At 69.8% G+C, this 115,343-nt stretch carries 95 protein-coding genes, 2 pseudogenes and 1 riboswitch (2 of these 98 only partly in view); of the genes and pseudogenes, 33 read left to right on the top strand and 64 right to left on the bottom strand.

Annotated features, from left to right (window positions below):
- The 4 genes from SLUN_RS28150 to SLUN_RS28135 all read left to right on the top strand — a co-directional run.
- A protein-coding gene (locus tag SLUN_RS28150) for a sensor histidine kinase (protein WP_371413858.1) crosses the window boundary here: on the top strand, nt 1-1,775 show its 3' portion. It extends 1,426 nt beyond the left edge of the window; 1,775 of the gene's 3,201 nt are visible here — the last part of the coding sequence; its start codon lies off the left edge, out of view; its stop codon occupies nt 1,773-1,775.
- Between the two features lie 11 nt (nt 1,776-1,786).
- Nucleotides 1,787-2,200 carry a roadblock/LC7 domain-containing protein gene (locus SLUN_RS28145; protein ID WP_108154975.1) on the top strand — a complete coding sequence of 138 codons (414 nt, stop codon included), beginning with the start codon at nt 1,787-1,789 and terminating at the stop codon, nt 2,198-2,200.
- 97 nt (nt 2,201-2,297) lie between these two features.
- Nucleotides 2,298-2,858, top strand: a complete 561-nt coding sequence (locus SLUN_RS28140) for a DUF742 domain-containing protein (RefSeq protein WP_108152793.1) — start codon at nt 2,298-2,300, stop codon at nt 2,856-2,858.
- Complete coding sequence (locus tag SLUN_RS28135) at nt 2,839-3,420, top strand: GTP-binding protein (RefSeq protein WP_108152792.1); 582 nt, start codon at nt 2,839-2,841, stop codon at nt 3,418-3,420. The genes SLUN_RS28140 and SLUN_RS28135 overlap by 20 nt, the downstream gene beginning before the upstream one ends.
- A 151-nt stretch (nt 3,421-3,571) precedes the next feature.
- On the opposite strand, the gene SLUN_RS28130 is transcribed toward SLUN_RS28135, so the two are convergent.
- The 4 genes from SLUN_RS28130 to SLUN_RS28115 form a co-directional block, all read right to left on the bottom strand.
- Complete coding sequence (locus tag SLUN_RS28130) at nt 3,572-3,778, bottom strand: acyl-CoA carboxylase subunit epsilon (protein WP_108152791.1); 207 nt, start codon at nt 3,776-3,778, stop codon at nt 3,572-3,574.
- A gap of 47 nt (nt 3,779-3,825) precedes the next feature.
- Nucleotides 3,826-5,412: an acyl-CoA carboxylase subunit beta gene (locus SLUN_RS28125; protein WP_108152790.1), complete on the bottom strand. Its 1,587-nt coding sequence runs from the start codon at nt 5,410-5,412 to the stop codon at nt 3,826-3,828.
- Between the two features lie 154 nt (nt 5,413-5,566).
- The gene (locus SLUN_RS28120) at nt 5,567-7,891 is read right to left on the bottom strand and encodes a polysaccharide lyase 8 family protein (RefSeq protein ID WP_108154974.1); all 2,325 of its coding nucleotides are present in this window, start codon (nt 7,889-7,891) and stop codon (nt 5,567-5,569) included.
- Between the two features lie 276 nt (nt 7,892-8,167).
- Nucleotides 8,168-12,022, bottom strand: coding sequence for an endo-alpha-N-acetylgalactosaminidase family protein (locus SLUN_RS28115; RefSeq protein ID WP_108152789.1), 3,855 nt, complete (start codon nt 12,020-12,022; stop codon nt 8,168-8,170).
- Between the two features lie 233 nt (nt 12,023-12,255).
- On the opposite strand from SLUN_RS28115, the gene SLUN_RS28110 reads away from it, so the two are divergent.
- Nucleotides 12,256-13,467, top strand: a complete 1,212-nt coding sequence (locus tag SLUN_RS28110; protein ID WP_179955318.1) for a glycoside hydrolase family 64 protein — start codon at nt 12,256-12,258, stop codon at nt 13,465-13,467.
- A gap of 314 nt (nt 13,468-13,781) precedes the next feature.
- Nucleotides 13,782-14,399 (top strand): YceI family protein, encoded by a 618-nt coding sequence (locus SLUN_RS28105; RefSeq protein WP_108152787.1) that lies wholly within the window; start codon nt 13,782-13,784, stop codon nt 14,397-14,399.
- A gap of 111 nt (nt 14,400-14,510) precedes the next feature.
- Here the strand turns inward: SLUN_RS28105 and SLUN_RS28100 are convergent, their stop codons facing one another.
- Entirely contained in the window at nt 14,511-15,710 is a 1,200-nt protein-coding gene (locus SLUN_RS28100) for a S8 family peptidase (RefSeq protein WP_108152786.1), read from the bottom strand.
- Between the two features lie 36 nt (nt 15,711-15,746).
- Nucleotides 15,747-16,202 carry an ATP-binding protein gene (locus SLUN_RS28095; RefSeq protein ID WP_108152785.1) on the bottom strand — a complete coding sequence of 152 codons (456 nt, stop codon included), beginning with the start codon at nt 16,200-16,202 and terminating at the stop codon, nt 15,747-15,749.
- A 111-nt stretch (nt 16,203-16,313) separates the two neighbouring features.
- On the opposite strand from SLUN_RS28095, the gene SLUN_RS28090 reads away from it, so the two are divergent.
- Nucleotides 16,314-17,138 carry a helix-turn-helix domain-containing protein gene (locus SLUN_RS28090; RefSeq protein WP_108152784.1) on the top strand — a complete coding sequence of 275 codons (825 nt, stop codon included), beginning with the start codon at nt 16,314-16,316 and terminating at the stop codon, nt 17,136-17,138.
- Nucleotides 17,135-17,356 carry a DUF397 domain-containing protein gene (locus tag SLUN_RS28085; protein ID WP_108152783.1) on the top strand — a complete coding sequence of 74 codons (222 nt, stop codon included), beginning with the start codon at nt 17,135-17,137 and terminating at the stop codon, nt 17,354-17,356. Before SLUN_RS28090 ends, SLUN_RS28085 begins: the two co-directional genes overlap by 4 nt.
- On the opposite strand, the gene SLUN_RS28080 is transcribed toward SLUN_RS28085, so the two are convergent.
- From SLUN_RS28080 to SLUN_RS28070, 3 genes are all read right to left on the bottom strand, one after another.
- Entirely contained in the window at nt 17,353-18,687 is a 1,335-nt protein-coding gene (locus SLUN_RS28080; RefSeq protein ID WP_108152782.1) for a hypothetical protein, read from the bottom strand. The genes SLUN_RS28085 and SLUN_RS28080 overlap by 4 nt on opposite strands.
- 191 nt (nt 18,688-18,878) lie before the next feature.
- Complete coding sequence (locus SLUN_RS28075) at nt 18,879-21,968, bottom strand: glycoside hydrolase family 3 protein (protein WP_108152781.1); 3,090 nt, start codon at nt 21,966-21,968, stop codon at nt 18,879-18,881.
- An 89-nt stretch (nt 21,969-22,057) separates the two neighbouring features.
- A complete protein-coding gene (locus SLUN_RS28070; protein WP_108152780.1) occupies nt 22,058-23,038 on the bottom strand; it encodes a LacI family DNA-binding transcriptional regulator in 981 nt (326 codons plus the stop codon).
- A gap of 265 nt (nt 23,039-23,303) precedes the next feature.
- On the opposite strand from SLUN_RS28070, the gene SLUN_RS28065 reads away from it, so the two are divergent.
- Complete coding sequence (locus SLUN_RS28065) at nt 23,304-25,175, top strand: RICIN domain-containing protein (protein WP_108152779.1); 1,872 nt, start codon at nt 23,304-23,306, stop codon at nt 25,173-25,175.
- Nucleotides 25,176-25,224: 49 nt separating this feature from the next.
- On the opposite strand, the gene cimA is transcribed toward SLUN_RS28065, so the two are convergent.
- From cimA to ureA, 5 genes are all read right to left on the bottom strand, one after another.
- The gene (cimA, locus tag SLUN_RS28060) at nt 25,225-26,823 is read right to left on the bottom strand and encodes a citramalate synthase (protein ID WP_108152778.1); all 1,599 of its coding nucleotides are present in this window, start codon (nt 26,821-26,823) and stop codon (nt 25,225-25,227) included.
- Nucleotides 26,824-27,169: 346 nt separating this feature from the next.
- Nucleotides 27,170-27,793 (bottom strand): TetR/AcrR family transcriptional regulator, encoded by a 624-nt coding sequence (locus SLUN_RS28055; protein WP_108152777.1) that lies wholly within the window; start codon nt 27,791-27,793, stop codon nt 27,170-27,172.
- Nucleotides 27,794-27,868: 75 nt separating this feature from the next.
- Nucleotides 27,869-28,888 (bottom strand): agmatine deiminase family protein, encoded by a 1,020-nt coding sequence (locus tag SLUN_RS28050; protein ID WP_108152776.1) that lies wholly within the window; start codon nt 28,886-28,888, stop codon nt 27,869-27,871.
- A 25-nt stretch (nt 28,889-28,913) separates the two neighbouring features.
- Nucleotides 28,914-30,596 carry an urease subunit alpha gene (locus SLUN_RS28045; RefSeq protein WP_108152775.1) on the bottom strand — a complete coding sequence of 561 codons (1,683 nt, stop codon included), beginning with the start codon at nt 30,594-30,596 and terminating at the stop codon, nt 28,914-28,916.
- Nucleotides 30,596-31,282 (bottom strand): urease subunit gamma, encoded by a 687-nt coding sequence (ureA, locus tag SLUN_RS28040; protein WP_108152774.1) that lies wholly within the window; start codon nt 31,280-31,282, stop codon nt 30,596-30,598. The genes SLUN_RS28045 and ureA overlap by 1 nt, the downstream gene beginning before the upstream one ends.
- 151 nt (nt 31,283-31,433) lie before the next feature.
- Here ureA and SLUN_RS28035 point away from each other — a divergent pair, with 151 nt between their 5' ends.
- Nucleotides 31,434-32,849, top strand: a complete 1,416-nt coding sequence (locus SLUN_RS28035; protein ID WP_108152773.1) for a cytosine permease — start codon at nt 31,434-31,436, stop codon at nt 32,847-32,849.
- A gap of 72 nt (nt 32,850-32,921) precedes the next feature.
- Here the strand turns inward: SLUN_RS28035 and SLUN_RS28030 are convergent, their stop codons facing one another.
- Nucleotides 32,922-34,010: a branched-chain amino acid aminotransferase gene (locus SLUN_RS28030; RefSeq protein ID WP_108152772.1), complete on the bottom strand. Its 1,089-nt coding sequence runs from the start codon at nt 34,008-34,010 to the stop codon at nt 32,922-32,924.
- Between the two features lie 243 nt (nt 34,011-34,253).
- Nucleotides 34,254-35,297 carry a 3-isopropylmalate dehydrogenase gene (locus SLUN_RS28025; RefSeq protein WP_108152771.1) on the bottom strand — a complete coding sequence of 348 codons (1,044 nt, stop codon included), beginning with the start codon at nt 35,295-35,297 and terminating at the stop codon, nt 34,254-34,256.
- Nucleotides 35,298-35,497: 200 nt separating this feature from the next.
- Here SLUN_RS28025 and SLUN_RS28015 point away from each other — a divergent pair, with 200 nt between their 5' ends.
- The gene (locus tag SLUN_RS28015; protein ID WP_179955304.1) at nt 35,498-37,087 is read left to right on the top strand and encodes a purple acid phosphatase family protein; all 1,590 of its coding nucleotides are present in this window, start codon (nt 35,498-35,500) and stop codon (nt 37,085-37,087) included.
- Between the two features lie 43 nt (nt 37,088-37,130).
- Here SLUN_RS28015 and SLUN_RS41555 read toward each other — a convergent pair whose 3' ends face one another.
- Nucleotides 37,131-37,262 (bottom strand): hypothetical protein, encoded by a 132-nt coding sequence (locus SLUN_RS41555; RefSeq protein ID WP_108152768.1) that lies wholly within the window; start codon nt 37,260-37,262, stop codon nt 37,131-37,133.
- 267 nt (nt 37,263-37,529) lie between these two features.
- Nucleotides 37,530-38,078: a GNAT family N-acetyltransferase gene (locus tag SLUN_RS28005; RefSeq protein WP_108152767.1), complete on the bottom strand. Its 549-nt coding sequence runs from the start codon at nt 38,076-38,078 to the stop codon at nt 37,530-37,532.
- A gap of 147 nt (nt 38,079-38,225) precedes the next feature.
- Here SLUN_RS28005 and SLUN_RS28000 point away from each other — a divergent pair, with 147 nt between their 5' ends.
- Nucleotides 38,226-38,681, top strand: coding sequence for an SRPBCC family protein (locus tag SLUN_RS28000; RefSeq protein ID WP_175313001.1), 456 nt, complete (start codon nt 38,226-38,228; stop codon nt 38,679-38,681).
- Nucleotides 38,678-39,034, top strand: coding sequence for an ArsR/SmtB family transcription factor (locus SLUN_RS27995; RefSeq protein ID WP_175312999.1), 357 nt, complete (start codon nt 38,678-38,680; stop codon nt 39,032-39,034). Before SLUN_RS28000 ends, SLUN_RS27995 begins: the two co-directional genes overlap by 4 nt.
- A 67-nt stretch (nt 39,035-39,101) precedes the next feature.
- On the opposite strand, the gene SLUN_RS27990 is transcribed toward SLUN_RS27995, so the two are convergent.
- The 3 genes from SLUN_RS27990 to SLUN_RS27980 form a co-directional block, all read right to left on the bottom strand.
- Nucleotides 39,102-39,341, bottom strand: a complete 240-nt coding sequence (locus tag SLUN_RS27990) for a hypothetical protein (protein ID WP_108152765.1) — start codon at nt 39,339-39,341, stop codon at nt 39,102-39,104.
- Between the two features lie 109 nt (nt 39,342-39,450).
- Nucleotides 39,451-41,082, bottom strand: coding sequence for an L-glutamate gamma-semialdehyde dehydrogenase (gene pruA, locus SLUN_RS27985; RefSeq protein ID WP_108152764.1), 1,632 nt, complete (start codon nt 41,080-41,082; stop codon nt 39,451-39,453).
- Nucleotides 41,083-41,117: 35 nt separating this feature from the next.
- Nucleotides 41,118-42,044 carry a proline dehydrogenase family protein gene (locus SLUN_RS27980; protein WP_108152763.1) on the bottom strand — a complete coding sequence of 309 codons (927 nt, stop codon included), beginning with the start codon at nt 42,042-42,044 and terminating at the stop codon, nt 41,118-41,120.
- 184 nt (nt 42,045-42,228) lie between these two features.
- Here SLUN_RS27980 and SLUN_RS27975 point away from each other — a divergent pair, with 184 nt between their 5' ends.
- Both SLUN_RS27975 and SLUN_RS27970 read left to right on the top strand, forming a co-directional pair.
- Nucleotides 42,229-43,584 carry a PucR family transcriptional regulator gene (locus SLUN_RS27975; RefSeq protein ID WP_108152762.1) on the top strand — a complete coding sequence of 452 codons (1,356 nt, stop codon included), beginning with the start codon at nt 42,229-42,231 and terminating at the stop codon, nt 43,582-43,584.
- A gap of 150 nt (nt 43,585-43,734) precedes the next feature.
- Nucleotides 43,735-44,709 (top strand): NAD(P)-dependent alcohol dehydrogenase, encoded by a 975-nt coding sequence (locus SLUN_RS27970; protein WP_108152761.1) that lies wholly within the window; start codon nt 43,735-43,737, stop codon nt 44,707-44,709.
- Nucleotides 44,710-44,809: 100 nt separating this feature from the next.
- Here SLUN_RS27970 and serA read toward each other — a convergent pair whose 3' ends face one another.
- The 6 genes and pseudogenes from serA to SLUN_RS27940 all read right to left on the bottom strand — a co-directional run bounded on the left by serA (nt 44,810) and on the right by SLUN_RS27940 (nt 54,570).
- Nucleotides 44,810-46,402 carry a phosphoglycerate dehydrogenase gene (serA, locus tag SLUN_RS27965; RefSeq protein WP_108152760.1) on the bottom strand — a complete coding sequence of 531 codons (1,593 nt, stop codon included), beginning with the start codon at nt 46,400-46,402 and terminating at the stop codon, nt 44,810-44,812.
- A 258-nt stretch (nt 46,403-46,660) separates the two neighbouring features.
- Nucleotides 46,661-47,677, bottom strand: a pseudogene (gene ilvC / locus SLUN_RS27960) (ketol-acid reductoisomerase); the annotation flags it as partial.
- A gap of 76 nt (nt 47,678-47,753) precedes the next feature.
- Nucleotides 47,754-48,278, bottom strand: coding sequence for an acetolactate synthase small subunit (gene ilvN / locus SLUN_RS27955; protein WP_108152758.1), 525 nt, complete (start codon nt 48,276-48,278; stop codon nt 47,754-47,756).
- A gap of 39 nt (nt 48,279-48,317) precedes the next feature.
- Entirely contained in the window at nt 48,318-50,186 is a 1,869-nt protein-coding gene (locus SLUN_RS27950) for an acetolactate synthase large subunit (RefSeq protein WP_108152757.1), read from the bottom strand.
- 202 nt (nt 50,187-50,388) lie between these two features.
- Nucleotides 50,389-53,220 (bottom strand): putative bifunctional diguanylate cyclase/phosphodiesterase, encoded by a 2,832-nt coding sequence (locus SLUN_RS27945; protein WP_108152756.1) that lies wholly within the window; start codon nt 53,218-53,220, stop codon nt 50,389-50,391.
- Between the two features lie 396 nt (nt 53,221-53,616).
- Nucleotides 53,617-54,570: a 2-hydroxyacid dehydrogenase gene (locus SLUN_RS27940; RefSeq protein WP_175312992.1), complete on the bottom strand. Its 954-nt coding sequence runs from the start codon at nt 54,568-54,570 to the stop codon at nt 53,617-53,619.
- A 213-nt stretch (nt 54,571-54,783) separates the two neighbouring features.
- Between SLUN_RS27940 and SLUN_RS27935 the strand changes: the two genes are divergently transcribed.
- The gene (locus SLUN_RS27935; protein WP_108152754.1) at nt 54,784-55,932 is read left to right on the top strand and encodes a PQQ-dependent sugar dehydrogenase; all 1,149 of its coding nucleotides are present in this window, start codon (nt 54,784-54,786) and stop codon (nt 55,930-55,932) included.
- Nucleotides 55,933-56,137: 205 nt separating this feature from the next.
- On the opposite strand, the gene SLUN_RS27930 is transcribed toward SLUN_RS27935, so the two are convergent.
- From SLUN_RS27930 to SLUN_RS27905, 7 genes are all read right to left on the bottom strand, one after another.
- Nucleotides 56,138-59,176 (bottom strand): helix-turn-helix transcriptional regulator, encoded by a 3,039-nt coding sequence (locus SLUN_RS27930; protein WP_108152753.1) that lies wholly within the window; start codon nt 59,174-59,176, stop codon nt 56,138-56,140.
- 67 nt (nt 59,177-59,243) lie between these two features.
- Complete coding sequence (locus tag SLUN_RS40115; RefSeq protein ID WP_170146613.1) at nt 59,244-59,420, bottom strand: hypothetical protein; 177 nt, start codon at nt 59,418-59,420, stop codon at nt 59,244-59,246.
- A 246-nt stretch (nt 59,421-59,666) separates the two neighbouring features.
- A complete protein-coding gene (locus SLUN_RS27925; protein WP_108152752.1) occupies nt 59,667-60,440 on the bottom strand; it encodes a GNAT family N-acetyltransferase in 774 nt (257 codons plus the stop codon).
- An 89-nt stretch (nt 60,441-60,529) separates the two neighbouring features.
- Entirely contained in the window at nt 60,530-61,129 is a 600-nt protein-coding gene (locus SLUN_RS27920; RefSeq protein ID WP_217504968.1) for a hypothetical protein, read from the bottom strand.
- 69 nt (nt 61,130-61,198) lie between these two features.
- The gene (locus tag SLUN_RS27915; protein WP_108152750.1) at nt 61,199-61,750 is read right to left on the bottom strand and encodes a GNAT family N-acetyltransferase; all 552 of its coding nucleotides are present in this window, start codon (nt 61,748-61,750) and stop codon (nt 61,199-61,201) included.
- A 38-nt stretch (nt 61,751-61,788) separates the two neighbouring features.
- On the bottom strand, nt 61,789-63,993 hold the full coding sequence (locus tag SLUN_RS27910) for an MMPL family transporter (protein ID WP_108152749.1): 2,205 nt from the start codon (nt 63,991-63,993) through the stop codon (nt 61,789-61,791).
- Nucleotides 63,994-64,198: 205 nt separating this feature from the next.
- A complete protein-coding gene (locus SLUN_RS27905) occupies nt 64,199-66,292 on the bottom strand; it encodes a phosphocholine-specific phospholipase C (RefSeq protein WP_108152748.1) in 2,094 nt (697 codons plus the stop codon).
- A 291-nt stretch (nt 66,293-66,583) separates the two neighbouring features.
- Here SLUN_RS27905 and SLUN_RS27900 point away from each other — a divergent pair, with 291 nt between their 5' ends.
- The gene (locus SLUN_RS27900) at nt 66,584-67,495 is read left to right on the top strand and encodes a hypothetical protein (protein ID WP_108152747.1); all 912 of its coding nucleotides are present in this window, start codon (nt 66,584-66,586) and stop codon (nt 67,493-67,495) included.
- A gap of 150 nt (nt 67,496-67,645) precedes the next feature.
- Here the strand turns inward: SLUN_RS27900 and gatB are convergent, their stop codons facing one another.
- The 9 genes from gatB to SLUN_RS27855 form a co-directional block, all read right to left on the bottom strand.
- Nucleotides 67,646-69,154 carry an Asp-tRNA(Asn)/Glu-tRNA(Gln) amidotransferase subunit GatB gene (gatB, locus tag SLUN_RS27895; protein ID WP_108152746.1) on the bottom strand — a complete coding sequence of 503 codons (1,509 nt, stop codon included), beginning with the start codon at nt 69,152-69,154 and terminating at the stop codon, nt 67,646-67,648.
- Between the two features lie 16 nt (nt 69,155-69,170).
- Complete coding sequence (locus SLUN_RS27890) at nt 69,171-69,410, bottom strand: hypothetical protein (RefSeq protein ID WP_108152745.1); 240 nt, start codon at nt 69,408-69,410, stop codon at nt 69,171-69,173.
- A complete protein-coding gene (gene gatA / locus SLUN_RS27885; RefSeq protein WP_108152744.1) occupies nt 69,407-70,900 on the bottom strand; it encodes an Asp-tRNA(Asn)/Glu-tRNA(Gln) amidotransferase subunit GatA in 1,494 nt (497 codons plus the stop codon). The genes SLUN_RS27890 and gatA overlap by 4 nt, the downstream gene beginning before the upstream one ends.
- 5 nt (nt 70,901-70,905) lie before the next feature.
- Nucleotides 70,906-71,202 carry an Asp-tRNA(Asn)/Glu-tRNA(Gln) amidotransferase subunit GatC gene (gene gatC, locus SLUN_RS27880; protein WP_108152743.1) on the bottom strand — a complete coding sequence of 99 codons (297 nt, stop codon included), beginning with the start codon at nt 71,200-71,202 and terminating at the stop codon, nt 70,906-70,908.
- 172 nt (nt 71,203-71,374) lie between these two features.
- Complete coding sequence (locus tag SLUN_RS27875; RefSeq protein ID WP_108152742.1) at nt 71,375-73,489, bottom strand: putative bifunctional diguanylate cyclase/phosphodiesterase; 2,115 nt, start codon at nt 73,487-73,489, stop codon at nt 71,375-71,377.
- Between the two features lie 316 nt (nt 73,490-73,805).
- On the bottom strand, nt 73,806-75,986 hold the full coding sequence (gene ligA / locus SLUN_RS27870; protein ID WP_108152741.1) for an NAD-dependent DNA ligase LigA: 2,181 nt from the start codon (nt 75,984-75,986) through the stop codon (nt 73,806-73,808).
- Nucleotides 75,987-76,016: 30 nt separating this feature from the next.
- A complete protein-coding gene (locus SLUN_RS27865) occupies nt 76,017-77,012 on the bottom strand; it encodes a methionine synthase (protein WP_108152740.1) in 996 nt (331 codons plus the stop codon).
- Entirely contained in the window at nt 77,009-77,698 is a 690-nt protein-coding gene (locus SLUN_RS27860) for an SDR family oxidoreductase (protein WP_175256972.1), read from the bottom strand. Before SLUN_RS27860 ends, SLUN_RS27865 begins: the two co-directional genes overlap by 4 nt.
- A gap of 30 nt (nt 77,699-77,728) precedes the next feature.
- Nucleotides 77,729-78,268: an LOG family protein gene (locus tag SLUN_RS27855; protein WP_108152738.1), complete on the bottom strand. Its 540-nt coding sequence runs from the start codon at nt 78,266-78,268 to the stop codon at nt 77,729-77,731.
- A 106-nt stretch (nt 78,269-78,374) separates the two neighbouring features.
- Between SLUN_RS27855 and SLUN_RS27850 the strand changes: the two genes are divergently transcribed.
- The gene (locus SLUN_RS27850) at nt 78,375-78,713 is read left to right on the top strand and encodes a DUF427 domain-containing protein (RefSeq protein ID WP_108152737.1); all 339 of its coding nucleotides are present in this window, start codon (nt 78,375-78,377) and stop codon (nt 78,711-78,713) included.
- A 185-nt stretch (nt 78,714-78,898) separates the two neighbouring features.
- Here the strand turns inward: SLUN_RS27850 and mnmA are convergent, their stop codons facing one another.
- Complete coding sequence (mnmA, locus tag SLUN_RS27845) at nt 78,899-80,023, bottom strand: tRNA 2-thiouridine(34) synthase MnmA (RefSeq protein WP_108152736.1); 1,125 nt, start codon at nt 80,021-80,023, stop codon at nt 78,899-78,901.
- Nucleotides 80,024-80,084: 61 nt separating this feature from the next.
- Here mnmA and SLUN_RS27840 point away from each other — a divergent pair, with 61 nt between their 5' ends.
- A complete protein-coding gene (locus SLUN_RS27840; protein ID WP_108152735.1) occupies nt 80,085-80,843 on the top strand; it encodes an N-acetylmuramoyl-L-alanine amidase in 759 nt (252 codons plus the stop codon).
- A gap of 11 nt (nt 80,844-80,854) precedes the next feature.
- Here SLUN_RS27840 and SLUN_RS27835 read toward each other — a convergent pair whose 3' ends face one another.
- The 3 genes from SLUN_RS27835 to SLUN_RS39610 all read right to left on the bottom strand — a co-directional run bounded on the left by SLUN_RS27835 (nt 80,855) and on the right by SLUN_RS39610 (nt 82,613).
- On the bottom strand, nt 80,855-82,018 hold the full coding sequence (locus SLUN_RS27835) for a cysteine desulfurase family protein (protein WP_108152734.1): 1,164 nt from the start codon (nt 82,016-82,018) through the stop codon (nt 80,855-80,857).
- A gap of 121 nt (nt 82,019-82,139) precedes the next feature.
- Nucleotides 82,140-82,433, bottom strand: coding sequence for a DUF4190 domain-containing protein (locus tag SLUN_RS27830; RefSeq protein ID WP_108152733.1), 294 nt, complete (start codon nt 82,431-82,433; stop codon nt 82,140-82,142).
- Nucleotides 82,434-82,454: 21 nt separating this feature from the next.
- On the bottom strand, nt 82,455-82,613 hold the full coding sequence (locus SLUN_RS39610) for a hypothetical protein (RefSeq protein ID WP_159100335.1): 159 nt from the start codon (nt 82,611-82,613) through the stop codon (nt 82,455-82,457).
- Between the two features lie 98 nt (nt 82,614-82,711).
- On the opposite strand from SLUN_RS39610, the gene SLUN_RS27825 reads away from it, so the two are divergent.
- Entirely contained in the window at nt 82,712-83,326 is a 615-nt protein-coding gene (locus SLUN_RS27825) for a TetR family transcriptional regulator (RefSeq protein ID WP_108152732.1), read from the top strand.
- An 80-nt stretch (nt 83,327-83,406) separates the two neighbouring features.
- Here SLUN_RS27825 and SLUN_RS27820 read toward each other — a convergent pair whose 3' ends face one another.
- From SLUN_RS27820 to SLUN_RS27775, 10 genes are all read right to left on the bottom strand, one after another.
- The gene (locus SLUN_RS27820) at nt 83,407-84,255 is read right to left on the bottom strand and encodes a thioesterase family protein (RefSeq protein WP_108152731.1); all 849 of its coding nucleotides are present in this window, start codon (nt 84,253-84,255) and stop codon (nt 83,407-83,409) included.
- Nucleotides 84,256-84,340: 85 nt separating this feature from the next.
- Nucleotides 84,341-85,000, bottom strand: a complete 660-nt coding sequence (locus SLUN_RS27815) for a trimeric intracellular cation channel family protein (protein ID WP_108152730.1) — start codon at nt 84,998-85,000, stop codon at nt 84,341-84,343.
- 18 nt (nt 85,001-85,018) lie between these two features.
- On the bottom strand, nt 85,019-86,368 hold the full coding sequence (locus tag SLUN_RS27810) for an ABC transporter ATP-binding protein (RefSeq protein ID WP_108152729.1): 1,350 nt from the start codon (nt 86,366-86,368) through the stop codon (nt 85,019-85,021).
- A gap of 20 nt (nt 86,369-86,388) precedes the next feature.
- Nucleotides 86,389-87,519 (bottom strand): ABC transporter ATP-binding protein, encoded by a 1,131-nt coding sequence (locus tag SLUN_RS27805; protein ID WP_108152728.1) that lies wholly within the window; start codon nt 87,517-87,519, stop codon nt 86,389-86,391.
- Nucleotides 87,516-88,514 carry an ABC transporter permease gene (locus tag SLUN_RS27800; protein WP_175312984.1) on the bottom strand — a complete coding sequence of 333 codons (999 nt, stop codon included), beginning with the start codon at nt 88,512-88,514 and terminating at the stop codon, nt 87,516-87,518. Before SLUN_RS27800 ends, SLUN_RS27805 begins: the two co-directional genes overlap by 4 nt.
- 123 nt (nt 88,515-88,637) lie before the next feature.
- The gene (locus tag SLUN_RS27795) at nt 88,638-90,419 is read right to left on the bottom strand and encodes an ABC transporter substrate-binding protein (protein ID WP_108152727.1); all 1,782 of its coding nucleotides are present in this window, start codon (nt 90,417-90,419) and stop codon (nt 88,638-88,640) included.
- A 116-nt stretch (nt 90,420-90,535) separates the two neighbouring features.
- On the bottom strand, nt 90,536-91,534 hold the full coding sequence (locus tag SLUN_RS27790; RefSeq protein ID WP_108152726.1) for an ABC transporter permease: 999 nt from the start codon (nt 91,532-91,534) through the stop codon (nt 90,536-90,538).
- A gap of 436 nt (nt 91,535-91,970) precedes the next feature.
- Nucleotides 91,971-92,762, bottom strand: coding sequence for an enhanced serine sensitivity protein SseB C-terminal domain-containing protein (locus SLUN_RS27785; RefSeq protein ID WP_108152725.1), 792 nt, complete (start codon nt 92,760-92,762; stop codon nt 91,971-91,973).
- 81 nt (nt 92,763-92,843) lie between these two features.
- A complete protein-coding gene (locus SLUN_RS27780; RefSeq protein WP_108152724.1) occupies nt 92,844-93,608 on the bottom strand; it encodes an enhanced serine sensitivity protein SseB in 765 nt (254 codons plus the stop codon).
- A 132-nt stretch (nt 93,609-93,740) separates the two neighbouring features.
- Nucleotides 93,741-94,424, bottom strand: a complete 684-nt coding sequence (locus SLUN_RS27775) for an AAA family ATPase (RefSeq protein WP_108152723.1) — start codon at nt 94,422-94,424, stop codon at nt 93,741-93,743.
- Between the two features lie 150 nt (nt 94,425-94,574).
- Nucleotides 94,575-94,672, top strand: a riboswitch (glycine riboswitch).
- A 149-nt stretch (nt 94,673-94,821) separates the two neighbouring features.
- On the opposite strand from SLUN_RS27775, the gene gcvT reads away from it, so the two are divergent.
- The 5 genes from gcvT (at nt 94,822) to SLUN_RS27750 (ending at nt 99,803) form a co-directional block, all read left to right on the top strand.
- Nucleotides 94,822-95,943, top strand: a complete 1,122-nt coding sequence (gcvT, locus tag SLUN_RS27770) for a glycine cleavage system aminomethyltransferase GcvT (RefSeq protein ID WP_108152722.1) — start codon at nt 94,822-94,824, stop codon at nt 95,941-95,943.
- Nucleotides 95,944-96,001: 58 nt separating this feature from the next.
- Nucleotides 96,002-96,379, top strand: a complete 378-nt coding sequence (gene gcvH / locus SLUN_RS27765; protein WP_108152721.1) for a glycine cleavage system protein GcvH — start codon at nt 96,002-96,004, stop codon at nt 96,377-96,379.
- Between the two features lie 23 nt (nt 96,380-96,402).
- Nucleotides 96,403-97,665, top strand: a complete 1,263-nt coding sequence (gene glyA / locus SLUN_RS27760) for a serine hydroxymethyltransferase (protein WP_108152720.1) — start codon at nt 96,403-96,405, stop codon at nt 97,663-97,665.
- 158 nt (nt 97,666-97,823) lie between these two features.
- On the top strand, nt 97,824-99,191 hold the full coding sequence (locus SLUN_RS27755; RefSeq protein ID WP_108152719.1) for an L-serine ammonia-lyase: 1,368 nt from the start codon (nt 97,824-97,826) through the stop codon (nt 99,189-99,191).
- A 219-nt stretch (nt 99,192-99,410) separates the two neighbouring features.
- Nucleotides 99,411-99,803 (top strand): anti-sigma factor antagonist, encoded by a 393-nt coding sequence (locus SLUN_RS27750; protein WP_108152718.1) that lies wholly within the window; start codon nt 99,411-99,413, stop codon nt 99,801-99,803.
- An 89-nt stretch (nt 99,804-99,892) separates the two neighbouring features.
- Here SLUN_RS27750 and SLUN_RS27745 read toward each other — a convergent pair whose 3' ends face one another.
- From SLUN_RS27745 to SLUN_RS27715, 7 genes are all read right to left on the bottom strand, one after another.
- Nucleotides 99,893-100,108: an EF-hand domain-containing protein gene (locus SLUN_RS27745; protein ID WP_108152717.1), complete on the bottom strand. Its 216-nt coding sequence runs from the start codon at nt 100,106-100,108 to the stop codon at nt 99,893-99,895.
- A gap of 124 nt (nt 100,109-100,232) precedes the next feature.
- Nucleotides 100,233-101,423: a YncE family protein gene (locus SLUN_RS27740; RefSeq protein ID WP_108152716.1), complete on the bottom strand. Its 1,191-nt coding sequence runs from the start codon at nt 101,421-101,423 to the stop codon at nt 100,233-100,235.
- Entirely contained in the window at nt 101,423-101,611 is a 189-nt protein-coding gene (locus SLUN_RS42430) for a hypothetical protein (RefSeq protein WP_371413855.1), read from the bottom strand. Before SLUN_RS42430 ends, SLUN_RS27740 begins: the two co-directional genes overlap by 1 nt.
- A gap of 388 nt (nt 101,612-101,999) precedes the next feature.
- A complete protein-coding gene (locus tag SLUN_RS27730) occupies nt 102,000-102,515 on the bottom strand; it encodes an ATP-binding protein (RefSeq protein WP_108152715.1) in 516 nt (171 codons plus the stop codon).
- A 252-nt stretch (nt 102,516-102,767) separates the two neighbouring features.
- On the bottom strand, nt 102,768-103,535 hold the full coding sequence (locus SLUN_RS27725) for an enoyl-CoA hydratase/isomerase family protein (RefSeq protein WP_108152714.1): 768 nt from the start codon (nt 103,533-103,535) through the stop codon (nt 102,768-102,770).
- Between the two features lie 116 nt (nt 103,536-103,651).
- Nucleotides 103,652-104,902, bottom strand: a complete 1,251-nt coding sequence (locus SLUN_RS27720) for a L,D-transpeptidase (protein WP_108152713.1) — start codon at nt 104,900-104,902, stop codon at nt 103,652-103,654.
- A gap of 174 nt (nt 104,903-105,076) precedes the next feature.
- Complete coding sequence (locus SLUN_RS27715; protein ID WP_108152712.1) at nt 105,077-106,324, bottom strand: L,D-transpeptidase; 1,248 nt, start codon at nt 106,322-106,324, stop codon at nt 105,077-105,079.
- A gap of 199 nt (nt 106,325-106,523) precedes the next feature.
- Between SLUN_RS27715 and glgX the strand changes: the two genes are divergently transcribed.
- The 8 genes and pseudogenes from glgX to SLUN_RS27685 all read left to right on the top strand — a co-directional run.
- The gene (gene glgX, locus SLUN_RS27710) at nt 106,524-108,824 is read left to right on the top strand and encodes a glycogen debranching protein GlgX (protein WP_108152711.1); all 2,301 of its coding nucleotides are present in this window, start codon (nt 106,524-106,526) and stop codon (nt 108,822-108,824) included.
- Nucleotides 108,825-108,858: 34 nt separating this feature from the next.
- Entirely contained in the window at nt 108,859-110,673 is a 1,815-nt protein-coding gene (locus SLUN_RS27705) for an ABC transporter ATP-binding protein (RefSeq protein WP_175312980.1), read from the top strand.
- Nucleotides 110,670-112,592, top strand: a complete 1,923-nt coding sequence (locus SLUN_RS27700; RefSeq protein ID WP_108152710.1) for an ABC transporter ATP-binding protein — start codon at nt 110,670-110,672, stop codon at nt 112,590-112,592. Before SLUN_RS27705 ends, SLUN_RS27700 begins: the two co-directional genes overlap by 4 nt.
- 50 nt (nt 112,593-112,642) lie before the next feature.
- Nucleotides 112,643-112,840, top strand: a pseudogene (locus tag SLUN_RS41550) (FAD-dependent oxidoreductase); the annotation flags it as partial.
- Between the two features lie 112 nt (nt 112,841-112,952).
- Complete coding sequence (locus SLUN_RS41545) at nt 112,953-113,411, top strand: FAD-dependent monooxygenase (protein ID WP_257153806.1); 459 nt, start codon at nt 112,953-112,955, stop codon at nt 113,409-113,411.
- Nucleotides 113,297-113,767, top strand: coding sequence for an FAD-dependent monooxygenase (locus SLUN_RS41540; protein WP_257153805.1), 471 nt, complete (start codon nt 113,297-113,299; stop codon nt 113,765-113,767). Before SLUN_RS41545 ends, SLUN_RS41540 begins: the two co-directional genes overlap by 115 nt.
- A gap of 174 nt (nt 113,768-113,941) precedes the next feature.
- Entirely contained in the window at nt 113,942-114,574 is a 633-nt protein-coding gene (locus SLUN_RS27690) for a DedA family protein (RefSeq protein WP_108152709.1), read from the top strand.
- Nucleotides 114,575-114,989: 415 nt separating this feature from the next.
- Nucleotides 114,990-115,343: the 5' portion of an NAD(P)-dependent oxidoreductase gene (locus SLUN_RS27685; protein ID WP_108152708.1), read on the top strand. The gene runs 255 nt beyond the window's last position; 354 of the gene's 609 nt are visible here — the first part of the coding sequence; it begins with the start codon at nt 114,990-114,992; the stop codon falls past the right edge of the window.

The following is a 115,343-nucleotide window of genomic DNA, read 5'->3' as shown; positions in this document are numbered from 1 at the left end:
TGCTCCGGGGCAACGTCAACGCGATCTTCACCAACCTCTCGCGCCGCAACCAGTCGCTGATCGAGGGCCAGCTGACCCTGATCACCGACCTGGAGAACAACGAGGCCGACCCGGACCAGCTGGAGAACCTCTTCAAGCTGGACCACCTCGCGACCCGTATGCGCCGCAACGGCGAGAACCTCCTGGTCCTCGCCGGCGAGGAGCCGGGCCGCCGCTGGAACCAGCCGGTGCCGCTGGTCGACGTGCTGCGCGCCGCCTCCTCCGAGGTGGAGTCCTACGAGCGCATCGAGCTGACCGGCGTCCCGGAGACGGACATCCACGGCCAGGCCGTGACCGACCTCGTGCACCTGCTCGCCGAGCTCCTGGAGAACGCCACGACGTTCTCCTCGCCGCAGACCAAGGTCCGGGTGACGGCAACCCGTCTCCCCGACGGCCGGGTCATGATCGAGATCCACGACAAGGGCATCGGCCTGACCGCCGAGGACTTCGCCGACATCAACCACAAGCTGGCCAACCCGCCGACGGTGGACGCCGCCGTCTCGCAGCGCATGGGCCTGTTCGTGGTCGGCCGGCTGGCCGACCGGCACGGCGTCCGCGTCCAGCTCCGCCCCTCGGGCGAGCAGGCCGGCACCACCTCGCTGGTCATGCTCCCCGACGCCATCACCCACGGTGGCGGTGGCGAGTCGCTGCCCGAGGACGACTTCACCGTTTCCCAGATCATTCCGGAGCAGCAGGAGTCGTTCCAGAGCATTCCGCTGCCGAGTGCGCCGATGCGCACCGCCGCGGAGCTCGGTTTCGACGACTCCCGCTACGAGCAGCCCGGGGAGGCCTCTCCGCAGCTCGACCCGGTGGGCCGTTCCCTGATACGCGAGGAGCGCCGTGCCGCGCTCGAGGCGCAGGCGCACGGCGAACAGCCGCTCTACCGTGACGAGGTGGACTACGGGCAGCAGCAGTACGCCCCCGAGTACGGCCAGGACTACGCGCAGGAGTACGTCCAGGAGCAGCCTCAGGCGTACGCCGACGAGCAGCCGGGGGCCTACGACGGCTACCAGCAGCCCGGCGGTTACCCGGAGCCCCAGGAGCACCAGGAGTCGGCATATGCGGAAGCCAACTACCAGGCCCCGCAGACTCAGGAGCAGCAGTACGACGGCCAGTTCGACACCCAGTCCCACCAGGCAGAGTGGCCGGACCAAGGTACGTACCAGGGTGGGTACGAGCCGGAGTACCGGAGCGAATCGGAATCTACGCCCGGCGCTCCCGAGAACGCCCCCGAGCGCGTAGGCTTCGAACGTCCGGGGCCCTCCCCGAGCAGCAGCCACGCGGTGACCAACGCCGGTCTGCCGCGGCGCGGCAGCACACAGCAGCCGCAGCCCCAGCAGCAGTGGCAGCAGCCCGCCGAGCAGGCCCCACAAGGTCCGCAGGGCGGCCAGAGCGAGGCGAACGGCAGCAGCAACGGTGCCGGTCCCGCGGACTGGCGCTCGACCAACGACGAGCGCTGGCAGCGGGCGGAGAAGCTCCGCGAGCCGAAGGCGGGCGGGGTCACCCCCTCCGGGCTGCCGCGGCGAGTGCCCAAGGCCAATTTCATCGAGGGCACGGCTGAGCAGACGCCGCAGGGCGGACCCCAGGTCTCCCGCGCCCCTGAGGACGTGCGTGGCAGGTTGAGCAATCTCCGGCGCGGTGTCCAGCAGGGACGCAGCGCGGGGGCGGACACGAACGGATCGGCCACTCACGATCGACAGAGTGGCCCGGGTAATACCTACAACCAGGAGCGTTAGTTGTGAGCCCGATGAGCCAGGCGGCGCAGAATCTGAACTGGTTGATCACCAATTTCGTGGACAACACCCCTGGGGTGTCCCACACGGTGGTGGTCTCCGCCGACGGACTCCTTCTGGCTATGTCCGAGGGTTTCCCGCGTGACCGCGCCGACCAGCTGGCGGCCGTGGCCTCCGGGCTGACCTCGCTGACCGCGGGGGCGTCCAGGATCTTCGAAGGCGGCGCGGTCAACCAGACCGTGGTGGAGATGGATCGGGGCTTCCTTTTCCTCATGTCCGTGTCCGACGGCTCCTCGCTGGCCGTACTCGCACACCCCGAGGCCGACATCGGTCTTGTGGGTTACGAGATGGCACTGCTGGTGGACCGGGCGGGCAGTGTGCTCACCCCCGACCTGCGTGCGGAGCTCCAGGGAAGTCTTCTCAACTAACAGGCAGACAGTGCGTTTCACGCCACCGCACCATAGGGTGCGGTGGCGCGGCTCCACAGGGACACGGACCGGCGACCGGCAGTCGGAGGAGGAAAAAGTGGCAACACCCCCAAGCGGACGCCCTTATGACGGCGGTCACCAGAACCCGGGTGATCACTCTCAGAACCGCTTCAACTTTCCCTCCACGCCGAGCAGACAGGGCGCCCAGCAGCCCTACCAGCAGCCGCAGCAGCCGTACGACCCGTCGTACGACCAGCCGCAGCCGCGGATCCCGCCGGTGCAGCCGCGACGGGCGCCGGAGCCCTCTCCCGCGGCGCACAACCCGTTGGTCCGTCCCTATGCCATGACCGGCGGCCGTACCCGGCCGCGTTACCAGCTCGCCATTGAGGCACTGGTCAGCACGACGGCCGATCTCTCCAGGCTGCAAGGGCAGTTGCCCGAGCACCAGAGGATCTGCCGGTTGTGCATCGAGATCAAGTCGGTCGCCGAGATCTCGGCACTTCTTTCCATTCCCCTCGGCGTAGCCCGGATCCTTGTCGCCGACCTGGCGGAGGCCGGACTGGTCGCCATCCACCAGCCAGGCGGCGACGAGTCCGCCGGCGGCCAGCCGGCCGTGACACTGCTCGAAAGGGTGCTCAGTGGACTTCGCAAGCTCTAGCGGCGGTGCAGCCCGCTCAACCACCAGCGCGAAGATCGTGGTGGCGGGCGGCTTCGGCGTGGGCAAGACCACGTTCGTCGGCGCCGTCTCGGAGATCAACCCGCTGCGTACCGAGGCCGTGATGACGTCTGCGTCCGCGGGCATCGACGACCTCACCCACACCGGAGACAAGACGACGACGACCGTCGCCATGGACTTCGGCCGTATCACCCTGGACCAGGACCTGATCCTGTACCTGTTCGGTACGCCCGGACAGGACCGTTTCTGGTTCATGTGGGACGACCTGGTCCGCGGCGCGATCGGCGCCATCGTGCTGGTCGACACGCGCCGCCTGGCGGACTGCTTCCCGGCGGTCGACTACTTCGAGAACAGCGGCCTGCCGTTTGTGATCGCGCTCAACGGCTTCGAGGGGCACCAGCCGTACAACCCCGAAGAGGTGCGCGAGGCGCTCCAGATCGGCCCGGACACCCCGATCATCACCACCGACGCCCGCCACCGCGCGGACGCGAAGAGCGCGCTGATCACGCTGGTCGAGCACGCTCTGATGGCCCGCCTGCGGTAGCCGGTACCGGAGCTCAGCCCTGTCGGGGAAGCCCCTCGCACTCCTGACGGAGCGCGAGGGGCTTCCTCGTGCTTTTCAGCACGGGGTACGCGCGAGGGCCCCGCTCTCCGGAGGAGTGCGGGGCCCTCGCAAAGCGTCGGGCGGCGCGGGCTCAGCCCTGCCAGCTGTGGGCGGTGCGGAAGCCCGACTGGCGTTCCAGGCGGCGCCAGCCGGCCGTGGAGCGGCCGCGGTGGGTCGGGACCGCGTCGGGCTGCGCCGCCGCGCGGGCCAGCAGCACCGCGGTGATGGCGGCCAGCTCCTCGGGGTCGGCCTGGCCCTTCTCGACGCGCAGCAGCGAGGACTCGGCAGGAGTGCTCATGGGTGTCGGGGCTCCATTCGTTGTGGAGAGTTACAGCCTTCGCAGGATTACTGCGGCGGGTTGCCGTGCTTGCGCGACGGCAGGTCGGCGTGCTTCGTACGGAGCATCGCGAGAGAGGCGATCAGCACCTCGCGCGTCTCGGACGGGTCGATGACGTCGTCGACCAGGCCGCGCTCCGCGGCGTAGTAGGGGTGCATCAGCTCGGCCTTGTACTCCTTGACCATGCGGACGCGCATCGCCTCGGGGTCCTCGGCCTCCCCGATCTGCCTGCGGAAGATGACATTGGCGGCACCTTCGGCGCCCATCACCGCGATCTCGTTGGTCGGCCAGGCGTACGTGAGGTCCGCACCGATGGACTGGGAGTCCATGACAATGTAGGCACCGCCGTACGCCTTGCGCAGGATCAGCGAGATCCTCGGCACGGTCGCGTTGCAGTACGCGTAGAGCAGCTTCGCTCCGTGCCGGATGATTCCACCGTGCTCCTGGTCGACGCCCGGCAGAAAGCCGGGTACGTCCAGAAGGGTGATGATGGGGATGTTGAAGGCGTCGCACATCTGCACAAAGCGCGCGGCCTTCTCGGAGGCTTCGATGTCCAGGACACCGGCCAGGGACTGCGGCTGGTTGGCGACGATGCCGACCACCTGGCCGTCGAGCCGAGCCAGGGCACAGATGATGTTGCGCGCCCAGCGCTCGTGAATCTCGAGGTAGTCGCCGTCGTCGACGAGCTCCTCGATGACCTTGTGCATGTCGTACGGACGGTTGCCGTCCGCCGGTACCAGGTCCAACAGTACGTCCGAGCGCCGGTCGGCGGAGTCCTCGGCCTGGACGGTGGGCGGGTTCTCGCGGTTGTTGGAGGGGAGCATCGCCAGGAGGTAGCGGACCTCCGCGATGCAGGTCTCCTCGTCGTCGTACGCGAAGTGCGCGACGCCGGAGGTCTCGGCGTGGACGTCGGCGCCGCCGAGGCCGTTCTGGGTGATCTCCTCGCCCGTCACCGCCTTGACCACGTCCGGGCCCGTGATGAACATCTGCGAGGTCTCACGGACCATGAAAACGAAGTCGGTCAGCGCCGGTGAGTACGCCGCGCCGCCCGCGCACGGGCCGAGCATCACGCTGATCTGCGGGATGACACCGGACGCGCGGGTGTTGCGCTGGAAGATCCCGCCGTAGCCCGCGAGCGCCGAGACGCCCTCCTGGATACGCGCGCCCGCGCCGTCGTTCAGCGACACCAGCGGCGCACCCGCCGAGATGGCCATGTCCATGATCTTGTGGATCTTGGTGGCGTGGGCCTCGCCCAGCGCGCCGCCGAAGATCCGGAAGTCGTGCGCGTAGACGAAGACCGTCCGGCCCTCGACCGTGCCCCAGCCGGTGATGACACCGTCGGTGTACGGCTTCTTGGTCTCCAGGCCGAACCCGGTCGCCCGGTGCCGGCGCAGCTGCTCGACCTCCTTGAACGAACCCTCGTCCAGCAGCAGCGCGATCCGCTCGCGGGCGGTCAGCTTGCCCTTCGCGTGCTGCGCCTCGGTCGCACGGTCACTGGGGCCGCGCCGGGCCAGCTCACGCAGGGCGTGCAGCTCGGCCACGCGCCCACGCGCGTCACTCGGCTCGCTGGGGGCGGTCTCGTCCAAAACGGTCATGCATTGACCCTACGGATCCGACCAGGAAAACCACTCCGTCGACTCCGTACAGTCTCGGGACCCATCTCCTGTTCGCCTTGAACAGAACCGTCCCGCACCGCAGCCCTAGTACCAGCTCAGAGCGCCCAAGCTTTGTGGGAGTTCAACAAGGCGTTCACCTGAGAGCCACCTCACAGTGCTGAGTGGCTCCGGCGGCGGAGCCGGTGATCCGCAGCCGCAGCGACCGGCCGGTGGCGAGCACCTCGATCGATGCGTCCTTGCTGGTCACCTCGCGCACCGGGTGGTGCCAGGTGATCTCCAGGGGCGCTCCGGTGCGTGGCGGCTCGCTGATATGGAGCGAGGCCGTGCGGCGGTTGCTCCGAACGAGGGCACTCGCCGGGGCGGTTGCGGTGAGCGGACCCACCGTACCGGGCTGCCAGAAGTTCGCGGCGGTCAGTCCCAGCGAGCGGACCGCCACGGCCTGGCAGGCCTCGGTGTTGGCGAGGATCTCCAGCCGGCGCTCGTCCCGGGCACGGGCGGCGAGCGTGCGGCGGCTCGCGCCCGGCATCAGCAGATACGTGTACGAGGCGTCGGCCGGATCGGTGCCGTGGTCGAGCCAGAGGGTCTGGTAGCGGCGGGTGACCCGCTCGGTGGAGCTGGTGGTGTTGATGTCCGACCAGGCTCCGCCGCGCTCCTCGCGCAGGGTGCGCAGCCGCTCCGTACCGCCGGGGAAGACCCAGCCGCCGTGGCCTTCGAGGTGGGCCCAGCCGCGCCCGACGGTGAGCGCGTTGGTGCCGTCGGCGCCGAGGTTGCGGTTGTCGACGATGGTCTCGACGGGCGCTCCGTCGGTGCTGGTGATGCCCGCGCCGAGGCAGATGACCGCGTCGGCGGCGCAGAACCAGGACTTACGGGCCCGCAGGGTGGAGCCGAGGCCGAGCAGATGCTGGCCGACGGCCGCGAACTCGCCGTCGCTCGCGCCGCCGACCCACTTCACCGCGGGCTTGGGCGCGCCCCACTCGCCGCCCGCCCGGTCGGCAAGTCGTTTGGCCGACACGGTCGTTCCGGGCAGCCGGTAGTAGTCGACGGTCGGCCAGAACCAGTCGGTGTACTGGTCGCCGTGGTCCTCGCCGGGCCACCAGTAGAGCATTCCGGCACCGGTGTGCCAGCCGCGCGGATTCTCGCCGTTGCCGCACTCGTAGTACGAGATCCGCTCCGAGGCCATGGAGATGTTCGCGGCCCAGCCGGGCCGGCGGTGCACGGCCCGGTCCATCGAGGCGAAGAGCTGGTGGCCGACCGGCTCGGGCGCGGCAGGCACGGGCGCCGCGGCGACCGCGTGCAGCCGGGAGAGGTCGGCGACGCCGAACTGTCCGCCGGCGAGGATCGGCGTTGTGGTGTCCCGCTCGATCCAGCCCTTGATCCGGGCGTGCCAGCGGTCCCGCTCGGCGGCCGACGCCCCGCCCGCGAGCAGCGCGATCGCGGCGATCAGCCCCTGCCCGTGGAAGTGGTCGCTGCGCATGATCCTGCGGTCGTCGCTCTTGAGGTAACCCCGGCTGATGGCACGGCCGTTGACGCTGTCCATCATCAGGCCGTTGAAGATCAGGGGCGCGTACGCGCGCTCGACGCTGTCCAGGATGATCTGCCGGTTCGGGTCGGTGACGGCCCAGGTCGAGCCGGCGAGGAGGGCGAAGAGGCGGCCGAGGCCGTCCAGCATGACCTGTCCGTACGTGCCCGAGTAGGCGACCCAGGTGTGCTGGACGAACGAGCCGTCGGCGTAGAGACCGTCGCCCTTGGTCACGTACGGGAAGACGGGCGAGAGGGCGTCCCGGGCGAGCGCGATCTTGGCGGGGGCCTTGCCGAGGACGCCGCGCAGCGCGACGGAGCGGCAGAGGTCGACGCGGTTGGCGCCGGTGGAGGTGCCGCTGTAGCTGCCGAGCACGGAGTCGGGGACGAAGTGGTCGACGGCGGCGAAGGCGGCGTCGCGCTGCGCGGCGGTGAGCCGGCCGTGCAGGACGGCGACGATGTCCATGAGCAGGCGGGGGCTGCCTATCTGCCACTCCCACCAGTTGCCGTAGCGGGTGGTCGAGGGGTTGTAGATCGTCGCTGCGAGGTGGTCGAGGCCGCGGAGGATGCCGGCGAGCAGTCCGGCGTCACCGGTGAGGCCGGTGCCCTCCTGGGCGTACGCCTGGGTCATGGTCCACAGCCGGTTGTAGCTCTGGGTGATACCGGCGGGCGGGTTGAAGGTGTGGCCGGGCCACAGGGAGGTGTCGGTGGGCGCCATGGAGGCGCGGAATTCCGCGGCCAGCTTCCCGGTCTCGGCGAGGCGGGAGGCGTACGGCTCGGCGGTGGGGTCGTAGCCGGCTCCCAGGCTGATCTCGACCCAGCGCAGCCGCAGGGTCTCGAACTCGTCCGCCGCGGCCGCGTGTCCCGGAGAGGCGAGCGTGAGGGCGAGTGCGCTTGCACCCGTCGCGGCGAGGAACGTACGACGGGACCATGCGGGCACGTGCGGCACGGGAGCCTCCGGAACTGAAGTGGCGTAGACCGGTTGTCCGTTGGTGTAGCACGTCGATCGGGGCGGCTTCAATGGGCATGACAGCGGCTCGAGAAAGCGCTTGCCCCTCGGTTGGTTCGACACGAGGGGCAAGCGCGGCTCAGGTCACCCCCACGGGGCTCGCTCCGCCCCGGACCCCGCGCCTCAATCGCCGGCGGGGCTGAAATATCAGCCCGTCCGGCGATTGAGGACGGACCCGTCGGGTGGAGGCCGGTGCGTTTGTCGCAGTCACCCGCCACAGCGGAAACGCGCACTGCCCCAGTCGGCGTGATCGTTGCCGTTCCCGTCGCCGCCGTCAGCGGCGACCAGATCGACATACGTGGCGCCGGAGACGTCCGCGGTCAGCGACCACGCGGCGTCGGCGGCCTTCAGGACCGGGGACTTCACCTTCTCGCTCCCGTCCGCCAGCACGCTGAACCGCACGCTGCCGCGCGACACCTGGACATCGTCGACGCCCACCTCGGCGGTGAAGGAGGTGCACTTCCCGCCCAGGTAGTAGCGGACCCTGGCCGGGGCGTGGGAGCCGAGGCCCTTGGCGTACGCCACTCCCCCGATCTTCAGCGGGCTGCCGTCACCGCTCCCCTGCTCGCCGTTGGAGAGATCGCGCTCGACCGGCCCCCAGCCGTTCTCGGCGGCCGTCCAGTCGATGTCGCTCGCCCAGGCATCGGCGGTGGGCGGCGGCGGAAGGGTGCGTACGGACGTCTGCGCGCCGAGCTTCCGGGACGCCCCACCCACCGTGTACGTGGCCGCCGAACTCACCGTGTACGTCCGGTACTCGGCGTCCACCGGCGGCGTGACCTGCCAGCTGCCCGTGACCTTCGTACCGGGCTCGACCGAATCGAAGGAGACCGGACCCGCGGGCTCGGCCGTCCACCCCTCGGGCAGCGCCAGGCTCAGCTCCACACCGCTCGCCGGCTGGGCCTCGAAGTTGGTGAAGGTGGCCTTGACCTCGTTCTTCCGGCCCGGCTCCAGGGTCTCCCCCGCCGCCAGGCTCAGCGTGCCGCACGCCGCCCGCTCGCCCGCCGGGCCGAGGTCGGTGACGGTGAAGCCGTCCAGGACGAAGTCCGCGCCGTCCGGGGCGTCCCCGCGCTTGCGCAGCCCGGTCCAGGTGTCACCGCAGCCCGCCGTGACGGTCTCGGTGAAGTGGCCGGTCGTCCTCTGCTGCCCGATCGGCGTACGGCGGGTCTCGACGGAGGCCGGGATTCCGTCGGCGCCGATGCGGTCGTAGCCGGTGACCCACTCGTACGCGGCCGCGTGGCTCGACTGGTAGTCGTACCCGACCTTGTAGCTGTGCCCGTTCTTCATGGGCACGGTCCAGGGCGCGCTGCGATAGACCAGACCGGAGTTCTCCTCGTGGGACTTGAGGGACTCGGCCCCGCCCAGCACATCGTCGACGAGCTTCCCGTTCCAGCCTGCCTGGGTGTACGGGGCGTGCTTCTGCGCGATGTGGGTGCGGGGGTCGGTGACGCCGCCCGCATCGCCCTTGAGGAAGGGGCCCCAGCCCTGGTCGACGGCCTCGAAGTCCTCGTACACGACCGTGCCCGGCTTGCTCGCAGGGGCGTTCCTGACGACGCGTACGTCGTCGATCCGCACCGCCGCCGGGCTCCCTCCCGCCGCCTCGGCCTTGAGCGTGGTGCCGCCGCTCGGCGCCGTGAAGCTGACCTTGGCGCGCTGGAAGTAGGTGCCGTGCCTGTCGGACGCCGCGACCAGGTCCTTCGCGGTCGACCGCTCGACGGCCACGGACGCGCCGCCCGCGGACAGGGTCGTACGGCGCTCCTTGCCCGGCTGGACCTCGATCCAGGCGGACGCGGTGTACCGGGCGCCGGGCGTGAGCCCGGTCAGCCGCTGCGAGAGGGACGCGGCGGCGGTGCCGCTCAGTACGGCGCTGTTGCGGCCCTGACCGTCGGTGTCACGGGCGACCGTGCCCCGCTTGGACCAGTCGCCGAGACCGGCGTCGTTGAAGCCGGGGTCGGCGACCGCGCCGCCCTCGCCCCACTGGGGGTCCTGCCCTGCGGGCGCGCGGTCCGGGTAGAGGACGTACGGCTGCCCGGCGGCCGCGGTCAGCGTGATCTTTCCGTCCACGGGCCGTACGGTCCCGGTCCTCACGCGCCCGTTGTCGTCAAGCTTGTACACGGTGTAGGACGAGGCTCCGGTCACAGCCCAACTGCTCGTACCACCGGCCTTGTTGTAGTGGTACAGCTTCTTGCCGCCGTCCCACGGGAGCAGATAGCGCTCGCCGTCCAGGACCGTGCGGCCGTGATCGTAGAAGGTCCGGCGGCCGTCCGCGACGGTGCCGCGCACGCCGCCCGTGAAGCTGACGTCGTTCCCGTTCCAGCGGGTGATCTGCTCCTGCTGGAGGTACTTGGCGGGCAGATCGCGCTGCCAGACATTGTCGTAGAAGGCGTTCCAGTCGGTCTCCCCGGTCCAGCCCTCGAAGTCCTCCAGGGCGCTCTGGCCGAGGACCGGGTGGTCGTTCCAGACGTCCTTCTCGCCGTTGCGTATGAATCGGATGATCTGGGAGTTGAGGCCCTTGTTGGTGGCCCCGCCGTAGTTCAGGTCGTTGGCCCAGTGCGACCAGAGCGAGGCCCGCTCGAACTTGTCGGCCCACTCGGTGCCGACGTGCCAGCCCTGCTTCTGCACGGCCTGCATCGTCTTGTCGGCGATCCAGCCGTGTGTGTAGTAGACGTCGATGTAGAGGAAGGAGAGGTTGCGGTCGGTCTCGTCCCTCAACTGCTGGAATCTGCGTGCCAGATCACCGCTGTTGATGTCGCGGCGCTGGTCGATGTAGTAGCTCTGGTTCAGCCAGTTCCAGCCGGGCCTGGTCTTGTCGACGAGGCTCTCGCTGAAGTGCCGCGCCTCGGGGTACGACTCGGTGGCATTGACGTGCACGCCGAAGGTCGCGCCCCACTTCCTGCCGTCCTTCAGCAGGGTGTTGAGGTCGGTGAGCCCGCCGGCGCGCTTGTTGTAGTTGCCGCCGTAGTCGGGGTGCGCGGAGTCGTGGCCCTCGGAGCCGTACCCCTTGAGCACCGCCAGCTGCCCGAGCCCGTCCGTCGCGAGCGAGATCCGCTTGACGTCGTCGAGGGTGCGCAGGAAGGGGTGGGTGGCCTGGCTGGCGAAGTTGAACGGGATATGGGTGATCACCCGGTCGGGAGTCTGCTCGCTCCCCGGCGCCCTGACCCCGATCGAGCGGAAGGCGACCGCGCCGTCCTGCCAGTCGACCTTCTGGTCGCCGTTGGCGTCGGGCGTGACGACGACCTTCGCCCAGGGGAGGTCCTTGCCGCTCTCCGGGCCGGGGGCGCCGCTGCCCCGGTAGGTCCACTGGCCCGACCGGACGCCGACGCGGGTGCTGCCGTCCGCGGCCTTGCGGGCCTGGTGCCAGAAGCGGGCGTCGTCTCCGCCGGTCGCGCCGCTCGGCCGGTCGTAGCTGGAGTTGGACTCGACGGCGGCGGCCAGCTGTCCCGTGTTGACCAGGGCGTACGAGGCGCCGACCGGTGCGGCGTCCGCCGCCGTCCCGTCCGTCACCGCTGCGAAGACATCGGCGGTCCTGGTGGAGTCCGGGTCGAGCCGGGTGAACGCGGACGCCGCCGAGGGGTCCGTACTGCCGACCGAGACGAGGTCATGGCCGGGGATGTCGATGGTGCCGAGGCGGAAGGCCTCGGTGTCGCGGACGGCGGTGACCTTGAAGGTCGTCGTCCGGCCGGAGACGGTGAGCGCCGCGTCGATCTCGACGCCGGGCAGATCGGCGAAGCCGAGGGTGTACGCGGCGCTCGACGCCCCGATGGCCGGCGCGCCCTTCAACCGCACGGCGTACGCCTTGCCGTTGAGGGTCACCGCGGTCACCGGGGCCGTGCTCCCGAGGAGCTCGGCCCCGCTCGCGCGGTCGGTGTACGAGACCACCCTCGGGAAGTCCGTGGCGACGGCGACCGAGAGCTGGGCGGAGGTGATGACCGCGGGGGCTTCGTCCTCGGCCGCGGCGCTCGCCCGCGCGGGGACGGCGGCGGCCGGGAGTGCGGTCCCGGCCAGGGCGAACACGGCGGATGAGGCGGCAGCGAGCGCGCACGCCGTACGGAATCTACGTGGCATGGGGACTGAGTAGTCCTCCGCTCTCACCACCGTCAATGACGTCGGACCCCGAGACGACCAGCAGTCCAACAACCTCCTCCCGTAAGTCCAAGTCCCCTCCGGAAGCGTCAACTTATGAATCGGCCAAGAAACTGAGAGCGCTCTCAGTCACATCTATTGACGCCCGTCCCGGCCGTGGCGAGAGTGGTTGATCCCCTCACAAGTACAGGAGTTCATCCGTGATATCCCGCAGAATGTTCCTGTCCGGCACCGCCGCAGCAGCGACGGCGCTCAGCTACCCCGCATGGGGAAGCGCTCTCAGCCCCCACGCCAAGGCCGCGCCCCCCACCTGCGAACTGGCCCTGGAGAACAAGTCGTTGCCCGGCACGGTCAACGCCTACGTCACCGGCCACGAGCAGGGCACCGGCCGCTGGGTGCTGCTCCGCCCCGGCGGTGGCGTCTACTACCCAGAGTCCCCCTCGGCCCCGCAGACCCCGCTCCCCGTCGACTGCGCCATCCCCCTGCGCCCGGCGGGCGCGGGCCCGGTGGTGCTGACGCTGCCCCAGATGTTCGGCGCCCGCGTCTACTTCGTACGCGACAGCAAGCTGGACTTCTTCGTCAACCCCGGGCCCGCCCTGGTCGAGCCGGCCTTCGCGACCTCCACCGACGCCAACTACCGCCGCGTCTGGTCCTTCGCGGAGTTCACCTTCAATCCGACGCAGCTGTACGCCAACATCAGCTACGTCGACCTGGTGACCGCGCTCCCCATCGGCCTCACCCTCACCGGCGACGCCACCCACACGGTCGCGGCGCTCCCGAACGGCGCGCTGCAGAAGATCGCCGACGGCCTTCTCGCCCAGGCGGGCCGCGACGGTCAGCCCTGGGACAAGCTGGTCATCCGGGACTCCGGCGGCCAGGTCCTGCGGGTCATCTCGCCGCAGAACCTGATGGCGCCGTTCTTCGACCGCCCGAACGAGATGCCCTTCCGGAACGTATTCGACGGCTACATCAACCAGGTCTGGGACAAGTACCGGTCCACCGATCTGCGGATCGACCTGCAGGGCGGGCGCGGTGTACGCACCGGGCGCGTCAGCGGTGACGTCATGACCTTCACGGGCGGCCACGCCTTCCCCAAGCCGTCGTCGAAGGACATCTTCACCTGCAACCACGGGCCGTTCGCCAACAACCCCGGTGATCCCGACGACAAGAAGGGACTGCTGGCGAGGCTGGCGGCGGGCTTCAACCGGACGACGCTGCTGACGCATCCGGACCAGCCGAACGGGGCGACGGCGGCGGACTACTACCGGGATCAGGCGACGAATCACTGGTCGCGGGTCGTCCACGCGAACACGCCGATCGGGTATGCGTTCCCGTACGACGACGTGCGGCCGGACGGGCAGCCGGACGTATCGGGCGCGGCGCACGACGGCAACCCGGCGAGGTTCACGCTGACGGTGGGTTCCTGAGGGGCCCAGGCCCTTGCTGGGGCTCCGCCCCGGACCCCGCTCCTCACAAACGCCGGACGGGCTGACTTTTCAGCCCGTCCGGCGTTTGAGCACACAGCCCGAGACGAGCGCGAGCACGCCGAGAGCCGAGCGGATTCTCATGGCAGGTGGAGCAGACAGATGGTGCCCGAGCTCTACGTGCGTCGGTCAGAGGGCCTCTACGACGTTGGAGTGAACCTCCCGAGAAGATGTTGAACTTTGAAGGGAATGCATCTACAGTCGAGCTCGTTAAAGATTAAACAATCGCGATACTGCGTCCCCCTAAGGAGTGCGTCATGGGTCTCTTCAACCGCAAGGCCGACACCACCGGCACCACCACCGCCACCATCGAGGTGGACCCGGCGCTCGTGGCGCTGACCGGCGACTACACCATCGACCCCGCCCACAGCAGCATCGGCTTCACCGTCCGCCACGCCATGGTCACGAACGTCCGCGGCTCCTTCGGCGAGTTCGAGGGCAAGCTGCAGCTGAACGGCACGGACCCGCACCACTCCACCGCCGAGATCGACGTCAAGATCGCCAGCGTCGACACCGGCATCGCGGACCGCGACAACCACCTGCGCACCGGAGACTTCTTCGAGGCGGAGAAGTTCCCGACGATGACGTTCCGCTCCACTCACGCGGAGCAGCTCGGCGGCGACAAGTACCGCATCACCGGTGACCTGACGATCAAGGACGTCACGCGCCCGCTCTCCATCGACCTGGACTTCAACGGTTCCGCCACCGACCCGTACGGCAACGAGCGCGTCGGCTTCGAGGGCAGCGCCGATATCCTGCGCTCCGACTGGGGCCTGGGCTGGAACGCGGCGCTGGAGACCGGCGGCGTCCTGGTCGGCGACAAGGTCAAGCTGCTCTTCGACATCTCCGCGATCAAGGCCGCCCCGCAGGCCTGATCCCCCGGGCCAGACCCCGCTCAGGCCCCCGACACCCGCACACCCCACGAGCGCGCCCGCCCTGCCGTCCACCGCGGCCGGGGCGGGCGCTCGGTCATGAGCCCGTCGTGTTCAGAGAACGTCGGTGAAGAGGAGCTTGTTCGGCGAGCCGCCGGTGACCTTGGACAGGAGGTCCTTGGTGGACTGGTCGTCGAGGAAGCCGGCGACCTCCGCCGGAGGTGCCGTCGGGTGCGCCGCCGTGTAGAGCGCCGCCACACCGGCGACGTGGGGAGAGGCCATGGACGTGCCGTCCAGGGCTACGCTGCCGCCGCCGAGCTTGGCCGAGACGATGGCGGCGCCGGGCGCGTAGAGGGACAGACACGCGCCGTAGTTGGAGAAATCGGTCTCCTCGTCGTAGCTGTTGGTCGCGCCGACGGTCACCACGCTGTCCGCGGACGCGGGCGAGACATTGCAGGCATCCGCCGACTCATTGCCCGCGGCGACGACCGGCAGGACGCCGCTGTCCGAGAGGGCGTTGGCGGCGTTGTTCACGGCGACGGACTTCGCTCCGCCGAGCGAGGCGTTGAGCACGGCCGGCCGCTTGGCGTTGGCGGCCACCCAGTCGAACCCGGCGATGACCCCCGACAAGGTGCCCGAGCCCTGGCAGTCGAGGACCCGGACGCTGACCAGGGAGACGTTGCGCGCCACGCCGTACGTCGCGCCTCCGACGGTGCCCGCCACATGGGTGCCGTGGCCCTCGCAGTCCTTCCCGGCGCCGCCGTCCCCGACGGCGTCGTAGCCGAACGTGGCGCGACCGCCGAACTCGGTGTGGGCGTAGTCGATTCCGGTGTCGAGGATGTACGCGGTGGCGCCCTTGCCGTTGCCCTGTGTGGTGAAGGCACCGTCGAGCGGCAATGCGGACTGATCGATCCGGTCCAGCCCCCAGGACGAGGCCGGCGCCCGGGTGTCGCCGGGCGTGGACCCCAGCGCCCTGACCGTGGCGTCCTGCTCGACGGCCTCGACCCCGGGGGTCGCCCGGATGTTCTTCAGCTGAAGCGGGCTGAGCGCGGCGGCGAATCCGCGCATCGCCGACGTGTAGGTGAAGCTGGGCTTCACGCCGACCCGGCCCATCATCTCTTCCGAGTTCATGGTCTTGCTGAGGGTCACGATGTAACGGCCCGGCAGGGCGTTCGCCGAGCGGTACAGCGGGGCGAGGGTGGGTTCGGTGTCGGAGGCGGACTGGGCAGCGGACGCGGACAGCGGTCCGGTCGTCACCAGGGCAGCGGTGACGGCTGCGGCCGCGAAGGCTCTGAGCCTCGTTCTGTTTGACATGCGGCCGAGACAACATGACCAGACGATCATGAGCAATTACCTGGCGTAGCGATTCGCTACTTTCGGTAGTGAACTCGAACAGCACCCCGCAGCGAGAGCAAACTCGCACCACACCCTTTTGCCGGGGCAGCGCTCCCCGACCCCCCACTTGTCCGCCAGCGCCGCGACCAGGACGAGCCCGCGGCCGCCCTCACCCTCCGGATGCGGCGGCGACAGCCGAACGCACCCGTCGCCACTGTCGTGGATCTCGACGCGCAGGATGCCGTCGGCATGCAGGAACAGGTGCAGCCGGAAGCCGCGGCCGGGCGGGACGCCGTGCAGAAGAGCATTGGTGGCCAGCTCGCTCACACAGAGCAGTACGTCGTCCACCCTGTCGGCCACGCTCCAGTCCGCGAGGGCCCGGCGGGTGAAGTCCCTGGCTGCGGAAACGCATCGGCGGTCCCGCCGGTAGAACGCCTCACGGAAGTACGGAAGTTGGGGTTCGTCGACCATGCCGCCACTGTCACAGGGAGTCACTACGATGGATCAGTGCGTCAGGTCGTACAGCGGAGTTGTACGACTCGTGACGGGTCGTACGCGTCCCGTGACGGGAAAGGGGAGCGCATGCACCCAGCGAAAAGGACCAAGAGGGTCACCTCTTGGCATGTGATCGGCGCCCAGCTCGGCGCGTTCCGCAAGGCGGCCCGGATGACCCAGGCGGAGCTGGCGACCCAGTTCTGCGTGGGCGAGGACACGATCGCCTCGATCGAGCAGGGGCGGAGACCGCTGAAGCTGGATCTGGCGATCGCGCTCGATGAACTGCTGGATACGAAGCGGGCGTTGCAGACGGCGGTGGACAAGGTCCCGGAGCGGGAGCGGTTCCCTGCGTTCGCCCAGGATTTCGTCGAGCACGAGCAGGAGGCCTTGACCCTTCTCTCGTACCAGAACCAGGTTGTACCTGGGCTGCTTCAGACCGAGGAGTACGCCCGCGCGGTGTTCGGCTGCCTGTATCCGCCAATCACCGTGGGGGAGGCCGAGGAACGGCTCTCGGCGCGGCTCGACCGGCAGCGGCTCTTCGAGCGCGCGCCCTGGCCACCGATGATGAACTTCCTACTGGAGGAGGTGATACTCCACCGGCCCATCGGAGGCCGTCACGTCCTCCGTGAGCAGAACCGGCATCTGCGGCGCTGCGGCGAACTCCCCTTCCTGGGGCTCCAGATCATCCCGACGAGCCGTGAGAAGCACGCCGGGCTCAATGGCCCCATGGTGCTGCTGGAGACACCCGGACACGATCAACTGGCGTATATGGAAGGGCAACGGGTCAGCTTCCTCGTCGATGACCCCGACGAGGTCAGTGTCCTCCAGCAGAAATATGGGATGCTGCGGTCACAGGCCCTTACCCCCGAGGAGAGCATGGGCCTGCTGGACGATCTGCTAGGAGACTCATGAACTGGTTCAAGTCCAGCTACAGCAGCGACCAAGGCGGCGACTGCGTCGAAGTCGCCTACGACTGGCGTAAGTCCAGCTATAGCGGCGACGAAGGCGGCGACTGCGTCGAGGTCGCCGCGCACCCCCTCGCCGTGCACATCCGCGACTCCAAGAACCTCACCGGGCCGGTCCTCACCGTCACCCCCCAGGCCTGGGCCGCCTTCGTCGACGGCCGCTAGAAACCGCCGCCTCCGTCGAATCCGCCGCCGCCACCCCAGTCTCCGCCGCCGCCGAAGCCGCCTCCGCCGAAGTCGGACGAGCTGAAGTCGGCGCCGGAGTAGTCGCCGCCGCTGAAGTCACCGCCGCCGTAGTCGGCCGCGTACGCCGGGGTGGAGAGCATGGTGCCGAGCAGCGTGCCCGCCAGCAGGCCGGGCAGCAGGCCGCCGCCGAAGTAGCCGCCGGCCCAGGGGCCGTACGCCGGTCCGGCCTCCCAGTACGGGCGGCGGCCGGAATCCGTCTCGACCGTACGGGCCATCGGGTCCTGGCCGTCCTCCAGCCGGGCCGCGTCCGCCGCGCAGACCGGGACCTCGCGGCCGTGACCGCCCGCCGGGGTCCAGGTCATGTCGGTGGTCGACAGGCCGTGGCGGGGGTCGAAGAAGCAGGGTGGGCGGCGTTCCGGCACGGCCTCGCCCGTACGGCGGGCGTCCAGGACCGCGAGTGAGTACCGGCCGTCCTCCAGCGCCTGGGTGACCCCCCGGACGTCACTGGGGTGTTCGGCGGCGCCCATCTTGGACTTGGCGTTGTCGTACGAGTCGAGCGCGCGTTCGTAGTCGGCACGCATCGTGTCGTCCGCGCCCTTCTCCGAGGGGTGGAAGTCCAGGCGGTCCAGCTCCTCGCCGAAGGCGGTGATGTCCTCGTCGACGACGACACGGAGCTTGTCGAGGGCGGCGCGCTCCTCCTCGGCCTTCCTCATGCGCTTGCGGCGGACGATGGTGTAGGCGCCCGCGCCGCCCGCGACCACGACGGCGCCGAGTGCGATCAGGGAGCCGGTGTTCGCGCCCTCGTCGGGGCTCGCGCCCCAAGAGGACGGGGCGCTGCCGCCGACCTGGGGCAGGGCCTGGTCGACGAAGTTGTTCAGCTGGGTGGCGGCGTCGGCGCCGGGGGGCGTCTTCACTGCCGTGACCAGGTTCTGAACGGCCTGGTTGGTCATCACGCTGCGGTCCGCGCCGGCGTTGAAGCCGTCGCCGAGGCGGACGGCGTAGAGGCCGGTGACGCCGGTCTCGGTACGGAGGTTCCGCAGGACCGAGTCGGCGGGGAACTCGGCGCCGGTGGGCAGGACGGCCACGAAGACCGGCTTGTCCGCGTCCTTGATCTTGTCCGCGAGGGCGGTCGCGTCGGCCTTGGAGAGCTGGCCGGAGGCGCGGGGGTCGACGTACACCGGGCTCTCCTTGAGTGCCTCGGCGGCGGCCTCGGGGCCGGTGGCGGCCTGCGCTTCCGGCGCCGCGACGAGGGCGGTGGCCGAGAAGGCGAGCAGCAGACCGGACAGTGCGGTGAGCAGCCTGGTCTTCATACTGTCGACGCTACCGGAATGGGGGCGTTTCCGGACAAGCGGGGGCGGGTTTCTTGGGGGCGCTGCGGTACGGCTGGGTGCCGCCCTTGCCGGGGCTCCGCCCCGGACCCCGCTCCTCAATCGCCGGAGGGGCTGAAAGTCAGCCCGTCCGGCGATTGAGGACACGCCCGAAGGGCGTACGGGCCCTGGGATCAGCCCGCCCGGTACGCCGCCGTCAGCTTCGCCACCGCCCCCGTGACGTCCCCGCCCAACAACAGGTGGTCCGCGTCGGCGAACGGCTTCGCCACCGCCTCCGTCACGCGCTGTCCGATCTTCTGCTGGGCGATCAGCCGGGCCTGGGACACCACCGCCCTCGCCTCCGGCGAATCCGCGCGGCCCGCCGCCTCGAGAAGCTTCGCCGCGAGGGCGAGCGCCTTGAGGGTGAGTTCGCCGCCCGCCGGCGGCTTCGCCAGCGTGGTCAGGCCCCAGCCGTACGGGTACTGCGGGTCGTACGACGTGTCGCCGACGTTGATCGGCAGCTGTGCCGCCGACTTCGGCCAGGTCACCGGGAGCTGCCCGGTGAAGGCGCGCTTGCCGTAGAGGACGTCCGCGACACCGTCGCCCTCCGTGCCCGGCAGCCAGGAGGCGACGAGCGCGTCCATGTCGCCGAGGCGGTCGCCGATGAGCTGCGGGCGGCCGGAGACGATCAACACTGCGCACTTCATCGCCGAGCAGACCTTGTCGACCGCGGCCTTGTCCGCCGCGCTCAGCTCCAGGTCATGGCCGTTGCCGACGTCGCCGATGCCCTCGGCGTACGGGGTCTCGCCGACCACGACCACGCCGACGTCGTGGCCGTCGGTGGGCGCGGAGGCGTCCTTGGAGTAGGTGAGGGCCGCGTCGGGCGCGGCCTTCTTCATGCCCTCCAGGATCGTCGTACCCGTGGTGATCTTTCCGGAGGAGCCCTGCCAGCTGATGGTCCAGCCGCCGGCCTGGTTGCCGAGGTCGTCGGCGTTGGACCCGGCGACGTACACCTTCTGGGACGGCTTCAGCGGCAGCACCGCGCCGTCGTTCTTCAGTAGGACCTGGGACTTGGCCGCCGCCTCGCGGGCGACCGCGCGGTGTTCGGCCGAGCCGATCCTGTCGGCGTTGGCGGTGTCGGCGTAGGGCTTCTCGAAGAGGCCCAGGTCGAACTTCTGCGTCAGGATGCGGGCGACCGCGTCATTGATCCGGGCCTCGCCGATGCGGCCAGCCGTCACCTCGTCCCGCAGGGTCCTGTGGAAGTCCGGGTAGGCCGTCGGGACCATGATCATGTCGAGTCCGGCGTTGATCGACGTACGGACGTCGCTCGCGTAGTCGCCGGGGATCTGGTCGATCGCCTGCCAGTCGCTGATCACAAAGCCCTTGAAGCCCATGCGGTCCTTGAGGACGTCGTTGATCATCTCCGCACTGGCGTGCATCTTCACCGGGCCCTCGGTGTCGCCGAGGATGTCCAGCGAGGAGTACGACGGCATCACCGTGCCGGTGCCGCGCTTCACCGCCTCCGCGAACGGCGCGAGGTGTACCGCTTCCAGCTCCTGCCGGGTGACCTTGGTGATGCCCTGGTCGATCGTGTACGAGCCGGTGGAGGACGAGCCGTACTCCGTACCGCCGTCGCCGACGAAGTGCTTGGCGGTGGCCAGTACCTTGTCGTTGCGGTCCAGGTCCTTGCCCGAGGGCGAGCCCTGCATGCCCTTGATCACGGTCTCCATGGCGGTGACCAGGGCAGGGTCCTCGCCGAATGCCTCGTAGGAGCGGCCCCAGCGCTCGTCGCGCGTGACGCAGAGGCAGGGCGCGAAGTCCCACGGAATGCCGGTGGCGCGTACTTCCTTCGCCGTCACCGCGCCGGTCTTCTCGGCGACGGCCGGGTCACGGGTGGCTCCGATGCCGATGTTGTGCGGCATGATCGTCGACCCGATGACGTTGTTGTGGCCGTGCACCGCGTCCACGCCGTAGATCAGCGGGATCTGGAACCGGGTTGCCTGGGCGCGCAGTTGGTATGCGTCGACCATCTTCGCCCATGCCTCGGGGGCGTTCGGCGTGGGCACCGAGCCGCCGCCTGAGAGCAGTGAGCCGAGGTCGTACGTGGCGATGTCGCCCTGGGACTTGAGCGCGTTGCGCTCGGCCTGGGTCATCTGACCGGCCTTCTCCGCGAGCGTCATCCGGGAGAGGAGGTCGGCGACGCGCTTCCTCACCGGAAGGCGGGAGTTGAGATACGGCAGGCCGTGGGCGTCCACGACGACCTGCGGGTTCTCGGCCGGGGCCTTGGCGCCGGTGACCGTGAGCTTCAGCGGGATCGTCTCCGCGGACTCGGCCGCGCTGTCCTTCTTCGTCGTGACGGCGACGGTCTCGGACGTGCCGGAGGCCGTACCGGCCGGGAAGGTGACCGTGCCGGAGACCGGCGCGTAGTCCTTGCCGGACTCGGCGCTGCCGCCCTCGGTGGTGTACGCGACGGTGACGGGCTCGTCGATCGGTCCCGATCCGGTGGTGGCGACGGAGATCTTCACCTGGGCGGTGCCGCCCTCGTCGACCGGGTACACGGCAGCGCCGGTGATGACCTTCGCCGTCAGCGTCGGGTCGGCCTTCCCGTACAGCTCGACGCCGTCCATCGCGAACTTCCCGGGCGCGCCGGTCGGCAGGGTGAGCGCGTAACCCCACATCTCGTTGAGGCCGAGGATCTGGTCGATGCCGCCCACCGGCTGGTAGTCGGCGCGGTAGACGAAGTCCGCGAAGGGGATCTCGACGAGGTGCCAGCCCTCCCAGTCGTCGGTGAAGGACGTCGTCCACAGCTCGGAGGCCTCGCCGTTGGCGCCGCCGTCCTTGAGCTCGAAGTTGATGCGCTTGCCGGAGCCGGGAGGCAGGGGGGCGGTGTTCTGTCCGTACCACCAGAACCGGATGCCCTTGTGCGCGGTCCAGTCGTGGGCGGGCTTGTCGAACGCGAAGTCGTGGGTGAGTCCTCCCCAGCCGCTGATGTCGTAACTGCCTTCGAGGACCTTGGCGCCCTCGGGGGCGTCGGCGCGCTCCTTCAGCTCCAGCCTGGGCTGGTCGTCGGCGTCGCTGCCCCAGGTGAAGAGACCTTCGGCCGGGGGGGTGGCGAAGGGGACCTCTCCCTCGAAGCGGTCCACGAGGACGGGGGCGGGGTCGTCGGCGGCGGCACTGACGGGTGCGGCGCCGCCGAGGAGACCGGTGAGAACTGCGCTCACGGCGAGCGCGGCGGTACCGGCTCGGGTTCTGAAGCGGGTGCGCATGCGGGTGCGGGTGGGCATTTGCGGCTCCTTCGGTGCGGGGGCGGGCAATTTCAGCCCCGCCGGCGTTTGAGGCACGGGGTCCGGGGCGGAGCCCCGGCAAGGCCCCGTCATGGCATCGGCGCTGATCGGCGGACGATCAACTCCGTTGGGAGGACGACCGGTTCGTCCGGCGCGGCCTCACCGCCGAGGTGGGCCAGCAGCATCCCGGCCGCCCGCTCGCCCATCTCCCGCATGGGCTGACGGACGGTGGTCAGCGGGGGCTCGGTGTGCTCGGCCATGGGGATGTCGTCGAAGCCGACCACGGCGATGTCGTCGGGCACGGAACGGCCCGCCGAGCGCAGCGCCCGCAGCGCGCCCGCCGCGCTGAGGTCGTTGTGCGCGAAGACCGAGTCGAAGTGCCTGCCCGTGGCGAGTTGCCGCTCCACCGCGAGCCGTCCCGACAACTCGGTGAAGTCGCCCTCGGCGATCAGTTCGGTCGGCAGGACCTCGAGGAATCCCTTGAGCCGGTCGGCCACGCAGCCGAAGTGGCGGCGGCCGGTGATGATCAGGGGGCGGCTGCGGCCGGCGGCGAGCAGATGGCGGGCGGCCGAGGCGGCGCCTTCGCGGTTGGTGGTGGCCACGGACGGGAATTCCGGGTGGTGGCCGCGGTCGTCGATGAGGACGACCGGGAGTCCCTTGCGGTGCATCGCGGTGATGGTGCCGAGGGTGTTCTCGGGTTCGATCACGAGGAGCCCGTCGAAGGCGCGGGCGGAGACCTGGCTGGTGAAGTGCTCGACGGACTCGGCGCCGCGGTTGCAGGTGAAGAGCAGCAGTCCGTAGCCGGCGGCCTCGACCGTGTCGACGACTCCCTGGAGGACCGCGCCCATCCACGGCCAGGTGAGCGGGGGCGTCAGCATGCCGACCGTACGGCTGCTGCCACGGGCCAGACCGACGGCGCCCGAACTGGGCACATAGCCGAGGCTTGCGATCACTTCACGAACGCGGGTGGCCGTGCCGACGTCGACCTCGCCCTTGGTGTTGATGACGCGGGACACGGTGGTCTTGCTGACACCCGCCTCACGTGCGACGTCGGCGATCGTGACGGGCATCGGGGGCCTCCGCGTCGAGGGCTGGGACGGCTGCTGGAACCGGTTCCGGAACCGCTGCCGCAACCGGTTCCGGCGGTGCGCGTGAGTCAACCGGCGGCTCGCCCTGTCGTCAATACTTCTAACCGAGATCGGCCGAATCCCAAGTTCTGGCCGGGTGAACGGTGTTGTGTGTTCATGCTCTGAATGCACAAACCCTTGACGACGGTTCCCAACGGCAGTTCACTCACGCCTCGTCCCCCCACCTCTGCCAGAGAGGGCCCAGCCCATGGCACGCCGTACGAGAACGATCAGAATCCTGCTCGCATCGGCCCTGGCCGCCACCGGACTCACCGGCCTGTCGGCCGGCTCCGCGCAGGCCGCGGGCGAACAGGTGAACATCTGGCTGACCACGACGGACGACGCCGGCGGCCGCCATGTCACCCGCGGCCTCCAGCCGCAGACACCCCTCACCTTCCAGGCGGGCAGCGGCGGCAGCGGCACCAGCATCACCGTCGACGAGAACACCCGATTCCAGACCTTCACCGGCGGTGGCTCGTCCTTCACGGACACCGCGGCCTGGCTGATGAAGGGCAGCGGGGCCCTGTCGCAGGCGACCCGCGACGAGACGATGAAGAAGCTCTTCTCCCCCACCGAGGGAATCGGGCTCTCCTTCGTCCGTAATCCCATGGGCGGCTCGGACCTGGCCCGCTTCGGCTACACGTACGACGATGTACCGGCCGGGCAGACCGACCCGTCACTGGCGCGGTTCTCGATCGCGCACGATCTCGCCGATGTGCTGCCGCTGACCAAGCAGGCCAAGCAGCTCAACCCCGCCCTCACCACGATGGCCTCGCCGTGGACAGCGCCCGCCTGGATGAAGGACAGCGGGCAGTTCAACGGCGGCTGGCTGAAGTCGGAGTACTACGGCGCCTACGCGAACTACTTCGTGAAGTACCTTCAGGCCTACCGCGACCAGGGCATCCCGGTCGACTATGTCACCGCGCAGAACGAGCCGACCTGCTGCGACAGTTACCCGTCGATGAGCTGGAACGGCTCGGGACTCGCGTACTTCACCAAGAGCGAGCTGCTGCCGAAGCTCCAGGCCGCGGGTCTGCCGACCAAGGTGATGGCGCACGACTGGAACTGGGACACCTACGACGCGTACGCCGCCCCGACGGTCGATGACGCGGCGGTGCGCAGCCACCCGAACTTCGGCGGGGTCGCCTGGCACGGATACGGCGGGAACATCGCCAAGCAGACCGAGGTCCACAACCGGTATCCGCAGCTGGACGCCTTCCAGACCGAGCACTCGGGCGGCACCTGGATCGCCAACCAGCAGCGCGAGGACATGACCAACATCGTCGACTACACCCGTAACTGGGCCAAGTCGGTGACCAAGTGGTCCCTCGCGGTCGACCAGAACCGGGGTCCGCACAACGGCGGCTGCGGGGTGTGCGACGGCCTGATCACCGTGCACAACGGCGACGGCCGGCACGGCCAGGTCGACTACACGATCGAGTACTACACGATGGGCCACCTCACGAAGTTCGTGAAGCCGGGCGCCCACCGGATCGCGTCGACGGCGAGCACGGCCGTGCCGAACGTGGCCTGGCGCAACCCCGACGGCTCGAAGGCGCTGATCGCGTACAACGACGGGTCGGCGGCACAGACGATCACGGTCAACTGGGGCGGCCGGCACGCCACTTACTCGCTGCCCGGCAAGACCTCCGCGACCTTCACCTGGTCCGGCACGCAGGCCGACGGCGGGGACGCGTCCGGCAGCCTGAACGGCCTGGGCGGCAAGTGCCTCGATGTGGCGGGCGGCTCCAGCGCGGACGGCACCGCCGTCCAGCTCTGGGACTGCAACGGCTCCACCGCCCAGCGCTGGACGGTCAAGGCGGACGGCACCGTCCAGGCGCTCGGCAAGTGCCTGGACGTGACCGGCGCCTCGACCGCGAACGGCGCGAAGGTCCAGCTGTACGGGTGCAACGGTTCGGGCGCGCAGCAGTGGCGGTACGAGTCGGCCACCGGCGATCTGGTGAACGTCCCGGCGGACAAGTGCCTGGACGTCTCCGACCATTCGACGGCGAACGGGGCCCGGGTTCAGATCTGGGCCTGCACCGGAGCCGCCAACCAGAAGTGGCGGCTCCAGGCCTGACGTCCGTGTCCGGTTGCTCCGGTTACTCCGGTTGCTCCGGTTGCTCCGGCTACTCCGCCGGATCGACGCCGGCGCGCAGCAGACCGAAGGTGTAGGCGTCCTCCAAGGCCTGCCAGGAGGCGGCGATGACGTTTTCGGCGACGCCGACCGTCGCCCATTCGCCGCCTCCGTCGCCCGTTGCGATCAGTACGCGGGTGGTGGACGAGGTGCCGTGGCGGCCCTCGAGGATGCGGACCTTGTAGTCGATCAGCTCCATCTTGGCGAGCTGCGGGTAGATCTTCTCCAGGCCGACGCGCAGGGCCCGGTCGAGGGCGTTGACCGGTCCGTTGCCCTCGGCGGTGGCGACGATGCGCTCGCCCTTGGCCCACAGCTTCACGGTGGCCTCGTTGGCGTGGGTGCCGTCGGGCCGGTCCTCGACGATGGCGCGCCAGGACTCGACCCGGAAGTAACGGCGGACCCGGCCCTCCACCTCGGCGCGCAGCAGCAGCTCGAAGGAAGCGTCCGCGGCCTCGTAGGTGTACCCCCTGAGCTCGCGCTCCTTGACCCGCTCGACGACCCGGCCGACCAGCTCGCGGTCGTCGCCGAGGTCGATACCGAGCTCCTTGCCCTTCAGCTCGATGGACGCGCGGCCGGCCATGTCGGAGACGAGCATCCGCATAGTGTTGCCGACCAGCTCGGGGTCGATGTGCTGGTACAGATCGGGGTCGATCTTGATGGCGGATGCGTGCAGCCCGGCCTTGTGGGCGAAGGCCGAGACACCGACGTACGGCTGGTGGGTGGAGGGGGTGAGGTTGACGACCTCGGCGATGGCGTGCGAGATCCGGGTCATCTCGGCGAGCGCGCCCTCGGGCAGCACCTTCTTGGCGTACTTGAGCTCCAGGGCCGCGACGACGGGGAAGAGATTGGCGTTGCCGACGCGCTCGCCGTAACCGTTGGCGGTGCACTGGACGTGAGTGGCGCCCGCGTCGACGGCGGCCAGCGTGTTGGCCACCGCGCAGCCGGTGTCGTCCTGCGCGTGGATGCCGAGTCTCGCGCCGGTGTCGGCGAGGACCGTGGCGACGATGGCCTGGACCTGCGCTGGAAGCATCCCGCCGTTGGTGTCGCACAGGATCACGACGTCGGCGCCGGCGTCGGCCGCGGTCCGGACGACCGACTTGGCGTACTCAGGATTGGCGCGGTAGCCGTCGAAGAAGTGCTCGCAGTCCACGAACACCCGGCGGCCCTGCTCACGCAGATAGGAGACGGTGTCGCGGACCATCTCCAGGTTCTCCTCCAGGGTGGTCCGCAGCGCCAGCTCCACATGCCGGTCGTGCGACTTGGCAACCAGCGTGATCACCGGGGCGCCCGACTCGAGGAGGGCTCTGACCTGCGCGTCCTCGTCGGCCTTGGCACCCGCGCGGCGGGTGGCGCCGAAGGCGACGAGCTGTGCGTTCCGGAAGGTGATCTCCTGCTGGGCACGGGCGAAGAACTCCGTGTCGCGCGGATTGGCGCCGGGCCAGCCGCCCTCGATGAAGCCCACCCCGAAGTCGTCCAGGTGCCGGGCGATGGTCAGCTTGTCCGCGACGGTGAGGTTGATCCCCTCACGCTGGGCGCCGTCGCGCAGCGTCGTGTCGAAGACATGGAAGCTGTCGTCGGTCTCCGTGGTCATGGCTGAATTGACTCCTGTCGGATTCGTGGCTCCGGAAGTACTGGCTCCACTTGCCCCCATCTTCGCGCGGTTCGTTCCTGGCCGGGGTCGGGCCGGAAAACGAAAAAACCTCTCGCGGGTGCGAGAGGTCTGCGCGCGGGTCTGGGGCACGGTGAGCGCGTCGTAGGTGGTGGTACGAGGCGATCACTGCGGACCGGCGCGCTTGCTGCCCATAATCATGGCGAACGAAAGCACGGTCGCAGTGTGCCATATGCCGTGCGGCGGGCGGGCGGCGATCTCAGCATGCGGGCGCCGCGCCCGGGTGCCGGGACGGGCTCATGTGGGGGCTCCGCCCCGGACCCGCGCCTCAATCGCCGGCGGGGCTTGTTTCGGGGAGCAGCGCGTCGTCGAGGAAATCGCGGACGTGGGTCAGGACTTGGGCGCGGCCCGTGCCCGGTATGCCCACCGCGACATGGACGCTGAAGCCGTCGAGCAGCGCCCGCAGCCGCGCGGCGAAGCGGTCGGGGTCGACCGCGCGGAACTCGCCGCGCGAGATCCCTTCGGCGAGCAGTGCGACGAGGTCCCTGTGCCAGGCCCCCTCGATCGCCGCCTGCCGGGCACGCGCGTCGGCGTCGGCGCTCTGCGAACGGTTCCAGACCTCGAGCCAGAGCGTCCAGTGGGGGTCGCGGGGCCCGTCGGGGACGTACAGCTCGACGTACGCGTCGAGCCGCTCGGCCACCGGCGCCTGCCGCGAGAGCAGGGCGCTGCGCGCGGCGCCGAGACGGCCCTCGCTCCACTCGAGGGTCTGCAGGAGGAGCTCGTCCTTGGTGCGGAAGTAGTAGAGGAGATGCCCACTGCTCATCCCGACCTCGCGCCCGAGCCCGGCCATGGTGAGCCCGTCGAGCCCGCGCTCGGCGATGGTGGCCATCGCGGCGACGAGCACGGACTCCCGGGGCGGCGCGACGTTGCGGCGGCGCGGGGCGGGCGTCATACGGCAGCCACCGGTACGCACAGGAACTCGTTCACCCGTATGTTCTACCTGATCTCGCTCGTCGCCGAAGGGCTGTCAGACCTTCGGCTGCTGCTGGGTGATGCAGTGGATGCCGCCGCCGCCCGCGAAGATCGTCCGGGCGTCGACCAGCGTGACCGTACGGCCGGGGTAGAGCCGGCGGAAGATTCCCGCCGCGACCTCGTCGCGCGGGTCGTCGAAACCGCACAGCACCACGCCGCCGTTGCAGACGTAGTGGTTGATGTACGAGTAGTCGACCCAGCCGTGGCCCTCCTCCCGTACGACCGTCGGCGCAGGCACCTCCACGACGTCGAGGCGGCTGCCCCGCGCGTCGGTCTGGAGCCTCAGCATCTCCACGTTCTCCTCGCAGAGCTCGTGGTCGGGGTGGGCCGGGTCCGGCTGGGTGTGGGCGACTACGACGCCGGGGCCCGCGAAGGCCGCGACGATGTCGACATGGCCGAGCGTGCCGAAGCCGTGCGGCGGGTAGTCGGCGGTGAGGCCGCGCTTCAGCCAGATCGCCTTGGTCGTGCCGAGCTTGGCGTGGATCTCGGCCTCGACCTCCTCCTTCGTCCAGCCCGGGTTGCGCTCGGGGCCGAGCTGCACGGTCTCCGTGAGCAGGACCGTGCCCTCGCCGTCGACGTGGATGCCGCCGCCCTCGTTGACCAGCGGCGAGCTGTGGACGGGCACTCCGGTGAGGTCCGCGACATGGCGGGCGACCTTCGAGTCGTGCTCCCAGCTGGCCCACTCCTGCGCACCCCAGCCGTTGAACACCCAGTCCACGGCGGCCAGTCGGTCCCCGTTGGTGACAAAGGTCGGGCCGATGTCGCGCATCCAGGCGTCGTCCAGCTCGCGCTCGACGAGGTCGATGTCCGGGCCGAGGAGGGTGCGGGCGCCATCCGACTGGCCCGGGCCCACGACCATGGTGACCGGCTCGAAGCGGCGTACGGCCCGGGCGACGGACGCCCAGGCACGGCGGGACCCGGCGAGGTCCTCGCCGGAGAAGGTGACATTGGGGCCCGGCCAGGCCATCCAGGTGCGCTCGTGCGGGGCCCACTCGGGCGGCATGCGGAAGGTCATCAGGGATCCCTAGAGGCTGTGTTGTCTACAGGAAGTAGAGGCGGTTGAGGGAGACGGAGTCGGCGGGCTCGGAGCGGACCGGGTCGCCGTCGAGGGTGACCAGGCCGCTGCGGCCGTCCACCCCCACCGCGCCGATCCGGGAGTTGAGCCGCAGATCGGCCGGGCCGATGCCGCGCGTGCCGCGTACGGCGACCCGGCGGCGGCGCGTGGGCATGTGGTCGGAGCCCAGCTCGGTCGCGGCCTTGGCAACGAAGGCGACCGAGATGTCCGCGGGGGTGGCGCCGTACGACCCGAACTGCGGTCCCAGGACGAGCGGTTCGCAGGTGTCGGTGGCGGCATTGGGGTCGCCCGTCACCCCGTACGCCGGGAAGCCCGACTTCAGTACGAGCTGCGGCTTCGCCCCGAAGAACTGCGGCCGCCACAGCACGATGTCGGCGAGCTTGCCCACCTCGATGGAGCCGATCTCGTGCGCGAGACCGTGCGCGATCGCGGGGTTGATCGTCAGCTTGGCCACATAGCGCAGTACGCGCGCGTTGTCGTCGTTCGCGCCGTCGCCCTCCATCGGGCCGAGCTCGGCCTTCATCTTCCCGGCCATGGCGAAGGTGCGGCGTACGGTCTCGCCCGCGCGCCCCATCCCCTGCGCGTCCGAGGAGGTGATCCCGATCACGCCGAGGTCGTGCAGCACGTCCTCGGCGCCCATCGTCCCGGCCCTGATCCGGTCGCGGGCCATGGCGGCGTCGCCGGGCAGGTCGGTCTTGAGGTCGTGTACGGAGACGATCATCCCGTAGTGCTCGGCGACCGCGTCCCGGCCGAAGGGCAGGGTCGGGTTGGTCGAGGAGCCGATGACGTTCGCCACGCCCGCCATCTTGAGCACGTTCGGTACGTGTCCGCCGCCGCAGCCCTCGATGTGGAAGGCGTGGATCGTACGGCCGTCCAGGACCCCCAGGGTGTCCTCGACCGACAGGCATTCGTTCAGGCCGTCGCTGTGCAGGGCGACCTGTACGTCGTGCTCCTCGGCGACACGCAGCGCGGTGTCCAGCGCGCGGGTGTGCGCGCCCATGTCCTCGTGCACCTTGAAGCCGGACGCGCCGCCCTCGGCGAGCGCCTCGACGAGGGGCGCGGCGTCGGAGGAGGAGCCGCGCGCCAGGAAGCCGATGTTGACGGGCCAGGCGTCGAAGGCGTTGAAGGCGTGGCGCAGCGCCCAGGGCGAGTTGACCCCGACCCCCCACACCGGGCCGAACTCCTGGCCGATGACGGTGGTGACGCCGGAGGCGAGCGAGGCCTCCATGACGCGCGGCGAGAGCAGATGGACGTGGGTGTCGACGGCGCCGGCGGTGGCGATCAGGCCCTCGCCGGAGACGATGCTCGTGCCCGTACCGACGACGACGTCGACACCGTCGAGGGTGTCCGGGTTGCCGGCCCTTCCGATGGCGTGGATCCGGCCTTCACGAATGCCGACCGACACCTTGCGGATGCCCTGGACGGCGTCGATGACAAGCACGTTGCTGATGACGACATCGCAGGTCTCGCGCACGGCGGCGGCCTTGAGATGCAGCCCGTCGCGCGCGGTCTTGCCGAAGCCGGCGAGGAACTCCTCACCCGGCTTCTGCGCGTCCGACTCGACGCGGACGACGAGCCCGGAGTCGCCGAGGACGACCCGGTCGCCTGCGCGCGGGCCGTGCACCGATGCGTACTCGTAGGGGTCCATCAGGCGTCCTCGGTTCCCAGATAGCCGCAGGCCGCAGCGCGCCGCAGGGCCTCCTCCTTCGCGCCGGGCCCGTCCAGCGGGCCGTCGACGAGGCCGGCGAAGCCGATGGCGATCCGGTCGCCGCCGATGGGCAGCAGGCCGACCTCGGCCCGGCCGCCCGGGTCGAAGCGGACGGAGGACCCGGCGGGGACGCAGAGCCGCATGCCGTACGCCGCGGCGCGGTCGAAGTCGAGACGCGGGTTCGCCTCGAAGAAGTGGAAGTGCGAGGTGACGCTGACGGGGACGGCGGCGGTGTTGCGCACGGTGAGTGTGAGGACCGGCTCGGGGTCGGCGTGCGGCTGGGCGGGGAGTACGGCTCCGGGGGCACCGTCGCCCAGTCCGCTGCCGCCGATGGGCTGCGAGACCACGGCGAGCCGTGACCCGTCGTCAAAAACGGCCTCCACATGGACCTCGGTGACCACATCCGCCACACCGGGCAGCACATCGTCGGGGCCGAGCACACTGCGGGCCGCCTCGATCGCCTCCGCGAGCCGTCTGCCGTCGCGGGCCGCCTCGCAGACGGTGTCCGCGATGAGCGCGGTCGCCTCGGGGACATTGAGCCTGAGGCCGCGTGCCCGGCGGGCCCGCGCCAGTTCGGCGGCGCCGAAGAGCAGCAGCCGGTCGCGCTCGGTCGGGGTCAGTCGCACGTCACCACACCTCCCTGTTTGAACGACACTCTAACCTTGAGTTTCTTTTCACGGAAGCATTGACGTACGAGCAGTGCCTCCGTCACATTGAGCGGCACTCAAAGAGTTACTCACACGGTCACTCGAACAGTCGAGCGTCAGGGGCGCCCTCATGCCGATAGAACAGCGCGGAGTCGACACCATCCCGGACGCGGAGCGCACCAGTACTCCGCGAGATCTCATCTCGATCCTGCTGGGGTCGAACCTGTGCCTGGGCGTCATCGTCTTCGGCTGGCTTCCGGTCTCCTTCGGTCTCGGCCTGTGGCCGGCCGTCACCTCGATCGTCGCCGGAACGGTCGTCGGCGTGGCCGTCACCGCGCCGCTCGCGCTGATCTCGCTGCGCACCGCGACGAATCTGTCGACGTCGAGCGGCGCCGCGTTCGGGGTACGGGGGCGGCTCGTCGGCTCGGTCGTCGGCCTGCTGCTCTCGCTCGGCTACACCGCGCTGACGCTGTGGATCGGCGGGGACGTGATGGTCGGCACGCTGGCGCGGATCGCCGGGCTGCCGACGGGCGGGGCGGCGCACGGCCTGGTCTACGCGCTGCTGGCGGCGTGCACGGTGATCGGCGCGGTGTACGGCTACCGGCTGCTGCTCCGGCTGAGCAAAGTCCTCGCGGTCGGCATGACGGCGCTGCTGCTGCTGGGCCTGATCGCGTACGCCCCCGACCTCACCGCGGCCGCTCCGCCGGACACCCCGTACCTCCTCGGCTCCTTCTGGCCCACGTGGCTGCTGTCCGCGGTGGCGGCGGGGCTGAGCGGCCCGATCGCGTTCATCACCCTGCTCGGGGACTACACCCGCTACATCTCGCCGCTGCGGCACAGCCCGCGGCGGGTACTGCGCGCGACGTGTCTGGGCCTCGTGGTGGGTCTGCTGATCCCGCAGCTCTTCGGTACGTACACGGGGCTGGCGGCCCGCGCCTCGCTCGACTACGCCGGCCCGCTGGTTGCCGCGTCACCGGCCTGGTACCTGGTCCCGCTGCTGCTGGCGGCGACGGCGGGATCGATCGGCAACGCGGGCCTGATGCTGTACTCGATGGGCCTGGACCTGGACGCGATCCTGCCGCGGACGACGCGGGCGCGGGCCACGATGGTGGTGGCCGTGGTCGCGACGGCGTTCGTCTTCCTCGGCCATTTCGCGTGGGACGCGCAGTCCGCGATGACGTCGTTCGTGCTGCTGCTGACGGCGATCGGCACGCCGTGGGCGGTGATCACGCTGATCGGGCATGTCCGGTGCGGCGGGGAGTACGACGCGCAGGCGCTCCAGGTCTACAACCGCCGCGCCAAGGGCGGCATCTACTGGTTCCGCGCCGGCTGGCACCCCCGCGCAACGGCCGGCTGGGCGCTGGGCGCGGCGGTGGGCCTGTGCGCGGTATCGACCCCACTGTACGAGGGCCCGCTGCTGTCACTGACGGGCGGGGTGGACTGCAGCTTCGTCCTGTCGGGGCTGGTGGGCGGCCTGAGCAGCCTGGCCCTCGACGCGCGCACGTCGCAGACGCGGGAGCCCGAGCCCGAGGTGGCTGTCTCCTGACCCCTCGCACAGCACGGAGGCCCGCACCCCGCATCGCAGAGCGCGGGCCTCCGCAGCAACACTCCAGCCGACTCAACCCAGCTCGTGGGTCCAGCCGTGGATGTCCTGCGACCTGCCCGTCTGGATGTCCAGCAGCGCCTTGCGCAGCCGCAGCGTGACCTCGCCCGGCTGGCCGCCCGACTGCTTCCAGTCGCCGCCGGCGGACTTGACCAGGCCGACCGGGGTGATCACCGCGGCCGTACCGCAGGCGAAGACCTCGGTGAGCGTGCCGTTCTTGGTGTCCTCACGCCACTGGTCGATGGAGACGCGGCCCTCCTCGGACTTGTAGCCGAGGTCCTGGGCGAGCTGGAGGAGCGAGTCCCGCGTGATGCCGGCGAGCAGCGAGCCGGTCAGCTCCGGCGTGACGATCTTGTCCCCGTACACGAAGTACAGGTTCATGCCGCCCAGTTCCTCGACCCACTTGTGCTCCACCGCGTCGAGGTAGGCGACCTGGTCGCAGCCCTTCTCGGCGGCCTCGGCCTGGGCGAGCAGGGACGCGGCGTAATTGCCGCCGGTCTTGGCGTCGCCCATGCCGCCGGGGACGGCGCGCACGCGGTCCTCGGACAGCCAGATGGAGACCGGCTTGACGCCACCGGGGAAGTAGGCGCCCGCGGGCGAGGCGATGACGATGAAGAGGTACTCGTTGGCGGGCCGCACGCCCAGGCCGACCTCGGTCGCGATCATGAACGGGCGCAGGTAGAGCGAGGACTCCCCGCCGTGCGCGGGAACCCACGCCATGTCCGCCCGGACCAGCGCGTCACACGCCTCGACGAACGTCTCGACCGGCAGCTCCGGCATCGCCAGCCGGCGCGCCGACCGCTGGAAGCGCTCGGCGTTGGCCTCGGGGCGGAACGTCGCGACCGAGCCGTCGGGACGGCGGAAGGCCTTCAGTCCCTCGAAGATCTCGATCGCGTAGTGCAGCGTCATATTGGCCGGGTCGATCGACAGCGGCGCGTACGGGACGAGCTGAGCGTCGTGCCAGCCGCGCCCCTCCGTCCACTTGATCGTCACCATGTGATCGGTGAAGTGGCGGCCGAATCCCGGGCTGGCCAGGATCGCCTCGCGCTCCGCGCCGGACAGCGGGTGCGAAGAGGGCTTGAGCTCGATCGTGGGCGTCGTCATGAGTGCAGTGTCCTTCACCGGTTGTTAGTGACGGACCGCGCTCACGCCGCTACTGCTGCCAGGGCGTCCGAGCTTCCCGCATGCCGCGGCCCACGTCCGATTATCGCTCGCGTGGGACCGTGCATGAAGCCGTGCAAGAAACGGGGGTGAATGCGGTCCAGGGTTGATGGTGACACCCGGAGGCCGCACAGGAGAAGCCGCCGGGTGCGAGTGCGACCCGGCGGCTGCAGGAGAACCGAAGGGTCAGCTCGCTACTCGTACCGCGAGCGCGTCGCCGATCTGGTCCGTCGTACGGGCCGTGGCACCGTCGCGCTCCGCGAGGTCGGCGGAGACGGCCTCCTCGATGCGCACCGCCTCGGCCTCGAAGCCGAGGTGCCGCAGCAGGAGGGCGACAGAGAGGATCGTCGCCGTCGGGTCCGCCTTGCCCGTGCCCGCGATGTCGGGCGCGGAGCCGTGGACGGGCTCGAACATCGACGGGAAGGCACCCGTCGGGTTGATATTGCCGGACGCGGCCAGGCCGATGCCGCCGGTCACGGCCGCGGCGAGGTCGGTGAGAATGTCACCGAAAAGGTTGTCGGTGACGATGACGTCGAAGCGCTCCGGCTGGGTGACGAAGAAGATCGTCGCGGCGTCGACGTGCAGATAGTCGGTGCTGACCTCGGGGTACTCCTGGCCGACCTTGTCGAAGATGTTCTTCCACAGGTGACCGGCGTACACGAGAACGTTGTTCTTGTGGACCAGCGTCAGCTTCTTGCGGGGACGGGAGTCGGCCCGCTCGTACGCGTCACGGACGACGCGCTCCACGCCGTACGCCGTGTTGACGCTGACCTCGGTGGCGACCTCGGCGGGCGTCCCGGTGCGCAGGGAACCGCCGTTGCCCGTGTACGGACCCTCGGTGCCCTCGCGGACGACCACGAAGTCGATGTCGGGGCGGCCGGCCAGCGGCGTCGCGGTGTTGGGGAACAGCTTCGACGGACGCAGGTTGACGTAGTGGTCGAAGGCGAAGCGCAGCTTGAGCAGCAGCCCGCGCTCCAGCACACCGGACGGCACGGACGGGTCGCCGATCGCGCCGAGCAGGATCGCGTCGTGGTTCTTGAGGGAGTCGAGCTCCGCGTCCGGGAGGGTCTCTCCCGTGCGGTGCCAGCGCTGGGCGCCGAGGTCGTACTCCTTGGTCTCCAGCTTCACATCCTGCGGGAGGACAGAGGCGAGGACCTTCAAGCCCTGAGCCACGACCTCCTGGCCGATGCCGTCACCGGGGATCACTGCGAGATTGAGGCTGCGAGACATAGCGGCACCCTACTCCGCGTCCCACCCCATGACATGTGACGTCCACGATCTGGACTGCGACCGGCGGAGAATCCAGCGCCGCCGGCGCTTGAGGCGCGGGGGCCGGGGCGCGGTCCGGGGCGGAGCCCCTGGTGGGAAGTTTGTGAATCGTTCACCCAAAGTCTGGGCTGGAGTTCGAAGTTACTGACAAGTTCGACGCCATGGCTGAAACCCCCCACCTCGGCGTCCCCGAGCAGCTCGCCCGCCGCATGAGCATGCCGGAACAGCACGAGTATCTGCGCGCCAGGCACGCACGCCCCAAGCTGTCCCGTCGCGGCGCGCTGGCCGGCGGGCTCGCGGCGGGGGTCGCGGGCGGCGGCGGACTGCTGCTGGGCCGTGCGTCCACCGCGAGTGCGGCATCCCCCGAGTTGGCCACGGCTCCCGCGACGGCGGCGGTGGACGGCTCGATGGTCGCGCCGTTCGGGCGGCATCTCGCCTTCGGCGCCGACCCGAAGACCCAGATGCGGATCTCGTGGCAGGTGCCCTTCGCGGTGAAGAAGCCGTACCTGCGCGTCGGCCTGAAGCCCTGGGAGCTGAGCCGGAAGATCGAGGCCGAGGTGCGCGCCCTGCACACGCCCTCGCTCTCCAGGAAGCTGCCGGCCGTCGACCAGTACTACCTGCATGTGGGCCTGGACGGGCTGACGCCGGGGAAGACGTACTACTACGGGGTCGGACACGACGGCTTCGACCCGGCGGCGCCCGAGCGGATGTCCACGATCGGCTCGTTCCGTACGGCTCCGGCGGCGCCCGAGAAGTTCGTCTTCACCGCCTTCGGGGACCAGGGCGTGAGCTACCACGCCCTCGCCAACGACCAGTTGATCCTCGGCCAGAACCCTTCGTTCCATCTGCACGCGGGTGACATCTGCTACGCGGACAGCAGCGGGCAGGGCAAGGAGTCGGACACCTACGACGCCCGTGTGTGGGACCAGTTCCTGGCGCAGACGGAGAGTGTGGCCTCGCGGGTGCCGTGGATGGTGACCACCGGCAATCACGACATGGAGGCCTGGTACTCGCCGAACGGCTACGGCGGTCAGTCAGCCCGCTGGTCGCTGCCCAAGAACGGCCCGGACGCGCACAACGCTCCGGGCGTGTACTCGTTCACGTACGGCAATGTGGGCGTCGTGGCGCTGGACGCCAATGACGTCTCGTACGAGATCCCCGCCAACAAGGGCTACACGGACGGCAAGCAGACCGCCTGGCTCGACAAGCGCCTGGGCGAGCTGCGGGCGCAGCCCGGGATCGACTTCGTGGTGGTCTTCTTCCACCACTGCATGTACTCGACGTCGACCCACGCCTCGGACGGCGGGGTGCGCGACGCCTGGCTGCCGCTCTTCACCAAGCACGAGGTCGACCTGGTGATCAACGGGCACAACCACGTCTACGAGCGGACGGACGCCATCAAGGGCGGCGAGGTCGGAAAGCCGGTGCCGATCGGGGCGTCCACCGACCCGACGCGGGACGGCATCGTGTACGTCACGGCGGGCGGCGCCGGCAAGGATCTCTACAGCTTCGGGCTCGGGGTCAAGGACAGCTACGAGGGCAATGTCCATGACCACGACACCATCCTGACCTTCCACTGGACCAAGCTGCGGCTGCCCGACCCGGACACGGTGCAGTGGTCGCGCGTGCGCTACACCGGCTTCTCCTTCCTCGCGGTGGAGGCGGAGTCCGGTACGGCCCCGAAGCTGAAGGTCTCCGCGCTCGCCGAGAGCGGCGAGCGCATCGACTACTTCGAGATCAAGAGGTCCTGAGGTCCTGAGGCCTCGATGTCCTGAACAGGCTCGCTGAACAGGCTCAGTGGCCGGTGGAGCCGCCGTTGTCCCTGCGGTCGAGGGCTCGCTGCAGGGCGGCGGCGGCATTCTTGCGGTCCGACTCACTCGAACGCGAGGAGTGGCGGACGCGGCGGCGTGCGGTCGTCTCGGGCATGGTGATCGACTCCTTGAGATCACGGATGATTCGAGGCGCCGGAAGGGGCGGGGAGCGGTGCCGCAGGGGTTGCCTGCTCACGGGCACGTGCTCACGGCCGCCATTCGCTGGATCGAGCGAGACGTTCGGCTTCTACAAAGCTAGGACAGGTACGCGCTTCTGTCTCCACGATTACTCGGACTTCCTACTATCTGAGACGCCAGGCAAAGTCCGAGCCCTCGTACGCCTCGGGATTGCGGGGGCGCTGTGAACGCCGGGCGGGCGGGGCTACAGGACGTCGCCGTCGCGCCAGTCGAAGATCAGCGCGCCGGACGGCTCCGGGAGGGGACGGTTCACCGCCGGGCGGAGGTACGTGCTGCCCTCCTCGTCCGGGAGGTGCACCACCCCGTCGGGGCCGAGCGCCTCGATCCGGCCCTCCCAGACCTGCCAGCCGCGCGCCCGGTAGAGCTCGGCGCCGTCGTCGGACGCGGAGAGCGCGCCGAACTCGTACGCCCCGTCGATCACCCGCTCCAGCGTGTCCATCACGAGCCCGCCGAGCCCGCGGCGGCGCCGGTCGGGGCGTACGGCCACGGCCTCGACGTACCCGACGCGCAGGGAGCGGCGGGTGTGGATCACGCGGCGCTGGATGACGCTGCCGTGGGCGACGAGCACGCCGTCCTCGTACACCAGGGCATGGACTCCGCCCAGGGAGTGGTCCCAGTCCTGGTCGCCGAAGTCGCCATGGAAGGCGCGCGTCAAGAGTCCGCGGATGTCGAGGAGTTCGGCGGTGCTGAGCTCGAAGGTGTGGGCGGTGCGGGGCGACGACGACTCACTCATGCGGGGCATCCTCCCCTACCCGCCCGGGACAGGACCCGCACCTCCGTGGATCGTCCCCGGCAACTCGCGCAACCAATGGGTTGCACCTTTCGACGATGACGTGCAACCATTGGGTAGCACGTCATCGTCGAACAGGAGGCTGAGATCATGAGCGAGGACCGGATCGAACGGGACATCACCATCGCCGCACCGGTCGAGCGCGTGTGGGCGGTGCTCACCGAGCCCGAGCACGTCGGCTCATGGTTCGGACAGGGCAAGCCCACCCCGGTCGACCTGCGCCCCGGCGGGACCATGCACTTCGACCACGGCGAGTACGGGCAGTTCCCGACCACGATCGTGAAGGTCGACCCGCCGCACCACTTCTCGTACCGCTGGGCCAGCGCCCACCCCGGGGAGCAGGCCGTCGAGGGAAACTCCACCCTGGTGGAGTTCACGCTCACGCCGGACGGCGAAGGCACCCATCTGCGCGTCGTGGAGACCGGGTTCGCCGACCTCGTCATCCCCGAGGACAGGGTCGGCACCGCCGGATACGAGAGCCACTCGAGCGGCTGGACCGAGCAGATGGGCAACATCAAGCAGTACGCGGAGCGACTGGCCGCATGACGGCGGGCACAGACCAGGACGCCGTGACGGAGGTCCTGTCCGCGCTGGCGGACCCGACCCGCCGCCGGATACTGGACGCCCTCGCCGCGCACGGCGAGGCGACCGCCACGGTCCTGGCTACGGAGCTGCCCGTCAGCCGGCAGGCGATCGTGAAGCATCTCGCGGTCCTGACCCGGGCCGGCCTGGTGGCCGGGCACCGGGAGGGCCGCGAAGCGCGCTACACGGTCCTGCCGGCGCGGCTCGTCGTGACGGCCCGGTGGATGGACCGCGTCGCCTCGGACTGGGACAGCCGGCTGTCGGCGATCAAGCGCCTGGCCGAGGCCTCCGAGGCGGATCAGGGCGCCGGGGACTAGGGTCTTTCGTCTGGATCTTGCGCGGACGCCGGGTCGTCCCCGGCGCGGACACCCCGTAGTCGCCGGGCTACGCCGACACCCTCCGGCTCAGCTCCCGCGCAACCCGCTCGATCCATCCGGCGAACTCCTGCCGGTGATGCACCTCTCCCCCGCACAGCGCGGAGACCTGCGCATCGGTGAGGCGGTTCGGTCCGTCCACCGCCAGCAGCCCGCTCAACTCCCCTAGTACGGAAGCCAGCCGGACGGCATCGGTGTGCTCGATCGAGTCGGCCCCGTGTCCGCCGCCCAGCGTCGTGGAACCAGGCATCACACCCTCCTTCCTACGCCCCCTTCCAGCAGCGTAGACCCGCCGAACGTGGACCGCCCCCGGCCGGCGTGGGGGCCGGGCGGGGGCGGAGTCACGAGAGGGGCGAGTCTCAGCCCATGTGCGGGTACGGGTAATCCGTCGGCGCGACCAGCGTCTCCTTGATCGCGCGGGTCAGCGTCCAGCGCATCAGGTTCTGCGGGGCGCCCGCCTTGTCGTTCGTACCGGACGCGCGGCCGCCGCCGAAGGGCTGCTGGCCGACCACCGCGCCGGTCGACTTGTCGTTGATGTAGAAGTTGCCCGCGGCGTACCGCAGCTTCTCCATCGTGTACGCCGCCGCCGCACGGTCGTTGGCGATGACCGCGCCGGTCAGGGCGTAGGCCGACACCGACTCCATCTGCTCCAACATGGCGTCGTACTGGTCGTCCTCGTAGACGTGCACGGCGAGGAACGGGCCGAAGTACTCGGTCGTGAAGACCTCGTTGCCCGGGTCCGAGCACGCGACGACGGTCGGGCGCACGAAGTAGCCGACCGAGTCGTCGTAGGTGCCACCGGCGACGATCGTGCAGCTCGGGTCGGCGGCGGCCCGGTCGATCGCGGCCTTGTTCTTCGCGAAGGCGCGCTCGTCGATCACGGCGCCCATGAAGTTCGTCAGGTCCGTGACATCACCCATGGTGATGCCGTCGACCTCGGCCGCGAACTCCTCCTTGAAGCCGGAGTTCCAGATCGAGGCGGGGACGTACGCACGCGAGGACGCCGAGCACTTCTGGCCCTGGAACTCGAAGGAGCCACGGGTCAGCGCGGTCTTCAGCACCGCGCGGTCGGCGCTCGGGTGGGCGACCACGAAGTCCTTGCCGCCCGTCTCGCCGACGATCCGCGGGTAGGAGCGGTACTTCTCGATGTTGCTGCCGACCGTCTTCCACAGGTGCTGGAAGGTCTTGGTCGAGCCGGTGAAGTGGATACCGGCCAGCTCGGGGTGGTTGAGGGCCACCTCGGAGACGGCGATGCCGTCGCCCGTCACCAGGTTGATGACGCCCTTGGGCAGACCGGCCTCCTCCAGGAGCCGCATCAGCAGCACGGCGGCGTGGGTCTGCGTCGGGGACGGCTTCCAGACGACGACGTTGCCCATGAGAGCCGGGGCCGTCGGCAGGTTGCCCGCGATCGCGGTGAAGTTGAAGGGCGTGATCGCGTAGACGAAGCCCTCGAGCGGACGGTGGTCCAGCCGGTTCCACACGCCCGGCGAGTTCGCCGGCGGCTGCTCGGCGAGCAGGTCACGGGCGTACTTGACGTTGAAGCGCCAGAAGTCGACGAGCTCGCAGGGGGTGTCGATCTCGGCCTGCTGCGCGGTCTTCGACTGGCCCAGCATGGTGGAGGCGGCGAGCGTCTCGCGCCACGGGCCCGCCAGCAGCTCGGCCGCGCGCAGGATGATCGCGGCGCGGTCGTCGAAGGACATGGCACGCCAGGCGGGCGCGGCGGCGAGCGCGGCGTCGACCGCGTCCTGCGCGTCCTGCTGCGTGGCACCGGCGAACGTACCGATGACGGCCTTGTGATTGTGCGGCTGTACGACGTCGAAGCGCTCGCCGCCGCCCATCCGCCTGACGCCGCCGATCGTCATCGGCAGCTCGATCGGGTTCTCGGCCAGCTCCTTGAGCTTGACCTCCAGGCGGGCGCGCTCGGGGCTGCCGGGAGCGTAGCTGTGCACCGGCTCGTTGACCGGGGCGGGGACCTGGGTCACAGCGTCCATGAGTTCCGATACTCCTTTGTGAGGGATGGGAGGGCTCAGCCCTTGGTGATCATCGAGCGCAGGAAGAACAGCAGGTTGGCCGGCTTCTCGGCAAGACGGCGCATGAAGTATCCGTACCAGTCGGTGCCGTACGCCGTGTAGACGCGCATCCGGTGGCCCTCCGCCGCGAGCCGGACGTGCTCGTCGCTGCGGATCCCGTACAGCATCTGGAATTCGTACTCATCCAGTTTGCGCCCGGCGCGGCGGGCGAGCTCCTGGGTGACGGCAATCAGGCGCGGGTCGTGGGACCCGATCATCGGGTAGCCGTCGCCCTCCATCAGGATCTTCAGGATACGGACGTACGCCTTGTCGATCTCGGCCTTGTGCTGGTACGCGACGGCGGCCGGCTCCTTGTACGCGCCCTTCACGATGCGGACGCGACTGCCTGCCGCGGCGAGTCGGCCGGCGTCCTCCTCGGTGCGGAACAGGTAGGCCTGGATCACGCACCCGGTCTGCGGGAAGTCCTTCCGCAGCTCCTCGTGGATGGCGAACATCGAGTCGAGGGTGGTGTGGTCCTCCGCGTCCAGCGTGACCGTGGTGCCGATGGATGCGGCGGCCTCGACGACGGGCCGGATGTTGGCGAGCGCCAGCTCGTGGCCGCCCTCCAGGGACTGGCCGAACATCGACAGCTTGACCGACATCTCGGCCTTCGTGCCCAGGCCGAGGTCTTCGAGGTACTCGATCAGCTCCATGTAGGCGTCGCGGGCGGCGTAGGCCTGCTCGCGCGTGGTGATGTCCTCGCCCACGACGTCCAGGGTGACCTCGAGCCCCTTGTCGATGGTCTCCTTGACGACCGGGACGACCTGCTCGACCGTCTCACCGGCGATGAACCGGCTGACGACCTGCCTGGTCCCGGGCGCGGCCGACACGAAACGGCGCATCTTGTCGCTGCGCGACGCGGCGAGGATCACGGGACCCAGCACGGGCACCTCCACGGAAACAGGGGCTGAAGAAGGCCGGAACCGAACGAATCGGGAACGGCACGAAGAACCACTGTGAAAGCTAAGGATCGCTCCGATGCTCTGCCATCGACAGCTGTCACGCATCCGTGGTCCGGATCTCAGACATATGTCTGAAGGAGTGGGAGAACCCTGCGAGAATGTGGGGGTGAAAGGCGACTACCAGGACCTGGTCGACGAGCTTTCGGCGCTGCTCTCCGTCCCGGCGACGCTGGAGAACCGGGACTTCGGGCTGATCGCCTTCGGCGCGCACGACAGCGACGACGCCAGTGCGATGGACCCGGTCAGGACGCGCTCGATCCTGACCCGGAAGTCGACGCCGGCGGTCCGGGCCTGGTTCGAGGGCTTCGGCATCGCCCGCGCGACGGGCCCGGTCCGTATCCCGGCGGCCCCGGAGGCGGGGGTGTTCCGGGACCGGATCTGTCTTCCCGTACGCCATCGGCGCATCGTGCTCGGCTACGTATGGCTGCTCGACGCGGAGCCGGGGCCCACGCAGGCGCAGCTGGCGGCGGCGATGGAGGTGACGGCGCGGATCGGCACGCTGCTCGCGGACGAGGAGCGTGCGGGCGCGGATCTGTCCCGGGAGTTCCGTGCGGTGCTCACGGCGGAGCGCGGCTGGCAGTACGACATGGCGGTGGCGGCACTGCGGTCCGCGCTGGGCGCGGACGCGGAGGGTCTGCACACGGTGGTGTGCGTGACCCCGTGGCAGCAGGACGACGCCCCGTCGGCGCGGTCACTGCCGGGAGTCGCGGCGCTGTGCACGGTGGAGTGGGGAGCGGGTCCGGCTGCCGGGGGCGCGGAGGACCGGACGGGGGCGACGGTCGGCCCGGGCGCGGACGACCGGCCGGGACGCGGCTCCGGCTCCGGCTCCGGCACGCACGACCGGGCCGGGGCGACCGCCCTCGCCGGCGCGCCCGCCGCCAGGAGCGCGCGGCGACCCGAACCCGTCGGCGCCGACGTCCCCGCGGCGCCCCGCAGAGACGCCGCCCGCGGCGGCACCGCGCTCGCGATCCTGGTCCGGCTGCGCTCCGCCGACGCCTTCTCTCCCGCCCTCACCGCCGCGGACCGGCTCCGTACCTCCGCCAGCGGGGAGGCCGCGACCGCCGGAGTCGCCGCGCCCCGCCGTGGGCTCGCCGACCTCAACACCGCCTGGCTGGAGGCCACTTCCGCAGCCCGCGCGGCACGGGCCCAGACCCGGCTCGGCCCGGTCGCCCAGTGGTCGGACATCGGCCCGTACCGCATGCTGGCCGCGCTCCCCGCGAACCCCGCGCACGACCCCGCCGTACGCGAGCTGCTCGCGCCCTCGCACGCCGAACTGGTCCGCACCGCCGAGGTGTTCCTCGACCACGCGGGCCAGGCCGGCCGCACCGCGGCCGCTCTCGGCATCCACCGGCAGACCCTCTACTACCGGCTCTCGCGCGTCGAGCAGCTCACCGGCCTGGACCTGGACGTCGGTGAGGACCGGCTGCTGCTGCACATGGCCCTGAAAGCCTCGCGGCTATAGGTCCGACTGGCCCCGCGTGCCAGATCCGGGCGTCACCTAGGGAGAGTCCCCGATGCCCGCACAGAGGTCGCTCGCCTACCGTCGCGAGTAGCGCTGATCCCCCGGTCAGCCGATCCATTCCGCACCGAACTCGTGCGATACGGAGGCGTAATGAAGGCGATCGTCCAGGACCGGTACGGCTCACCCGACGTTCTGGAGCTCAGGGAGGTCGACAAGCCGGTGGTCGCCGACCATGAGGTGCTGGTAAGGGTCCGCACGGCCGCGGTCAACGCGCGAGACTGGCATCTCATGCGGGGCGACCCGTACCTGGCGCGCCTGGTGCTCGGGTTCGGCAGGCCGAAGACGAAGATCCGGGGCACGGACTTCGCGGGTCGGGTGGAAGCGGTGGGCAAGGACGTGAACCGGTTCCGTCCCGGTGACGAGGTATTCGGCGAGGCCGACGGAGCGTTTGCCGAGTACGTGTGCGCCCCGGACGACGTGGTGGAGCCGAAACCGGCCAATCTGACGTTCGAGCAGGCGGCCGCGCTGCCGCTGGCGGGGAACACCGCCCTCATGGGCCTGCGCGATCTGGGGCGAGTACAGCCGGGACAGAAGGTCCTGGTCAATGGTGCGTCAGGTGGTGTGGGGACGTTCGCCGTACAGATCGCCAAGGCGTTCGGCGCGGAAGTGACCGGCGTGTGCAGTACGAGAAACGTGGACCTGGTCCGGTCGGTCGGCGCGGACCACGTCGTCGACTACACCCAGGAGGACTTCACCCGGAACGGACGGCGGTACGACGTCGTGCTCGACCTGGTGGGGAACCGTTCGCTGGCCGAGTGCCGACGCGCGCTGACACCCGCGGGGACGCTCGTTCTGTCCGGTGGTGGCGTGTCCGAAGGCGGCAGTCTGCTCGGGCCGATGGGTCTCATCCTCCGGGGGCAGGCGCTGTCCCGTTTCGTCAGCCAGCGGCTGCTCGTCCTCACGGCGACGCCGAACAAGGAGAACCTGGCGGCGCTGAGGGAACTCGCCGAGTCCGGAAAGGTCACCCCGGTCATTGACCGGACCTACCCGCTCCGCGAGGTACCCGAGGCCATCCGGTACCTCGAAGTGGAGCACGCGCACGCGAAGGTCGTCATCACCGTGTGACGGACCCTGAGGCCTGTTTTCGGATCGGCGGAAGGCACGGTACGCGGAAGGCCCGGCTCCTCGCGAGGAGCCGGGCCTTCCGCGCAGGAACAGCGGCCCGTCAGTCGGTGAGGTTCACCGAACGCGCCGAGGTCGCGCCGATCTCGTCCGCGATCTCCGTCAGCACGGACTGCGGCACGGTGTCGTCCACGGTCAGGACGACGACCGCCTCGCCGCCCTCCTCCGCGCGCGAGACCTGCATACCCGCGATGTTCAGTCCGGCCTCGCCGAGGATCCGGCCGACCGTGCCGACGACACCGGGACGGTCGTCGTAGCGCAGGACGACCATGTGGTCGGCGAGCGCCAGGTCGATGTCGTAGTCGCCGATCGCGACGATCTTCTGGAGGTGCTTGGGACCGGCCAGCGTGCCGGAGACCGCGACATCCTCGCCGCTCGAGAGCGTGCCGCGCACGGTGACCATATTGCGGTGGTCCGGCGACTCGGAGCTCGTCGTCAGCCGGACCTCGACACCGCGCTCCTGCGCGAACAGCGGGGCGTTGACATACGACACGGTCTCGTCGACGACATCCTCGAACACGCCCTTGAGCGCGGACAGTTCGAGCACCTTGACGTCGTGCTGGGTGATCTCTCCGTACACCTCGACATCGAGGCGGACCGCGACCTCTCCCGCAAGCGCGGTGAAGATCCGGCCGAGCTTCTCGGCGAGCGGCAGACCCGGGCGCACGTCCTCGGCGATGACTCCGCCCTGGACGTTGACCGCGTCCGGCACGAGCTCACCGGCGAGCGCGAGACGTACGGAACGGGCCACCGAGACGCCCGCCTTCTCCTGCGCCTCGTCCGTGGAGGCGCCGAGGTGCGGGGTGCAGACGACCTGGTCGAACTCGAACAGCGGGGAGTCGGTGTTGGGCTCCTTCGCGTACACGTCCAGGCCCGCGCCGGCGACCCGGCCCTCCTTGAGCGCGGAGGCCAGCGCCTCCTCGTCGACGATCCCGCCACGCGCGGCGTTGACGATCCGGACCGACGGCTTGACCTTGTGCAGCGCCTCGTCGCCGATCAGACCGATCGTCTCGGGCGTCTTGGGGAGGTGCACGGTGATGAAGTCGGAGACCTCGAGCAGCTCGTCGAGCGAGAGAAGCTTGACGCCCATCTGCGCGGCGCGCGCGGGCTGTACGTAGGGGTCGTAGGCGACGATCTTCATGCCGAACGCGGACATGCGCTGCGCGACCAGCACGCCGATACGGCCGAGGCCGACGACGCCGAGGGTCTTCTCGCTCAGCTCCACACCGGTGTACTTGGAGCGCTTCCACTCGCCGTTCTTCAGGGCGGTGTTGGCCTGCGGGATATTGCGCGCGGTGGCCACCAGCAGACCGCAGGCGAGCTCGGCGGCGGTGACGATGTTGGACGTCGGCGCGTTGACGACCATCACACCGGCCTTGGTGGCGGCGGAGACATCGACATTGTCGAGACCGACGCCCGCGCGGGCCACGACCCGCAGCTTCTTCGCGGTGGCGATGGCCTCCGCGTCGACCTTGGTGGCGCTGCGGACGAGAATCGCGTCGGCATCGGCGATGGCGGGGAGCAGCTCGGCGCGGTCCGCGCCGTTGCAGTGCCGGATCTCGAAGTCCGGGCCCAGTGCGTCGACGGTGGCGGGCGACAGCTCTTCAGCGATGAGTACGACAGGTTTCGAGCTCACGTGAGTCCTCACAGGTCCAGTGCGGACGGCCGTCCCGACGGCCGCAGGCGGTGGAGGGGGCTAGCCGCGTGGAAGACGCACGACACTGTGGGCCTGACGCGTATGTGTAGAGCAGTGTAGTGGTGCAACGGGGTGCGTCTTGCGCCTCAAGGGCAGGATCACCCGTCCGTGGCTGGACAGAGTGGAGAAGCGCTCGAGTGCGGCGGGGAAGGCGGCGGGGGGCCCGGACCCGTTCGTCCCGGCCCCCCGCCCATGGGCTTACGCCTCGTCGTTGTCGACCCAGCTCATGAGCTTGCGCAGCTCCTTGCCGGTGCTCTCCAGCAGGCTGTTCTCGTCGGCCTTCTTGTACTCGTTGTACTTCTTCAGGCCGCCGTGGTACTCGTCCATCCAGTTCTTGGCGAAGGTGCCGTCCTGGATCTCGGCGAGGACCTTCTTCATCTCGGCCTTGGTCTGGTCCGTGATGATGCGGGGGCCGGTGATGTAGTCGCCCCACTCGGCGGTCTCGGAGACCGACCAGCGCATCTTCTCCAGGCCGCCCTCGTACATCAGGTCCACGATGAGCTTCAGCTCGTGGAGGCACTCGAAGTACGCGATCTCCGGCTGGTAGCCGGCCTCGGTCAGGGTCTCGAAGCCCGCCTTGACCAGCGCGGACGCGCCACCGCAGAGGACAGCCTGCTCACCGAACAGGTCGGTCTCGGTCTCCTCGGTGAACGTCGTCTTGATGACGCCGGCGCGCGTGCCGCCGATGCCCTTGGCGTACGAGAGGGCGAGCTCGAAGCCCTTGCCGGTGGCGTCCTGCTCGACGGCCGCGATACACGGAACACCGCGGCCCTCCTCGTACTGGCGGCGGACCAGGTGTCCCGGGCCCTTCGGGGCGACCATGGCGACATCGATGTTGGCCGGCGGCTTGATGAAGCCGTAGCGGATGTTGAGGCCGTGGCCGAAGAACAGCGCGTCGCCGTCCTTCAGGTTGTCCTTGATGGACTCCTCGTACACCTGGGCCTGGATCGGGTCCGGGACCAGGATCATGATGACGTCGGCCTCGGCGGCGGCCTCGGCGGGCGTCACCACGCGCAGGCCCTGCTCCTCGGCCTTGGCCTTGGACGTGGAGCCCTCGTGCAGACCGACGCGGACGTCGACACCCGAGTCACGCAGCGACAGCGCGTGGGCGTGGCCCTGGCTGCCGTAGCCGATGACCGCGACCTTGCGGTTCTGAATGATGGACAGGTCGGCATCGTCGTCGTAGAACAGCTCGGCCACTGGGATATCTCCTTGGTGTGCACGTCTTTGGAATGACGCTGTTTGCGTCCCACCGTACGGCGGGAGGGGATGAGGAAGGCGGGGGGTCTCGCTAGGCGGAACGGTCCAGGGCTCGCAGGGACCGGTCCGTGATGGACCGGGCGCCGCGCCCTATGGCGATCGTGCCGGACTGGACGAGCTCCTTGATGCCGAACTGCTCCAGCATCTTGAGCATGGCGTCCAGCTTGTCGGCGCCGCCGGTGGCCTCGATCGTGACGGCCTCGGGCGAGACGTCCACGGTCTTGGCGCGGAACAGCTGGACGATCTCGACGATCTGCGAGCGGGTCTCGTTGTCGGCACGGACTTTCACCAGAACGAGTTCACGCTGGATCGCGCCGCCGGGCTCGAGCTCGACGATCTTCAGAACGTTGACCAGCTTGTTGAGCTGCTTGGTCACCTGCTCCAGCGGGAGGTCCTCGACATTGACCACGATGGTGATGCGGGAGATGTCGGGGTGCTCGGTGACACCGACGGCGAGCGAGTCGATGTTGAAGCCTCGGCGGGAGAACAGCGCGGCGATCCTGGCGAGGATGCCCGGTGTGTTCTCGACCAGGACGGAGAGCGTGTGCTTGGACATGTGTCGGTCTCTCTCAGTCTTCTCTCTCGGACTCTTCGCTCAGTCGTCTTCGTTGTCGCCGAAGTCGGGACGGACTCCGCGGGCCGCCATGACCTCGTCGTTGGAGGTGCCCGCGGCGACCATGGGCCAGACCTGGGCGTCTTCGTGGACGATGAAGTCGATCACGACCGGACGGTCGTTGACCGCGTTGGCCTCGGCGATGACCTTGTCCAGGTCGTCCGGGGACTCGCAGCGCAGTGAGTAACAGCCCATCGCCTCGGACAGCTTGACGAAGTCGGGGACGCGGGTGCCTCCGCTGGACTTGCCCTCCACCGCGATTCCGTCCTCGGGACCGGAGTGCAGGACGGTGTTGGAGTAGCGCTGGTTGTAGAAGAGGGTCTGCCACTGGCGGACCATCCCGAGCGCGCCGTTGTTGATGATCGCGACCTTGATCGGGATGTTGTTCAGCGCGCAGGTGACCAGTTCCTGATTGGTCATCTGGAAGCAGCCGTCGCCGTCGATCGCCCAGACCATACGGTCCGGCTGACCGGCCTTGGCGCCCATCGCGGCCGGGACCGCGTACCCCATCGTTCCGGCGCCGCCGGAGTTCAGCCAGGTGGCCGGCTGCTCGTAGTTGATGAAGTGGGCGGCCCACATCTGGTGCTGGCCGACGCCCGCCGCGTAGATGGTGTCGGGGTCGGCGAGCTCGCCGATGCGCTGGATGACCTGCTGCGGCGAGAGGCTGCCGTCGTTCGGCTGGTCGTAGCCGAGCGGGTAGGTCTCGCGCCAGCGGCTGAGGTCCTTCCACCAGGCGCTGTAGTCGCCGGTGTGGCCCTCGCTGTACTCGGCCTGGACGGCCTGGACCAGATCGGCGATGACCTCGCGGGCATCCCCGACGATCGGGACGTCCGCGGTGCGGTTCTTGCCGATCTCGGCCGGGTCGATATCGGCGTGGACGATCTTCGCGTACGGGGCGAAGCTGTCCAGCTTGCCGGTGACGCGGTCGTCGAAGCGGGCTCCGAGGGCGACGATCAGGTCGGCCTTCTGCAGCGCGGTGACGGCGGTGACCGCACCGTGCATGCCGGGCATTCCCACGTGCAGCGGGTGGCTGTCGGGGAAGGAGCCGAGCGCCATCAGTGTGGTGGTGACGGGCGCTTGGGTCAGCTCGGCCAGGACCTTCAGCTCGGCGCTGGCGCCGGCCTTCATGACGCCGCCGCCGACGTACAGCACGGGCCGCTTGGCCTGGACGATCAGCTTGGCGGCCTCGCGGATCTGCTTGGCGTGCGGCTTGGTGACCGGGCGGTAGCCGGGCAGGTCCTGCTGCGGCGGCCAGCTGAAGACCGTCCTTGCCTGCAGCGCGTCCTTGGCGATGTCGACCAGGACGGGCCCCGGGCGGCCGGTCGAGGCGATGTGGAAGGCCTCGGCGATGGTGCGCGGGATGTCCTCGGCCTTGGTGACCAGGAAGTTGTGCTTGGTGATCGGCATGGTGATGCCGACGATGTCCGCCTCCTGGAAGGCGTCCGTGCCGATCGCCTTGGAGGAGACCTGGCCGGTGATCGCGACCAGCGGGACGGAGTCCATGTGGGCGTCGGCGATCGGGGTGACCAGGTTGGTCGCGCCGGGGCCGGAGGTGGCCATGCACACGCCGACCTTGCCGGTGGCCTGGGCGTAGCCGGTGGCGGCGTGGCCCGCGCCCTGCTCGTGGCGGACCAGGATGTGGCGGACCCGGGTGGAGTCCATCATCGGGTCGTACGCGGGGAGGATGGCGCCGCCGGGGATGCCGAACACCGTGTCGGCCCCCACTTCCTCGAGCGAGCGGATGAGGGACTGCGCACCCGTGACGTGCTCGACGATGGGGGACGTCGGTCCGCCGCTACGGGCCCGCGGCTGTGGATGGTGGGCCCCGGTGGCCTGCTCGGTCATCGGCATTCTCTTCTCGAAGCTGGGGGTTTTTGCGAGGGTTTGGGCTGTGCCGGTGCAACAAAAAACCCCTCGTGCCGTGAGGCAGGCGAGGGGAGCGCGTCGGGAGGGGTCTGCAGGGCCTTCATGGTCCTGCTCAGCCGACGCGCTTTCCAAGTACGAGAATTCGGGTGCGCATGGCATTGACCCTCCCCCCGGTGCGCTACCACTGTCAAGTGGGTGGGACGCGCGTCTCACTATTTGAGCCACCGCGGGCGGAGAACGCGCCGCCCGTCAGGACCGGCAGCGCGATGCCGCCGGGCACCGGGAACTCCTCGCGCACCAGCGCGCGGCGCAGCCGGTACTCGTCCAGTGGTCCGGAGAATGCCATGCCCTGACCGTGTGTGCACCCCATGGCGCGCAGGGCGAGCACCTGTTCCGGCACATCCACGCCGTCGGCGACGGACTGCATTCCGAGATCACAGGCGATCCGCAGCAGACCCGCGGTGATCTTGTGGAGCCGGGCGGACTCGACGACGCCCTCGACCAGTCCTCTGTCCAGTTTCAGTACATCCACAGGGAGGCGGCGCAGTGCGTTGATGGCGGCGTATCCGCTGCCGAAGCCGTCGAGCGCGATCCGTACGCCGAGTCTGCGCAGCGCGACGAGACGCTGCTCCAGATCGTCGAACGAGATCCGCGGGTCGCTGTCGGCGAGCTCGATGACCAGCGCGCCCGAGGGCAGCTCGTGCCGGGTGAGGAGGGCTTCGACGGAGCCGAGCGGCAGGGACTTGTCCAGCAGCCGGCGGGCCGGCATGCGCACCGATACGGGTACCCGGTGGCCGAGCCTGCCGCGCTCCGCGGCCTGCTCGACCGCTTCCTCCAGCAGCCAGCGGCCGAGCTCGGCGGCGCGGCCGCCCTCCTGGGTCTCCGCGGAGTCGGCGACCCGCAGGAATTCGGCGGGGGTGAAGAGGATGCCCTGGGCGGAGCGCCAGCGGGCCTGGGCGGCGACGGCGGCGATCCGGCCGGTGGCGAGACTCACGACGGGCTCGTGGAGCAGCGCGAATTCGCCCTCGTGCAGGGCGCTGCGCAGCCGGGCCGCCAGTTCCGTACGGCGTACCACCTCGGCCTGCATCTGTGGTGCGTACATCTCAACGCGGTCCTTGCCGGCGGCCTTGGCGCGGTACATGGCGAGGTCGGCGTTGCGCATGAGGTCGGTGGGGGTGATGGAGGGTTCGGCGAAGGCCACCCCGATGGAGGCGGCCACCCGTACGTCGTTGCCGTCCAGGCGGTACGGCTGGGAGAGCGTGAGGCGGAGCCGGTCGGCGATCTCGTGGACCTGGAACTCGCGGGCCGACCGGTCGCGGGTGCCGTCGCCGACGATGAGGGCCGCGAACTCGTCGCCGCCGAGACGGGCGGCGGTGTCCCCGGCCCGCACCGAGTCCGCCAGGCGGCGGGCCGCCTGGATCAGCAGCTCGTCGCCGGCCTGATGGCCGAGGCGGTCGTTGACCCCCTTGAAGCCGTCGAGGTCGATGAAGAGCACGGCGGTGCCCTGGTCGCCCGCACGGCGGCCGGTGAGGGCCTGGCGCACGCGCTCGGTGAACAGGGCGCGGTTGGGCAGATCGGTGAGCGGGTCGTGCTCGGCGTTGTGCTGCAACTGCGCCTGGAGGCGGACCCGTTCGGTCACATCGCGGCTGTTGAAGATCAGACCGCCCTGGTGGCGGTTGACGGTGGACTCCACATTGAGCCAGGCCCCGGTGCCCGATCTGAAGCGGCATTCGATCCGCGTGGTGGGCTCCTCGGCGGGCGGCGCGGCCAGAAAACGGCGCACCTCGTGGACCACGCGCCCGAGGTCTTCCGGGTGGATGAGGGAGGCCAGCTCGGAGCCGATGAGCTCCTCGGCCTCGCGCCCGTAGACGCCGGCGGCCGCGGGACTGACGTACCGCAGTATTCCGCTCGGGGCGGCGATCATGATGACGTCGCTCGACCCCTGCACCAGCGAGCGGAAGTGGTTCTCCTTCTGAGCCAGTTCATGGGTGAGGGCGATGTTGTCGAGGAGCATGATCCCCTGGCGAACGACCAGGGCGAGCACGACGGCACAGCCGGTGAGCACGACGAACCGGTCGACGCGGCGGCCCTCGATGACGTTGTAGAGAATGCCGAGGGTGCAGACGGCGGCGGCGAGATACGGCGTGAGGGCCGCGATGGAGCCCGCGACGGGCCGGCTGGGGTGGCGCTGTCCGCGCGGCGGCCGTGCGGTCTCGACCGTACGGCGTGCGCCCCAGGGGGCGTAGGCGAGCAGCAGCGAACCGGCGAACCAGCCGGCGTCGAGGAGCTGGCCCGAGCGGTAGCTCTCCCGCAGCAGCGGAGAGGTGAACAGGGCGTCGCACAGCACGGTCAGCGCGAGCGCGGCGATGGCGGTGTTGATCGCGGAGCGGTTGGTGGCCGAGCGCCGGAAGTGCAGCGCGAGCACCATGCTGACCAGCACGATGTCCAGCAGCGGATAGGCGAGCGCGAGCGCGGCGGGCGCCACGCTCTCGCCCTGCACGTGCGCGGTGTGCGCCAGGGCGAGACTCCAGGACAGCGTCAGCAGCGAGCCGCCGATCAGCCAGGCGTCCAGCGCGAGACAGACCCAACCCGCCCTGGTGACGGGACGTTTGGCGAGGACGAGGAGGCCGACGATGGCGGGCGGCGCGAAGCAGAGGAAGAACAGATCGGCGATGCAGGGGCTCGGTACCTCACGGTCCAGCACCACCTCGTACCACCCCCAGACCGCGTTTCCTCCCGATGCCATGGCGGAGGAGATCGCGAACAGCAGCCAGGCGGGCCGGAAACGGCTGTGCCTGGAGCGGGCGTAGAGGAAACAGGAGACGGCGGCGATCCCGGCAGCGGCACTGAGGCCGAAGTCGCCCATGATCAGGGCCACTTCGAGCGAACCCCAGCCGAGGGCGGCGCCGACGCCGTACGCCGCGCAGATGGCCGCCAGGAGCAGCCGGGAGCGCAGCCCCGTACGCTCTCCGGCGCCGGAGACCGCCAGCCGGGCCATGAGCGCCCCCGGGGCGCTCACCGGGCCGCCCCGGGGAGCACCGCCGTCGGCCCGGGAGACACGGCCGTCAGCCCCGGCGACACCGTTGTCAGCCGGGAAAGCACCGTCGGCGGTGTGATCGTCATCGGACCGGGTCTGTGCTTCGGAGCGTGCGCGGGTCGCCGTCGGCTGCCCTGCCGCGTCGGATCATCGGTCCATTGGCCGTGCATCACCCGTCGCCCCCCTCAAGTCTGATCGGCAGTCAGGTCGTGCAGCAGCACCACCCCTTGCCTGGTGCGGCCCCCAAGTCGGGACGATACACCAGACTCGTCACTCAGGGACATAGTTCCTCTACTCTCCGTGACGACCAGCGGCGTTGTCGGCACGCGGCGCGTCCGGGTGACTTCATAGAGTGCACGCGGCGCTCGGCCGAAGGGTTCACTCCCCGGTCGTCAGCACCACATTGAGCACCGGCTCCCCAGCGGCGAACCGGGTGAGCTGACCGGCGAGCAGCCGCTTGGCTCGCGGCATGAACGCCGAGGTGGAGCCGCCCACATGGGGACTGATGAGGACACCGGGAGCGTGCCAGAGCGGGTGGCCGGCGGGCAGCGGTTCGGGGTCGGTGACGTCGAGGGCCGCGGTGAGGCGGCCGCGCTCCACCTCCGCGAGCAGGGCTTTGGTGTCGACGACCGGGCCGCGCGCGACGTTCACGAGCAGTGCGCCGTCCTTCATCCGGGCCAGGAAACCGGCGTTCACCAGGCCCTTTGTCTGTTCGGTGAGGGGCGTGGAGAGGATCACCACGTCCGCGCCCGGGAGCAGGGCGGGCAGGTCGGTGAGTGCGCGCACTTCGCCGCGCTCCGTAGCACGGGCGGAGCGCGCGACGCGCGCCACCCGCGCGCATTCAAAGGGCGCGAGCCGGTCCTCGATGGCCGCGCCGATCGATCCGTACCCCACGATGAGCACCGACTTGTCGGCGAGCGCCGGATAGAAGCCGGACCGCCATTCCTCCTTGTCCTGGCCGTGTACGAAGCCGGGGATGCCGCGCAGCGCGGCGAGGATCAGGGCGAGGGTGAGCTCGGCGGTGGAGGCCTCGTGGACTCCCTTGGCGTTGCACAGGCGTACGCCGGCGGGCAGCGAGCCGATTCCCGGCTGGACATGATCGATCCCGGCGGAGAGGGTCTGGACGACGCGTACGGACGTCATCGCGGCCAGCGGACGGACCGCGACCTCCAGGCCCTTCATGTACGGGACGGCGTAGAAGGCACAGTCGGCGGGATCGGCGGGAAAGTCCGGACCGCCGTCCCAGAGAAGGTAGTTGAGACCCGAGTCCGAGGGAGCGGGGAGTCCTTCGATCTCGTCGGCCGGAATCGGGAGCCACACGTCTGCAGTCATGGTCAGGAGGCTATGCGAAGGGCGCCGGTCCGCATTGGTTGGTTTGGTGAGCAGCCGGACGGGCCTTGGCCCTGTCCGGCCGGGCCCGGGGGAGGGTGCGCGGCCGGATTCTTCTTCGAAGATCGGGAACCTGTGGGCCGCCTGCGGTGTAAGAACAGTAGTCAGGCAGCTCAAGCAGCCGTCGAAGGGATCAGAACCGTGCAACGTCCTGCTGTGACGGCCGTACTGGCCACTGCCGTGCTTCTCCTCGCGACCGGGTGCTCGTCCGGCGACGACACGCCCGCAGGTCAGACGGGGTCGGCGTCGACCACCGCGGCGCCGTCCGGGTCCGCGACGGGCAGCCCGCCGAGTCCGACGGGGCCGCCCGCGAAGGGCTCGGTGAAGGTGGTGTCCACGCTCACCGAGGGGCTGAAGTCGCCGTGGGGCGTCGCCGCGCTGCCCGACGGTGATCTGCTGGTCGCCTCGCGCGACGAGGGGACGATCACCCGCGTCGACGCGGAGGGCGGCAAGAAGACGGTGATCGGCTCGGTGCCAGGAGTCGCACCGGGGGGCGAGGGCGGTCTGCTGGGCCTGGCCGTCTCCCCGTCGTTCGCCTCGGACCATCAGGTGTACGCGTACTTCACCACCGAGTCGGACAACCGCATCGCCCGCATGCTCTACGACGAGAAGAAGCCCGCCGAGCGGCAACTGGGCGCGCCGGACACGGTGCTGAGGGGTATCCCCAAAGGCGTCGTGCACAACGGCGGGCGGATCGCGTTCGGCCCGGACAAGATGCTCTACGCGGGCACGGGCGAGACGGGTGACACGGGGCTCGCGCAGGACAAGAAGTCGCTGGGCGGCAAGATCCTGCGAATGACACCGGACGGCCGGCCGGTGCACGGCAACCCGGAGGCCGACTCCGTCGTCTACTCCTACGGCCACCGCAATGTTCAAGGGCTCGCTTGGGACTCCGACAAGCGGCTGTGGGCGGCGGAGTTCGGCCAGAACACCTGGGACGAGCTGAATCTGATCGAGCCCGGCAAGAACTATGGCTGGCCCGAGGTGGAGGGCAAGTCCGGCGAGGCCGGGTTCGTCGACCCGGTGGCCCAGTGGAAGACCGCGGACGCCTCGCCGAGCGGTATCGCCTACGCGGAGGGGTCGATCTGGATGGCGTCGCTGAGGGGCGAGCGGCTCTGGCGGATCCCCTTGGCGGGTACGAAACTCGCGGCCGAGCCGCAGGCGTTCCTCGATGGGAAGTACGGGCGCCTGCGTACGGTGCTGTCGGCGGGCGGTGACAACGTCTGGCTCGTCACCAGCGAGACGGACACGCGGGGCACGCCCGGGCCGGGCGACGACAGGATCCTCCGGCTGGAGGTGAGGTAGGGGCCCCTTCCCGTACCTGGGGCTCCGCCCCAGACCCCGCCCAATCGCCGGCGGGGCTTATTGAGCCCGTCCGGCGATTGAGGACACGGCCGAAGGCCGTACGGGGGCCTGGGGCGCAGCCCCCGGTTACGGGAAGGGGCGGGGGCAGGGCCCGCCGCAGGCGCACCGTAATGCCACGGGCGCGGACTGGCTCAGACGCCCGCCGTCAGGCAGACGCCTCCCGCCGGCCCTCGCCCGACGGCGGGAACAGGCGCAGGCGGTGCGCCATCGCCGCCGCCTCCCCGCGGCCCGAGACGCCGAGTTTCGCCAGGATGTTGGAGACGTGGACGCTCGCCGTCTTCGGTGAGATGTAGAGCTCCTCGGCGATCAGGCGGTTGCTGCGGCCCGCCGCCACCAGGCGCAGTACGTCCTCCTCGCGGCGGGTCAGTCCGAGCGCCGGACCAGCCGCGGCGGCGGCCGACGGCGGGTCGTCGGTCAGGGCGATACGGGCGCGCTGCGCGAGCAGGGCGACGTCCTCGGCCAGGGGGCGCGCGCCCAGTTGCTGGGCCGTGGCGTGGGCCTGGCGCAGGAGGCCGGCGGCCTGAGCGCGGTCCGACTGCAGCAGGGCCTCCGCCCAGCGGTGGCGAACCCTCGCCAGGTCGTACGGGCGGTCCACCTGCTCGAAGGCCGTGCCCGCCTCCGCCCAGTCGAGGGGCGTGTCCTCGCCCCCGGCGCGCAGCAGTTCCGCACGGACCCACCGCTCGTGTGCCGACCACACCGGAACCGCGGTGACCAGGCCCCGGGTTGCCTTACGGATCCGCTCCAGCGCCTCGGCCCGGCCGGGCTCGGCGGCGGGCAGGCCTCGGGTGTCGGCCTCCAGTGCGGCCGCGGCGCGCAGCAGCGGCCAGGCGTACCGCTGGGTGCCCGGCGGGAAGCCCTCGGCGGCGGCGCGCTCGAACTCCGCGCGGGCGTCGAGCACGCGCCCCTGCACCGCGGCGATGCACAGCGCGATCGTGCCCAGGGGAAGGAAGCACTGCGGCATCGGGTCGTTCTTCCCGAAGTGGTCGCGCGCCGCCTCCAGGTGTTCCGCCGCCTTGGCCGTATCGCCCCGGGCGAGCGACAGGTAGGCGCACCGCATGGCTCCGTAGCCGCGCGGCTTGGGGCTCAGCGCGATACGCAGTGCCCGTTCCGCACTGCGGGCCGCCTCGTCCCAGCGTCCGAGCGAGACGTACGACTCGGCCAGGTTGTCGCAGATCCAGGCCTCGGTATCCAGCAGGCCGTACGTACGGGAGAGTTCGATGCCCTCGGTCAGGATGCCCACGGCCTCCTGGGACCGGCCGACGCCTTCCAGTACGGACGGCAGATTCACATGGGTGCGCCCCACATGCGCGGGCAGATCCAGGGAGACGGCCTCGCCCTTGACCGCGTACATCTCGGCGAGTCCGCCCTCGACGTCGCCCGCGTCGACCATGAGGCTGCCGAGCGTGAGGCGGGCACGCAGCTCGATGTCCTCCTCGCCGACCATGCGCGCGTACTCCACAGCGCGTTCGGCCGTCGCCAGGCTGCCGGGGCCCGGATCGTGCACCATGCCCCAGCTCGCCGCCTCGGCGAGCACCTCCGCGTGGACGGCGGACGGCGGCAGTCCGCGCACCAGCTCCTGCGCGGTGCCCAGTTCCGCCCAGCCGTCGCCGCGGCCCAGCGACGAGACCAGCCGGGAGCGCTGGACGGAGAACCAGGCGGTGCGCAGGGCGTCGCCCTCCGCCTCCGCGAGCCGCTGCCCGCGCTTGGTGATCTTCAGGGCGTGCTCGCGCTCACCGCTGAGCCGGCCGGCGACGGACGCCTCGGCCATCAGGTCGAGATAGCGCAGCGGCGTGGTCTCGGGGTCGCAGCCGCACGGAGGGTAGACCTCCGCGTAGTCGACGGGCCTCAGTTCGGCCCGGACCTCGTCGGGGGCGTTGTCCCACAACTCCATCGCCCGTCCCAGCAGCCGGAGTTGCTCGGAGTAGGCATGCCTGCGGCGGGCCTCGACGGAAGCGCTCAGCACAGCAGGCAGGGCCTTGGCCGCGTCGTGCGCGTGGTACCAGTAGGTGGCGAGTCGCATCGCGCGCTCGTCCTCCCGTACGAGCCAGGGGTCGGCCTCCAGCGCCTGGGCGTAGTGCCGGTTGAGCCGGGAGCGTTCGCCGGGCAGCAGATCGTCACTGACGGCCTCGCGCGCCAGGGAGTGCCGGAAGCGGTAGCCGTCCCCGTCGGGCGTGGCCAGCAGGATGTTCGCGCCCACCGCGGCCCGCAGCGCCTCGATGAGGTCGTCCTCGCCGAGCCGGGCGACGGCGAGCAGCAGCCCGTACTCCACGGTCGAACCGCCCTCGGCGACGATCCGCGCCGCTCGCTGCGCGTCCTCCGGCAGCGCTTCTACGCGTACGAGAAGGATGTCGCGCAGGGAGTCCGGCAGGCCCGTGGGGCAGTCCTCGGTGATGCTGCAGGCGAGCTCCTCGACGAAGAAGGCGTTGCCGTCCGAGCGCTCGAACACCCGGTCCACCATGGCCGGTTGGGGGTCGGCGCTGAGGATCCCGGCCATCTGACGGCGGACCTCGCCGCGGTTGAAGCGGGTCAGCTCGATGCGCTGGACGGTACGCATCCGGTCGAGCTCGGCGAGGAAGGGCCGCAGCGGGTGGCGCCGGTGGACGTCGTCGGAGCGGTAGGTCGCGATCACGACGAGCCGGCCGCGGCGCAGCGTACGGAAGAGATAGGCGAGGAGGTGCCGGGTGGAGGCGTCCGACCAGTGCAGGTCCTCGAGCACCAGGACGACCGTGCGGTCGGCGGCGATCCGCTCCAGCAGCCGCGCGGTGAGTTCGAAGAGGCGGGCCATGTCCTCCTCGTCGTGCTGGGTGTGCTCCCTGCGGGTGGTCTCCCCCAGCTCGGGCAGCAGCCGCGCCAGCTCGTCCTCCTGGCCCGCGGCGGCCGCGGCCAGCTCCTTGGGCAACTGGCGGTGCAGGGCCCGCAGCGCGGTCGAGAAGGGTGCGAACGGCAGCCCGTCCGCACCGATCTCGACGCAGCCGCCGACCGCGACGACGACCTCGCGGCGGCACGCCTCGGCGAGCATTTCCTCGACGAGGCGGGTCTTGCCGACCCCGGCCTCACCGCCGAGCAGCAAGGCCTGCGGCTCGCCCGCGGTGGCGCGGGCGAGCGCATCGGTGAGCTTGGCCAGTTCGCCGGCGCGGCCGACGAACACCGGGCTGACGGACCTGGTCTCCACGTCGCCGAGCATCGCACAGGCGTCTGACAATGAGGCACCGGATATCGGGATGGCAGTCATCACGCGACGTCGCACTGGCTCACGCGGCGCGTGTGAAGCGGGTGCTGTCCTGACTGTTCACCCGGCCCTCCCCCCGGTCCTTGGCGGCTCGCCTCTCGGCGCGACGGTCCGCGCGCAGCTGCCGCACCAGGCGCTCGGCGGCGGCCTCGCGGATCAGGTCGGCGTGGCGGTACTGCTGGATCTCGTACTCGAACATGTCGTACTCCCTGGTGACGAGTTGTTCTCGGCGTCCTGCGATGCCTCAACTCTCGTCTCCCAGGGGGTGCCGCCACATCGGGAGAGTTCCGCATCTTCGCGGGGGCGGGGGCCTTAGGCGCCCGGGTATGCGTACGTGCGGGCACTAAGGCCCCCCGCCGCCTCGGCCTTGGGGCCGCGCCCGGCCTTGGACCTGTCCCTAGACCTGTCCCTAGACCTGTCCCTAGACCTGTCCCTAGACCTGTCCCTAGTGCCGCTGCTCGCCGAGTGCGTACACGTAGGGCGTGGTGGTGCTCAGTGGTACGAAGCCGAGCCGCTGGAGGATCGGGCGGCTCTGGCTGGTGGCGTCCACCTGCAGGAAGCGGTAGCCGCCCTCGGCGGCGATACGGGCCCGGTGGGCGATCAGGGCCCGGTAGATGCCCCGGCCCCGCCAGGCGGCGAGCGTGCCGCCGCCCCAGAGACTGGCGAACTCGGTACCCGGGTGCAGTTCCATCCGCGCGGCGCACACGGGAAGGTCACCGGCCATCGCGAGGGTCATGCTGACCGTGTCCGGGGTCTGCGCCAGTTGCGCCAGGAGCTGTTCGCGCAGCCTGGCGCTGCTCGTGCCGAAGGCCTGCTCGTGCACGTCGGCCATGAGATCCACGCCCGCCGCGTCGGTGACCGGTCGCAGCCGGACGCCCTCGGGCAGGTCGACGGCGGTGGGCAGGTCGCGGATCTCGGCGACCATCACCGTCTCCTCGGGCTCGGGCGTGAAGCCGGCCGCCCGCAGCCGTGCGCCGAGGTCGTCCGGCCGGTCGTGGGCGTACAGCTTCCACTCGAAATCGCGCCGCAGGGAGGCGAAGTACCGCACCTGCTCGGCGATGGCGGCGTCGGCGCCGGCCCGGTCGAGGCCGGACCAGACGACGCCGTTCCAGTCGCCGTCGGAGTCGGCCTGCCGCACGACGTCGCCGACCCGTTCGCCCCCTTGCGTGTGCTGTCGCATCTGGTGGTCGAACAGGGTGAGCACCGCGTCATGATCCATCCGCGCAGTGCAGCACCCGCGGGGGCATGGACGCCAACAGGTTTCCCAGGAAGCCGTACCGGTCTTTCCAGGAACCCGTACCGGTTTTCCTAGGAACCCGTACCGGCACCGGCGCTGGGCAGATCCAGGAAGAAGTCGAAGTACATGCCGGCGGAGACGATCAGTCCCAGGACGCCGAGTACGACTCCGGCCACGGCGAAGGCCCGTACCCAGCCGGCCTTCTGCGGCCAAGCGAACACGGCCGCACCGACGATCAGTGCGAGCAGCGCGAAGACTCCGTTGACCAGGGCGGTGGTGTGCCAGGCGTCGCCGTAGAGCGCGGAGATCTGCTGGGCGGGGCTGCCGGTCTGCGAGGTCTCGATCTGGCCGATCAGGGTCTGCCGCTCGGCGGCGACCTTCCCGACCCAGCTGCCGCTGAGCGCCACGACACCGAGACCGGCCGCGACGACGGCCGCGGCGGCGGCTCCGATGCCGGAGGAGGCACGAGGGGCCTCCTCGGCGTCCTCGTCGTCGGCGTCGTGGTCCTGCTCTGCTTCCGCCTCGTCGGCGACGGCGCTCTCGTCGGCCGCGGACACGGTGCGTGCAGCCTCAGTGGGCTCGACCGTCTCGGCGGTGGCCTTGTCCTTCGCCACGGTTGCCTCGGCCGTCCCGGTCGCGTCGGTGGTCTCTTTGGTCTCGCTGGGGTTCATGCGCCGCACGGTAGGTGCCCTGTATGAGAGTCCCCTTAACAACCGGTCATCGCCCGGCTGAACGACCGGTCAACGCCCGGCGCGCCACTCGGGAGCCAGCACCGACCAGACCTCCATGTCGTGCCGTACACCCCCGTACGGGTAGCTCTCGCGCTGCACCCCCTCCCGCGTCATCCCCAGCCGCCCGGCGACCTTGATGCTCGCCGTGTTCGCCGAGGACACCACCCACTCGACGCGGTGCATCCCGCGCTCCTCCACCGCCCAGTCGATCAGCACCCGCACAGCGCGCGTGACCAGGCCGCGCCCCGCGGCGGACGGCTCCAGCCAGCAGCCGGCCTCGCAGTTGCCCGACGCCACGTCGAAGATCCGGAACAGCACTCCGCCGACGAGCGTCCCGTCCTGCCAGATGCCGTAGATCCGGCCGGCGTCAGCGGCCTGCTTCTCGGCGTACGACTGGAGGAAGGCCCGTGCGGATTCGAGGTCGGTGGCGGCCGAGGGGAGCCCGACGTACCGGCCGATGTACTCCCGTCCGCGATCCATGTGGGCGAGGAATTCCTCGGCCCGCCACGGCTCCAGGGGACGCAGTTCCGCTGCGTCGTCGCCCAGTGATATCGCGAACATCGTTCATCCTCCGGCCACGGTTACGGCTGTTACGGCAGCTACGGCACGAGCTGTCCTTCTTCGCTCGCGCGCTGCCCAGGGATCTTCGCACGGTCGCGGCACTCGGGCGGTTCGATGCTGATCCGCGGCAGCCACCGGTCGAGCCACTTGGGCAGCCACCAGTTCGCGCCGCCCAGCATGTGCATGAGGGCGGGGACGAGAAGCGTACGAAGGACGAAGGCGTCCAGGGCGACCGCCGCCGCCAGTGCTATGCCGAACATCGCGATGACCCGGTCGCCGCTGAGGACGAAGGCGAGGAAGACCGAAATCATGATCACAGCCGCGGAGTTGATCACGCGGCTCGTCTCGGCGAGGCCGACCCGTACGGCCCGGCGGTTGTCGCCGGTCTCCAGCCACTCCTCGTACATCCGGCTGACCAGGAAGACCTGGTAGTCCATGGAGAGCCCGAAGAGCACGGAAACCATGATGACCGGCAGGAAGGGCTCGATCGGGCCGGCTCTGCCAAGCCCCAGCAGCTCGCTCCCCCAGCCCCACTGGAAGATCGCCACGACGATCCCGAAGGACGAAGCGACGGCGGCCACATTCATCACGGCGGCCTTCAGCGGAATGCCGAGGGAGCGGAAGGCGACCAGCAGAAGCAGACAGCCCAGCGCGATGACGACGCCGACGAAGAGCGGGAGCTTGCCGACGATGATCTCGGCGAAGTCGTCGTAGCTCGCGGTCAGTCCGCCGACGTGCACTTCCAGGGATGTGCCGTCGGTCGCGGCGGGCAGGACGTCCTTGCGCAGCCGGTCGACGAGGTCGCTGGTCGTCTGCGACTGGGGGGCGGAGTCCGGTACGGCGGTGATCAGCGCTGTGTCGCCGCTGCCGTTGTAGGTGACCGCACCGACCGATTCGATGCCCTTGGCGTCCCGCAGGGCGTCGGGCAGTTTGTCCATCGCGAGCCGGTCGTCGGCGCCGTCGAGGCGGGCGACGAGGGTCAGTGGTCCGTTGACGCCGGGCCCGAAGCCGTCGTGCATGAGGTCGTACGCCTGGCGGGTGGTGGACGAGGAGGGACCGTTGCCCTGGTCGGAGGTGCCGAGGTGAAGCGAGAACGTGGGCAGGGCCAGCACCAGCATGACCGCTGCGGCGACCCCGCCGAGCAGCTTCGGGTGCCGCTCCACGAAGGCGGACCAGCGGGCGGCGAAGCCGGTCGGCAGTTCGGGCTGCGGGCCGTGCTCGACGAGCCGGCGCCGTTCGCGCCGGCTCAGCGCCCGCATTCCGATGAAGGACAGCAGCGCGGGCAGCAGGGTGACGGACGCGGCCACGGTGAGTACGACGGTGAGGCAGGCGGCGATCGCGACGCCGTTGAGGAAGCTGAGGCGCAGGATGAGCATGCCGAGCAGGGCTATACATACGGTGGCGCCGGCGAAGACGACCGCGCGGCCGGTGGTGGCGACGGCGTTTCTGGCCGCTTCCCCGACCGGGAGTCCGCGTTTGAGGCCCTTGCGGTGTCTGGTGACGATGAACAGCGCGTAGTCGATGCCGACGCCCAGCCCGATCAGCATGCCGAGCATCGGCGCGAAGTCGGCGACGGTCATCACATGCCCGAGCAGCACGATGCCCGCGTACGCCGCTCCGACCGACACCAGGGCGGTGGCGATGGGCAGCAGGCTCGCGGCGAGCGATCCGAAGGCGAGGAAGAGGACGAGTGCGGCGACGACCACGCCGACGATCTCGGCCCAGTGCGCGCCCGACGCCTCGGTGAGCGCGATCGCGCTGCCGCCCAGTTCGACCTGGACGCCGTCGGCCTGTGCGGCCTTCGCGGTGGCGACGACGGCCTCGGCCTGCGCCACGGGGAGGTCCTCGGCCTGCCGGTCGAAGGTGACGGTGGCGTACGCGGTGTGCCCGTCGTCGCTGATCCGGCCGATGCCCTCATTGCCGTAGGGGCTGGTGACGGCGGCGACCCCGTCGAGCTTGCCGACGTCCTGGAGCATCGCGGACATGCGTTCCTGGACGCCGGAGGCGCGGACGCTGCTCGCGTCGGTGTGCCAGACGATGGTGTCGCTGTCGCCGCCCCGGCCGTGGAAGCCCTCCTGAAGGAGAGCGGTGGCACGGCCGGATTCGGTGCCCGGGACTTCGTAGTCGTTGGAGTACGCGGCTCCGGCGATGCCCGCCGCCGCTGCGACGCCGCCGAAGGCGAGGAGCCACAGCAGAACGGCTACGAGTCGGTGCGTGATGCACCACCGGGCGATGGCTGCCAACGGAGTTGCTCCCTGGGGGGTTCGTGGATCTTTGACCGGGAACAGCCCGCAAAGAACTCATGACCTGGAAGGAACACTCTGGCAGTCAATAGTGATCATTTGCCCGTTTCGTGGGCTTACTCACAGGGTGTGCGGGGGCCCGGAACCCAAGGCCCGGGCCCCCGCACACCACCGGCGGCGCCTTTCAGCTTTCAGCTTTCAGCTTTCAGCCGGAGACGCTGGCGCGCCCGTTCTCGATGTGACCCATCAGGCGGCGGCGGAAGCCCGCGTCCCGGTCGGTGGTCACCTCGATGTCGTACCAGCCGTGTGCGTCGGCCGCCGAGTGCACGACGGTACGGCTGCGGCCCGCCTTGACCGTGATCGTCCGGGTCCAGTCGTCGAGATCGGCCTCGTCGACGTAGCCCAGCGGGCGGACGGTGAAGGTGACCGGCTTGGTGCCGTCGTTGCGCAGGGTGAGGTGTAGATCACGGTCGTGATGGTCGATGCGCGAGGAGACCTGGGCGCCGCCCGTGGCGCTGCCGGCGAACTCGCGCCGGAAGCCGTTCGGTCCGGTGATCGTGAAGCGGTAGGCGTCCTTGGTAAGGGGCACCGACCACTGCGCCTTACCCCTTACGTCCATGTGCTGCGGGACGGGGAACTCACCGGCGTACGGATAGAGCGCGAAGTGCGCACTCGCCCGGCCGCTGTTACTGAGCGCCACCGTGAAGGCGCCGCCCTCGCCCCTGCCGTGCGCGTCGGGCTGGTACGGCAGCGGGCGCGCGGGCCTCGTGCCGTCCTCCTGTACGGGCATGTGCTGCACCAGCGGCGGCACGGGCCGCCAGCGGCCCGTGAACGGCGGTATCGCACCCGGCTGTTCCACATCGGGCTGCGGCCTGCCCCGCCGGAAGTCGAAGGCGGAGGTCAGATCGCCGGTGACCGCGCGCCGCCAGGGGGTGATGTTGGGCTCGTCGATGCCCGTCCACTTCTCCAGCAGCTGGATCACCGAGGTGTGGTCGAAGACCTCGGAGCAGACGTAGCCGCCGACCGACCAGGGCGAGACGACCAGCAGCGGGACGCGGACGCCGAGTCCCGTCGGCAGCCCCTGCCAGTGCTCGTCCGCGTTGTCGGCGGGCGGCACGGGCGGCGGGACATGGTCGAAGAAGCCGTCGTTCTCGTCGTAGTTGATGAGGACGACGGTGTGCCGCCACACGTCGGGGTGCGAGCCGAGCGCGTCGAGCACCTTGTAGACGAGCGAGGCGGATGCGATGGGCGACGAGGAGCCGGGGTGCTCGGAGTCGATCGCGGACGGCACCAGATACGACACGGCGGGGAGCTCGCCCGCCGCCACATCGGCCCGGAACTGCTCGGCGAGGCTGCCGGTCTCGCCGCGCCGCAGCCCGCGCTCGAAGAGCGACCGCTCGCTCTCGGTCAGCGTCGCCACGCCCTCCTCGAGGGCCGCGAGCAGGCGGGCACGCTCGGCGGTGTCCTGGGTGTCGCGCACCTTGGCGTAGAACGCCTCCATGAAGGTGAAGTCGCCGGCCTTCACCAGCGCCTTGCGCGCGATCTTCTTGAAGCTGGTGAAGAACTCGATGTTGTTGTCGGTGAAGTTCTCCCACTCCTGGTACGTCTTCCAGGTGCGGCCGGCCTTCTCCAGGCGCTCCGCGTAGGTGGGCCAGGGGTAGCCGGGGTGGGTGCCCTCGGCGTACGCGGCATTCGTCACCGCGCGGCTGCCGTCGGCCTCGTACCCGGTCCAGCCGCTCCACAGGTGGTTGCGGTTGGGGCTCGTCGACGTGTGGGTCGAGGAGTGGTAGGCGTCGCAGACGGTGAAGGTGTCCGCGAGCTCGTAGTGCAGGGGCAGATCACGGCGTTCGTAGTACGCCATGGTCGCGGCGGTCTTCGCGGAGATCCAGCCGTCCATCCACCCGCTGTGCCAGGCCTTGGCCCCGCCGCCCCAGGAGTGGTCGAGGTCGCCGATGTACTGGAGGTCCTTCTTCTGGGCCTCGGCGGCGTCGCGCACGGGGAAGGGGAGCACGGTCCGCAGGGGTCCGGGCTGCTCGAAGACCGGCTTGCCGGACGGGAGCTCAATGGCGTTGCGGTCGCTGAAGCCGCGTACGCCGCGCAGGGTGCCGAAGTAGTGGTCGAAGGACCGGTTCTCCTGCATGAGGATCACTACGTGCCTGACCGCCCGCAGTCCGCCCGACGGGGGCTCCGCGGCCAGCGCGGCCTGCAGGGACGGCGGCAGCAGCGAACCGGCCGCCGCCGCGCCGATGGCGCCTCCGCCCAGTGCGAACAGGCGTCGCCGTGACATGTCCGTGGCCAAGTGATCCTCCCGATTCCGGTGCTACCGCCCGGAACGTAGTGAGGCCGGATGACTTGGGGAAGTCCCATGGAGGGCGTGAGCGTGAACGTCCAAGAGTTCGTGCGGAGAGTCCAAGCCGGCGCGGGTCGGGGACGGGACGGGGCGGGGCACCACGTTCACGGACCTGGCCGTGCTGATCCTGGACGCGGGCCCGGACCGGGCGGCGTACGGCCGCGACCGGTATCCGTGAGGCCGGGTTCCGGCCCCCTGACCCCAGGCCCAGAACAGGCGTTGTCGGCGGAGGCTGGCACGATGGCCGACATGGAATACACGGGGACCAACGAGCCGAACCTGACGCCCGGCGACGCCGCGGAGTTCGCCCTGATGCTCCATGACGCTCCCGACGCGCATTTCGGCCGGCACCCTGTCCCGGTACTCGCGTACGAACCGGGCGCCTCGCTCAGCGGCCGGCGGGAGGCCTTCCGGGTGGTGTACGACGCGATCGTGGGGCGGATCGGGGAGCCGACGCTCTACGGCGGTTCGGCGGAAGGCCCCAACGTCCGCTGGCGGGACGGCAGAAGGCTCGTGATGCTCGCCGGTGACCGCCACCGGGCACAGCTCTCGGTCCATGGCACGGACGCCTTCGAGAGCGAGGAGCGCAGGACCTTCGAGTGGGGCGGTGACGCGTGGTCGGCGGACGAGCCGCACGACGTCGGCTTCCTGCCGTACGCCTGGCAGCTGGACCGCAGCGGTCCGGGCGAGCGCCCGACCGAACGGCCCGGCTGCCGGCAGGTCTCGAGCCTGGAACACTTCGAGAACGGGCTGGAGTTGCTGCTCGCGGCATGGGTGGAGCAGCTCCCGGTGCAGGTCGGCGAGGACTGGGCGAGCTTCAGCGTGACCAGCGCGGCGGACCGCGGGCGGCAGCTGCTCATCTCCTTCGCCCTGGAGGACGGGCTGCATGTCTCGGTCGACGACCGGGACGGCGAGGACACTCCGGAGCGCGAACTCCTGATGCGCTCGCGCGGCTGGCACTCCCGCGACCGCGGCTGGTGGCAGGCGGACTTCTCCCGGCCGGAGCGGGACGACGTGGCCGAGGTGGCCCGCCTGACGGTCACGGAGCTGCGAGCACGCGGCACAAAGGAGCCGGAGGAGCTACGGGCGAGGGACGCCAGCTGCAAGGACCGCGGCGAGTTGTGGCTGCCGGGGCTGGGGATACGCCACTGACGCGCAGGGGGCGGGCACCGCGCGGGCTTCGCGCGGCAGCGCGCAGGCACGAAATGCCCGTACCCGCGGGCCTCGCGCTGCCCACCGCCCGGCAACGGAAAGGGCGGCCCGCACCCTGTGGTGCGCGCCGCCCCCTGCCTGCCGACCGCGTCAGCCCTCGACGCCCAGCTTCTGCAGGATCAGCTCCTTGACGCGCGCCGCGTCCGCCTGGCCGCGCGTGGTCTTCATGACCGCGCCCACCAGCGCGCCGACCGCCGCGACCTTGCCGCCGCGGATCTTGTCGGCGATCGCCGCGTTGCCCGCGATCGCCTCGTCCACGGCCGCGCCCAGCGCGCCCTCGTCCGAGACGACCTTGAGGCCGCGCTTGTCGACGACCGTGTCCGGGTCGCCCTCGCCGGCGAGCACGCCCTCGATGACCTGGCGGGCCAGCTTGTCGTTGAGGTCCCCGGCAGCGACGAGCTGCGCGACCCGGGCCACCTGGGCCGGGGTGATCGGGAGCGAGGCGAGCTCGACGCCGTCCTCGTTGGAACGGCGGGCCAGCTCGCCCATCCACCACTTGCGCGCGGACGCCGCATCCGCGCCGGCGTCGATCGTGGCGACGATCAGGTCGACCGCGCCCGCGTTGAGGATCGACTGCATGTCGTGCTCGGAGACGCCCCACTGCTCGCGCAGCCGGTTACGCCGCACCCGCGGGAGTTCGGGAAGCGAGGAACCGAGCTCCGCGACCCAGTCGCGAGCAGGCGCGATCGGCACCAGGTCGGGCTCCGGGAAGTACCGGTAGTCCTCGGCCTCTTCCTTCACACGGCCGGACGTCGTGGAGCCGTCCTCCTCATGGAAGTGACGGGTCTCCTGGATGATCGTGCCGCCGCTGTTCAGCACCGCGGCATGGCGCTGGATCTCGTAGCGGGCCGCCCGCTCCACCGAGCGAAGCGAGTTGACGTTCTTCGTCTCGGAGCGCGTGCCGAACTTCTCCCGGCCGTGCGGCCGCAGCGAGAGGTTCACATCGCACCGCATCTGGCCCTGCTCCATGCGGGCTTCGGAGACACCCAGCGCCTTGATGAGCTCACGCAGCTCGGCGACGTACGCCTTGGCGACCTCCGGCGCACGCGCGCCCGCGCCCTCGATCGGCTTGGTGACGATCTCGATCAGCGGGATGCCGGCGCGGTTGTAGTCGAGCAGGGAGTGTGACGCGCCGTGGATACGGCCGGTGGCACCGCCGACGTGCAGCGACTTGCCGGTGTCCTCCTCCATATGGGCGCGCTCGATCTGCACGCGGAAGATCTCGCCGTCCTCCAGCTGGACGTCCAGATAGCCGTTGAAGGCGATCGGCTCGTCGTACTGCGAGGTCTGGAAGTTCTTCGGCATGTCCGGATAGAAGTAGTTCTTCCGGGCGAAGCGGCACCACTCGGCGATCTCGCAGTTGAGCGCGAGGCCGATCTTGACGGCCGACTCGACGCCGATCGCGTTGACGACCGGGAGCGAACCGGGCATGCCAAGACAGGTGGGGCAGGTCTGCGAGTTGGGCTCGGCGCCCAGCTCGGTCGAGCAGCCGCAGAACATCTTGGTCTTGGTGCCGAGTTCGACATGGACCTCGAGGCCCATGACGGGGTCGTAGGCAGCGAGGGCGTCCTCGTACGACACCAGTTCAGTGACGGTCACGGTGAAACTTTCCCTCTCAGCCCAGCAGGACGTCGTCGTCGCCCAGGCGCCTCAGCTCGCGGTAGAGCAGGGCCAGGCCGGTAACGATGGCGGCAGCGGATACGGCGGCATCGATCAGCCGGAGCGTGTCGCCCTCGAAGCGGGCCTTCTTGGCCTGCTTGACGACGCTGATCGCGCCGAACGCGGTGGTGCCGATGGACAGGTACGTACCGGTCTTGGACTTCTTGAAGCCCTTGGCCTTGGCAAGTGTGCTCACAGCGACGGTGCCTCCTCGAGCAGCGGGTGGCCCCACTTTTCCACGAACGCGGCCTCGACCGCGGCGCCGACCTTGTAGAGCCGGTCGTCCTTCATGGCGGGGGCGATGATCTGCAGACCGACCGGCAGGCCGTCCTCCGGCGCGAGACCGCAGGGCAGCGACATCGCCGCGTTGCCGGCCAGGTTGGTCGGGATGGTGCACAGGTCGGCGAGGTACATCGCCATCGGGTCGTCGGCGCGCTCGCCGATCGGGAAGGCCGTGGTGGGCGTGGTCGGCGAAACGATCACGTCGACCTGCTCGAAGGCCTTCTCGAAGTCCCGGGTGATGAGCGTGCGCACCTTCTGCGCCGAGCCGTAGTACGCGTCGTAGTAGCCGGAGCTGAGCGCGTACGTACCGAGCATGATGCGGCGCTTGACCTCGTCGCCGAAGCCCGCCTCACGGGTCAGCGCGGTGACCTCCTCGGCCGACTTCGTGCCGTCGTCGCCGACCCGCAGGCCGTAGCGCATGGCGTCGAAGCGGGCGAGGTTGGACGAGCACTCGGACGGCGCGATCAGGTAGTACGCCGACAGACCCAGGTCGAAGGACGGGCAGTCCAGCTCGACGATCGTGGCGCCGAGAGCGCGCAGCAGCTCGACCGACTCGTTGAAGCGCTGGACGACACCGGCCTGGTAGCCCTCGCCCGAGAACTGCTTGACGACGCCGACGCGCATGCCCGCGACGCTGCCGTTGCGGGCGGCCTCGACGACCGGCGGGACCGGGGCGTCGATGGACGTCGAGTCGAGCTCGTCGTGACCCGCGATGACCTCGTGCAGCAGCGCCGCGTCCAGGACCGTACGGGCACAGGGGCCGCCCTGGTCGAGGGAGGACGAGAAGGCGACCATGCCGTAGCGGGAGACGCCGCCGTAGGTGGGCTTGACGCCGACCGTGCCGGTGACGGCGGCGGGCTGGCGGATGGAGCCGCCGGTGTCCGTGCCGATGGCGAGCGGTGCCTCGTACGAGGCGAGGGCGGCGGACGAGCCCCCGCCGGAGCCGCCGGGGATCCGGGTCAGGTCCCACGGGTTGCCCGTGGGACCGTACGCGCTGTTCTCGGTCGACGACCCCATGGCGAACTCGTCCATGTTGGTCTTGCCGAGGATGACGACGTCCGCGGCCTTGAGCCGCTTGGTCACCGTAGCGTCGTACGGCGGGATCCAGCCCTCGAGGATCTTGGAGCCGACCGTGGTCGGAATGCCCTCGGTGGTGAAGATGTCCTTCAGCGCGAGCGGCACACCGGCCAGCGGGCCGAGCTTCTCGCCCCGTGCCTTCTTCTCGTCGACGGCGCGGGCCTGCGCGAGCGCGCCCTCACGGTCGACGTGCAGGAAGGCGTGCACCTTCTCGTCGACGGCTTCGATCCTGGCCAGGTGGGCCTCGGTGACCTCGACGGCCGTGAGCTCGCCGGCGGCGATCTTTCCGGCGATCTCGGCAGCGGTGAGCCTAATGATGTCCGTCATGGTGATTAGTCCTCCCCCAGGATCTGCGGCACCTTGAAACGCTGCTGCTCCTGGGCCGGGGCGCCGGAGAGCGCCTGCGCGGGGGTGAGCGACGGACGGACCTCGTCCGGGCGCATGACATTGGTCAGCGGCAGCGGGTGGGAGGTCGGGGGTACGTCTTGGTCGGCGACCTCGGAAACGCGGGCGACCGCGCCGATGATGTCGTCGAGCTGTCCGGCGAAGTGGTCGAGCTCTTCGGCCTTCAGCTCCAGACGCGCCAGCCGGGCGAGGTGGGCGACCTCCTCGCGCGTAATGCCAGGCATGCAGCGATCCTCAGGGGTGAGTGTGTGGTGTTTGGCCCAATCCTATGGGGCGCGGGCCGCTGCCCACTAAACGGTTTGCCCACGGGACCCCCGCCGGGCGCCGGGCGGGGTCCCGAGCGGAGTCCCGGGCCGGGCCGCCAGCCGTCAGCCGCGGGCGGTGAGCGGTGAGCCGTCAGGGGACGACCTGGCCGGTGGGCTCGTCCGCGTCCGAGGCGGCGAGCAGTTCCGCCGGACGGTGCCAGCCGCGCTCGCCCCTGGCCCGCAGCCAGGCGGTGGTCTCCTGCGGCGGCATCGCGGCCGCGACCAGCCAGCCCTGTACGGCGTCGCAGCCCAGATCCCGCAGCCGCTCCCAGGTCTCGTCGTCCTCGACACCCTCGGCGACCACCAGCAGCCCCAGCGAGTGGGCGAGGTCGACGGTGCAGCGGACGATCTCGGCGTCCTCGTTGTCGACGGCGAGGCGGGCCACGAACGAACGGTCGATCTTGAGCTCGCTCACCGGCAGTCGGCGCAGATGGACGAGCGAGGAGTATCCGGTGCCGAAGTCGTCCAGCGACATCTTCACGCCGTGGTCGGTGAGCCCGGCGAGGGTGTCGGCGGCGCGCTGCGGGTCCTCGAGGAGTACGTGCTCGGTTATCTCCAGTTGCAGGGAGGACGGCGGGACGCCGTGGCGGGCGAGGCGGGCTGCGACGGACCCGGCGAACCCGGGGGTGTGGACGTCGCGCGGCGAGACATTGACCGCGACGGGGACGTCCAGGCCCTGCGCGCGCCACCTGGCGACCTGGGCGAGGGCCGTGTCGAGGACGTACTCCGTCAGATGCGGCATCAGGCCCGAGGACTCTGCGATGGCGATGAACTCGTCCGGGGGGACCCTGCCACGGTCCGGATGGACCCAGCGCACCAGGGCCTCCAGGCCCGCGACATGACCGTCGAAGCCGACCTTGGGCTGGTAGTGGAGCTCCACGTCGCCGGCGTCCAGCGCCCGGCGCAGATCGCCCAGCAGGCCCAGCCGGTCGGGGGTGTTGCTGTCGCGCTTGGACTCGTACACCTCGACGCCGGTACGGTCCCGCTTCGCTTGGTACATCGCCACGTCCGCGCGCCGCAACAGCCCTTCCGCGTCCAGCGCGTGGTCGGGGAAGACGGCTACGCCCGCGCTCGCCTCCAGCACGAGGGTGAGTCCGTCCAGGTCGAGCGGTGAGGACAGCTCGGCCACCAGATGACGGGCGACGCGGGTGGCGCTGGTCGTGGAGTCGGCCGTCGGAAGCAGTACGGCGAACTCGTCGCCGCCGAGCCGGGCCGCCTCCGCCCCTTTCGGCAGGGCCAGTCGGAGCCGGTCGGCTATCTGGAGGAGCAGCCTGTCGCCCGCGAGATGGCCGAGGGTGTCATTGACCGACCGGAACCGGTCGAGGTCGATCAGTACGAGAGCGGATCGCGCACCGCTGCTCTCCGCGTCCTCCAGGGCGGCCCAGGTCCGCTCAAGGAGCCACTGCCGGTTGGGCAGTCCGGTCAGCGGATCGCGCAACTGCTCCTCGGCTCGGGCCCGGGCGATCCAGAGTGTGGAGTCCAGGGCGATCAACGGCACGGCGAACAGGGGCAGCAGCAGCGGCATGGCGATGGCGACCACGCAGATGAGCGGGGCGATGCCGAGCAGGGCGACCGCGACAAGACCCTGCCGGTACAGGGCCGTACGGGCGACGGTGGGCAGCCCCACGCCCGGCGGTGACAGCGCGAACCAGAGAAGCAGCCGGGTGACGGCGAGATAGGCGGTGGCTGCCAGGACCACTTCGGGCGCGGCTTCAACACCCCAGTCGAGTGGCTCCCAGGGCTGCTCGACGGTGGGCTCCACGCCGAAGACCGCGAGGACGAGCGCTGCCGCGCCGATGCCCAGGATGTCGACGGAGCCGTGCAGTACGCCCTGGCGCCAGCGATGCCTGCGGGCGGCGCCGACCAGGGCGACGACGGCCAGACTGACCAGACCGGCGGGCACCCAGCCAAAAAGCAGCAGGACCGCGAGGGTGAGCGCGGCGCCGGAGCCCGTCCCGCCCCACCAGCGGTCGCGGCCGAGCGCGACGAGATGGCCGACGATGATTCCGGTGAGGGCGGCGAGCGACCAGCCCGCTGTGGAGCTGGGGAAGAGCGCATGGCCCTCCTGTACCGTCCGTACGATCCCGGTGACGAGCAGGGCCGCGGCGATCACCACGACGGCGACGGGCAGGCCCGACGTCATACCCGCAAGGGCCGCGGCTCCACGCGGCCGCGAGACCGGGGCGGCGCTCTCGGTCGGATTCATTCCCGTCCCTCTCACAGCCGGCAGTGCCGATGCCTCGCGATGGCTCCCGTTGTCATGCCACCACGACTGAAATCCCACCACGCAGCCGTGCACGACAGGCGCACATCTCAACAGTAGGCCGCAGGAGGCTCTGACGGGCAGCGCTCTACAGCTCTTGCCCGAATGCGACCGGGCCACCCTTATCCATCTGGTATGCGCTGAACGGGTGACCTGTACCGGATGTTCCGGCTCCCGTTTTCGCGGCTGATTCCCGACGCGTGCGCCCCCGAAAGGCTTCCGCGCGAGCCCCTCCCAAGCCCCGCGCACGCCCCCTCCGTTACGCCTCTGTGGGAACTGCGGCCTCACGAGCCGCATCCGGCCCCTGTTCGAGCAGCACGGCGAAGCCCTCCTCGTCCAGCACCGGCACCTTCAACTGCATGGCCTTGTCGTACTTCGAGCCCGGGTTGTCGCCGACCACCACGAAGGCCGTTTTCTTGGAAACGGAACCAGCCACTTTCGCGCCGAGGCTCTGAAGGGCCTCTTTTGCGCCATCCCTTGTGTGGTTCTGAAGCGTTCCGGTGACGACGACGGTGAGTCCCTCCAGGGGACGCGGCCCCTTGTCCTCGCCCGCGCCCTCCTCCATGCGGACGCCCGCCTCCCGCCACTTGCGCAGGATCTCGCGGTGCCAGTCCTCCGCGAACCACTGTTTGAGCGAGGCCGCGATGGTCGCGCCCACCCCGTCGACCGCCGCCAGCTCCTCCTCCGTCGCCTGCTCGATCCGGTCGATGGAGCGGAACTCACGGGCCAGCGCCTCCGATGCCACCGGGCCCACATGACGGATGGACAGACCGTTGATGATGCGGGCGAGCGGGCGCTGCTTCGCCACCTCGATGTTCGCCAGCATCGCGAGGGTGTTCTTCTTCGGCTCGCCCTGCTGATTGGCGAAGACGGTGACGACCTTCTCCTCGCCGGTCTTCGGGTCCCTCTTGGGCAGCCCGCTGTCGTGGTCCAGGACATACGCCTTGATGGGCAGCAGCTGCTCGACGGTGAGGTCGAAGAGGTCGCCCTCGTCCTTCAGCGGTGGCTCGGCCGGCTCCAGGGGTCTGGTCAGCGCTGCCGCGGCCACCTCCCCGAAGTTCTCGATGTCCAGGCACTCACGGCCGGCCAGGTAGGACAGGCGCTCGCGCAACTGGGCCGGGCAGGAGCGGGCGTTGGGGCAGCGCAGATCGACGTCGCCCTCCTTCATCGGCCGCAGCGCCGTCCCGCACTCGGGGCACTCGGACGGCATCACGAACTCCCGCTCGCTGCCGTCTCGCAGATCCACGACCGGACCGAGGATCTCCGGGATGACGTCACCGGCCTTGCGCAGCACGACGGTGTCGCCGATCAGCACGCCCTTGGCCCTGACCACGTCCTGGTTGTGCAGGGTGGCGAACTCGACCTCGGAGCCCGCGACCGTGACCGGCTCGACCTGGGCGTACGGCGTGACGCGGCCGGTGCGGCCGACGCCCACCCGGATGTTGACCAGCTTGGTGTTGACCTCTTCCGGGGCGTACTTCCACGCGATCGCCCAGCGCGGCGCCCGTGAGGTGGAGCCGAGCCGCCCCTGGAGCGGGATTTCGTCGAGCTTGACGACCACGCCGTCGATCTCGTGCTCCATGGAGTGCCGGTTCTCGCCGTAGTAGGCGATGAACTCCCGTACGCCCTCCAGCGAGTCCACGACCCTGTTGTGCTTGGCGGTCGGCAGGCCCCATGCGCGCAGCAGGTCGTACGCCTGCGACAGACGGTCGATGTCGAAGCCCTCACGCGCGCCGATGCCGTGTACCACCATGTGCAGCGGCAGGGTCGCGGTGACCTTCGGGTCCTTCTGCCGCAGCGAACCGGCGGCGGAGTTGCGCGGGTTGGCGTACGGCTGCTCCCCGGCCGCCACCCGCCGGGCGTTGAGCTCCTGGAACTTGTCCATCGGGAAGAAGACCTCGCCGCGGATCTCGACGAGATCCGGGACGCGGTCGCCCCCCAGGCGGTTCGGGATGTCGGAGATGGTGCGGACGTTCGGAGTGATGTCCTCCCCCACGCGGCCGTCGCCCCGGGTCGCCGCGCGCGTCAGCCGGCCCTTCTCGTACGTCAGGTTCACGGCGAGCCCGTCGATCTTCAGCTCGCACAGGAAGTGGTAGTCCGAGGTGCCGACTTCGCGCGCGACGCGCTCGGCCCACGCGGCCAGTTCCTCGTCGTCGAAGGCGTTGTCCAGGGAGAGCATCCGCTCGCGGTGCTCGACCTTCGCCAGCTCCGTCTCGTACTGCCCGGCGACCTTCTGGGTCGGCGAGTCGGGCGTACGCAGCCCAGGGTACTGCTCCTCGAGCGCCTCGAGCGCGCGCAGCAGCCTGTCGAACTCCCCGTCGCTGATGACCGGGCTGTCCTTCACGTAGTACCGGAAGCGGTGCTCCTCGACCTGCTCGGCGAGTTGGGCGTGCTGCTCCCGTGCGTCGGCGGGCAGTGCCGTCTGCTGTTCGCCAGCCACCGTTTCGTCCTCCCGTTTCCCAAGCACCCGTTACTCAGGGTTGTCTGCGAGCGATCTCGCGGCCCTGACGCAGTGGGCGAGCGCCGCACGGGCATACGCGGGTGAAGCACCCGCGAGCCCGCACGACGGGGTGATCACGACGGACTCGGTGAGAGCCCCCGGATTCAGCCCCAGCCTGCGCCACAGCGTCCTGACACCCATGACGCTACCGGCAGGGTCTGACAATGGAGCATCGGTGGACGGCACGACTCCGGCGAAGAGCTTCGTACCGGCCTCGACTGCCTCGCCGATCGTCTCCTCATCACGCTCGGTGAGCAGACCGAAGTCGAAAGAGACCGCCGCGGCCCCGGCCCGGCGCAACAGCGCGAAGGGCACGTCCGGCGCGCAGGAGTGCACGACCACGGGTCCCTCGTGCACACCGACGACATCCCGCAGCGTGCCCTCGACGACCTGGCGGTCCACCGCCCTGTGCGTGCGGTATCCGCTGGCGGTCCTGATCTGCCCGCGCAGTACGGAGGTGAGCGACGGCTCGTCGAGCTGCAGCACCACCTGGGCGCCCGGCACCCGGCGGCGTACGTCCTCCAAGTGCGACCGCAACCCCTCGGCGAGCGAGCCCGCCAGGTCCCGTACGGCGCCCGGATCGCCCAGCGCCGCCTCGCCGCCCCGCAGCTCCAGCCCGGCGGCGAGGGTCCACGGCCCCACCGCCTGGACCTTCAACGGGCCCTCGTAGCCCTGGGTGAACTCCTCCAGCGCGTCGAGGTCCTCGCCGAGCCAGGAGCGTGCGCGGCGGGTGTCGCGGCCGGGCCGGTCGCCGACCCGCCAGCCGCTGGGCTCCACATGCGCGTACATCTCGACGAGCAGCCCGATGGTCCGCCCGATCATGTCGGCGCCGGGCCCGCGCGCGGGCAGCTCCGCCAGATACGGAAAGTCGTCGAAGGATCCGGTGACGGTCCTCGCCGCCTCGCGAGCGTCGCCGCCGGGCATCGACCCGACACCGGTGGCGGGGCCCCATACGAAGTCGCTCATCGGCCCGGCCGCACCGTCAGGTCGTTGATCTCGGCGTCGCGCGGCAGGTCCAGGGCGGTGAGGATCGTCGTCGCGACCGACTCGGGGTCGATCCAGCGGGACGCGTCGTACTCCTTGCCCTCCTGGGAGTGCACCTTGGCCTGCATGGGGCCGGCGGTGCGGCCCGGGTAGACGGACGTCACGCGGATGCCGTTGGGCTTCTCCTCGTGGCGGAGGGAGTCGGCGAGCGCCTTCAGGCCGTGCTTGGCCGCTGCGTACGCGCCCCATTCCGCATGCGCGTTGAGGCCCGCGCCGGAGTTGACGAAGAGCACCTGGCCACGGACCGCGCGGATTTGGGGCAGGAAGAGCCGGGTCAGTTCGGCCGGGGCGATGAGATTGACGTTGAGCTGCTGGTGCCAGGTCCTGGGACGCAACTCACCGATCGGGCCGAGGTCGACGATGCCCGCGATGTGCAGCAGCGTGTCGACCTGCTCGGGCTGGGCCTGCTTGCCGAGCGCCCACGAGATGCGGTCGGGGTCGGCCAGGTCGGCGACGAGCGTGCGCGCGCCGGGGTACTGCTCGGCGAGCTCCTTCGCGCGCTTGAGGTCGCGCGCCACCAGTACCAGCTCGTCGCCGCGCTCGTGCAGCCGGCGCGCGACGGCCGCGCCGATGCCTGATCCTGCCCCCGTGATCACATGTGTAGCCATAGGGGCCATGCTCGCACTACTGAACGCCGGCTAATGAACGCCCGCGGACTCCTCCAGGTAGGCGAGCGCGGCAACGCCGTCCTCGGCGAAGAACACCAGGTCAGTCAGGGGGAGCGGCAGAAAGCCCTCGTCCTCCATCCGCCGGAACTGCTGCTTCAGCCCGTCGTAGAAACCCGCCGTGTTCAGCAGCACCACCGGCTTGGTGGTCTTTCCGTGCTTCTTCAGCTCCAGTATCTCGGTGGCCTCGTCCAGCGTTCCCGCACCACCGACCATGATCACAACCGCGTCGGCCTTGGCGAGCAGCAGCGCCTTGCGCTCGGCGAGGTCCTTCGCGATCACCATCTCGTCGGCGTTCGCACGGGCCGATGCGGCGAGGAAGTCCACGGAGACCCCGACCAGCCGCCCGCCCGCCTGCTGGACGCCGTCCGCGACGACCTTCATCAGCCCGCTCTCGGAGCCGCCCCACACCAGGGTGTGGCCGCCCTTGCCCATCAGCTCCGCGAACTCGCGGGCGGGGCGGGTGTAGCGGTCGTCGAGGTCGGCGGCGGAGAGGAAGACGCAGATGTTCATACGGCCACCGTACGATCCCCCGCGCGAACCGTGAGCACGGAACCCTGAGCACAGATCCCGCGTGAGGATCGGGAAGAACCCGCCCGCCCCCGGCGCTGCAACTGTCATGACACAGGCACGCACAGGACATCGCATCACCATCGAGCAGGGCACGGCCCATGTACGGGTTCTGCACGACGGACAGGTGCTGGCGGAGAGCCGGCGGCCCCTGCTGCTGCACGAGACGGGTCTGCCGGTCCGCTACTACCTCCCGCCCGACGACGTACGCACCGACCTGCTCACCCCTTCGGACAGCCACACGCACTGTCCGTTCAAGGGCGACGCCGACTACTGGTCACTGCCGGACGCACCCGATCTGGTGTGGGCATATCCCGAGCCCAACGACGAGGTGGCCGAGATCAAGGGGCACTTCTGCTTCTACGACACCGAGGTCGTCGAGGACTGACCGGAAGAATCTTGTGACCGAGCGATGAGCTCCGCGCCGCCCGCCGGTCAGCGCGTACGAGCAGCAGGGGCGACGGGCGGCCCGTGGTTCTGGTCGGCGGAGCGCTGTGAGTTTCGGCCTTGGGCACGCCCGTTTGCGAACTCAATGCAGGTGCCTTGCCGTAGTCGCCACCAGGAGACGGCCGGTCAGACCGCTGAAGCTGCCGCCCGCTCGGTCGTCGCGATGGTCGCCGAGCCGACCACGCGTGTGCCGTCGTACAGCACGATCGCCTGGCCGGGCGCCACGCCCCGTACCGGCTCCGTGAAGCTCACCCGGAGCTCGTCGTCGACCAGTTCGGCGGACACCGGCGTCTCGCCGCCGTGGGCGCGCAGCTGAGCGGTGTACGTCCCCGGGCCCGTCGGAGGCGCCCCGCACCAGCGGGGCTTGATCGCGGTCAGGGCGTCCACGTCCAGCGCCTCGACCGGGCCGACCGTCACCGTGTTGTTCACCGGGGAGATGTCCAGGACGTAGCGCGGCTTGCCGTCGGGCGCGGGGTGGCCGATCCGCAGGCCCTTGCGCTGGCCGATCGTGAAGCCGAAAGCTCCGTCGTGGCTGCCCAGCTTCGTACCGGACTCGTCGACGATGTCGCCCTCCGCGGTGCCGAGGCGGTTCGCCAGGAAGCCCTGGGTGTCGCCGTCCGCGATGAAGCAGATGTCGTGACTGTCGGGCTTCTTGGCGACCGCGAGTCCGCGGCGCTCGGCCTCCGCCCGGATCTCGTCCTTGGTGGTGAGGGTGTCGCCGAGCGGGAACATGGCGTGCGCCAGCTGGCGCTCGTCGAGCACGCCGAGGACGTACGACTGGTCCTTGGCCATGTCGCTGGCGCGGTGCATCTCGCGGCGGCCGTCCTCGCCGGTGACGACCGTGGCGTAGTGGCCGGTGCAGACCGCGTCGAAGCCGAGCGCGAGCGCCTTGTCGAGCAGTGCCGCGAACTTGATCTTCTCGTTGCACCGCAGACAGGGGTTGGGGGTGCGGCCGGCCTCGTACTCCGCGATGAAGTCCTCGACCACGTCCTCGCGGAAGCGCTCGGCGAGATCCCACACGTAGAACGGGATGCCGATGACGTCCGCGGCGCGGCGGGCGTCGCGCGAGTCCTCGATGGTGCAGCAGCCGCGCGCGCCGGTACGGAAGGACTGCGGGTTCGCGGAGAGCGCCAGGTGCACACCGGTGACATCGTGTCCGGCCTCGGCGGCGCGGGCGGCGGCGACGGCGGAGTCCACGCCGCCCGACATGGCGGCGAGCACACGGAGAGGGCGCTGGGAAGTCTGAGTCATAGCCCTACCAGAGTAAGGGGCCCGGGGAACCGAAAGCTCGCGAGTAAGCGTTGGGGATCGCATGGGGAGTGAATCGAAGCGGGGCAAGGGGCGCGGCAAGGAGAGCGGCAAGCGCGGCGTCAGCAGGCGTGCCGTGCTGATCGGCGCCGGGGCGGTGGTGGTGGGCACGGGCGTGCTGGCCAGGGACGAGCTGAAACGCGTCTGGTGGCGGATGCCGGGGATGGCCAAGCCTCGCAAGGAGGGTGAGATCGATCATGTCGGCGCCGAGTGGACCTCGGCGTCCCGGGCGAACTGGCGGCTCGCGGACCGGCCCGACGACTACGGCGTCGACCGCGTGATCATCCATGTCGTCCAGGGCAGCTATCTCACGGCGCTCAAGGTCTTCAAGGACCCGGGGCACGGGGCCGCTGCGCACTATGTCGTCCGCAAGGACGGGCATGTGGCGCAGATGATCCGCGAGCTGGATGTCGCCTTCCACGCCGGGAACCGCTCGTACAACGAACGCAGCATCGGCATAGAGCACGAGGGCTTCGTGGACCGGCCGGCCGGTTTCACGGACGCGATGTACCGGGCGTCGGCGCAGCTCACGGCGGACATCTGCGCGCGGTACGAGATACCCGTCGACCGGGAGCACATCATCGGGCACGTGGAAGTGCCGGGGACGGACCACACCGACCCCGGGCCGCACTGGGACTGGAACCGCTATCTCGCGCTCGTACGGGCGGCTCTGCCGACGGCGCGCAAGGCCGCGGAGGCCGCGGAGGCCGCGGAGGCCGCGGAGGCCGCCGAAGCCTCTCGGGCCAGGTCGGACAGGGCCTAAGGTCTTTGTCCCTAGCTGAGTCCTGCCGTACGGGCCCGTTCCACCGCCGGGCCGATGGCATCCGCGACCGCCTCCACATCCGCCTTGGTCGAGGTGTGGCCGAGGCTGAAGCGCAACGTCCCGCGCGCCAGGTCCGGATGGGTGCCGGTGGCGAGCAGGACATGGCTCGGCTGGGCGACACCCGCCGTGCAGGCGGAGCCCGTGGAGCACTCGATGCCCTGGGCGTCGAGAAGCAGCAGCAGGGAATCGCCCTCGCAGCCCGGGAAGGTGAAGTGGGCGTTGGCGGGGAGGCGGTCGTCCGGGTCGCCGCCGAGGATCGCGTCCGGCACTGCCGTACGGACGGCGTCGACCAGCTGGTCGCGCAGCGCGCCGATCTCGCGGGCGAAGTCCTCGCGGCGCTCGGCGGCGATACGGCCGGCGGCGGCGAAGGAGGCGATCGCGGGGGCGTCGAGGGTGCCGGAGCGTACGTGGCGCTCCTGGCCGCCGCCGTGCAGTACGGGAACGGGGCTGTACTCGCGGCCGAGCAGCAGCGCGCCGATGCCGTACGGGCCGCCGATCTTGTGCCCTGAGACGGTCATCGCGGCGAGTCCCGACGCACCGAAGTCGACGTCCAGCTGGCCGAAGGCCTGGACCGCGTCGGCGTGCAGCGGTACGTCGAACTCCCCTGCCACGGCGGAGAGTTCGGTGACCGGCATGATGGTGCCGATCTCGTTGTTGGCCCACATCACGGTGGCGAGCGCGACATCGTCCGGATTGCGCTCGATGGCCTCGCGCAGGGCTTCGGGGTGCACCCGTCCGTACGCGTCGACCGGCAGGAACTCGATGGTGGCGCCCTCGTGTTCGCCGAGCCAGTCGACGGCGTCGAGGACGGCGTGGTGCTCGACGGGGCTGGCCAGTACGCGGGTCCTGGCCGGGTCGGCGTCGCGTCTCGACCAGTACAGGCCCTTCACGGCGAGGTTGTCGGCCTCGGTGCCGCCGGAGGTGAAGACCACCTCGCTGGGCCGTGCGCCGAGCGCCTCGGCGAGGGTCTCGCGGGCCTCCTCGACGGTACGGCGGGCCCGCCGCCCGGCGGCGTGCAGCGCGGAGGCGTTGCCGGTGACGGTGAGCTGCGCGGTCATCGCCTCGACGGCCTCCGGCAGCATCGGAGTGGTCGCAGCGTGGTCGAGGTAAGCCATGGTGGCCACGATTCTACGAGGCCTGGCGGGGGCGCGGACGCGGCGCAGGGGTGCATGGGCCTTCGGCGTCCGCGCCGGGCCGCTCCTGGTGCGGCAGGAGCGGGGCGGGCAGGGGGGCCGATCAGCCGCCGATGCCCCAGGCGACGGTTCCGTTCACGGTCACGAGTACGGCGAGAACGGCCAGGTCGGCGAGGCCGAGGGCGAGTCCGAGCAGGGCGCGGCCGCGGCGTGCGGTGCGGCGCCAGAGAGCGAGGCCGGCGAGCACGATGGCGATCGGGCCGAGCACGATATTCATCACGAGCAGGCCGACGAGGCCGAGGACGAAGGAGGCGACGGCCATGCCGTCGGCGTCCCCGCGGGTCCCCTCGGGGCTGCCGGTGTCCCGGACGGCGCGTGCGGTGGCGGTGAGTTGCATGGTGGTTCGGCTCCTTCCCGGTCAGTGCTGACGCGCGCGGCGCTCGCGCACGGCGAAGACGAGCAGCCAGGCACCGATGACGGAGCAGGCCACGAAGGTGACGGAGAGGGGAAGTTGGGCCACGGCGCCCAGCATGATTCCCAGAAGGAGAAGCGCTGCGACGAGGGCGATCATCGTCATTCCTTTCTCATTTTGGGTGAACACTTGTGAGTACGACTGTTCACTGACTGATGAGTCTACGCTTCCCTTCTCCGGAGAACGGTTGTTTACTCAATGGCATGAGTCACACCCTCGGGATCCGTCAGGCCCAGAAACAGAAGACCCGTCAGGCCCTCCTGGACGCAGCGCTGCAGCTGCTCGAGGAGCAGAGTCTGAGCAGCCTCGGGCTGCGTGAGGTGACCCGGGCCGTGGGCGTGGCACCGACGGCGTTCTACCGGCACTTCCGGGACACGGCCGACCTCGGCGTCGCGCTCGTCGAGGAGGCGCTGGGCAGCCTGCACGCGATGATCGGCGAGGCGCTGGCCGAGAGCGGCGACGGGGTGCGGATCGACCGGACCGTCGCGCTGATCTCCGACCTCGTCCGCACCTCCCCCGCACATGTCCGCTTCATCGCCCGCGAGCGCCACGGCGGCGTGCAGCCCGTGCGCGAGGCCATTGGCGAGCAACTGCGGCGGTTCGCCGACGAGGTGGCGGCGGCCTTCGCCGACGAGCCGGAGTCGGCGGGATGGAGCGAGGCGGATCTGCGGATGCTCGCGAGCGCCTACGTCGACCACATGGTGATGACGGCCTCGAACTTCCTGGAGGCCGGCCCCGAGGGCGAGGAGCAGGTCAGTTCCGTCGCCCGTCGTCAGTTGCGTCTGGTCAGCCTGGGCCGCCGGCACTGGCTGGACTGACGGACGGCGGCCCGCCCGTCGCGGTGGTGAGGGTGTCGGAGTGCGGGTTCATGAGGAATCGTGCATGTGCCGGGCGGCGTTCAGCTGCGCGGCGCCTTCGCCAGCTGGCGGGACTGCGCGACGAGCCGGTCCGCGCTGTCCCAGACCTCCGCGTCCTCCTCCAGGAAGCCGCCGGCCAGATTGCGGGTCGTGATGGCGACCCGCAGCGGTCCCGGGGCCGGGCGGCAGCGGATGTGAGTGGTGAGTTCGACGGTGGGCGTCCAGCCCTTCAGGCCCAGCTCGAACGCGGTCGGCGGCATCGCGTCGACCGCGAGCAGCAGCGAGAAGGGGTCCGCGTCGCGCCCGTCGGCGAGCCCCAACCAGCCGCGCATCTCGCCCTTGCCCGAAGGCGCGCCGACCGCCCAGCCGACGGTCGCGGGGTCGAGCTTGATGTTCAGACGTTCCGTGATCGCCGAGCTGCCGGGGATCTTCGCCGCGGGACCGTCGGACGGGCCGAGGCAGTGCTGCATCGGCGGGATCGCGGGCGGCTCGGCCGTCGTGCGTACGTCCTCCGGCAGCGCGTCCAGATCCCCGTACGAGGCGAGCACGCGAATGCGCTCGACCTCGGTGCCGTCCTCCGCGTACTGGAAGAGGGAGGCCTGGCCGGTGGAGAGGGTGCGGCCGGTGCGGACGAGCTCGGTGCGGATCACCGCGGGGCCCGGCTGCGACGCCGTGAGGTAGTGCGCCGAGACCGTGAACGGGTCGGGGTGCGGCAGCGCGTCGCCGAGAGCGCGGCCGAGCAGGGCCAGCAGGTAGCCGCCGTTGACGGCGTGGATGATCGTCCAGCCCGCCGAGAGCTCCGCGTCGTAGACGCCCGGTGCGCGCGGGGTGACAGCGGTGTCGCGGTCGAACTCGCTGTCCCCGATGGTTGCCTGAACTGCCTGTGCCATGGCAGCACCGTACAACAGACTATTACTGAGCGGTAGCTTTTTGCGGATCCGCCGGCTGTCTCCGCCCGGACTTCCCCAGGGCCGCTCAGCCCTCTTCGACGGCCGACGAGCGCCGGTTCCAGGCGCGGGGTGCCCGCCAGTGGAAACGCATCGCGAGCAGGCGCAGGACGAACGCGGTCACCACGGCGAGCCCGCTGGTGAACGCGTTCAGTACGTCGAACTGGATGCAGAGCACCACCATGACCGCTCCGACGATGGCGGGCACGGCGTAGAGATCGCGGTCCCAGCGCAGCAGCGAGGGCACCTCGTTGGCCAGTACGTCCCGCAGCACACCGCCGCCGACGGCGGTGGCCAGACCGAGGACCGCGGAGTAGGTCAGGCCGAGCCCGTACTCGTACGCCTTGGTGGTGCCGGTGACGCAGAACAGCCCGAGGCCGGCGGCGTCGAAGACATTCACGCCGTTCTGGATGCGCTCGACCTGCGGGTGCAGGAAGAAGACGAGGACCGTCGCCACGAGGGGCATCACGAAGTACCCGGTATCGGTGAAGGCCGCCGGAGGGACGGCCCCGATGATCAGGTCACGGAGAAGCCCTCCGCCCAGCGCGGTGACCTCTGCGAGCACTGCGATGCCGAAGACGTCGAAATTCTTGCGTACGGCGAGCAGTGCGCCGGAGATCGCGAAGACGAAGATCCCGGCGAGGTCGAGCGCGTGCTGGACGGAGGGCGTGAACAGTTCGAGGAGCACCGGACGATTGTGCCGGTTCTACTCCTTGGTGATGTCCCCCGAGGTCCGGGGAGGAGCCGACTCGCCTTCGGAGCCGGGCTCGTCGGAGCCGGACTCGTCGGAGCCGGCCGTGGTGGCCTCCGCCTCGGTGGTCGCCTCTTCGGCAGCCTCGGCCTCAGCAGCCTCGGCCTCAGCAGGCTCGGCCTCAGCAGGCTCGGCCTCGGTGGTCTCGGCCTCGGCAAGGACCACCGCGTCCTGCGTAACCTCACCCTTCGTCAGCGGCGCCGCCGCCTCCGCCTCCGCCGACTTCGGGGTCGCCGACACGATCTCGATCGCCTCCCGCGCCGACAACAGCACCACGTCGTCCGGTGCCTGGTCCTCCGCGTTCTCCGGGTGGTGGCAGGCCACCTGGTGGCCCGTCTTCAGTGCCAGCAGCGGCGGTTCCTGCGTCTTGCAGATCTCCGTGGCCTTCCAGCACCGGGTGTGGAACCGGCAGCCGCTCGGCGGGGAGATCGGCGACGGGACGTCGCCCTTGAGCAGGATGCGGTCGCTCTTGGCGCCCCTCCGCCGGGGGTCCGGCACCGGCACCGCGGAGAGCAGCGCCTTGGTGTACGGGTGCATCGGCGCCTCGTACAGCGACTTGCGGTCGGTCAGCTCGACGATCTTGCCGAGGTACATCACCGCGATACGGTCCGAGACGTGCCGGATGACCGACAGGTCGTGGGCGATGATCACGTACGTGAGGCCCAGCTCGTCCTGGAGGTCGTCCAGCAGGTTCACGACCTGCGCCTGGATGGACACGTCCAGCGCCGAGACGGGCTCGTCCGCCACGACCAGCTTCGGCTTCAGCGCGAGAGCGCGCGCGATGCCGATGCGCTGGCGCTGGCCGCCGGAGAACTCGTGCGGGTAGCGGTTGTAGTGCTCGGGGTTGAGACCGACCAGGCCCAGCAGCCGCTGGACCTCCTTCTTGATCCCGCCCTCGGGCGTGACGCCCTGCAGCTTGAACGGCGCGCTGACGATCGAACCGACCGTGTGACGCGGGTTCAGCGAGCCGTACGGGTCCTGGAAGATCATCTGGACGTCCCGGCGCATCGGGCGCATGCCCGCGACACCGAGGTGTGTGATGTCCTTGCCCTCGAACTCGATCTTGCCGCCGGTCGGTTCGAGCAGCCGGGTGATGAGCCGGCCCATCGTCGACTTGCCGCAGCCGGACTCACCCACGATGCCGAGCGTCTCGCCGGGACGTACGTCGAAGCTGATGCCGTCGACCGCCTGGACGGCACCGGCCTGCCGGCGCAGCAGCCCTTTCGTGATCGGGAAGTGCTTCACCAGTCCGGTGACCTTGAGCAGCGGCTCGGGCGAGGAGGTGGCCTGCTCCGGGATCGTCATCTCGGAATCCTTTGTCTCGCTCACAGCTTCGGCGCAATCTCTTCGGTCCAGATCCGCGTGCGGTCCTCCTGCGACATGTGGCAGGCCGAGTGGTGCCGGCTGCCCACCTCCCGCAGGTCTGGGCGCTCGGTGCGGGTGATCCCGCCCTTGGGCACATCGGCGTACGGGCAACGCGGGTGGAAGGCACAGCCGCTGGGGATGTTGATCAGGCTGGGCGGGGAGCCCTTGACCGGGATGAGGCGCTCGGTCTGGTCACGGTCGATGCGCGGCATCGAGCCCAGCAGGCCCCAGGTGTAGGGGTGCTGCGGCTCGTAGAAGACCTTCTCGGCCGGACCGCGCTCGACGCAGCGGCCGCCGTACATCACCAGGATGTCGTCGGCCAGCTCGGCGACGACGCCCAGGTCGTGGGTGATGATGATGACCGCGGAGCCGAACTCCTTCTGCAGATCCCGGATCAGGTCGAGGATCTGCGCCTGGACGGTGACGTCCAGCGCAGTGGTCGGCTCGTCCGCGATGAGCAGCTCGGGGTTGTTGACCAGCGCCATCGCGATCATCGCGCGCTGGCGCATTCCGCCGGAGAACTCGTGCGGGTAGCTGTCCACCCGCTTCTGGGGCTCCGGGATGCCCACCCGGTCCAGCAGCTCGACGGCCCGCTTCACGGCGGTCTTCTTGTCCACCTTGTTGTGGACCTGGTACGCCTCGCTGATCTGCTTGCCGATGGTGAAGTACGGATGCATCGCGGACAGCGGATCCTGGAAGATCATCGCCATGTCGCGGCCGCGCAGCCGGCGTACCTCGTCCGGGTCGGCTGTCAGCAGTTCCTTGCCGTTCAGCCAGATCTCACCGGAGAGGTGGGCCTTCTGCCGGCCGTACTGGCCGACGCGGTGCAGGCCCATGATGCCGAGCGAGGTCACCGACTTGCCCGAGCCCGACTCGCCCACGATGCCGAGGGTCTTGCCTTTCTCCAGCGTGAAGGAGAGTCCGTCGACGGACTTCACCAGGCCGTCGTCCGTGGGGAAGTGCACCTGGAGGTCGCGTACTTCGAGGAAGGCGGTGGAGGGGCCCGAGCCCGCGGAGACAGGCTCGCCGACGGCGCCGGTCTTCGTCAGGGGGGATCCGGGGGTCTCGCCCGGGATAGGCACCGCGGTCATGAGAGCCTCACTCGGGGGTCGATCACTGCGTACATGAGGTCCACGACGAGATTGGCGAGGACGACGAAGAAGGCCGCGATGAGGGTGACTCCGAGGATCACCGGAAGATCGTGGTCACTGATCGCTCTCACCGCGTTGTAGCCGAGGCCGTGCAGGGAGAAGGTGTACTCGGTCAGGACCGCGCCGCCCACCAGGGCTCCGAGGTCCAGTCCGAGGACGGTGAGAATCGGGGTCATGGTCGACCGCATCGCGTGCTTGCCGATCACCACGGGTTCCGTCAGGCCCTTGGCACGGGCCGTACGGATGTAGTCCTCGTTGAGGACCTCCAGCATGGTGGCCCGGGTGAGCCGGGCGTACATCGCGGCGTACAGGAAGGCCAGGCTGACCCATGGCAGGACCATGCCGTTGAACCACGCCGCCGGATCGTCGCCGAACGAAGCGTCCGGCCGGCCGAACCAGCCCAGCTGGTCGGAGAAGAGCGCCAGGGCGAGCATGCCGGTGAAGTAGATCGGCAGTGAGACACCGCTGAGGGCGATGCCCATCACCGAACGGTCGAGCGGGGTACCGCGCTTGAGGGCCGAGATGATGCCGGCGGAGATACCACCGACCACCCACAGCACCACGGCGCCGGCGGCGAGCGAGAGGGTGACCGGCAGCCACTCGAGCAGCAGCGGCCAGACCTCCTGCTCGGTCTTGAACGAGTACCCGAAGCAGGGCGCGGCGCATTGCGTGACGTCGAGACCGTTGGAGTACGTACGCCCGGCCACCAGTCCGACCACGAACTTGCCGAACTGGACCAGGATCGGGTCGTCCAGGCCCATCTTCTGCCGGATGCCCTCGATGGCGGCGGGGTCGGACTGCTTGCCGACGAAGTACAGCGCCGGGTCCGTCCCGATCATCTTGGGAAAGAGGAAGAAGATTCCGAAGGTCACCAGAGTGATGACCATCAGCATGACGACGACGGCGAAGATTCGCCTGATGAGATATGCAAGCACTGCGCTTGGCCCGACGGTGGCCCGGGGCCCCTCTTATGGAGAGGGCTCCGGGCCACCGCTCGCGGCCATCACCTGCCCTTCGTGCCTAGCGGGTGTGGCACTGGAACGTGAATTGACTGGGTTTTACTTGACGACGCCGAGCGAGGCGTAGTCGTAGCGGCCGTTGTAGGCGTCGGCCGTGTAGGCGTTGGTCAGTCGGCTGCTGCGCCACGTGATCGTCTTGTCGTAGACGAAGGGCAGGTAGACAGCGGCCTCGGAGACCTTCTGGTTCATCTGCTTGTAGATCTCGCCGGCCTTGGCCGGGTCGGTCTCGGCGATGGCGTCGTCGAAGAGCTTGTTGACCGCGGGGTCGTTGAGCTCGGAGAAGTTGTTGTTACCGCTCTGCAGGATGAACCGGCCGTCGACCAGCGGCTGCGAGAAGCCCTGGCCGGTCGGGAAGTCCGCGCCCCAGCCCATGATGATGATGCCGTAGCCCTTGTCCTTGACGACCTTCGGCGAACCGATGATGCCGGACGTCTGGGCGCCGTCGAACTGGTCGACCTGAGCGTCGATGCCGACCTGCTTCAGCGCGTTCTGCAGCGAGACGGCCGTGGCGACCTCGACCGGCTTGTTGTTACGCACCGCGATGGTGGTCTTGAAGCCGTTCGGCTGGCCACAGGCCTTCAGCGCGGCCTTGGCCTTGGTCAGATCCGGCTTGCTGTCGTTCTTGAGGACCTCGTACGGGTCGTACGTGGGGTCCGCACCCTTGATGCCCGCGGGGAGCATGTTCGGGGCGACGTCGCCACCAGCCTGCGGGCCGCCACGGGCGGTCTGCAGCGACTTCTTGTCGGCGGCGTAGATGACTGCCTTGCGGCACTCGATGTTGTCGAACGGCTTGACCGTCTGCGGGAAGACCGCGTAGCGGATGAAGCCGGTCTGGCCGTTGTCCAGGTTGCCCTTGTGCTCGCGCAGGGCCGTGGTACGAGCGGCCTGACCGATGCCCGTGGCGTTGATGTCGACGTCGAAGTCACCCTTGAGCAGGCGCTTGTCCATGTCGTCCGCGTTGGCCATGAAGGTGACCGTGATCTTGTCCGGAAGCGCCTTGCGGATGGTGTCCGTGGCGGGCTTCCAGTTGGTGTTGCGCGACAGCGTCATCGACTTGTTCGGCGCGTACGAGTCGATCTTGTACGGGCCGTTGGAGAAGGGCTTCAGGCCGTACTTGGCGGCGGTGTCCTTCTCCTTCTTGACCGGAGAGGCCGCCGGCATGGCGAGCATCTGCTCGAAGTCACCGTTCGGCTTCGGGAGCTTGAAGATGATGGTCTTCGCGTCCGGCGTCTCGATGGCCTTCAGGCCGAGCTTGTCCGGCGTGGTGTCCTTGTAGGGACCCTTGTACTCGGTCTTCGGGTCGAGGACCTGGCTCAGGTAGACCGGGCCGCCGGAGATGACGTCCTGGGCCCAGGTGCGCTCGATGCCGTACTTGATGTCCTGCGAGGTGACGGGCGAGCCGTCCTCCCACGTGACACCGTCCTTGAGGGTGTACTTGTAGGTCTTGCCGCCGTCCGAGATCTCGGCGTTCGCGGTCGCGAGGTCCGGCACGAGCTCGGTGCTGGCCTGACCCGCCTCCGGCTTGAAGCTGACGAGCTGGCGGGTGTAGTAGCGGGCGAAGTCCCACATGAAGCCGTAGTAACCGCGCTGCGGGTCCCACGAGTCGGCGTCCTGCGTGCCGACGAACTTCAGCGTGCCGCCCTTTTTGTCGGAGGCGTTGGCGACCTTGTTGATGCCGGCGTTGAAGCCGGGGGCCTTGCCTGCGCCGTCCTCCTTGTCGTCCTTGCCGTTGCCGCCACATGCGGTGGTGGTCAGCAGGGCCGCGAGCACGACAGCCGTGCCTGCGGCAAGCCTGCGCTTCGACGTGCGATGGGTTGTCACGATGCTCGCAACCTCCGTAGTAGTCACGGCCCTTGAGGGCCGCGGATTTTGGCTGTCGCTCCTGACTGACGGCAGGGGCTGGGTGTCCGCAGGGACGGTGTGGGGGTCTTGGGGGATCAGCGGGACCCCTTCGGGTCGAGCGCATCTCGTACGCCGTCGCCGAAGAGATTGAAGGCCAGCACGGTGATGAAGATCGCCAGACCGGGGATGATCATGAACAGCGGATCGTCCTCGTAGGTGCGCACCGCTGTCTGGAGCGTCTCGCCCCAGGACGGTGTGGGCGGCTTGACACCGACTCCCAGGAAGCTCAGAGCGGCTTCGGTCAGGATGTTGGTGGGGATCATCAGGGTCGCGTAGACGGTGATCGGGGCCACCAGGTTCGGCATGAGCTCCCGGAAGAGGATGTACGTCCGGCCCGCGCCGAGGCTGCGCGCGGCTTCCACGTACTCCCGCTCTCGCAGGGAGAGCGTCTGGCCGCGCACGATGCGCCCGATGTACGGCCAGCCGAAGAAGCCGATCACCAGGACGAGGATCGCGATCCGCAGGCCCGAACCGGAGAAGCCGAAGAGCTCGTTCGGGGTGACCGAGATCAGGGCGATGATGAAGAGGAGCTGCGGGAACGCGAGCAGCAGGTCCATGACCCGACTGATCGCCGCGTCGATCCAGCCGCCGAAGTAGCCGGCCATGATGCCGAAAACAGTGCCCAGCGCGACCGCGACGAAGGCCGACAGGAAGGCCACGAGCAGCGAGATGCGCGCTCCGTAGACCACCCGGCTGAAGACGTCACGGCCATTGACCGGCTCAACTCCGAAGAGGAAGTCGGAGCTGATGCCGCCCCAGTCCCCGATCGGCGTGCCCAGCAGCGGGTCGATCTGGTCCTCGTGGAGTTCCTCCGGCGGGTGGCCGAGCAGGCTCACGATCAGTGGAGCGAATATCGCGACCACGATCAGGAGGAGCACCACGAAACCGCCGACAAGTGCGACCTTGTCACGCTTCAACCGAACCCAGGCGATCTTCCAGGGCGAACGCCCCTCGATGGCCTTCTGCGGGACATCGGCGGCGACATCGACGGCCGCGGTCTCGGCCGCGCTCGTGTCGTGCAGTGGTGCCGTCATCGTGGTGGGGACCCCTCTCGGCCGGTGGTGACCGACCCATGCCCGCCGCTGTAGCGGCTTCGTTCACATCAGTGGTGCAGTTGTGTGCGTGGTGCGAGGAATGCTCGAAGAAGCAGGTCGTACACAGGACCGAAGGGTCCTTGTTGCGGGAGTCTTCAACGCTGCTGTGATCACCCGCCAGCCCTCCCGGGGAATGGTTGCTCAAACGTGATGAGGGGAGGGGGATTCCGTTATACGGACGGAGCCACTGGCTGAGCGGAACGCCAAATAGCGCATAAGGGACGAAAGTTGGCAGATGCCCCGCCATGCGGACAACGGCGGCTCATGTGATTGCAAGGCTCACGGAGCCTCAAGCGCACATATTCCCGCCCCGAACGCCGGTGTATGGCATGGAAATATGACGCGTCAGGCCGTCAGTGGTGTTATTGCGGCCGACTCAGCGGCTGTGCGGCGGCGGGTAGCCGTACCCGCCGGCGGCCGGCGCTCCGCCGCCGTGGCCGTCCCGGTCGTAGAACGGACGGGCGTTGGCCCGCAGCCACATCGTCACCGGGTCGTACTCGTCGGACATCGCGACGGTGGAGACCGGCAGTCCGTCCGGAACCGCGCCGATCGACTGCTGCATCATCGCGCGCACCGTGTCGACGGACGTACGGCTGGTGTCGTACAGATCGAGCCCGATGGCGAGATACGGAGCGCCGAGCGCGGGCTGCACCCAGGCGCGCCGCAACGAGCGGACGGCGGGCGTGCGGTGGGCGTTCTGGGCGAGCAGGCCGTAGAAGTGCGGGATCTCGATGGCCGGTTCCGAGAGCCGCAGCGGGCCCGCGGGCATCCGGTCGAGGCCGGTCGCGATCCGGCGCAGGTCCAGCCACGGGATGCCGACGCCGCCGCCCGGTGCGTGCGGGTTGAGCCAGATACCCCAGCGGTCCGGGTACAGCGCGCGGGCGATGTCCCGGCCGGTGACCAATTCGTGCGCGCGGTTCCAGCCGGAGACGGCGAGCTCCTGGGCGGAGGTGACACAGGGGGCGTAGCCGACGCCGTCGACCTCCATGTTCCCGTACTGGGCGTCGGGTGACCCGGCCCGGCCGTGCCAGAGCAGCATCCAGATCTGGCCGCCCGCCGGGTCGGCGATCGCCTGCAGCAGTGCCTCGTACGCGTCGTAGCGTCCGGGAGTCACCTGGCGCAGCATGTGCTCGACCTGCCCGGCCGCCGCGGTGCCTGACGCACTCACCCTGGTTCCGCCCCTCTTCGATCTCGCCTCGGTCAGGCCATCAAACCAGCTTAATCGGCCGTTTCGTCACCGACTTGGCGACTACCCGTGCTGTCGTTCGTAGAAGGGCCGCAGGCGCTCCAGCATCCAGACGCCGACGGGGTCCTGGGCAACATCCAGCAGGACGAGATTGACCGGCCAGCCCACCTGGACCCGCCCCAGCGCACGCCCGAGCGCGTCCATCGGGGCGTTGCGCTCGGCAGCCTCCCAGGAGGAGAGCTGGACGCCGATGAAGAGGGTCGGCGGGTCGCCCTCGATGGAGGCGAGCGCACGGCGGGCGGTGACGACGACGCCGGAGGCCTCGAACTCGCCGGCCGCGGCGGCGAGGAAGTCGACCGGCTCCTCCTGCCAGTCGGGCTCGAAGAGCCGCACCCGGCCGCCGCTCGCGGGTCCGTCGAAAGGAGTACGTCCCACCCGGCACAGCTCGGCGACGGCGGGAGGCGGCAGCGGAGCGCCGACGGTGCCGCCGGGGTTGACGGCGATGCCGAGCTGCGGGGGCAGTCCGCGGGCGAATTCGCGGGCGGGCGCGACGGTGAAGGAGATATGGCTGCCGACGCAACTCAGGTACTGCTGCTCGGAGCTGAAGACGGGGACGAAGGGGGCCCCGTCGATCTCCAGGGTGGGCAGATCGAGGTCGGGGCTGTCGGGTCCGCCGCCGTTCGGGAGCGGTACCCAGATGTGGCTGCGGCCGAGCACTTCGACGAGGCGGCCTCCGGCGGAGGGGTTGCCGAGGGACGCGGCGAGGACCTCTTCGAGCTCGTTGGCCGGCCAGCCGCGGTGGGGGTGGGCCTGCTCAGGTATCTGCATGTGCGGTTTCCTTCTCCCCCTGCGTTTTCGCACGCTTTTGCGCCACCGACCCTAGCGCCGCGGGTTCCGGGTCGGAGAAGGGGCCCTGCTCGGCGGCGGGAGCGGGCGGGGCTCTGCCCCGAACCCCGCTCCTCAATGGCCGGAGGGGCTGAATTTCTCGAAGCCGACCCGGCCCAGCGTGCCCGCCGCGTCGCGGTCCAGCAGGACCGCGGACGCGCAGCCCGACGGCAGCCTGCCCGCCTCCGCGTCGCCGATCAGACGGCCCACCGCGCGCCGGTGTCTGGCGAAGGCGTACCCGGAGACACCGCGGCCCCGCTCGCGCTGGCCCTCCCGGGCGACCGCGGGCGTCACATCGAGCAGCACCAGATGCAGGCCGCTGCCACGGCGCCGCGCCTCGCGGGCCAGCCAGCGCCGCACCCACGTCTGCGTACCGCAGTCGTGGACGACGACGCTCGCGCCGGAGCGCAGCGCGCGCCGCAGCCCGGCGTAGTGGGCGATGCGGACGAGCGGGCGGTAGACGGCGTACGGCAGCAGCCGCGGCATCCGGGCGTCCCAGCGGTCCCGGGTGTCCTGCGAGTCGATCCCGAGGCCGCGTGCCGCGCGCCGGATCAGGGTGGACTTTCCGCTGCCGGGCAGGCCGGAGACGACCACCACATCACCGGCGGCGAAGACCAGGGTGCGCGGACTGCGCCCCGAGCGGTCTCTCAGGTCGCGCAGTACGGGCGCGGGCGCCCCGACCAGTCGCGGGACGGCCACGCCCGGCTGGGCGGGCCCCCCCGCGGTCGTCGCGTAGGCCTCGGACCGCTGCAACGTCATCACGCTCCCCCAATTGTCCGGTCATCCACCCTTGCCCATGAAGTGTAAAGAAATGGTAATGCGGCACAACCGTTTTGCGGTCGAGGGCCGGACAACCCACTCCGCCGCGATGCGTGCAATGATGTGCCCGCCAACTGCATACCGGCCGCTTGAATCCACGCGGGAGAGTCCTGGCCACTGTGTGTGCCGGGCGCCGAAGGAGCAAGTCCCTCCCTTGAATCTCTCAGGCCCCGTACCGCGTGTGATGAGGCAGATCTGAAAAGCGAGCCGCTGTCGAGTGGCTCCACCCAAGGTGCAAGTCACGACCATCGATACGTATGGTCGCGACGAACCTCTCAGGTTCCGATGACAGATGGGGAGGATTGTCCTCGCCAGCCATGCCCTGGGAGCCACATCTATGAGCAACCCCCGTCTGACTGCCCTCGACGCCCTGCACCGCTCGCTGGGCGCGACCATGACCGATTTCGCGGGCTGGGACATGCCGCTGCGGTACGGCAGCGAGCGCGACGAGCACAACGCGGTCCGCACCAAGGCCGGTCTCTTCGACCTCTCCCACATGGGCGAGATCACGGTCACCGGACCGCAGGCAGCCGACTTCCTGGACTTCTCGCTGGTGGGCAACATCGGCGGCGTCGCCGTCGGCCGCGCCCGCTACACCATGATCTGCCAGGAGGACGGCGGGATCCTGGACGACCTGATCGTCTACCGCCTCGGTGACACGGAGTACATGGTCGTCGCCAACGCGGGCAACGCCCAGATCGTGCTGGACGCGCTGACCGACCGCGCTGAGGGCTTCGACGCCGAGGTCCGTGACGACCGCGACGCGTACGCGCTCATCGCCGTCCAGGGCCCGGAGTCGCCCGGCATCCTGAAGTCGCTGACCGACGCCGACCTGGACGGGCTGAAGTACTACGCGGGCCTGCCCGGCACGGTCGCCGGCGTCCCGGCGCTGATCGCCCGTACGGGCTACACCGGCGAGGACGGCTTCGAGCTCTTCGTCGAGCCGCAGTACGCCGAGAAGCTCTGGCAGGCCCTGACCGAGGCCGGCGCACCCGTCGGTCTCGTCCCGGCCGGCCTCTCCTGCCGGGACACGCTGCGCCTGGAGGCGGGCATGCCGCTGTACGGGCACGAGCTGACCACCGCGCTGACCCCGTTCGACGCGGGTCTCGGCCGGGTCGTGAAGTTCGAGAAGACCACGAACGACGGGCGCTTCGTCGGCCGTGAGGCCCTGGAGGCCGCGGCCGACCGGGCCGAGTCCAGCCCGCCGCGCAAGCTCGTCGGTCTGATCGCCGAGGGCCGCCGGGTCCCCCGCGCCGGCTTCCCCGTGGTCGCCGACGGCAAGGTGATCGGCGAGGTCACCTCGGGCGCGCCCTCGCCCACCCTGGGCAAGCCGATCGCCATCGCGTACGTGGACGCGGCGCACGCCGCGCCGGGAGCCTCTGGGGTCGGTGTCGACATCCGCGGCGCCCACGAGCCGTACGAGGTCGTCGCGCTGCCGTTCTACAAGCGCCAGAAGTGATCGTCCGCACCTTCACTCCGTTCACCAGCACTCCCCCGCGTACAGGAGAATTCAGCTCATGAGCAACCCCCAGCAGCTGCGCTACAGCAAGGAGCACGAGTGGCTGTCGGCCGCCGATGACGGTGTGTCGACGGTCGGCATCACGGAGCACGCGGCCAACGCGCTCGGCGACGTGGTGTACGTCCAGCTCCCCGAGGTCGGCGACACGGTGACGGCAGGCGAGACCTGTGGCGAGCTGGAGTCGACCAAGTCGGTCAGCGACCTGTACTCGCCGGTCTCCGGCGAGGTCGTCGAGGCCAACCAGGACGTCGTGGACGACCCCTCCCTGGTGAACTCGGCCCCCTTCGAGGGCGGCTGGCTCTTCAAGGTGCGCGTCAGCGAGGAGCCGAAGGACCTGCTCTCCGCGGACGAGTACACCGAGTTCTCCGGCAACTGACCACGACCACGACAGGGATAGAGATGTCGCTTCTCAACACCCCTCTCCATGAGCTGGACCCGGATGTCGCCGCCGCCGTCGACGCCGAGCTCCACCGCCAGCAGTCCACCCTCGAGATGATCGCCTCGGAGAACTTCGCTCCGGTCGCGGTCATGGAGGCCCAGGGCTCCGTCCTCACCAACAAGTACGCCGAGGGCTACCCGGGACGCCGCTACTACGGCGGCTGCGAGCACGTCGATGTGATCGAGCAGATCGCGATCGACCGCATCAAGGAGCTCTTCGGGGCCGAGCACGCCAATGTCCAGCCGCACTCGGGTGCCCAGGCGAACGCGGCCGCGATGTTCGCGCTGCTCAAGCCGGGCGACACGATCATGGGTCTGAACCTCGCCCACGGCGGGCACCTGACCCACGGCATGAAGATCAACTTCTCCGGCAAGCTCTACAACGTGGTCGCGTACCACGTCGACGACGCCACCGGTCAGGTCGACATGGCCGAGGTCGAGCGGCTCGCCAAGGAGTCGAAGCCGAAGCTGATCGTGGCCGGCTGGTCCGCCTACCCGCGTCACCTGGACTTCGCGGCCTTCCGCCGGATCGCGGACGAGGTCGGCGCCTACCTGATGGTCGACATGGCCCACTTCGCGGGTCTCGTCGCCGCCGGACTGCACCCCAACCCAGTGCCGCATGCCCATGTCGTCACCACCACCACGCACAAGACCCTCGGCGGTCCGCGCGGCGGTGTGATCCTGTCGACCCAGGAGCTCGCCAAGAAGATCAACTCGGCGGTCTTCCCGGGCCAGCAGGGCGGTCCACTGGAGCACGTCATCGCGGCGAAGGCGGTCTCCTTCAAGATCGCGGCGACCGAGGAGTTCCAGGAGCGCCAGCAGCGCACCATCGACGGCGCCCGGATTCTCGCCGCGCGTCTCGTCCAGGACGATGTGACCGAGCACGGCGTCTCGGTGCTGTCCGGCGGTACGGATGTGCACCTGGTCCTGGTCGACCTGCGCAACTCCCAGCTGGACGGCCAGCAGGCCGAGGACCGCCTCCACGAGGTCGGCATCACGGTCAACCGCAACGCCGTCCCCAACGACCCGCGGCCGCCGATGGTCACCTCGGGTCTGCGGATCGGCACCCCGGCGCTGGCCACCCGCGGTTTCCAGGACGAGGACTTCCGTGAGGTCGCGGACATCATCGCCGAGGCGCTGAAGCCGACGTACGACACCACGGCGCTGAGCGCCCGGGTCTCCGCGCTGGCCGGGAAGTTCCCGCTCTACCCCGGCCTGAAGTAAGTCCGTACACCTTTGTACGAACCCATGGGGCACCGCGCACACTGGACAGTGCGCGCGGTGCCCCGCACCACGTACCGCCCCGAACCACCCTGTACCGCCCTTGCACCTCTGCACCACCCGGCAGACAACGGCGTCTACCAACCAGCTAGGAGTCTTCCGTGGCCATCTCGGTCTTCGACCTGTTCTCGATCGGCATAGGCCCGTCCAGCTCCCATACGGTCGGCCCGATGCGCGCTGCCGCGATGTTCGCCCGCCGGCTGAAGAACGAGGGCCTGCTGGCCCATACCACCGCCATACGGGCCGAGCTCTTCGGCTCTCTCGGCGCGACCGGCCACGGCCACGGCACCCCGAAGGCCGTTCTGCTCGGGCTCGAGGGCAGCTCCCCCCGTACCGTCGACGTCGAGACCGCGGACGCCCAGGTCGAGCGCATCCGCACCCGTGGCCGGATCGATCTGCTGGGCATGCACGAGATCGGCTTCGACTTCGACGAGGACCTGATCCTGCACCGCCGCAAGGCGCTGCCGTACCACGCCAACGGAATGACGCTCTTCGCGTACGACGCCGAGGGCGGGACCGTACTGGAGAAGACGTACTACTCGGTGGGCGGCGGCTTCGTCGTCGACGAGGACGCTGTCGGCGAGGACCGGATCGTGCTCGACGACACCGTGCTGAACTACCCCTTCCGCACCGGCGACGAGCTGCTGCGGCTGGCCAAGGAGACCGGCCTGTCCATCTCCGCCCTGATGCTGGAGAACGAGAAGGCCTGGCGCACCGAGGACGAGATCCGCCAGGGCCTGCTGGAGATCTGGCGGGTCATGCAGGCCTGCGTCTCGCGCGGCATGTCCCGTGAGGGCATCCTGCCCGGCGGCCTCAAGGTCCGCCGCCGCGCGGCCAACTCGGCCCGCCAGCTGCGCGCCGAGGGCGACCCGCTGGCCCACGCGATGGAGTGGATCACTCTCTACGCGATGGCGGTGAACGAGGAGAACGCCGCGGGCGGCCGCGTCGTCACCGCCCCCACCAACGGTGCTGCGGGCATCATCCCGGCCGTGCTGCACTACTACATGAACTTCGTGCCCGGCGCGGACGAGGAGGGCGTGGTCCGCTTCATGCTCTCCGCGGGCGCGATCGGCATGCTCTTCAAGGAGAACGCCTCCATCTCCGGCGCCGAGGTCGGCTGCCAGGGCGAGGTCGGCTCCGCCTGCTCGATGGCCGCGGGCGCTCTCGCCGAGGTGCTCGGCGGTACTCCCGAACAGGTCGAGAACGCCGCGGAGATCGGCATGGAGCACAACCTCGGCCTGACGTGCGACCCGGTCGGCGGTCTGGTGCAGATCCCGTGCATCGAGCGCAACGGCATGGCGGCGGTGAAGGCCGTGACGGCGGCGAGGATGGCGATGCGCGGCGACGGCAGCCACAAGGTCTCGCTGGACAAGGTCATCAAGACCATGAAGGAGACCGGCGCGGACATGTCGGTGAAGTACAAGGAGACCGCACGCGGCGGCCTCGCCGTGAACATCATCGAGTGCTGAGCGTTCCTGGGTAGCGATTGTCGCTCTCCGTGAGCGTCTCGGCGAATCAACTGCCCAGCAAGTCAAGCAAGTTAACAGGAGTTCACCCGCACGAGGGAGTTTTCCAAGCTCCGAACGTTTTTTCACCTTCGCGTGCCCGAACCGGCGAACTAACCTCGCAATCTGTTCACCCGCGCCCCGGTGGCCGGTTCGCGCGCGCCGCAGCAAGGAGACAAGGCAATGACCGAGGGGCTGACGTCCAGGTCCTCCGACTTACACGCGCCGCTCCCCGGACCGTACGGGCAGGTCTACCGCTGCCGGGAACGCACCGTCGTAGAACTGCACGGCGAGATCGACATCGCCGCGGCCACGCTGATCGGCGCGTATGTCGATGTGGTCACCGCGGTGCGCGCCGAAGAGGTCGTGATCGACCTGACGCAGGTGGAGTTCTTCGACTGCTCCGGGCTGGCACTGCTGTGCCGGGCGGCGCGGCGCACCGCGGAGGTCGGCGGCCGGCTGTGGGTGGTCTGCGACCGGCACTCCATCCTGCGCGTCTTCAGGGCGGGCGGCGTGCTGGGAGTGTTCCGTACGCTGCCGACGCTGGATGAGGCCCTGGCGGCCGGACGGGACTGACGAAGTCCGGGCGGTCCCCCGGCCGGAACAGCTTCACGGCCGGGGAGCCTCCCCCAGAGCCTTCGCGTCCGGGGGTGCCCCCTGGCGGATCAGGCCTTGTTCAGCGAGTCCCAGAACTCCTCGAAGGTCAGCTGGCCGTCGCCGTTGCCGTCCTTGGTCTTGATCACTGCCTCGGCGACCGTCTCGGTGACATGGAAGTCGCCCAGCTGCGCCATCACGCTCTTGTACTCGGCCGCGGTGATCAGGCCGTCGCCGTTCAGGTCGTAGCGCTCGAACGCCTTGCGCGCCTCTTCGATGTCCGCCACTGCTTCCGCCCCTTCTTGGTGCATTACTGACGGGGTCAGATTAACGGCCCGGATGCGCCCTCGAGGCAGCGGCCGGTGGAGGCGCTGTTCGTGGCCGGCTGACAGAGGCAGCTCGAGCCCCGCGCTAGCGGAACACGCCCGTGTGGCCCAGCGAGTACCGGCCCGGCTGCGGATACACCGCAAGACCGTGCGGCCCGCTGCCCACCGGAATCCGCGCCAGCTCCCTCCCGCTCGTCGTGTCGATCGCGTACACCTCCGAGTCGTACCGCCCCGACAGCCACAGCACCTTCCCGTCAGCCGACACACCGCCCATGTCCGGGCTGCCGCCCGCCGGCAGCGACCACTTCTTCGTCAGCCTGTTCTGCGCGAAGTCGAAGACGGAGATGGAGCCTTCGCCCCGGTTGGGGATGTACATCTCCTTGGAGTCACGGCTGATGTAGAGGCCGTGGCAGCCCTTGCCGGTCGGCAGCAGCGTGGGGGTGGTGAACGTCTCGGCGTCGAGCACCCATACGCCGTGCGCCATCATGTCGGCGACGTAGAAGGTCTTGCCGTCCGGGGAGATTTTCACGTCCTGCGGCATCGCCCCGTTGAAGGGCAGTTTCTGCTGGCCGATGACCTCCATCCGCTCCGTGTCGACCTTCAGCAGCTCGCCGGAGAACTCACAGGAGACGATGAAGTACCGGCCGTCGGCCGAGAAGTCCGCGTGGTTGACGCCGTAGCAGGAGACCGGGGTGGACTTCACCGGATTCATGGTGTGCGGGTCGCGGAAGACCAGTTCCCGGTCGAGGGACGCCATGACGATGGCGTACTTGCCGTTGGGCGTGAAGTAGAGGTTGTACGGGTCGTGCACCTGGATCGGTTTGCCCGCGACGCTGGTCGCCGGGTCGATCGGAGTGAGCGTGTGGCCGCGGTTGTTGTTGACCCAGAGGGTCTTCATGTCCCAGGAGGGGACGACGTGCTGCGGCTGGACACCGACCGGGATCGTCTCGATGACCTTGTACGTCGCGGGGTCGATGACCGAGACGGTGTTGGAGTTGGTGTTGGGGACGTACACGCGGGACGGGAAGCCCCTGACCGCCGGCGAGAGCTGGTTGGGCCGGTTCGCCGCGTAGATGTCGTGCGGGTCCAGGACCGGCGGCATACCGGGCAGCCCGGGCGGGGCCACCTCTCGGGGCTCGGCCTTGGCGGGCGACGCTGCTGCCTCGGTGCCGCGCGCCTGCGTTTCGGCGGGTGAGCCGCAGCCCGCGAGCAGGGCGAGCAGTGCGCCCACGAGCAGCGCGGTGGTCCGCCGGGTGAGGGGAGTCGTCGGGTGCATCAGCTCAGCAGCTCCGTGGTGGTCACCGCGCGCAGGCCGCGGCGGTCGAGGTCGGCGAGCAGGGCGGGCAGTGCGGGCAGTGCGGCGACCGTGTCCGGACCGTCGTCGGTGCAGCCCGAGGCGAGGGCACCCGCGATGGCCGCGCCCGCTCCTGCGCGCAAGGCGCTGCGGCGGTCGATCGAGGTCACGGGAATGCACAGTAGGCGCGGGCCGCCCATAAGGTCATGATTGACCCAATTCGCGACGTTTGCGGTCGCGGCCGCCGAGTCCGTTCCTGAGGCGGGCGATTCAATAAAACACCCGCTGTGATCTATAATTACTCAGCGATTACTAGGTAGATTGCGCAATTCACCTACGATTCACTTTCCAGACGTACCACTTTGCGGCTTATGTCCGAGTAGGTACTTTTGGCGATGCGGCCCGCCATCTGCCATAGTCGATGACACGACCCCCATTGACCCGGGCCAGGTCGTCGAAGGCCGCCGTGGATACACCCCCCCGATCCACGGCCCTCCACTGAAGCCCCCGCTCAGGGGGCTTCAGTGTTTCCCGGCCGCGCGGCAGGTCGCTGCCGTCTCAGCGGTCGGCGACCCGCATCTCGAACCAGGTGGTCTTGCCGCGCGGCAGCAGATCCACTCCCCACCGGTCGGAGAGCATGTCGACGAGGAAGAGCCCTCGGCCGCTGGTGTCCATCTCCTGGACCGGCATCAGACAGGGCAGACCCCGCGAGGGATCACGGACCTCGATCCTGATCCAGCCGCGGCGGCGCAGCATCCGCAGCCCGAAGACGCGGGCACCGGTGTGGCGTACGGCATTGCCGACGAGCTCCGAGACCAGTAGCACCGCGTGCTCGGAGGTCTGCGCGGGGAGCGCCCACTGGCGCAGCACCACGCACTGGGTCAGCCGGCGTGCGGTGGCGGCGGATTCGGGCCGGGAGGGCAGTCGGACTTCTTCGTCCGTCGGGTTGCCGAACAACTCCAGCGCCTTGAGCGCCTGTTCATCCTCGACGGCCGGCACCCCCCGCGCGACGGCAGCACTGCCGCGCTCCCGTGGTTGCTCCACGCCCTCCAGGCCCGCCATGCCCCCAATCATGGCTGCAAAGAGCCGCTTCCGGGGCCATTCCGGGGGAATAGGGCCCCCGGAATCGGCCGTTCCGCTGAGGCCGGGTGGCATATGACTCCACGCGCATGCAGAGCCTCATACCCACGATGAGCTGCACTGACGCCCCAGCATGCGAATGATCGCCCAGCACAGTGGGCCGATCCGGCTTAAGACTCCTTTAAGACTCGGCTAAGCCGCCCACATGGTTGACGCTGTGCCAGAATGTGTCCAACTGACCCGAATTCAGAGGAACTTGGCCTTACCCGGTCCCTCCTCCACAAAGCTGCGCATGCCGCGCTCGCGGTCCTCGGTCGCGAACAGGCCCGCGAACCAGTTGCGTTCGATGGCGAGGCCCGTCTCGATGTCCGTCTCCAGGCCCGCGTCGATGGACTCCTTGGCGGCGCGCAGCGCGAGAGCGGGCCCCTGGGCGAGCTTCGCGGCCCAGGCCTGCGCCTGCTCGTACACCTCGGCGGCGGGGACGACGCGGTCGACGAGACCGATCGCGAGTGCTTCCTCGGCCTTCACCATGCGGCCGGTGAAGATCAGGTCCTTGGCCTTGGACGGGCCGATCAGCCGGGAGAGCCGCTGGGTGCCGCCGGCGCCGGGGATCAGGCCGAGCAGGATCTCGGGCTGCCCGAGCTTCGCGTTGTCCGCGGCGATACGGAAGTCGGCGCAGAGGGTGAGCTCGCAGCCGCCGCCGAGGGCATAGCCGGTGACCGCCGCGACGACGGGCTTGGGGATACGGGCGACGGCGGTGAAGGACTCCTGGAGTGCCCGGGACCGTACGACCATCGCCGCGTGGTCCATGGCCTGCATCTCCTTGATGTCCGCGCCGGCAGCGAACACCTTCTCGCCGCCGTACAGGATCACGGCCCGTACGTCGTCACGGCGGGTCGCCTCGGCGGCGAGCTCGCGCAGCCGGTCCTGAATGGCGATGTTCAGCGCGTTCATCGGCGGGCGGTCCAGTCGGATGGTGCCGACGCCTTCGGAGACCTCGAGAGAAACAGTCATGAGGGGGAGGTTAGTACTGGGGAGCCTGGGGCGGTCCCCCCGGTAGGCACGGCACGACAACGGACCCGGTGCCGTGGGTCACAGCACCGGGTCCGTTCCCGTCGCTCGGAAGTCCGCTACTTCGTCCAGTCCGCCCAGGACATGTTCCAGCCGTTCAGGCCGTTCTCCGGCGAGATCACCTTGTCCTTGGAGTTCTTCACGATCACCACGTCGCCGATGATCGACCTCTCGTACATCCAGGCCGCAGGCGTCCCCTTGTCGTACCCCCCGCGGACGTCCCGCAGACCGATACACCCATGGCTGACGTTCGCCGAGCCGAACGTTCCGGACGAGGCCCAGTAGTTGCCGTGGATGAAGGTGCCCGAGGTGGACAGGCGCATCGCGTGCGTCACGTCCTTGATGTCGTACTCGCCGCCGAAGCCCACGGTGGCGCCGTTCATCCGGGTCACCTTGTACTTCTCGCTGATGACCATCTGGCCGTTGTACGTCGTGGTCGACGGCGCGCCCGCGGTGATCGGGATGGACTTGATCTGCTTTCCGTCCCGTACGACCTTCATCGTGTGCTCGCGCGCGTCCACGGTGGAGACCTGGCTGCGGCCGATGGTGAACTTCACCGTCCTGGTCTGCTTGCCGTACACCCCCGGTCGGCCCTCGACGCCGTCCAGGTTGAGCTTCACCGTCACCTTGGTGCCGGCGGCCCAGTACTTCTCCGGACGGAAGTCGAGGCGGTCGTTGCCGAACCAGTGGCCCTCGACCGGCACGGCCGGCTCCGCGGTCACCTTGATGGCCTTCTCGACGGCCGCCGGGTCGGTGATGCCACGGGTGAAGTTGATCGAGACCGGCATGCCGACGCCGACCGTCGAACCGTCCTCGGGCGTGTACTGCCCGATGAAGGTGTTCTTCGGAACGAGCGTGGTGAAGGTGTGGTCCTTCGCCGACTCGCGGCCGTCCGCGTCCTTGGCGATGGCGTGCACCTTGTACTTGGTGGAGCCCGCCAGATGCTGCAGCGGCTGCCAACTGGCGCCGTCCGCGGCGAGCTTGCCCTCGACCGCGGTGCCCTTGTCGTCCTGGACCGTGACCGTGACCAGCTTGCCCTTGTCCGCGGTGACCTTGAGTGTGCCGCTCGTGGCGACCGACTTGGCACCGTCCTTGGGCGCGATGGTCACCACCGCCACGGAGGCCGAGTTCCCGACCTTCCCGCCGTCCTTCTTGTCCTTGTCGCCGTCACCCTTGCCGGAGTCCCCGCCTCCGCAGGCCGTGACCAGCACCAGCAATGCCCCCAGTACCAAGGCCGGCAGAGTGGCGCCCCCACGCCCACGTCCGCTTGCGGCCCCGGCCGACGCCCCCGATATCGGCTGCCCGTTCAAAATGGTCTTCTCCCCTCGCACGGCCTGGCCCCGCCACGGCCCGCACCCCCGCGCGCCTCACGCACGCACGGCGATAGACAATCACACCGCGAGTAGGTGAACCTCCCCGCGAATGTCACCGTTCAGTCCCAACATGTCCGTCGGGCTCACCTGAGACGGTGCGGGCCTTGCAGGTCAGCGAGGTCGGTTCAGCGCGGAACCTGCCTTCCAGACTTTCCAGTCCAGGTTCCAGCCGCCCAGACCGTTGTCGGGGTCGACCTTCTTGTCCTGCGAGTTGACGACTTCGATGACATCGCCGATGAGCGTCCGGTCGAAGAACCAGCCGGCCGGGGTGTCCTCGCTGCCGCCCTTGACGTCGCGCAGTCCGACGCAGCCGTGGCTGACGTTCGCCGAGCCGAAGGTCTCCGGCGCGGCCCAGTAGTTGCCGTGCAGGAAGGTGCCCGAGTCGGTCAGCCGCACCGCGTGCGGCACATCCTTGATGTCGTACTCGCCCTTGCCGTCGCGCTTCTTGAAGCCGACCGTCGCACCGTTCATCCGGGTCACGTCGTACATCTCCGTGACCACCATCTTTCCGTTGTACGTCGTCGTCTTGGGCGCTCCCGCCGTGGCCGGCAGGGTCGCCAGGACCTGGCCGTCGCGCCGTACCTGCATGGTGTGTGCCGCCGCGTCGACCAACGAGACCTGGGAACGGCCGATCGTGAAGGCGATGGTCTTCTGCTGGATTCCGTACACCCCCGGCGCCGCCTGGACGTCGCGCAGCCGCACATCGACGGTGACCCTGGTGCCCGGCTTCCAGTACTCGCTGGGGCGGAAGTCGAGACGCTCGTTGCCGAACCAGTGGCCGACGATCTCGACAGGCGGCTCGGAGGTGACGCGGATGGCGCGCTGGACGGCCGCGGGGTTCTCGATCGCCCGGTTGAAGTCGAAGGAGACGATCATGCCGGTGCCGACGGTCGCACGGTTCTCCGGCTTGAAGTAGCCGATGAACCGGCGCTCGGGGATCTCCGTGGTGAAGGTGGTGTGGCGCGCCGAGCGGCGCCCGTGCCCGTCCAGCGCCACCACGTCGACGGTGTACTTGGCGGCCGGTTCGAGGCGGGTGCCCTCGTCCGGGTTCCAGCGCAGGCCGTCCTCGGAGATCTTGCCGGGCACCTCGGTCGGCCGTTCGTCCTCGACCTGCATCACCTTGACCCGTTCAAGACGCCCGCTGGGCAGCTCCACCACGAGGGGTCCGTCCGGGACCACCTCCTTCGCGCCGTCCTCGGGGGTGACCTGGATCGTGTCCTCGGGCGACCGCGGCTTGTTGCCGATGTCGAGCACCCCGCCGGTGCATCCGGCCAGACCGGCCATCAGACCGGCCATCAGTCCTGCCCATGTCAGGGCGAAGGCCGTGCCCTGCCCTGCCCGCTTCAGTACGTGTCTCACGTACCGCCCAACGACCGCCCCCCTCCAGGGGAAACGTGGAGGCGGGGCCGTGTTGGTATGAGAGCGGTGCGGGCAGAACAGGTGGGAGGACCACGCGTGGGGTGCAGCGGCCGGGACGCCGTGAGCACTACTCCCCCAGAGCCCTTCGGGCCTGGGGGGCACCCCCAGCGTGGCCCGACGAGCCGCGGGAGGCCGGCAGGTGTCGAGCGCAGCCGAGCAGGAGACAGTGCAGGAGGGGGTGCGGGGCGAAGTGCTGCCCGGCCCACTCCCGGCGGTCGGGGTCAACGGCCGCCACAGGGATACGGGCGCCCGCGGGCCGGAAGTGTGGCCGGGGGCGCCGACGCCTCTCGGGGCACGTTTCCGGATCGGCCCCGACGGGGTCGCCGGAACCAACTTCGCGCTGTGGGCGGGCGGGGCCGAGGCGGTCGAGCTGTGCCTGTTCGACGAAGCCGGTGTGGAGACGCGGCTGCCGCTGAGCGAACTGACGCACGAGATCTGGCACGGTTTCGTGCCCGGGGTCCGGCCGGGGCAGCGGTACGGATTCCGGGTGCACGGCCGCTGGGACCCGTGGACCGGAGCGCGCTGGAATCCGGCGAAGCTGCTGCTCGACCCGTACGCACGGGCGGTCGACGGCGCCCCTCCCCATGACTACAGCGCACTGCCCGCGGAGGTGTACGGACACGTCCGGGACTGGCCGCAGCAGCAGGTGGCCGACACGGTACGCGACGACCGGGACTCGGCGCCGTACGTCCCCAAGGGCGTCGTCGTCCACGATGACGACGACTGGGCGGACGACCGCAGGCCGAAGACCCCGTGGGCCGACTCGGTCATCTACGAGCTGCATGTACGGGGGTTCACCAAAGTGCATCCGGGGATCCCCGAGGAACTGCGGGGCACGTACGCGGGTCTGGCGCATCCGGCGGCGATCGAGCATCTGGTGCGGCTCGGGGTGACGGCGGTCGAGCTGCTGCCGGTGCATCAGTACGCGCACGAGGACCATCTCCTGCGGCGGGGGCTGCGCAACTACTGGGGCTACAACTCAATCGGCTACTTCGCGCCGCACGCCGCGTACTCGGCGAGCGGGACGACCGGTCAGCAGGTCGGAGAGTTCAAACGGATGGTGCGGGCGCTGCATGCCGCCGGGATCGAGGTCATCCTCGATGTGGTCTACAACCACACGGCGGAGGCGGGTGAGCTCGGTCCGACGCTGTCGCTGCGCGGGATCGACAACCGCGGCTACTACCGCCTCCAGTCGGACGCCCGCAGGTACGCGGACTACACGGGCTGCGGCAACACCCTGCATGTGGTGCAGCCGCATGTGCTGCGGCTGATCACCGATTCGCTGCGCTACTGGGTGACCGAGATGGGGGTCGACGGCTTCCGTTTCGACCTGGCGGCGGCCCTGGCGCGCTCCATGCACGATGTCGACATGCTCTCCCCGTTCCTCGCGGTGATCGCCCAGGATCCGGTGCTGCGGCGGGTGAAACTGATCGCCGAGCCGTGGGACGTGGGCAACGGCGGCTACCAGGTGGGCGCGTTCCCTCCGCTGTGGACGGAGTGGAACGACCGGTACCGCGACGCCGTACGGGACTTCTGGCGCGGCGCGCTGCCCGACGTACGGGATCTCGGATACCGGCTTTCCGGGTCCAGTGATCTCTATGCCTGGGGCGGCCGGCGGCCGTACGCCTCGATCAACTTCGTCACGGCGCACGACGGATTCACCCTGCGCGATCTGGTCAGCTACGAGCAGAAGCACAACGACGCCAACGGCGAGGGCAACCGCGACGGCACGAACGACAACCGGTCCTGGAACTGCGGCGCGGAGGGCGAGAGCGACGACGCCGAGATCAATGCGCTGCGCCGCCGCCAGCTGCGCAATCTGCTGACGACGCTGCTGGTGTCGACGGGGGTGCCGATGCTGGTCGCGGGCGACGAGATGGGCCGTACGCAGGGCGGCAGCAACAACGCCTACTGCCAGGACAACGAGGTCAGCTGGCTGGACTGGTCCCTGCGCGAGCAGCCGGGCCCGCGCGGCCTGCTGGAGCTGACCACCCGGCTGCTCGCCCTGCGCCACAGCCATCCGGTGCTGCGCCGCCGCGCCTTCTTCTCGGGCCGCGCCCGGGAGGCGGACGGGCTGCGGGACCTCGCCTGGTTCACCCCGCACGGCACGGAGATGACGGAACGGGACTGGTACGCCCCGGCGTCGACGGTGGCGCTCTATCTCTCCGGCCGGGACATCCCGGGACGTGACGCGCGTGGAGCGGAGGTGACGGACGACAGCTTCCTGGCGGTCCTGCACGCGGCGGACCGCCCGACGAGCTTCCAGCTGCCGGGCCCGCCCTGGGCGCAGGCGTACGAGCTGGTGGTCGACACCTCGCGGGAGGACCAGGCGACCGCGCCGGGGACGGTGCATCGGGGCGGTGAGACGGTGACGGTGCCGCCGCGTTCGGTGCTGCTGCTGAAGGTCGGACACGAGCGGTCGCGGGCTAAAACCGGATGAGCGTTGTCAGTGGTGAACCGTAGGCTCGCGCCTGATGTCCGAATCACCTGCAGCCACCAAGAACCGGTCCGCCGTACGTTCACTGCTGCGGCTGTGGCCGTACGTACGCCCCGTCCGAACTCGCCTGTTCAGTGCGGCATGTGTCGCCATCGTCGCCTCCTGTCTGGGCCTGGTCATCCCGCTCGTACTGAAGTGGATCGTCGACGGTCCGGTCGCCGAGCGGGACCCCGGTGGAGTCTGGCTCGGGGCGCTGGTGCTGCTGTTGCTGGGGTTCGCGGAGGCGCTGCTCTTCGGGCTACGGCGGTGGCTGGTGGCCCGGCCGCTGGCGGGGGTGGAGGCCTCCATGCGGGCCGATCTCTACCGGCATCTGCAGCGGCTGCCGGTGGCCTTCCACGACCGGTGGGCTTCGGGGCAGTTGCTCTCGCGCGGCACGACGGACCTGATGCTGCTGCGGATGTTCCTGGCGTTCCCGCTGACCTTCCTGCTGGTCAACGCGACGACGATCCTGGTCGGATTCGTCATCCTGCTGGGGCAGGAGTGGACGCTGGGCCTCGTGCTGATGGCGCCCATCGTGCCGCTGGTCATTCTCTGCTGGGTCTTCGAGGCGCGGTACGCGGTCGTCGCGCGGCAGGCGCAGGACCAGGTCGGCGATCTGACGACGGTCGTCGAGGAGAGCGTGCTCGGCATCCGCATCATCAAGGGCTTCGGCCGCCATCGCAGCCAGGCCCTCGCCTTCCGGGGGCTCTCGGAGCAGCTGCGCGGTACGGAGCTGGGCAAGGCACGGCTGCTGGCGGGGATCTGGGCGCTGATCACGACCATTCCGGAGCTGGCGATCGGCGCCGCGCTGGTGCTGGGCACGATCCAGGTCGCGGACGGCGGTCTGTCGGCGGGCACGCTGGTGGCGTTCCTGTCGACCGCGCTCGCGCTGCGGTGGCCGGTGGACTCGATCGGCTTTCTGCTGGCGATGAGCCAGGAGGCGGCGACGGCGACCGATCGGTTCTTCGAAGTGATGGACGCGGCGGAGGAGCCGGAGGCGCCGGCGGGTGTGTCCGGGGGTGTCCGCGGAAGCGGGGACGCGGGCGGGCTGCGGTTCGAGGGCGTCGCATTCCGCTACCCGGACGCCCCCGCGAACGCCGCGCCCGTGCTCGCCCGCATCGATCTGCGGGTGCGGCCCGGCGAGACCATGGCACTGGTCGGGGGCACCGGCTCCGGGAAGACCACGCTCACCGCGCTCGTACCGCGGCTCCACGAGCTGACCGCCGGGCGGATCACGCTCGACGGAGAGGACATCGCCGCGATGCCGCGGGAACGGCTGCGTGAACTGGTGTCCGTCGCCTTCGAGGAGCCGACACTCTTCTCGGCCAGCGTCGGCGAGAACGTCCTGATGGGCGCGGAGGGCGCGAGCGCGGAGGAGCTGGGCCGGGCGCTGGACGTCGCGCAGGCCGGGTTCGTGAAGTCGCTGCCGCACGGCGCCGGGACCCAGGTCGGCGAGCAGGGGCTCAGCCTCTCCGGCGGCCAGCGGCAGCGACTCGCGCTGGCCCGGGCGGTCGTGGGGCAGCCGCGCTTTCTGGTGCTCGACGACCCGCTGTCGGCGCTCGACGTACATACGGAGGCTCTGGTGGAGGCGGCGTTGCGGCGGATGCTCGAGGACACGACGGCGCTGGTGGTGGCGCACCGGCCGTCGACGGTGATGCTGGCGGACCGGGTGGCGCTGCTGTCCGGCGGCCGTATCGCGGCGGTCGGTACACATCAGGAACTGCTGCGTACGAATGAGGAGTACGCGTGGCTGATGTCCGGCGGGGATGCCGTCGCCAAGGCCGGCCCGGACTCCGAGGAGGGTGCCCGATGACGTCATCGACGACGACGAAGCCGTACGCCGAGGGCGAGGGCGAGGGGGACGGCGAGGGCGACGGAACCGGCCGGGGCGAGCTGTCCGTGACGGAACCGGCTCCCATACCCGGCCGGGACGGACGGGACGATCCCTTCGACCGGGACGCCCTGCCCGCGCCGCCGGGATCGACCGGTGTGCTCCTGCGGTCCCTTCTCGCTCCCCGCCGCGCACGCGTCACCACCGCCGCGCTGCTCCTGCTGCTCCAGCAGGCCGTCGTCCAGGCCGGTCCGCTCCTCGTCGCGTACGCCATCGACCGCGGTGTCCCCGCCTTCCGCGCGCACGACTACGGGCCCCTGATCGCCGTCGCCGTCGGGTACGCCGTGTGCGCGCTCGGCGCCGGCGTCCTGCAGTACTCCTTCATCCGCGCCTCGGCCCGCGTCAACCAGGACGTACTCCTCGATCTGCGCGGCCGGATCTTCCGCCACGCCCAGGCGCTGAGCGTCGACTTCCACGAGCGCTACACCTCGGGCCGGCTGATCTCGCGGTCGACCACCGACGTCGAGTCCCTGCGGGAGCTGCTCAGCGAGGGGCTGCAGGAACTGATCACCGTCATCCTCGCCTTCGTCTACATCTCGGCGATGCTGCTCTGGCTGGACCTCGGGCTCGGCGGGCTCGCCGTGGTCTCCTTCGTACCGCTGTATCTGCTCGTACGGCTCTACCAGCGTCGCGCCAAGGCCGTCTACAGCAGCCGCTCCACGGCGATCGCCGCCGTCATCGTGAAGTTCGCGGAAACCATGAACGGCATCCGGCCGGTGCGTGCCTTTCGCAGGGAGCGCGCCAACGACGCGGAGTTCCGGGTCCTCAACCACCGGCATGAGCGCGTCAATGGCGACGCGCTGCTGGAGATGGCCCGCTATGTCGTCGGCTCGCGGCTCGTCGCCAATGTCGCCGTCGCGGGGATCGTGCTGTGGGGCGCGTACCGGGTCGCGTCGGGGACGCTCGCGCTGGGTGTGCTGGCCGCCGCCGTGCTGTATCTGAGACGGCTGTACGACCCGATCGACCGGCTCGGGATGTTCCTCAACTCCTACCAGTCGGCCGCCGCTTCACTGGAGAAGATCGCGGGGCTGCTGGCCCAGGCCCCGTCGGTGCAGGAGGCCCGGGAGCCGAGGGAGCTGCCTTCCCCGGCCTCCGGCCACCCGGGACGCGAAGTCGTCTTCGAGGGCGTCCGCTTCGCGTACCGCACGGGGGGCGAGGTGCTGCCCCGCTTCGATCTGACCATCCCGGCAGGGCAGACGGTCGCGGTCGTCGGCTCGACCGGCGCGGGCAAGTCCACGCTCGCGAAGCTGCTGGCCCGCTTCTACGACACTAGTGAGGGGCGGGTGCTGATCGACGGCGTCGACCTGCGCGAGCTGGCCACGCCCGAACTGCGGCGCGGGGTGGTGATGGTGACGCAGGAGGCGTTCCTGTTCTCCGGGACGGTCGCAGAGAACATCGCGATCGGAGCCCCGGACGCGTCACGCGAGGAGATCGAGGGTGCCGCGAAGGCGATCGGCGCGCACGACTTCATCAGCAGCCTGCCGGAGGGCTACGACACGGACGTACGCAAACGGGGCGGCCGGATCTCGGCGGGACAGCGGCAACTGGTCGCGTTCGCCCGCGCGTTGCTCGCCGACCCGGCCGTGCTGATCCTCGACGAGGCGACGAGCTCGCTCGACATCCCGGGCGAGCGGGCGGTGCAGCGGGCGATGGACACGGTGCTGCACGGGCGTACGGCGGTGGTGATCGCGCACCGGCTGTCGACGGTGGAGATCGCGGACCGGGTGCTGGTGATGGAGCACGGCCGGATCGTGGAGGACGGTCCGCCGGCTCAACTCATCGGTGAGGAGGGCCGGTTCGCGGGTCTGCACCGGGCCTGGCGGGACAGTGTGGTGGGGTGACGGGCCGGTGTAGGTTCCGCGTTTGATGGGGAGTTTCCACCAGGAACTCGGTGGAGGGATGGGCCATCAGAACCGACAGATCCACGGTGATCGTCGGCGGCGGCCTGGTAGGACTCACAGCCACGGCCTCCCTCAAACTCATCGGCCACGAGGTCATCGTGCTGGAACAGGCACCGCGGATTCGAGCCGTCGGCGCCGGCATCGGCCTGTGGGCCAACGCGTTGCGAGAGTTCGACCACCTCGGCATCGGCCCGGCAATCCGCGGCATGGGCATCGAACAGAACATGTGGTTCTTCAAACCCTGCCGGCGATCCGGTCCGCGCTCCTGGTTACACCGACAGCGATCACCAGTTCCTTCTCGTGCCGCGCCCCGAGTTGAACAACCTCTTGGCCGACACCATCGGTCGCGACCGAATCCGCCTCGACGCCCACGTGACCGGATACACCGAGACCGGATCGGACGTCGCCGTGCACCTCGCCAATGGCGAGACACTTCGCACGGATCTCCTCATCGGCTCGGACGGCGTCCACTCACATGTGCGCAAGCAGCTGGTGCCGGGGAGCGACGCCGTAACGCACTCCGGCCACTACGCCTGGCGCGCGATCGTGCCGACTGGCAACCAAAAGCCAGAGGCCACCGTGCTCACCGTCGGCCACCGCCGAACCCGCGGCGGGTACGCGAGGATCGCCCGTGACCGGACCGTGTGGATGGTCAACAGTTCGATGCCGGACCGCTCACCGGAAGCAAGCGCGAACGGGCACTGGAACGCGCACGGAATCTGGCCGAGGCTGGATGGAACGACAATCTCCTGTCCCTGATCGCCGAAACGCCGGAGGAATCCATCCTGGAGAACCAGGTCACGCTGGTTCCGGAACTGCCCCATTGGACCAGCGCGCGCGTCGCCCTGATCGGCGACGCCGCGCACGGGCTGTCCCCCCACATCGCTTCCGGCGGCACTCTCGGCATCGAAGATGTCGGCGTCCTGCGCAGCAGCCTGACAGCCGAGGCCGACCTGGAAAAGGCCCTCGCTACCTACGAGCACGCTCGCAGCGCCCGCTTCGAAACGGTACGTGAGCACTCCGCTGCCGTCGAACATGCCAGCAACGCAGGCGAATTCGCACAACGCTACGCCGCGTTCAGCCGCTGGATGCTCACCACGGCGCCCGCCACCTGACACCGGCCGACGGGACGACCTGCCCGCTGCCCGGGCCGACCGCCACAACAACCCGAATCCTGGACCAAAACCTTGGGGGACCGGCCATCCGCCACCCCATAAGCACGTCCAAGATTCAGGGAATCACCCGTGAAGTTCCTTACCCATACCCACACAACAGAAGACGGGTAGTAAATGCCGGACTGGATAGACCTCACGGAGTCTTTGATAGCGTCGCCCACACTCTATGCCGTACTCATTGCGGTATCCTTACTCGACTCTTTCCTCCCGTTGATCCCGAGTGAACCCGTCGTGATCCTTGCAGGCGTCGCTGCCGCAACCGGGCAGACGAATATCATGCTTGTCATCGCCGCTACGACGGTCGGAGCCTTTCTCGGCGACCTCGTTCCCTACTCCATCGGCCGACTGATGGGGGAAGGCCTACTAAAGCGCCTGCCAGTTGGCACCAAACGCCGGACGGCATATGACTGGTTCGAGCGCGAACTTGAATCACGCGGCGGTTTTGTACTCGTCTCCACGCGATTCATTCCGGTCGGGCGCTATCTCGCCACAGGAACGGCGGGGGTGGTGAAATACCCGCTACGCAGGTTCATGTTGTACGTTGCGATTTCCACCTCCACTTGGAGTGCCTATACCGCACTGTCGGGCTACCTCGGTGGCGTCTTCTTCCAGGAGAATGCGCTCCTTGCTATCGCCGTCGGCATCGGGTTCGCGTTCGCGGTGACCGGCGTGGTGGAGTTCTCGCGATATATTCGGCGCCGCAAGAATCCTGTCGAGCCAGATGAAATCGTTGCCGGAAAGCGTTGAGCAGCGGCTTCCATACCGAAGGTGCCCTGGAGGGTGGGGCGGTTCGCGAACATCGTAAGGCTTTCTCGACCTCACCCTGAGGTGTGATGAAGGACGCCGACTACCAGGGCCGACTACTCTCGACGACAGCGAACCCGACACCGCCCGGCGGTGATCACCGGCTACAAGGCCGCCCGGACCGGCCCTTGACCCACGGTCAGAAACAGTCCGATCAGGCTCTTGCCACAGTTGGCGGACCACGGAAAAAAGCCGCCTCGACTGCCGGTCGTCGCGCCCCCACGAAAGCCCATGTCCGACATCTGGGAATAGCCCGAGTGCACGCCGCCCTGCCGCCCGAGTCAATTGCGTCTGGGTAACTTATCAAGTTAGTTACTTGCACTTGATGTTAAGTGCGGGACTCCCTAACGTTCTCGGCATGAACCTCACCGTCCTCGCGGCCTCCGGCCAGACCGGAATCGCCCTCACCCGACAGGCGCTGCGACGTGGTCACACCGTGACCGCCATCGCGCGTGATCCCGAGCGGATCGCCCTGCCCGACTCCCCGAACCTGCGCAAAGTGGCGGGCGACGTGAACGACGCGGCCAGTATCGCCGCCGTCGTGGACGGGGATTCCGTGGTCCTTTCCGCGCTCGGTACGGACCGGGCCGGGATTCTCCTGACCGGCGCCCAGGCCGTCGTCGCCGCCGGCCCATGGCGCGTCATCTGGCTCGGTGCCTACGGCACGGGCAAGTCGGCCGAAGTGGCGGGGGAGGGCGCGGGCGTGCTCGCC

It is taken from the genome of Streptomyces lunaelactis (genome assembly GCF_003054555.1).
Lineage (GTDB): Bacteria > Actinomycetota > Actinomycetes > Streptomycetales > Streptomycetaceae > Streptomyces > Streptomyces lunaelactis.
The sequence above is the reverse complement of the archived record's forward strand: the minus strand, read 5'-3'. Positions and strand labels throughout refer to the sequence as shown.

What these genes read in the sequence shown, in the direction of transcription:
- SLUN_RS28145 (WP_108154975.1), top strand. Translation starts at nt 1,787, where the DNA reads ATGAGCCAGGCGGCGCAGAATCTGAACTGGTTGATCACCAATTTCGTG.
- SLUN_RS28130 (WP_108152791.1), bottom strand. Translation starts at nt 3,778, where the DNA reads ATGAGCACTCCTGCCGAGTCCTCGCTGCTGCGCGTCGAGAAGGGCCAG.
- SLUN_RS28125 (WP_108152790.1), bottom strand. Translation starts at nt 5,412, where the DNA reads ATGACCGTTTTGGACGAGACCGCCCCCAGCGAGCCGAGTGACGCGCGT.
- SLUN_RS28115 (WP_108152789.1), bottom strand. Translation starts at nt 12,022, where the DNA reads ATGCCACGTAGATTCCGTACGGCGTGCGCGCTCGCTGCCGCCTCATCC.
- SLUN_RS28110 (WP_179955318.1), top strand. Translation starts at nt 12,256, where the DNA reads ATGTTCCTGTCCGGCACCGCCGCAGCAGCGACGGCGCTCAGCTACCCC.
- SLUN_RS28105 (WP_108152787.1), top strand. Translation starts at nt 13,782, where the DNA reads ATGGGTCTCTTCAACCGCAAGGCCGACACCACCGGCACCACCACCGCC.
- SLUN_RS28100 (WP_108152786.1), bottom strand. Translation starts at nt 15,710, where the DNA reads ATGTCAAACAGAACGAGGCTCAGAGCCTTCGCGGCCGCAGCCGTCACC.
- SLUN_RS28095 (WP_108152785.1), bottom strand. Translation starts at nt 16,202, where the DNA reads ATGGTCGACGAACCCCAACTTCCGTACTTCCGTGAGGCGTTCTACCGG.
- SLUN_RS28090 (WP_108152784.1), top strand. Translation starts at nt 16,314, where the DNA reads ATGCACCCAGCGAAAAGGACCAAGAGGGTCACCTCTTGGCATGTGATC.
- SLUN_RS28085 (WP_108152783.1), top strand. Translation starts at nt 17,135, where the DNA reads ATGAACTGGTTCAAGTCCAGCTACAGCAGCGACCAAGGCGGCGACTGC.
- SLUN_RS28080 (WP_108152782.1), bottom strand. Translation starts at nt 18,687, where the DNA reads ATGAAGACCAGGCTGCTCACCGCACTGTCCGGTCTGCTGCTCGCCTTC.
- SLUN_RS28075 (WP_108152781.1), bottom strand. Translation starts at nt 21,968, where the DNA reads ATGCCCACCCGCACCCGCATGCGCACCCGCTTCAGAACCCGAGCCGGT.
- SLUN_RS28070 (WP_108152780.1), bottom strand. Translation starts at nt 23,038, where the DNA reads ATGCCCGTCACGATCGCCGACGTCGCACGTGAGGCGGGTGTCAGCAAG.
- SLUN_RS28065 (WP_108152779.1), top strand. Translation starts at nt 23,304, where the DNA reads ATGGCACGCCGTACGAGAACGATCAGAATCCTGCTCGCATCGGCCCTG.
- cimA (WP_108152778.1), bottom strand. Translation starts at nt 26,823, where the DNA reads ATGACCACGGAGACCGACGACAGCTTCCATGTCTTCGACACGACGCTG.
- SLUN_RS28055 (WP_108152777.1), bottom strand. Translation starts at nt 27,793, where the DNA reads ATGACGCCCGCCCCGCGCCGCCGCAACGTCGCGCCGCCCCGGGAGTCC.
- SLUN_RS28050 (WP_108152776.1), bottom strand. Translation starts at nt 28,888, where the DNA reads ATGACCTTCCGCATGCCGCCCGAGTGGGCCCCGCACGAGCGCACCTGG.
- SLUN_RS28045 (WP_108152775.1), bottom strand. Translation starts at nt 30,596, where the DNA reads ATGGACCCCTACGAGTACGCATCGGTGCACGGCCCGCGCGCAGGCGAC.
- SLUN_RS28035 (WP_108152773.1), top strand. Translation starts at nt 31,434, where the DNA reads ATGCCGATAGAACAGCGCGGAGTCGACACCATCCCGGACGCGGAGCGC.
- SLUN_RS28030 (WP_108152772.1), bottom strand. Translation starts at nt 34,010, where the DNA reads ATGACGACGCCCACGATCGAGCTCAAGCCCTCTTCGCACCCGCTGTCC.
- SLUN_RS28025 (WP_108152771.1), bottom strand. Translation starts at nt 35,297, where the DNA reads ATGTCTCGCAGCCTCAATCTCGCAGTGATCCCCGGTGACGGCATCGGC.
- SLUN_RS28015 (WP_179955304.1), top strand. Translation starts at nt 35,498, where the DNA reads ATGGCTGAAACCCCCCACCTCGGCGTCCCCGAGCAGCTCGCCCGCCGC.
- SLUN_RS41555 (WP_108152768.1), bottom strand. Translation starts at nt 37,262, where the DNA reads ATGCCCGAGACGACCGCACGCCGCCGCGTCCGCCACTCCTCGCGTTCG.
- SLUN_RS28005 (WP_108152767.1), bottom strand. Translation starts at nt 38,078, where the DNA reads ATGAGTGAGTCGTCGTCGCCCCGCACCGCCCACACCTTCGAGCTCAGC.
- SLUN_RS28000 (WP_175313001.1), top strand. Translation starts at nt 38,226, where the DNA reads ATGAGCGAGGACCGGATCGAACGGGACATCACCATCGCCGCACCGGTC.
- SLUN_RS27995 (WP_175312999.1), top strand. Translation starts at nt 38,678, where the DNA reads ATGACGGCGGGCACAGACCAGGACGCCGTGACGGAGGTCCTGTCCGCG.
- SLUN_RS27990 (WP_108152765.1), bottom strand. Translation starts at nt 39,341, where the DNA reads ATGCCTGGTTCCACGACGCTGGGCGGCGGACACGGGGCCGACTCGATC.
- pruA (WP_108152764.1), bottom strand. Translation starts at nt 41,082, where the DNA reads ATGGACGCTGTGACCCAGGTCCCCGCCCCGGTCAACGAGCCGGTGCAC.
- SLUN_RS27970 (WP_108152761.1), top strand. Translation starts at nt 43,735, where the DNA reads ATGAAGGCGATCGTCCAGGACCGGTACGGCTCACCCGACGTTCTGGAG.
- ilvN (WP_108152758.1), bottom strand. Translation starts at nt 48,278, where the DNA reads ATGTCCAAGCACACGCTCTCCGTCCTGGTCGAGAACACACCGGGCATC.
- SLUN_RS27950 (WP_108152757.1), bottom strand. Translation starts at nt 50,186, where the DNA reads ATGCCGATGACCGAGCAGGCCACCGGGGCCCACCATCCACAGCCGCGG.
- SLUN_RS27940 (WP_175312992.1), bottom strand. Translation starts at nt 54,570, where the DNA reads ATGACTGCAGACGTGTGGCTCCCGATTCCGGCCGACGAGATCGAAGGA.
- SLUN_RS27930 (WP_108152753.1), bottom strand. Translation starts at nt 59,176, where the DNA reads ATGCTCGGCGACGTGGAGACCAGGTCCGTCAGCCCGGTGTTCGTCGGC.
- SLUN_RS40115 (WP_170146613.1), bottom strand. Translation starts at nt 59,420, where the DNA reads ATGTTCGAGTACGAGATCCAGCAGTACCGCCACGCCGACCTGATCCGC.
- SLUN_RS27925 (WP_108152752.1), bottom strand. Translation starts at nt 60,440, where the DNA reads ATGGATCATGACGCGGTGCTCACCCTGTTCGACCACCAGATGCGACAG.
- SLUN_RS27920 (WP_217504968.1), bottom strand. Translation starts at nt 61,129, where the DNA reads ATGAACCCCAGCGAGACCAAAGAGACCACCGACGCGACCGGGACGGCC.
- SLUN_RS27915 (WP_108152750.1), bottom strand. Translation starts at nt 61,750, where the DNA reads ATGTTCGCGATATCACTGGGCGACGACGCAGCGGAACTGCGTCCCCTG.
- SLUN_RS27900 (WP_108152747.1), top strand. Translation starts at nt 66,584, where the DNA reads ATGGCCGACATGGAATACACGGGGACCAACGAGCCGAACCTGACGCCC.
- gatA (WP_108152744.1), bottom strand. Translation starts at nt 70,900, where the DNA reads ATGACGGACATCATTAGGCTCACCGCTGCCGAGATCGCCGGAAAGATC.
- gatC (WP_108152743.1), bottom strand. Translation starts at nt 71,202, where the DNA reads ATGCCTGGCATTACGCGCGAGGAGGTCGCCCACCTCGCCCGGCTGGCG.
- SLUN_RS27875 (WP_108152742.1), bottom strand. Translation starts at nt 73,489, where the DNA reads ATGAATCCGACCGAGAGCGCCGCCCCGGTCTCGCGGCCGCGTGGAGCC.
- SLUN_RS27865 (WP_108152740.1), bottom strand. Translation starts at nt 77,012, where the DNA reads ATGAGCGACTTCGTATGGGGCCCCGCCACCGGTGTCGGGTCGATGCCC.
- SLUN_RS27860 (WP_175256972.1), bottom strand. Translation starts at nt 77,698, where the DNA reads ATGGCTACACATGTGATCACGGGGGCAGGATCAGGCATCGGCGCGGCC.
- SLUN_RS27855 (WP_108152738.1), bottom strand. Translation starts at nt 78,268, where the DNA reads ATGAACATCTGCGTCTTCCTCTCCGCCGCCGACCTCGACGACCGCTAC.
- SLUN_RS27850 (WP_108152737.1), top strand. Translation starts at nt 78,375, where the DNA reads ATGACACAGGCACGCACAGGACATCGCATCACCATCGAGCAGGGCACG.
- mnmA (WP_108152736.1), bottom strand. Translation starts at nt 80,023, where the DNA reads ATGACTCAGACTTCCCAGCGCCCTCTCCGTGTGCTCGCCGCCATGTCG.
- SLUN_RS27840 (WP_108152735.1), top strand. Translation starts at nt 80,085, where the DNA reads ATGGGGAGTGAATCGAAGCGGGGCAAGGGGCGCGGCAAGGAGAGCGGC.
- SLUN_RS27835 (WP_108152734.1), bottom strand. Translation starts at nt 82,018, where the DNA reads ATGGCTTACCTCGACCACGCTGCGACCACTCCGATGCTGCCGGAGGCC.
- SLUN_RS27830 (WP_108152733.1), bottom strand. Translation starts at nt 82,433, where the DNA reads ATGCAACTCACCGCCACCGCACGCGCCGTCCGGGACACCGGCAGCCCC.
- SLUN_RS39610 (WP_159100335.1), bottom strand. Translation starts at nt 82,613, where the DNA reads ATGACGATGATCGCCCTCGTCGCAGCGCTTCTCCTTCTGGGAATCATG.
- SLUN_RS27825 (WP_108152732.1), top strand. Translation starts at nt 82,712, where the DNA reads ATGAGTCACACCCTCGGGATCCGTCAGGCCCAGAAACAGAAGACCCGT.
- SLUN_RS27820 (WP_108152731.1), bottom strand. Translation starts at nt 84,255, where the DNA reads ATGGCACAGGCAGTTCAGGCAACCATCGGGGACAGCGAGTTCGACCGC.
- SLUN_RS27810 (WP_108152729.1), bottom strand. Translation starts at nt 86,368, where the DNA reads ATGACGATCCCGGAGCAGGCCACCTCCTCGCCCGAGCCGCTGCTCAAG.
- SLUN_RS27805 (WP_108152728.1), bottom strand. Translation starts at nt 87,519, where the DNA reads ATGACCGCGGTGCCTATCCCGGGCGAGACCCCCGGATCCCCCCTGACG.
- SLUN_RS27790 (WP_108152726.1), bottom strand. Translation starts at nt 91,534, where the DNA reads ATGACGGCACCACTGCACGACACGAGCGCGGCCGAGACCGCGGCCGTC.
- SLUN_RS27780 (WP_108152724.1), bottom strand. Translation starts at nt 93,608, where the DNA reads ATGCAGATACCTGAGCAGGCCCACCCCCACCGCGGCTGGCCGGCCAAC.
- SLUN_RS27775 (WP_108152723.1), bottom strand. Translation starts at nt 94,424, where the DNA reads ATGACGTTGCAGCGGTCCGAGGCCTACGCGACGACCGCGGGGGGGCCC.
- gcvT (WP_108152722.1), top strand. Translation starts at nt 94,822, where the DNA reads ATGAGCAACCCCCGTCTGACTGCCCTCGACGCCCTGCACCGCTCGCTG.
- gcvH (WP_108152721.1), top strand. Translation starts at nt 96,002, where the DNA reads ATGAGCAACCCCCAGCAGCTGCGCTACAGCAAGGAGCACGAGTGGCTG.
- glyA (WP_108152720.1), top strand. Translation starts at nt 96,403, where the DNA reads ATGTCGCTTCTCAACACCCCTCTCCATGAGCTGGACCCGGATGTCGCC.
- SLUN_RS27750 (WP_108152718.1), top strand. Translation starts at nt 99,411, where the DNA reads ATGACCGAGGGGCTGACGTCCAGGTCCTCCGACTTACACGCGCCGCTC.
- SLUN_RS27740 (WP_108152716.1), bottom strand. Translation starts at nt 101,423, where the DNA reads ATGCACCCGACGACTCCCCTCACCCGGCGGACCACCGCGCTGCTCGTG.
- SLUN_RS27730 (WP_108152715.1), bottom strand. Translation starts at nt 102,515, where the DNA reads ATGATTGGGGGCATGGCGGGCCTGGAGGGCGTGGAGCAACCACGGGAG.
- SLUN_RS27725 (WP_108152714.1), bottom strand. Translation starts at nt 103,535, where the DNA reads ATGACTGTTTCTCTCGAGGTCTCCGAAGGCGTCGGCACCATCCGACTG.
- SLUN_RS27705 (WP_175312980.1), top strand. Translation starts at nt 108,859, where the DNA reads ATGTCCGAATCACCTGCAGCCACCAAGAACCGGTCCGCCGTACGTTCA.
- SLUN_RS27700 (WP_108152710.1), top strand. Translation starts at nt 110,670, where the DNA reads ATGACGTCATCGACGACGACGAAGCCGTACGCCGAGGGCGAGGGCGAG.
- SLUN_RS27690 (WP_108152709.1), top strand. Translation starts at nt 113,942, where the DNA reads ATGCCGGACTGGATAGACCTCACGGAGTCTTTGATAGCGTCGCCCACA.